The sequence below is a fragment of the Halococcus qingdaonensis genome, from assembly GCF_024508235.1.
In the GTDB taxonomy this organism is placed as follows: domain Archaea; phylum Halobacteriota; class Halobacteria; order Halobacteriales; family Halococcaceae; genus Halococcus; species Halococcus qingdaonensis.
In genome coordinates this window covers 2,457,231-2,567,184 of sequence record NZ_CP101943.1, presented here as the reverse complement: position 1 = coordinate 2,567,184, position 109,954 = coordinate 2,457,231, and the positions used below count along the sequence as shown (strand labels likewise).

Sequence of the window (109,954 nt, the reverse complement as noted above, 5' to 3'; positions counted from 1 at the left end):
TTCGTCGATTCCCATTTACTTCCACTCGAGCCCCTGTGAGGACGTCGGTGGCGAAAGCGGACTCGATGGAAGACCGCTACTTGGCTCGGGGGCGTTGTACTCCTTCGGTGCGACGTCGTTCGGCGCGTCCGGATAGAACAGTGATGCGACCGCATGGATGTGCTCGCGCCCGACGTCGAGTTCGAACTGACCGCCACCGAACATTCCGATGTCGTTCTCCCGGCAGTAATCGATCGTATCGAGCAGCGATTCGACGGAGCCGAACCGCGAGGGCTTGATGTTGAGCCACTCGGGTTCCCACGGGAGATCTTCGACGGTCTCGACGCTCCGAATCGGGTAGTCCCACGTCACGCGCTCCTCGTGGCCGTCGAATAGCGGTCGCGTGTCGTCGTTCAGTTCCGGGTCCTCGACGAGCGCATCCGGAAAGCCCTCGACGACCCGTTCGTAGAGGTCGGGATCGGCGGGCTGGTCCACTGTCGTTCCATGGTACTGACCTTTGAGGTCGAGCGCACGAACCGAATCGGTGTCGGCCAATCGGTCGACGACTTCGGCAGTCCAGTCCGAGGTCGGGTCGAGTTTGAATTCGAGGTCGGGGTTGCGATCGAGCCAGTCGCGGATGCGGTCGCCCGTCGGTGGGTCCTGAAGCCGCGTGCTCACGACGAATCGCACAGGACTATACTCGCGGTCGAGTCGGTCGGCGAGGTCCGTTCCCGCCTGCTTCAACGCGAGGTCGAGCGCGGCACTCTCGAACGCCCACCGCCGATAGTTCCGGAAGATCGATTGGTTCGGCTCGTTCCCGAGGAAGAGATCGACCTCGGAGAGCTGGTCCGAGAACTCGTCGAGGGTGTATTCGCCCGTGACGGGGAATTCCTCGGGCGAATCGTCAAGCGTGTAGTGGGCCTCGTTGTCGTAGGTGACATCCTCGCCCTGCCCGGTTTCGCCGTCGCCGTGCAACGAGACGACGGTCGTCGTCCGGGTGAAACCACTCGACGTGTCCCGCTCGTGCTGTTCGAGGTCGTACTCGTCGACTCGGAGTTCGAGGTCGGCGAAGTGATCGTAGAGCATCGTTGGTTCACACCACGCCCTCGCCCTATAAAAAGATGAGACTGACAACCGCGGAACCTGGTATCAGGCGTGTCATCTGATTCCCTTCGGTTAACCAGTACAACAAAGGCGTTGGCAGTCCACGTACGGACCACGAACGAACGGGCACAGAACCCGTCGTCACTACCCACCACTCATGTCCACAACTGTTCTCGTCGTCGGTGCAACCGGCAATCAGGGAGGCGCAGTCGTCGATCAACTACTTGCAGCGAACGACGATACGGAGGACGAATTCGCTGTTCGTGGATTGACTCGTGATGCGTCGAGTGAGAAGGCCCAAGCACTCGCGGACCGCGGTGTCACGGTCGTCGAGGGCGATCTCGGTGACAAGGAGAGTCTTCGGACTGCGGTCGAGGACGTCAATGCAGTGTTCGCCGTCACGAACTACTTCATCGCCGGCTTCGAGGGCGAAATCGAGCAAGGCACGAACATCGCCGAAGTCGCCGCCGAGAGCGACATCGACCACTTCGTCTACAGCTCGGTCGGCGGAGCCGACCGTACCGAGGCAGTCGAACACTTCGTCTCGAAGTATCGCGTCGAACAGCGAATCGCCGATCTCGACCTCCCTGCGACGATCCTTCGCCCGGTCTATTTCATGGGGAATCTCGAGGGGAACCGCGAAGACATCCAGAACGGAAGGCTCGCGCTCCCCCTGAACGAGGGAGTGAGCTTGCAGCTGCTCGACGTCTCCGACTACGGTGCGGTGGCAGCCCATGTCTTCGCAACGCCGGACGAATACGTCGGTGAGACCATCGAAATCGCTAGTGACGAGCAGACGCTCGAAAGCATGGCTGCGACGTTCACGGACGTGCTCGATACCGACGTCGAGGCAACTCACGTTCCGCTCGACGAGGCCCGAGAACGGCTCCCGGAAGACCTCGTCACGATGTACGAATGGTTCAACGAGAAGGGATACACGGCCGATATCGACGCACTCGAAACGGAGTTCGACCACCAGTTCCACTCGCTCGCCACGTATCTTCAAAATCACGAGTGGCACAAGTGAAGCTGCTATAATCACACGACTTGCGGAGCCAGATATGTCATTCGATGGGGCTCAAAACCCAAGTGAAGAGGAAATCACTGAATCCGAGGATGTACGGCAAGCGGATGTTCCGTTATCGGTCGGAATCGGGGTCGACGGATGGACTCTCGAACGACGGAAGCCGCGATTCGATTTCGTCGCGTTCGTTCTCTAACCACTCCGGTAGCGCGAGGTCTCTGCCGAGTTCGTCCTGGCTCTGATCGGCAGTGAAGCCGGGTTCCATCGTGGCGATCTCGAACAGGACGCCGCCCGGTTCGCGGAAGTAGATCGACTTGAAGTACACCCGGTCGACGATGTCGGTGACGCGAAGCCCCTGTTCGCTCAGTTGCTCGCGCCACTGCTCCTGTTCGTCCGTATCCTCGGCCTTGTAGGCGACGTGGTGGACCGTGCCGACGCCCATTCGTCCCCGTCCATGATCGGTTTCGACGAGATCGATGATAGAGCCCGGGCCGCCGCCAGCGTCGGAGCGATAGCGGTGACGACCGTTCTCTTCGACTTCGAATTCGTACCCAAGCCCGTCAGTTAGCACCGTGGCGGTTGGATCGATTTCGCTAACCGCGAGGGTGACGCTGTGAAAGCCGCGCAACTGGTGCTCTGTGGGAACCGGGCTATCATCCCACGGCTGTCCGTCCGGTGCATCGTCCGTGGCGACGAGTGCGAGCGTGATGCCGTCCGGATCGTCGAATTCGATGACGGTCTCGCCGAACCGTTCGGTCGGGCCATCGACCGAGATACCGTGCGATTCCAGTCGCTCGCGCCAGTAATCGAGCGAGCCGTCGGGAACGAAATATGCCGTCGTTCGGGTCTGTCCGTCGCCGAACTGTCCCGAACGACCGCGCTCGCCCCACGGGAAGAGCGTGATGTTCGTCCCGGGCGTGCCTTCGCTGTCGCCGAAATAGAGGTGATAGGTGTACTTGTCGTCATGGTTGACGGTCTTCTTGACGAAGCGCAGACCGAGTGTTTCGACGTAGAACTCGGCGGTGCGTTGCGGATCGCTCGCAATGGCGGTCACGTGATGAAGCCCCGGTGTTGTCGGCGACATTATGTCATGTCTAACGCGGCGGAGCCACTTATATCTCTGCTAACACCCGAAACAGCGGGTGACTCCGTGGTTACCGCCCATCGTGAACTCATTCCTCCAGCCAGTATTCGATTGCATCGCCCATTGGACGGAGCGATTCGTCCGTTGAACGCAGACACTATTATCGATCTAAAATGATGTTTTTATTGTATTTGGAAACGTTCGATATGGGTTGATCGCAGTGATGGAAAGCGTAAAAGCCCAATGCTAACATGCTTCGGTACCCTGAGTACAGCACTAACCGAGAGTGATTCATGATGGAAGAAGACATTCACCAATATTCCGGCGAGGAGATCGAGGTTAGCTACGACGTCGAGCGGTGCATTCACGTCAGAGAGTGCGTCCGTGGGCTGCCCGAGGTGTTCGACCCCGACAAGCGGCCATGGATCGACCCTGACAACGCCGACGCCGACGAGCTAGCGGATGTCATCACGGCATGTCCCACCGGTGCACTCCATTTCGAGCGAACGGACGATGGTCCCACGGAAACCATCCCGGACGAGAACTCGGTCACAGTGGCACCCGATGGACCGCTCTATCTCCACGGTGACATCGAGGTCACGACACCCAACGACGAAACGCTGCTCGCGGACACACGGGTCGCGCTGTGTCGCTGTGGACTGTCGGATAACAAACCACTCTGTGACAACAGTCACGTGGAGGCCGACTTCGAGGCCGATAGTTCGATACCGAAAGACCACGAGGGAGCTGAAGACGTAGACGATGGAGGCACGCTGCAGGTGGTCCCGAAACCGGATGGACCAGTCCTCCTCGACGGCGCGTTCGAACTCCACGGGACGGACGACGACTCGACGGTCCGGGACAGCGATGCCGCTCTGTGCCGCTGTGGCGCTTCGGGGACCAAACCGTTCTGCGATGGAACGCACGCAGAGATCGGCTTTTCGAGCGAGGAAGGATCCAATCGGTGACTGAACTGACAAATCAGTGCTTGGAACGTCTTGGTCAGTCAGGTTGCACAGTCGGCCACGACTGCGCGAAACGTTATGATAGATTGGAGAACGCCCGGGTAGGAGGTTCGTAGCGAGATGGTTGGCTTTTCGGTGGACGTCCTCGTTCTCATTGCGATCATCGTGTTCTTCGCCGGAACCGTGACCGGCATCACTGGATTCGGCTATGCACTCATCGGAACCGTCGGGTCGGCGGCCGTTCTCGGTCCACAGCAGGCCGTCGTCCTCATGATCATCCCGGTGTTTGTTTCGAACGTCCCTCTCGTACGTGAGCTCGACCGTGACCGATTACGGACCTGCGGGCGTCGGTTTGCGTCGTTCATCGTGGCGGCTGCCGTTGGAACCATCGTCGGAATGGCGATACTCCAGTGGATTCCGACGACGATACTGACGTTCGCACTCGGTGTGTTTACGTTGGGGTACGTCGCGTTCACGCAGGATACGGTTCCAGTCCCCGGCAAGGGATACGTCACGTCGAACTACTTCGAACGACACCCGAACGCCCAACTCGGGATCGGCTTCGGAAGCGGGCTGATCTTCGGAGCGAGTAACGTCGGCGTCTCGATGGTCGCCTATCTCGATAGCCTCGATCTCCAGCGGTCGATCTTCGTGGGAGTTCTCGCGTTGATCTTCCTCGGTATTTCGTCGATCCGCGTCGGCGCGGCATGGGCATTCGATCTCTACGGCACAGGAGCGCTCGTGTGGCTTTCGGTTGGAGCGGCACTCGTCGGGCTGGTCGGTGTGGAGAGCGGCCGACGGGTTCGCCACCTGCTGCCGGATCGGTACATCGACGAATTCGTGTTGGTCTTGCTGGCCATTATCGGGATTCGGCTCATCTCTACCAGTGTCGGGGTCTGAGGAGCGACTGTCGAGCGAGCACTACCGTTGCGAATGGAGGCTGCGAGCGTTGGCTGAAGAGAAAGCGTCTCTAAGGAGTTCTCCGGGCGGCTCAAACACCGACGCGAACCGTATCACCGTCGATGTGGACCTCGTATTCCGGTTCCGAATCGTCGGCGGGCGGTTCGAGCACCTTGCCGGAGGTGACGTCGAACCGTGCGCCATGCCACGGACAGGTGACGGTCGTTCCATCGAGGTCCCCCTCTCCGAGCGGTCCACCCTCATGCGTACACTCGTTGCCGATGGCGTAAAAATCGCCCTCGACTCTGAAGAGTGCGATCGTGTGGCCGTTCGTTTCGACGACGGTTCCCTCGCCGTCGTCAAGTTCGTCGGTCGTCGCCACCGAGACGAAGTCTGTCATACCACTCTCTTTCACAGTGGATGGCCATAATCGTTCGCCCGTTTCCTTTCTGGATCTGATCAGCGACCGTTGCCCGAAGTTAGCCAGCGAGAGGACCGTTCGCTCGCGAACTACGTTCGGGGCTGGATCTCCCGGAGCGGCTCGTCGGTCAGCCTGCACGGAGTCTGTCCCGGTGTTCGGATCGCACCGTCTCGTAGGCCGCGAGCCCGACGAATAGCGCGGTGAGAACCGCGAGGGCAACGATAGCTGGGACCTGCACGGCCACGATGAGCAACACGAGAGCAACGACCGCCACGACGAGTCGGAGAGCACTGACGGTGCCATGGTCGCGGTATCGGAAGGCATTGTGGCCGAGCAGATAGAGCGCACCGCCACCGAAGAGCGCGACGGCGGCGACTGTCCCGAGCGGCTCGCCGGCATGGGCGATCGTCTGCTCGATTCCGAGTGCGATGAAGATGATGCTCCCGACCATCGACAGGTGGATGTAGCTGTACGAATCGCGCGCCAGTATCGCTTGTTGGTGGCCGCTCTCTCCCGCGAGGCGCTGTTCTGCGGCGAGCACGACGTAATCGAAGTAGAGCCACCACAGCGTGATAACGAGAACGATGCCGAACAGCGCCGCGAGAACGACCAAAGCGCTGAGGTTCAACCCTTCGGCTCCGACGCCGATGGCGACGAGCGACTCGCCCAGCGCGATGATGAGCACGAGCCGGTGACGTTCGACGAAGTGTCCGACGGTGACGTGAAACCCCTCGACACCGCGGACGAACACGATACCGTAATCGACAGCGAGTGCCACGACCCAGAGGACGGCTGCAAGCGGCCCGTCGAGGAACCCAGCGAGAACGAGCAGCGCCGGTCCACCCAAGAATCCCGGTGCAGCTCGTAGGACCGCGTCGTGGGTTTCAGGCGGGGTGGCGACCGCGTAGAGTGCGACGTGCAACAGTCGAACGACGAAGTAAGCGCCCCCGAACAGTACCGCGTCGTCGCCGAACGCGTCAGGGACCGCGAGCGCAACGACGAGCATGGCCACCATCGCGGTGAGAATCACCAGCCGTGCGGGGAGGCGCTCCTCGGCGGGCACTGCACCAGTGAGCCACGAGTAGGTGACCCACGCCCACCACAGTGCCGCGAACAGCGCCGCGCCACGCGCCATACCGGTCCACGTGAGGTTCTCGACGAGGAAGCCGGTAACCTGAGTGAACGCGAACACGAACACCAGATCGAAAAACAGCTCCAAGGGAGTGACGTCCTGTTCTTCGCTGCCAGCATCTCGCGCCGTAGACGCCGAGCCGTTCGTACTCATCGATGATCTCATGGAGCAATGGCGGCCTCAAATATTATTCTCTCACGAAGGGTGTCGTCTCCTGGAAAACCGATCATCCGTTCCGAGTCCCGGTTCGCCGAAGTCATCTCGATCCCTGTGTCGAGGATATCCAATCCCAGCAGAAAGGTTAATCCTACACGACACGAACGCTGACGAGTAGTGCGCGAGCAAACAGGTGAAAACAATGACTGAACCCGACACAACAGCCTACCACCCGTTCATCGGAAGCGAGGACGAGGACGAACACATCGTGCTTGAAGATTGTGAAGTAGACGTGCGCGCTCACGGCCCGGACAAAGCCAGCGAGCCACACACGCACGAGGAAACGCACATCATCTTCGTGCGGACCGGCGAGATGCAGTGGGTAGTCGAGGGCGAAGAGTTCCACGCAGAAGCCGGTGACACAATCGTCACACCTCCCGAGACCGAACACACATTCGAGGTGGTTGGTGGCGAACCCGCCAACACGACGTGTCTGATTGCTCCGTCCAGATCATCCGAGGATCAGGGACCATCCGGGACGCACGAGATCACCAAGCCCGAGGAAGTCTAGCGCAAAGTGACTCCACGGCCAGCTATCAACGAACTTTGAAATTGACAACGGACTGTTCCTCGGTAGCTGGCTGGGTTAGTGGCTGGTTCGGTATCTGGATCATCGTTCTTCAAGTGTCTCAATACGTTTACGCAGTTCCGCAAGTTCGCTCTCGGATTCAATGCCAGCAGCGTTGACAGCCTCTTCGACGCGTTCATCGGATGCTTCACCGTAGAGATAGAGTTGTCGGCGTTCAGGGTCGTTACGTATCCGAGAGAGCGATGACTTCGCAATACCAGCGTGAGTAGCGACGGACGTAAGCGTCTGATTGGGATCAGTTTCGAGCAGTTCGAGAGCAGCCTGCATTCGGAGGTAGTCCTCGGGTTCGACGACGGGGTAGCCATCGTGGGTCGTAAATCCATAGGGTGGCCGTCCGGTCCACTTGCCTGCTCGTTGTGCCCGATCAACACCCGACTGGACGCGCTTGCGCAGGAAGTAGCGTTCGAGGTCTGCGGCCCATGCCATGAGCTCAGCGTATTTCGTCGCCATCTCGTCTTCGTTAATAGCAACGATTGCTATCGTCGTTACCGGTTTATCGTCGAGTGGCGACAGATATTTGCGACGGCCCCCGCGTTGTAGGCCCATGAAAGCCGTCGTGCTGGCCGCCGGCGAGGGCACGCGCCTCCGGCCACTGACCGAGGACAAGCCAAAGGGGATGGTCGAGGTCGACGACAAACCCATCCTCACGCACTGTTTCGAGCAGCTGGCCGAACTCGGCGCGAGCGAACTGCTCGTCGTCGTCGGCTACCAGAAGGAAGTCATCATCGAGCACTACGGCGACGAGTTCGACGGCATCCCGATCACCTACACCCACCAGCGCGAGCAGGCCGGACTGGCCCACGCCCTCCTCACCGTCGAGGAGCACATCGACGACGACTTCATGCTCATCCTCGGCGACAACGTCTTCGAGGCGAACCTCGCGGACGTCGTCGACCGCCAGCGCGAGGACCGTGCCGACGCCGCCTTCCTCGTCGAGGAGGTCCCGATGGAGGAGGCCAACAGGTACGGCGTCTGCGACACCAACGACTATGGTGAGGTCACCGACGTCATCGAGAAACCCGACGAACCGCCGACGAACCTCGTTCTCACGGGTTTCTACACGTTCACGCCCGCGATCTTCCACGCCTGCCATCTCGTCCAGCCCTCCGCGCGCGGCGAGTACGAGCTCTCGGAAGCCGTCGATCTGCTCCTGCGATCGGGCCGCACCATCGACGCCGTGCGGATGAACGGCTGGCGCATCGACGTCGGCTATCCCGAGGACCGCGACGAAGCCGAACGCCGTATCCAGGACGCACGTGGCGAGCTCGATACCGATGGGGAAAACGAAGCGGGTGCCGACGCAGCCGTCGATACCGAGTAGCTACGGTCGCAGCCGTTCTCTAACCGTGTCTTCGAGCGAGCGTTCGACGCTCCAGCCGAGTACGTCGTGTGTTCGCGTCGTGTCGACCGGGAACCGATCGACCAGCGTCTCGCTCTCGCGCGGGTTCTCGATCAGTTCGACGTCGGGATCGGCCCCGCGCTCCTCGCGGGCGACGCGGGCGACGAGCTCGGCGATTGCCATCACGCTGGGATCCTCGTCGCTCGCGAGCTCGTACTTTTCCACTCCCGTCTCGCCGGCGGCGAGCTGATCGATCATCCGCTCGGCGCTTCTGACGTAGGCGCGGGCGACGTCCTCGACGTGGATGTAGTTTCGCGACTGCGTGCCCGGCTCGTGAACCGTGATCGTCTCGCCGGCGAGCGCGCGATCCAGGAAGAAATTGGTGACTGTGCCCTTCGAGACGCGCTTGCCGTCGATCTCGTGGTCGCCGTAGAGATTCGATTTCAGGAAGAGGTGTGCCGGGAACGCTCCGTCGACGAGCCCCTCGATGGCGCGCTCGTTCAGCAGTTTGCTCCGCCCGTACCAGTTGAGCGGGTCGCGCGGATGGTCGACGGTGATCGGGAACTCGACGGGATCGCCAATCGTCGCCATGCTGAACGGGAAGACCAGTCCTGTACTGTGTTTCCGGCAGTACCACGCCACGTTCTCGGTGCCCTGCACGTTGACCTCGTAGGCGAGATCCTTCCGGTTCTCGCAGTCGGGAACCCCCGAAAGGGCGGCGAGATGCATCACGATGTCCGCCCCGTCGAGCGCGTGCTCCAGCCGATCACGGTTGCGGACATCGACGTGTTCGACGGTCACGTCGCCGATCGACCGTACGTCGCCCAGATAGAAGTTATCGAGTGCCGCTACGCACCAGTCGGGATGGTCGTTGCGGAGGTGTTTGACGACGCAGCTCCCGATGTAGCCCGCCGCACCCGTCACGGCGATCGTCGGCGGTTCGTCGGCGCTCATCCGCGGAACCTCCGGGCGAGATCGCGGACGCCCTCGCGGAGGTCGATCGCGGGCTCGAAGCCCGTCTCGGCCACGCGATCGAAGTTCACGTGATAGGAGGGGCCGGGATGTTCGTCTTCGAGGTATGTCACGTCCACAGTAGCAAGTTCCTCGCTAATGAGTGTAGCGACGTCGCTGATCCGGTAGTTCGCTTCGTTCGCACCGACGTTGTAGACGGGCTCCGACCAGTCGTCGGGCGCGAGCGCCGCCTCGCGGTAGGCACGGGCAGCGTCGCGCGCGTGGATGAACGGCCGCCAGTTCGAGCCGTCGCCGTACACCGTCAGGGGACGGTCCGTGAGCGCGCGGAAGACGAACTGGTTGACGACGAGGTTGAACCGGATGCCCGGTGCGTCGCCGTGGACGGTGCTCAGACGAAGCGCCGTCCCGTCGAGACCGTAGTCGTCGGCGTACTCGGCGAGGAGTTGCTCCGCTTCGTATTTCGTCTCGGCATAGGGGTTGATCGGATCCGGCTCGATCCCCTCGTCGATATCGGTGCTCGTTGCGCGCCCGTAGATGTTACACGAGGAGGCGAGGACGACGCGCTCGACGCCCATCTTCCGGGCGGCGGTGAGCACGTTGCGCGTCCCCTCCAGATTCGTCGCGTAGGTCTCCTCGCGGCGGTCGTGCGTGCTGTCGGCACCGGTGATCGCCGCCAGGTGAACGACAGTATCCACCCCGCGCATCGCGCTCTCGACGTCGCCGTACTCACGGACGTCGCCCTGCCGGAACGCGATCGCTTCGACCGAACCGCGCAGGTTTCGTGGCGAACCCGAGGCGAGCGAATCGAGCACGACCAGCCGATCTACGCGATCGTCGTTCGCCAACAGGGGCACCAGCGCGCTGCCGATGTAGCCACAGCCGCCCGTGACGAGCAGGTCGCTCACGATTCGAGCATGTCCGGCAGAAAGCGGTCCTCGTGGCTCTCGATCACCGAGCGACGATCGTTCATCGCGCCGACGACTTCGTCGATGCCCGCCCGGAAATCGACGGACTGCCCGTCGATGAGCTCGTCGTACTTCTCGTGACGGATCTCCATCTTGTGTGTCTCGTCCTCGTCGCGCGGGTTCTCGACGTGTTCGACGTCGACGTCGAGATCGTGCTCGTCACCGACCGCCGCGATCGTCTCGGCGATCTCGACGATGCTGATCGCGCGCGTGGTCTGGTTGTAGACGGTGTGGGCGGCGGGGCGCTCGGCGGGATCGACGAGCGCGAGCCGTGCGAGCCCCTCGACGGCGTCGTCGAGACTCACGAACGGCTTTCGCTGCTCGCCCTTGCCGTACACCGTCAGCGGGTAGCCCGCGACCGCCTGCGCCGCGAAGCGGTGGGCGACGACGCCGAAGTAGTAGTCGAAGTCGAGGCGCGTCGCGAGGCGCTCGTCCGCGCGCGTCTCGTCGGTGCCCGCGCCGTAGACGATCGCCGTTCGTACGTCGCTGATCGGGATGTCGAACTGGCTGTGGGCCAGCCGGAGGTTGGCCGCGTCGTGGCTCTTGGTGAGATGATACCAGCTGCCGGCCATCGCAGGGAACGGCACCTCGTCACGCGCGCCCTCGTTCTCCATCGTCGCACCGCCCTCCGGGATCGGGAACTCGGGCGCGCCGTAGACACCCGTCGTGGTCGTCTCGACGAAGTGGGTGTCGGTGAGTCCGGCCTCCTGGAGCCCCCAGACGAGGTTGCGCGTCGCCTGGAGGTTGTTGTGCTGGGTTTCGTTGGCGCGCTCGCCGTTGATCTGCGAGTAGGGCGCGGAGGGCTGGGCGGCGGTGTGGACGATCGCGCGCGGCTCGTGCACCGCGAGCAAGCGGTCGACGAACGCCCGATCCGTGAGGTCGCCCTCGACGAACGAGAGGTTCGTGTAGCCCTCCTCCTCGGCGGCCGCCAGTCGGTCGTCCATCGAGGCGACCGCCGTGGCGCTCGTCGCGCCGACCGAGGCGACCCACTCGCGGCGGGCGAAGTTGTCGACACAGAGCACGCGTTCGTCGGTGCGGTCGGCGATTCGCAGCGCGGTCGGCCAGCCGACGTAGCCGTCGGCCCCGGTGACGATGATCGACATTAGTTACTCGTTGTCCGAGTAACTCCTGAGCGGCCAAAACGTTTGCCGTTTCTGTCGGCGAAAGATGCAGCGAAGGTTTTTGATCATTCGAGAGAAACGTCGGCGCATGGCCGACCCGGTAGACGGTGAACGGCCGCTGCTCGGGAGAACGACTCTCGATACGGTCGCTTTTCTGATCTGTCTCGCGGTCTTCGTCGGCGGTGCAGTCATGCTCGCTCTGACCATCGAATACGGCGTGCTGTTGATGGCGTTCGGGCTCGGTGGACTGGCCGTGTTCAGGGAATCGGTGACAGCGACGGAGTCCTCATCGGCATCCTCGACAGCGCACGCAGAGCGCGATCCGCTGTTGATCGTGCGCGAGCGCTACGCGCGCGGCGAACTCACGGACGAGGAGTTCGAGCGCCGTCTCGACCGGTTGCTCGAAACCGAGGACGACGCACGCGAACCGTCCACGCGCGAACAGCTTACTGAGAAGTCTTGATGGCGAGCCGAACCGCCGCTACTCGACGGTGACGCTTTTCGCGAGGTTGCGGGGTTTGTCGATCGAGCGGCCGAGCTGGTCGGCGGTGTGGTAGGCGAGCAGCTGGAGCTGGACGTTCGCGAGGACGGCGGCGGTCCGCGGCTGCGTCTCGGGAATGGTGAGGACGTGATCGGCGTAGCGCTCGATGTCCGACTGGCCGTCGGTGACGGCGATGACGGGCGCGTCGCGCGCCTCGACCTCTTTGACGTTGTTCACCGTCTTGCGCGCGAGCTCGCCGTCGCCCGTGGTGATGGCGATCACCGGCGAGTTGTCCGTCACCAGGGCCAACGGCCCGTGTTTGAGCTCACCGGCGGCGAACCCTTCGGCGTGGCGGTAGGTGATCTCCTTGAGCTTGAGCGCGCCTTCGAGCGCCACCGGATAGTTCAGCCCGCGGCCGATGAAGAAGTAGGCGTCGGCATCGAGATACGCCTCGGCGACCGATTCGGCCGTCGAGTCGTCGATGACTTCTTGAACTGTGCTCGGAAGGTCGCGCAGCGCGCCGATCGCCTCGCGGTCGTGGTCGTCGGTGGCCGCGAACGCGAAGAGGTTGAGCGCGGCCAGCTGGCTCGCGAACGTCTTCGAGGCCGCGACGCCGATCTCGGGGCCGGCACGGATGTAGAGGGTGTGATCGCACTCGCGGGCGACCGTCGAGCCGACCACGTTGGTGAGCGCAAGCGTGCGCGCGCCGCGCTGGCGTGCCTCCCGGAGCGCACTCAGCGTGTCGGCGGTCTCGCCGCTCTGGGTGACGCCGACGACGAGCGCGTCACCGATCGGCGGCGGCGAGGTGACGTACTCGCTGGCCAGAAACGCCTGTGCGGGGACGCCAGCCTCGCGGAACAGCTCCGCACCGTACAGCGCCGCGTGATAGGAGGTGCCGCAGGCGACGAACTGCACGCTCGTGGGCCTGACGCCGGCGAGCTCCTCCAATTCGACCTGCCCGCCGAGTTCGTCGACGCGCCCGCGCAGACACTGCCGGAGCGCGCGCGGCTGCTCGTGGATCTCCTTCAGCATGAAGTGGTCGTAGCCGCTCTTGCCCGTCTCCTCGGCGTCCCAGTTCACGGTGTGGATCGTCTTCTCGACCGGCTCGCCGTCGGCCGTCGAGACGTCCCAGCCGTCGGCGTCGATGCGCGCGAACTCGCCGTCCTCCAGGTAGACGACGCGATCGGTGAACTCCCGAAAGGCGGGCACGTCGCTCGCGAGATAGGTCGCGCCGTCGTCGATACCGAGCACGAGCGGCGAGTCCTGGCGCGTACAGAACACCGAATCACCGCCGGCGAAGACGGCGGCGATGGCGTAGCTCCCCTCGATGCGTTCGATCGCCGCGCGGAAGGCCTCCTCGTGGCTCGCGCCGTCGGCGAGCGCAGATTCGATGAGATGGGGGACGACCTCGGTGTCGGTGTCGCTCGTGAACTCGTGGCCCGCAGCGGTGAGTTCGTCCTTGACAGTTTGATAGTTCTCGATGATCCCGTTGTGGATGACCGCGACCTCGCCCTCGCAGTCGGCGTGCGGGTGGGAGTTACGGTCGCTCGGCGGGCCGTGCGTGCTCCAGCGGGTGTGACCGATGCCGACGGGGCCGGACGGGGCGTCGTCGTCGACCGCGCGTTCGAGGTTCGCGAGTTCGCCCTCGTGCTTTTCGATCTCGACGGCGCTGTTGGCGAGCGCGACGCCCGCCGAGTCGTAGCCCCGATATTCGAGCTTCGAGAGCCCGTGCATCAACACGTCGAGGGTCTCGTCCGGCCGACCGACGCAGCCGACGATCCCACACATCAGTCGAGCACCTCCGCACCCGCGGGGATCTCGCCACGTGCCCGCACGCCGACGTGCAGCCGTGCGCCCGGCCCGACCAGTGTGCCCGGTTCGAGCGTGACCCCACCGTCGGCGTCGACCCGGTCGGCGACGACCGCCCCGAGCGAGCGGTCCTCGTGAACGTGCGTGCCGATCCGGACGTCGGTCTGCCCGCCGGGCACGAGAGTACCCGGTCCGAGCGTCACGTCCTGACCGGCAACACAGTCCAGAACCGTGCTCCCCGGTCCGACGCGCGTATCGCCGTCGAGCACGCTGCGTGTGACGGTCGCGTTCGCCTCGACGGTGACGTTGCGGCCGAGTGCGACGTCCGGCCCGACGACCGCGCCGGGACCGACCTCGCAGTCCGGCCCCACCACGACGGGTGCCTGAAGCGTCGCCGACTCGTGGACGAGCGACGTGTCGTCGACCCAGACGCCCTGCTCGCGGGCCGGCTCGTCGACGCGACCGCGCGCGAGGATCTCCTGGGTCACGGTCAGGAGGTCCCACGGGTAGGTAGCGTGCGGTGAAAGGCCATCGACGCGCACCCCGCGGACGTCCTCGCCCTCGTCGATGAGTCGCGCGAGCGTGTCGGGCAGCTGAAGCTCGCCGTCGCGGCGCTCGGTCGCCTCGATCGCATCGAAGATCCCCGTTCGAAAGGCGTAGACGCCGGCGTTGATCAGGCGGAAGTCGTCGGATTCGGGCTTCTCGACGATCTCGTCGATGCGACCCTCGTGGAGGGCGACCGCGCCGTAGCGGCGCACGTCGCGATGTTCGAGCACGCCGAGGGCGGCGGGCGCATCGGGATAGGCCTCGAACTCGGCGACGACGTCGGCCACCAGTCCGGAGTCGAACACGCGGTCACCGTTGACGAGCAGGAAGGGTTCGTCGACCGCCGAGCGCGCGGCGAGCAGGGCGTGGCCGCTGCCGAGCTGTTTGTCCTGGATCACGTAGTCGAGCGGCGTGTCGCGGTAGGTCGGCCCGAAGTGTTCCTGGACGCGATCGCGCTTGTAGCCGATGACGACGGTGATCTCCTCGATCCCGGCGTCGATCAGCGCGTCGAAGACGTAGCCGAGGATCGGCCGGTTCGCCGCTGGTAGCATCGGTTTGGGGCGGTTGTACGTCAGCGGGCGGAGGCGGTTACCCTCCCCGGCCGCGAGGACGACGGCGGTACGGACGCTCATTGCACCCTATCCACGGGGCGACGATTTCAACGTTCTGGCTGGCCACGTGGTCGTCGACCGCTCCGAGAAGGCCGCGGGCGACTCCGACGACGATATGAACCACGGATGGAAATCGGGTGTGTGTCGATCAGCAGCGTCGTCGCCCTCGTCAGGCGCGTGCTCAGCCCGGGCGGCGACCTCACCGAACGCGCGGTCACCAGCGGCGTCTGGGTCATGCTCACGAACGTCGTCGACAGAGTGCTCCAGCTCGCGATGGTGCTGCTCGTCGCGCGGCTCATCGGCCCCGGATCGTACGGCGTGATGGCGCTCGCACTCGTCGTGATGAGCGCACTGACCAAGCTCTCCAGGCTCGGTATCGACGCCGCGCTCATCCAGCGCGAGGCCGACGACGTCGACGCCTATCTCGACACGGCCTGGATGATGCAGAACGCGCGCGGACTCGTCGTCGCCGCCATCCTGTTCGCCAGCGCACCGATCGTCGCCTCGCCGCTCGTCTTCGACGAGCCGCAGCTCGCGCCCGTTCTCAGAGTGCTCGCGCTCTCGCCGCTGCTCTCGGGGCTCCAGAACCCGGGACTGCTCTATCTCAAGAAGGACCTCCGCTTCGACAAACAGTTCGCCTACACGCTGTCGGGGACGGTCTTCTACGTGGCGGTCGCCGTCGTCGTGGCCTTTCTCACCCGCTCGGTGTGGGCGCTCGTGCTCGGGCTGGTCGCGAGCGACTTCGTGCGGCTGGTGGCCTCCTACTTCGTCGCCGACTATCGGCCGCGACCGCGGTTCGATCTCGATCACGCGCGCGAACTGTTCGGCTACGGGAAGTGGATCTTCGCCTCCGGAGTGGTGTTGTTTCTGATCATGGAGGGCGACGACGCCTTCGTCGGCTGGTATCTCGGGACCGCCGTCGTCGGGCTCTACCAGCTGGCCTACCGCGTCTCGAACGCGCCCGCGACGGAGGTGACCCAGACCATTTCGAGCGTGATCTTCCCGACGTACTCGAAGATGCAGAGCGACGACCGCCAGCTGCGCGACGGCTTCTTTAAAACTGTTCAGCTCACGACGTTCATCTCCTTCCCGATCGCGGTCGGCGTCGCCGCCGTCGCACCGACGTTCGTCGACACCTTCCTCACCGAGCAGTGGGACGCGATGATCCCCATGATCCAGCTGCTCGCCGCGTGGGGCCTGCTGCGCTCGCTGGGGGCGACGACCGGCCCGCTGTTCCAGGCCATCGGCAAACCCGACGTGCCGACGAAGATCCAGTTCGGCAAGCTAGTGATCATCGCGGCGTTCATCTATCCCGCGACAGCGCGCTACGGTGCGGTCGGCACGGGACTGGTGATCGTCGGCAACTCGCTGCTGTTCTCCGAGCCGGTCGCGACGTATCTCGCGACGCGGGCGGTCGACGGGAGCTACGCACGCCTGCTTCGCCTCGTCGCCTACCCTGCCGTGCCCAGCATCCTCATGGGGATCGCCGTCGTCGCCGTCCACCGTATGGGCGTCGCCACCGGCGTCGTCGAGTTCACTCTCCTCGTTCTGGTCGGCGTCGTCGTCTACGGCGTGCTCGCGCTCGCGGTCGAACGGTTCTCGGAGTACGACAGCGTGGCGCTCTGTCGCCGGCTGGCCCGTACCGTCGTCTCGTGAAGGTTCGCGGCAACGATTCCGGTGACGAACCACAACAGGTGAGTGCCAAGAGCGCGTTTCCATCGCATGTCCATCCTCGACGACGCGCGGGCCGTCCTCGACAACGGCCCTATCTGTGATTCCTGTCTCGGCCGCGTCTTCGCCGACCGGAGTTTCGGCCTCACGAACCGGGCGCGCGGACGCGCGCTCAGAACCACGGTCGCGCTCGACGCGGACGAACCGTTCGAGGGACCCGAGGACTGCTGGGTCTGCGAGGGTGAGTGCGATCGGTTCGACGAGTGGGCCGAGCGCGCGGTCGCCGCACTCGGGGACGTCGAGTTCGAGACGTACCAGGTCGGCACGCGCGTCCCGCCGCTGATCGAGGAGAACGACCGCCTGCTGCGCGAGGAGAGCGATCTCCCCACCGACGCCGGCGAGTCGTTCAAATCCGCACTCAACCGCGAGGTCGGCAAGCGTCTCGGCGAGCGCACGGACACAGAGGTGGATTTCGAGCGCCCGGACGTGCTCGCACTCGTCAACCTCGACCGCGGCGACGTCGACGTCCAGGTGAATCCAGCGTTCGTCTACGGGCGCTACCGGAAGCTCGAACGCGGAATCCCCCAGACCGAGTGGCCCTGCCGGGAGTGCGGCGGCAGCGGCAAGCAGTTCGTCGCGGACGGCGGCGAGGAGCCCTGCGACTACTGCGGCGGCAGCGGCTATCTCTACGACAGGAGCGTCGAGGAGCTGACCGCGCCGGTCGTCGAGGAGGCGATGGATGGCTCGGAATCGATCTTCCACGGCGCGGGTCGTGAGGACGTCGACGCGACGATGCAGGGCACCGGCCGCCCGTTCGTCATCGAGGTCAAACACCCGCAGCGGCGCGCGGTCGACGCCGAGGAACTGGAGACGGAGATCAACGAGTTCGCCGACGAGAGCGTCGAGGTCGAGGGGCTCCGGCGTGCGACCCACGAAATGGTCGAGCGCGTGAAGGAGCTCGACGCGCACAAGACCTACTCGATGGCCATCGAGTTCGCCGAACCGATCGAGGAGACGGCGTTCGCCGACGCGCTCGCCGAACTCGACGGCGCGACGATCGAACAGGAGACGCCCCAGCGGGTCGATCACCGGCGGGCGAGTCGGACTCGCGTGCGCGACGTCTACGAAATCGAGGGCGAGCTCGACGACGACCGCCACGCCACCGTAGAGCTGCGCGGCGCTGGCGGTCTCTACGTGAAAGAACTCGTGAGCAGCGACGAAGGCCGGACGGAGCCGAGTCTCGCGGGGCTACTCGGCGTCGACAGCGAGGTAACGGCGCTCGACGTGATCGCCGTCGAGGGCGAGGACGAGGCGTTCGCCGATCCCGACTATCTCGTCGAGCCGAGCGGTTAAGTTCTTTCATGCCATACCATAGCATAGAGGCAGCAACCCATGTGTCACCATCGAACGACCGATTCCACGCGGCTGTATGAGGACGACGAGCACGAGGAGCTCCCGGAGTGGGCAATCGAGGGAGACGGCGAGACGGACGACGAGGAGGAGGACGAACCGGAGCCGTTCACGCCAGGGACGGCCGACTAACACCGCCGTTTTTGCCAACCGCTTTCTGCCTGCCGCGCGAGCCGTCGGTATGTTCGGCGTCGACGAGGCGGGGCGCGGGCCCGTCCTGGGCTCGCTGTTCGTCGCGTGCGTCAGCGCCGACGCCACGCTGCCCGACGGGATCGACGACTCGAAACGGCTCGCGCCCGCCCGCCGCGAGGCGCTGGCCGCCGAGCTCCGCGCCGACGAGCAGGTCACGATCGCCGTGAGCGAGGTCACCCCCACCGAGATCGACGACGGAAGCCTGAACGCGCTCACGGCTGCGGCGATGGCCGACACGATCGATCGCGCGACTGCCACCGGCGAATCCGGCGTCGTCGACGCCTGCGACACCGATGCGGCACGGTTCGGTCGCCGCGTGAGGGCCGAGACCGCGACCGACGTGGCGATCACGGCCGAGCACGGTGCCGACGAATCCCACGAGCACGTCGGTGCGGCGAGCATCGTCGCCAAAGTCGCCCGTGACGAACACATCGCCGATCTCGCTGCCGAACACGGCGCGATCGGCAGCGGCTATCCGGGCGATAGCAGTACCCGTTCGTTCCTCCGCGAATACGTCCGCGAGCACGGTGATCTCCCGCCGTTCGCGCGCGAATCCTGGAAGACCAGTCGCGACGTTCTGGAAGCCGCCGATCAGTCCGCGCTCGCCGATTTTTGAACCCCGTCGCGTGTCGTCCATACTGCTACACGATTGCTGTGGGGTCGATCGCGAGTTACGGCCAGTCGGGATCGACGTCGACGAGCGCGGCGCTGACGTTCCAGAGCTGTTCGCGCAGTCGATCGTCGTCGACGCGCGGGTCGGGATCGGTCGGATCGTGGCGATCGAAGTAGGTGTGATCGCCGTCGGGATCGACGGCGAGCTCGACGAGCGGGTCGGCGGCCTCGTCGACCGACGTGCCGAGGAGCGGGAGGCGTGCGGCGAGCGCCATGAACGCCCGGGTCGGCAGCGAAGCGTGGCGGTAGAGCCCGCTGCCGGGCACGAACCCGGGATGGACGGCGTTCACAGGGAAATCGACCCGTGTGGCAAGTTCGGTCGTGAAGAGCAAGTTCGACAGTTTCGAGCGCGCGTAGGCCGCGAACGCGTCGTAGTCGGTCTCGAGTCGGAGGTCGGCGAAGTCGATTTCGCCGGTCGAATGGACGGTCGAGGAGGTGGCGACGATGCGAGCGTCGGGAGTTTCGACGAGCATGTCGAGCAGGTCGTGTGTGAGCAGGTACGGCGCGAGATGGTTGACCGCGAGCGTCAGTTCGTGGCCGTCGGCGGTGAGCTGACGGCTGTCGCGCGAGCAGGCGGCGTTGGTCACGAGCACGTCGAGGCGATCGTAGCGGCGACGGAACTCCTCGGCGAGCGCGCGGACGGTCGCCATCGTTGCGAGATCGGCCCGGAAGAACTGCGCGCTGCCGCCAGCCCGCTCGACGGTGGCGACGGCCTCCTCCCCGCGCTCGCGCGAGCGGCCCGTCACGACGACGTGTGCCCCGCGAGCGCCGAGTCGGCGGGCGATTTCGCGCCCGATGCCACCAGTCGCACCGGTGACGAGCGCGACCTGTCCGGTCAGATTCCTGGAATCGGTCATGCCGAGCGGTCGAGCGGGAGCGTCATAACCGCGCGGGAACCGACAGACCGTAGTTCGGCCGTCGCGTAGGGAATCCAATGAGTTCGCTGGCCGAGGACTGGCGGGCCGATCTCGACGCGGTCGACGGCCGCCTGATCGACGACTACCAGAGCGGGTTCCCGGTCGAGGAGCGGCCGTTCCGCGCGATCGGCGCGGCGCTCGGCATCGGTGAGGACGAGGCGCTCGCCCGCGTTGAGACGCTGCGCGAGCAGGGGATCTTCCGACGGTTCGGCGCGGTGCTCAACCCGCCCGTCATCGGCTCGTCGACGCTCGCGGCGGTGCAGGCTCCCGAGGACCGGTTCGACGAGATCGCCGAGATCGTCAACGAACACCGGCAGGTCAACCACAACTACCGGCGCGATCATCCCTGGAACATGTGGTTCGTCGTCACCGCCGGTTCGCGCGAGACGCGCGACGCGATCCTCGCCGACATCGAGGAGCGAACCGGCTGTTCGGTGCTGAACCTCCCGATGCTGACGGATTTCTACATCAATCTCGAATTTCCGGTCGTGAACGGCGATCGCTTTGCCCGCGAGTCGAGCGGCGGGGGCGAGGACGTGCGCGCGACCGCCATCAGCGAGTCGGCGACCGGCGATCTCTCGGCGCTCGATGCACGGCTCCTACTGGCCATTCAGGGCGGGTTCCCGCTGACGGCGACGCCCTATCGTGACATCGCCGCGGAGCTCGACGAGCCGGTCGAAGACGTGATCGACGCCATCCGCCAGCTACGTGAGACGGGCTGCATCAAGCGCATCGGCTGCATCGTCAACCACGTCGTCACGGGTTTCGACGCCAATTGTATGGTCGTCTGGGACGTGCCCGACGACGATCTCGACGCCCGTGGGACCGAAGTCGGGTCGCTGCCATACGTCACGCTCTGTTATCACCGCCCGCGCAGACCCGACCAGGAGTGGCCGTACAACCTGTTCACGATGATACACGGTCGCGACGCCGAGATGGTCGACGAGAAGATCGACGAACTCGCCGACGAACATCTTCCCCACACCCACGAGCGGCTCTTCTCGACTGAGACGTTGAAGCAGACCGGCGCGCAGTACGAGGAGCTGCTCGAAAATTAGATCGGCCGTTCGCCCCGGTGGTGGCGGTCGGTTCTCGTCGGATCCGTCCTGCGATCGGTTCGGGAATCGGTTGTTCCAACGTTCCTGCAAGCAACAACCATAACCCCGCAACCATTGATGACGGGATGAGACATGACGGACATCAACCGGAACCGGCGACGGTTCCTGGAACTCACTGGCGCGGCGGCCCTCGCGGCCGGCGTCGGGACGGCGGTCTCGGGGACAGCCGGCGCACAGGCGTCGGCATGGTCCGCGGCCGACTCGTCAACGGGCAAGACACTGAATGACGTCGTACAGACCAGCGAAGGACCGTACGCCGTCGGGAGCGGGGGACTGGTGCTCGCCCGCCGTGACGACGGCTGGGAGACCGTTATCTCGAAGGGACCGACGGTCGAGTCGAACACTCTGAAAGGAGCCGGCGTGACCGACGACGGCAACCACGTCTGGTTCGCCGGCGGCAGCGGCGTGATCGGCCAGTACGACGTGGCCGACGAAGAGCTCACCGACTACTCCGCGCCGATGGGAAAGACGAGCACCTGGGAGGACCTCGCAGTCACCGGGAAATCCGGATCCGAAACCGTCCACCTCGTCAACGGCTCCGGCGAGGTGCTCAACGGGACGAAAAACGATTCCGGCGGGATGGATTGGGGAGAAGCCCAGAAACCGGGCTCAGGTTCCAGCATGAAAGGGATCGATTTCGCCAGTAGTTCAGTCGGGCACATCTCGAACACGAGCACGAAGGTCTACGAGACGACCGACGACGGCGGTAGCTATCAAGAAATCGGCATCGACGGCGGCAGCATCGGACTCTACGGCGTGGCGAGCGTGAGCGAATCGGACGTCAACGTGGCCGGCGGCAGCGGGACGATATACCGGTACGACGGGTCGACGTGGTCGCCGCTGAAAGTCGGACAGAACACCATCTACGGCATCGATCGTGACGGGGAGATGGGGCTGGCCGCCGGCTCGGGCGGTCGGGTGTACGAACGGAACGGACCCGGTACGTGGAGCGAGGTCGAGACGCCGACGACGAACACGCTGCGGGGAGCGGCGCTCGACACCGCCGGAGGCTACCCGGACGTGGCCGTCGGCTCCAGCGGAACGATCGTCGAGCGCGGCGAGTACACCGCCGATCCGCCGGCCGAACGGAAGCCACGACCCGATTCGGCCAACTGGACCGAGGCGAGTTCGCCGACCGGGAAAGGGCTCAACGACACGGTTCTCTCGAGCCAGGGGCCGTACGCCGTCGGCGGTGGCGGGCGGGTTCTGGAGCGGGGATCGACGGGTTGGACGACGGTCATCGAGAAAGGGCCGACGACGCAGGGCAACACCCTCACCGGGGCCGGCGTCACCGACGACGGCAACCACGTCTGGTTCGCCGGCGGCAGCGGCGTCATCGGCCAGTACGATGTCGGGAGCGGGACGAAGACCGATTACTCGAAACCCGAGGGAAAATCTAGCACCTGGGAGGACATCGCGGTCGTCGGCGCGGCCGGCTCCGAGACGGTGTTCCTGATCAACGGCTCCGGCGAGTTCTTCTCCGGGACGAAGAACGGCTCCGGCGGGATGGACTGGGGATCGGCGGTCAAGCCCGGCGGTGGCTCCAGCGCGAAGGGACTCGACTTCATCGACGAGAGCACGGGCTACATCTGCGATACGAACTCGAAGGTGTACGAGACGACCAACGGTGGCGACAGTTGGGAGGAGATCGGCATCGGCGGCGGCAGCGTCGGGCTGTACGACGTCGCCGCGGTGAGTTCAGACGAGATCAACGTCGCGGGCGGCGACGGCTCGATCTTCCGGTACAACGGTTCGGTCTGGACGAAGCTCTACGCCGGACAGAACACGCTCAACGCCATCACCCGCGAAGGGAAGAAGGGGTTGGCCGCCGGCAGCAGCGGGACGGTCCTCGAACGCACCGGCTCGGGCTGGCAATCCGACGAGACGCCGACGAGCAACGGTCTCGAAGGGATCGTTCTCGACACGACGGGTTCGTATCCCGACGTTGCCGTTGGAGCGAGCGGGACAATCGTCGAGCGCGGTGAGTACACCGCCAGTCCGGAGCCGGTCGGTGAGTTCGAGAACCCGCCGCAGGACCTCGACGAAGACGGCAAATACGAGGACGTCGACGGCGACGGCGAGCTGACGAAAGCCGACGCGCAGGCGCTGTACGACAACCTCGACGATCCGGCGGTCAAGAACAATCCCGATGCGTTCGACTTCAACGGCGAAGGAAAGGTCACACAGGCCGACGCACAGGCGCTGTACGCCAAATGGGCGGATTCGAAATGACGCTCGCGAGATGCGACGTATGGACCACAGTGCGACAACACCCCAAACACGACGAAAATGAGTAAGGACACACACGGTTCCTCGAAGCGAACGCTTGCAACCATCGCCCTCGTCACGGTCGTGCTTCTCTCCGCGGGCGCGGCCGTGTCGTTCACGGCCAGCGCGGCCGGAAGTACGACAGTCAGCTTCTCGCCGCAATCCTCGACGGTCGCGGCTGGTGAAATGGCGACATACGACATCGTCGTCGACAACACGGACAATGGTGTCGGCACGACGAACGCATCGATCGAACTGTCGAACCCTTCGGTCGGCGAGATAACGAACATCGAACTAGCGGGTAGTCCCGCCGACAGCAACGTCAACATCACTGACGACGGCTCGGCGGCGAGTTTCGATGTCATATACTTCGGCAACGCGCTTTCCGGCGATGCGGATGGTGTTACGGTAGCGACAGTAACGGTTAATGGAACCGCGACCGGGGAAAGTGCACTCACGCTCGACGTCAACGAAATCAGCGATTCGGCGGGCGGACTCTACGACGTCACTGAAACCACGCCCGGTACGCTGACAGTTGCCGGTGCAGGCACGGGCACGCCGACCAGCACCGAGCAGCCGACGGAAACGGAGACGGCCACCGAGACGGACACGGCCACCGCAACCGAAACGAGTGCTCCGGAGCCGACGGCGACGACCGGAACCGACACGCCGACGGCGACGACCACGGCCGCGCCGACGGACACGGAAGCGGGGACGACCAGCCCGACCGATAGCACTACGGGACCGACCGTGACGGACACCGAAACGAGCGCACCGAGCGAAACGGAGGCGACCGCAGCCCCGACCGAAACGACGGACAATTCGTCGAGAACGGGGATCGAAACCGACACCACCTCGACGGAAACGGAAACGAGCGGGGTCGGAACGGGCAGTGACGGCAACGGTGCGCAAGCAGGCGGTGATGCCGGCGGTAGCGCGGACAGCGGTAACGGAGCGGACGGCGGTGCGGACGCGGGGGCTGTCGCCGCGTCGCTCGCCGACAGCGGACTCTCGGACGAGCAGGTCTCCGGAGTGAGCAGCACGCTCGCCGCGAGCGGCCTCACCGACGCAAAGACGTCGGCCATCACCGACGCGCTCGCCGGCAATGGGTTGAGCGACGAGCAGCGCACCGCGATCGCCGACGCTATCGCGGGCGGCGATCTCTCCGACGACCAGCTCGTGGCGCTGAGCGAGGCGCTCGACGACGGCAGCCTCACGAACGCCGAACGAGACGCGCTTGGCTTCCTCGGCAGCGACGAAACGACCTACTACCAGGTCGATCTCGTGCGCGGCGAGCCGATCGAGCAGCTGCAAGGGCCGAACGGCACCTACACGAACGAGGAGCTGCTCCGGTTCGCACACGGTAGCAGCGAGGAGCCGATCACGCGGCGCTCCGACGGCGAGTTCACCACCGACGCGGCGCTCGCCGATCGCATCGAGAGTCGGAACGTCACCGTCGAGAACGGCACGGCGACGACGACGTTCACGGTCGCCGACGGCGAGTCGGTGACGCTCTCGCTGGTGAGCTACACGAAACCCGGACCGGTCTGGTCGCCCGCGACCGAACAGCTCCAGAACTACGTCGATAGCGACACGCGGACGTTCGAGTCGGGCACGCACACGCTGCGCGTCGATCTCCCGACGAACGCGACCGGCGAATAGGGATCGACGCAGGAGAGCGGATCGGCGAACAGTCGTGGTTCGCCGGTGATTTTCGACGCGATTCTCGGTCGATGTCTCTCGGCGCGTTCGTCGACGAGAAGGGATTGTGGTCCGTCGCTACCGGACGCGATAGGTGGCTAAAACGCCGCGAGAGCGGTCAGCGGTTGGCGGTGGTGAACAGCAGCGGTGCGACCACGAGGAGTCCGAGGCCGAGATAGAGATAGTAGCCGGGGCCGTCGATGCTCGGGACGATCGCGAACAGGAGGCCAAAGGTCATCACTTGGATGGAGAGCACCTTCCTGGACCGCTGGGCGAGCGCGGCGAGCAGCGCGAGCACGAAGACGAGCAACAGCACCTGCCCGAGATTGTACTGGAGCAGGAACCGGTCGAGCGCCTGCAGCGGGAACGGAAACATTCTCGTGGTGGGATGAGTCGGTCCCAGATTTCAAGGTTACGACCCGTCGCCGTGCGCACCGAAATCGAGCGGGCGAATCCAGCGATACCAGACGAACAGCGCCACCCCCAGATAGCCGAGCGCCCAGACGGCCGTTCCGGCCGTCTCGAAGCCGAGGGACGAAAGGGCGTAGTTCGCACCGCCGGGGAGCACGACGCCGATGGCGAGCACGATGGCGAACAGCACCCGCTCGTCGATGCTCACGGGCAGCTCACCCGACCGTTTCGGCGTCGTGAACGATTCATACCCCCGGTACGGGCTCGAAACGTCTCAATCACACGATTCCGTCACGCGACCGGGCCGGACGATTTCGGTCGCTTCACGCCCGGAACGGTGAGAAACGACCGGCAACGGTGATCGTGATTCAATAGCCGGTCGGTCGTCCGACCGAACACGGCGGCGGTGTCACAGCGGTCCCCGCTCCCGCCGACAGCCCACCATGACAGCCACCGATGCCACGACCGACCGCGCCGACCCCGATGTCGGGGACGTTCTCTACGAGACCGACAGTCACGAGCGCTACGCCGTCGTCGTCGCCACCGACCCGGCTGGCGTGACGCTGCGCCGAAACGACAGCGAGCAGTTCATCCCGCACGCGATGTTCGCGCCGTGGAACGACGCGTCGATCACCGTGGAGCCGGCGATCGCCGGGAGCCGTCGAGCCGAGCCACCGGTCCACCACACCCCACGCCACGAGCTGGCTGCCGGCCCCGCCGGAACGACGCGCTTCCAGCAGTCCTGACGGTCGGCAGTGCGCCCGACGACAGTCATGTCATCCGCCTGCACACCACACAAAGCTTATGCTGTCCAAGCACAAAGAAAACGATGGAGCAAGGCGCGCTCCGGGACAGCGGGGCTCCGTTGCGTGGCATCACCTGTAACGTCCCCCTGCTGTCTTTTCAGAGAGTTACCGGCGAGCGACAGCGGTGTCGCCACTACGAGGAAAACGATCGAAGAACAGTGGGCCAACGCGGATTTGAACCGCGGACCTCCCGGTTATCAGCCGAGCGCTCAACCTAACTGAGCTATTGGCCCGACACCAGTGATTGCTCCCATCGGTTTGTAAGCGTTTCTCTTCGCGTCCTCAGTCGCGGCTCGTATCGCCATCGCGGTCGTGGACCTCGTAACTGCCGGCATCGACGTCGTAGGTGTCCTCCCCGTCGGGAAAGCCACCGCCGTAGGCGACACCGCTGGCGATCCCCCCCATCTTCCGGTCGAGATACGGGATGACGAGCCAGCGCTTGAGCGCCTTCCGGACGGGCCAGCGCGTCACCGGCACGACAAGTACCAGCCCGACGAGATCCGTCACGAACCCCGGCGTGAGCAGGAACGCGCCCGCACCGATGAGCAGCCCGCCGTCGAGCAGTTCGTCGCCCGGCAACGAGCCGTTCCGGATACGCTCCTGGATCTTCCGGGCGGTGTGGCGGCCCTCGGAACGCACGAGCAACATGCCGATCAGCGCCGTGAGAACGACCAGCGCCACGGCCCCGACGAAACCGAGCGACGTCTGTGTCGCCACGGCGACGAGCACCACCATGTCGAACAGCGGGATCAGAAGGAGCAATCCGAGTATCCGGAGCAGCATAGCCTCCCTACCGGTCGCGCACGCAAAACCCTTTCCTGACGGACGTGCGAACCAGCGGACGCACTGGCGACGGGCGATGAACTGCCGATGAGTTTATTGCTGTGGCCCGAAACGGTGGGATGATGGCTGATCTCAGCGACCTCGGCCTCTCCGAATACGAGGCGCGCGTCTATCGAGCGCTGCTCGATACCGGTCCGACGACCGCAAAGGAGCTCTCGCGCGCCAGCGGCGTGCCGATGGGTCGCATCTACGACGTGCTCGCGACCATCGAGACCCACAGCCTCATCAGATCGCAGAGCGCCTCGCGGCCCAAGAAATACGTCGCGGTCGAACCCGAGACGGCGCTGTCGCGGCTGCTCGAGGATCGTCGGCGCGAGCTCGAAGCCAGAGCCGACCAGTACGAGGAGGTCGTCGACGAGCTCGTCTGCGAACTCGACGCCAGCGAACCCGCCAACGAACGGTTCTGGACGGCGGCGGTCGGTGCCGAGGAGACGATCGATCTGCTCGAAGAGCGCCTCGCGGCCGCCGAGGAGAGCGTGGTGGTCGTCGCGGCGGTGCTGTCGGCCCAGTTCGACACGGCATCGGTCGGCAACCGCGTCACCGAGCGACTGGGCGCGGCCGTCGATCGTGGCGTGGACGTCTCGCTGCTGATGCATCCCGACCTCGTCACGGAGCTCCCCGATGCCGTCAACGAGCGCTACGTGAACACGCTCTTGCCCCACGATCGCGTCAGCACGCGGACCAGCGACGCCGTCGAGCGGACCTTCACCGTGATCGACGGCGTCGAGACCTGTATCGAGGTGCCACACCCGCTCGACAGCACGCAGCTGTTCGCGATGATCGACATCAAGGATCCCGCCTTCGCCGGCGAGATTACCCGCGAGTTCGAGCCGCGCTGGGAGGGGGCCAAGCGCCTCGATCTCGGCTAGTCGTCGGCCGAAGCCGTTTCGTCGATCTCGGATCGAAGCTGACCGACCGTTGCAACCCGTTCGGCGTGGGCGTTGTGCTGGTGGATCGATCCGTCAGTTGCACCTTTTTGCGTCGCTCGCGTCGCGCTCACGGTTTCACCGTTCGCGCAGATCGCGGCGCTTCGCGCCGCGCGCTCGTTCGCAAAAATCTGCACCAAAACTCAGTCGTCGAGTTCGGATCGGAGCTGGCCGACCGTCGCGACCCGCTCGGCGTGGGCGTTGTGCTGGTGGATCGATTCGTCGTTCGACTGTTTCATCGTCACCACCGCGTCGTCGGCGAGATCGGGGAACTCGCCCACGACGCCCTCAGCCATGTCGCGCACGCAGTCCTCGACGAACTTCGCGTTCGCGTGGGCGGCCTCCGTCATGTGATCCTCGTCGGGACGTTTGGCGAGGTTGTAGATGCGGGCGCTCATCGAATCGCGTGCCACGTCGATGAGATCGCGCATGTCGACCTCGGGTGCACCGTCGCTTTTCACCCGCAGCGTCGCGTGTCCGCGCTGGGAGTGGCCGGCCTGTGGCACCTCCTCCAGGAATTGTTCGGTGGTTTCGTCGTCGACGCCCAGTTCGGCGAGGGTTTCGCGGGCGCGCGAGGCCGACATGCCCTGCGAGCACGGACAGACGGTCATCCCCGTGACCCTGGTACCGATCTCCTCGGTCGTCCCCTCCTCGGTCGCGCAGGCGCTGGCGATGATCGTCGCCGTGCCCTGAGTCTCCTTGTCGCTCGCGGGTGTCTGCTCGCGCGTGACGTATTCGGCTTCCATCTCGACGGTGGCCTCGGTCGTGTACTCGTGTTTGTCGAGTAGGCGCTCGGCGGCGTCGCCACAGACGTCCTCCACGCGGTAGGCAGGCTCGGCGACGGCCGCTTCGAGGGTCTCGTCGACGACCTCCATGTTCCGGCTCATGTCCGCACCCTTGCGCCACGACGGCAGGTCGACGAACACCTCGAAGGTCGCCATCAGCACGATCGGGCGTTTGTTCTCCCGACCGAGTTTGACGAGTTTCTCGACGCCGGTGACGCCGACGTGATTGAGTCCCACGGTTACATCTGGCTGGGCAGCCTGTACGTCCGGCAGCTGCTGGCTCATTCGGCTGTTCGTTGGTGCTCCTCCCCGTTACACCTTGCGAAACGTCCCCAGTCTTGCCCCCACCACTCACCCCGTTTTCCCACCCACACCATCGCCATCCCGTGGTCAGTCGAGTTTGTCGAGCGCGCTGAAGAACTCCAGCGGCGGACCGGCGATGCGCGTCGGCTCGTCGGCGACACCGATCGTGACCGTCGCAGGCGCGGCGAGGGCGACACGATTGCGGCCGTCGGCGACCACGGCCGTGTCGCCGTCACCGACCGTGATCGCGATCTCGCTGTCCCGACCGACGACCAGCGGCGGCATCGGGTCGGTCGCGGCCATATCTGTGACGACGAGCGCCGGCACGTCGGGATGGACCAGCGGGCCGCCCTCGCTCAGGTTGTAGGCCGTGCTCCCGGTCTGCGTGGCGACGAGCACGCCGTCGGCGTGGCTGTCGAGATACTCGCTGCCGTCGATCTCGACGGTGAATTCGGCACCGCGACCGGGACCGCGATCACCCATTACGACGATCTCGTTGAGTGCGCGCGGGAGCGAGATATCCTCGCCAGAGACACGAAGTCTGGGGACGGTCCGGGTCCGTGGCTCGCCCTCGCGCTCGATGTGGTCGAGTTCGCGCGTGAGTTCGGCGAGCGCGTCGTCGGGCGAGGTCGCGTTGAGGAAGCCGACCTCGCCGAGATTGACGCCCATGATCGGCGTCGTGCCGACCTCGCGGGCGGTAAAGAGGAAGGTGCCGTCGCCGCCGATCGAGACGACGAGCGTGCAGTCGCTCATCCGCGCGACGGGGTAGCCATCGACTGCGAGCGTGTCGGCGGTCGCCTCGTCGACCCACACTTGGGCACCCGACTCGCGGAGGTGTTCGCGGACCTCGGCGGCGAGCGCGGCCGCCCGATCGTTGCCGCGACGGGCGACGATACCGGCCCTCATCGCCCCCCGTTTCACCTCCGCGAGCAAAAAGCGCGTGGTCCGCCCGCGCTGCGGGTGGCGGTTGCGGTCGCCGGGCGGTGGCGGGAGCGGTGCGGTGCCTGGCGTCTCGGCGAGCGACGCGAGCCGAGGCTCAGGCGAGTTTGCTCTCCTGGCGGATGAAGGGCGAGGGGCGCGAGCGAGGCCGCAGGCCGAGCGAGTAGCGAACGGAGTGAGCGCGTGCCGAGGGCTTCGGCGGTACGAGCGGTGTGTTGCAGTGCGGTGCGGAGTGATCGTGTCCGCGCGAACGCAGTGAGCGCGGTTCGCCGTGAGCGACCGTAGGGAGCGAGCGGGAGTTTTTAGCGTAGCTTTTTGCGAGGAGTGGTTCGCGCTCCGCGCGAACCCGACGAAGTAAAAAGGTACTCGGGCACGGTGGGATTCGAACCCACGGCCGTCGGATTAGAAGTCCGACGCTCTATCCGGGCTGAGCTACGTGCCCTCATGGGGGGTGAGAGCGAGCGGTTCAAAAGCGATTGGGTCCGGTGCGGAGCGTTTAACAGCGATTCTCCACAAGAGGGCGCAATGAGCGTCATCGGTATCGTCGGCCTGCCGGGCAGCGGCAAGAGCGAGGCCGCCGCCGTCGCCCGCGAGATGGGGATCCCGGTCGTGACGATGGGCGACGTCATCAGGGAGGCCTGCCGCGATCGGGGGCTCGATCCCGCCGAGCACCACGGCCGCGTGGCGCAGGCGCTCCGCGAGGAGAGCGGTCAGGGGGCCATCGCCGAGCGGTCGCTGCCGATCATCGAGCGCGAGCTCGCCGACTCGTCCACGGTGCTCGTCGACGGCATCCGTTCTGGGGTGGAGGTCGAACGGTTCGAGGAGCGCTTTGGCGAGGCGTTCTCGTTGATCGCCATCGAGGCTCCCTTCGATGTGCGCGCCGAGCGCGTCGATGCACGGGGACGCGACGTCACGAGCGCCGACGGCGGTGAGAGCCTCGAAGCACGCGACGAGCGCGAAATCGGCTTCGGGATGGACGATGCCATCGAGCGCGCCGACAGGCGGATTGAGAACACCGACTCGCTCGCGGCGTTTCAGGATCGTATCCGGACGCTGCTCGCGGAGGAAGGTGAATGATGTATCGCATCGACGTGGAACTCGCCGCACCGGTCAACGACACCGAAGTCACCGAGCGGATCGTCACGGCCGTCGAGAACCTCGTGCCCGGCGCGGAGATCGAGCGCGCGCCCGGCGAGGTACGTGCCGAAACCCACAGTTTGGACCACTTTTCGGAACTGCTCCACGACCAGGAGATCCTCGACAGCGCCCGCAACGAGTTCTTCGCCGACCGTCAGGGCGACGTCGTGCGCGTCGCGCTGAAGAAACAGGCCGCCTTCGAGGGCGTCGTCAACTTCGCGGTCGGCGAACCGGACGAACTCGGCGATATCGAGCTACGGATCCGAGTCCACGAGCCGAGCGTCGAGGAGTACATCAACCATATCGCGCCGCCGACCGAGGACGGAACACCGGTCAACGATCGTTCGTAGCGTTCTCCTCGAACCCGCTGACGAAGATCGCCAGCCACTCGCTCGTGTCGCGCTGGCGGCTGATCTCAATTCTGTCGATCCACTTCACCCACTGGAAGCCGCGCCGGCCGGGTGCGACCAGCCTGAGCGGGAAGCCGTGGCCGTGCGAGAGCCGCTCGCCGTCGGTGTGGGTCGCCAGCAGCGCGTCGCGTGCCTCCTCGATCGGGAGGCTCCAGCGATAGCCCGTCACCGAACGGAAGGAGACCCATTCCGCCGCAGGGTCGGGTTCGACCGTATCGAGGAGATCGCCGACTCGGAGGCCACGCCAGTCGTGGGTCGAGTACCAGCCGCTCGTGCAGTCGAGGGTCGTGCGCCCCGCGCTGTCGGGGTCGAGATCGTCGATCGAGAGTGTCTGCTCGCGTTCGACCGCACCGCCGACCCGGAGCTCCCACTCGTCGGGATCGATCGGGTCGGGATCATCGGCGACCCAGCTTGTTACCGGAAAAGCGTTGCCCGCGTCCGTTCCCTCCTCGGTCGAGCCGGTGAAGCGCTGATCGGTGGCGAGTCCGAGCAGGCGGTTCGCCCCGCGCTGGAAGCGCCACGCGAGCGCGCCGAAACCGACGACCGCGAGCGAGGAGAGCGCCGTCCGCCGGCCCTCGAAGTCGTCCGTGCTCGGGAGATGGATCCGCCCCCGGAGGTGGACGAGCAGGACGGGAACGACGAGAGCGCCGAGCGCCATATGAACGAACAGGAGCAGCCACGGACCGATCGTAGGGGTTCCGCCCGAGGTCCAGACGAACCCGGTGGCGAGCGCTGCGAGCGCGAGACCGGTCAGGAGAACCGAGACGATCGTGCCCCGGTTCCACGCCACCCGGTTGGTCAGTCGCGGGCGCACTCGGCGGAGCTTCCAGAAGAGGAGGAGAACGAGCGCCAGCCCACCCATCCCGTGGAGGACGAACACGACCGCGTCGCCGGGCCGACCAGAAATAAGGGTTAGCAGGCCGGTGGCGACCGCGAAACCCACGGTTACGAGGATCGATAGGTCGACCAGCCGTGGCGGGAGTTCGAGGCGCGATACCACGGCTCGACTACGGCTGCCAGCCGGTTGAGTGCTGCGCTCAGCCGTACGAGCGCCGCGCGACGACCGCGCCGCTCGCGTTCGCGATGACCACGGTGTCGCCGTCGTTGTTCCAGACGGCGCTCGTCGCTCCCCAGTAACGGTCGGTGTCCGTGTCGGTTCCCCGGCCCGTGTGCAGCGTGAGACTCGCACCGGCGGCGAGGGTGGCGTCGCTCGGGAACGAGTAGGTATGATCCACTTCGTCGCTGACCGTCCAGTCGTCGAGGGCGATCGGGGTCGACCCGCTGTTTTCGAGGGTGACGGTTTCCTCGTCGAGGTTCGCGTTATCGTTGCCCGGTGCATCGGCGGCGATCGCGGCGATCGCGAGCGGGCCGTCGTCGGACCCGGTCGGTGTCGCCGACGGCTCGCTCGCACACGCCCAGAGAGCCGTTCCGTTCCGTCGGGCGCGCGTTTCCGCTCGGGAGAACCGCTCGCGGCCCGCGAACTGGCTGTCGTAGACCCGCGCATGACCCGTCGCGACGAGCCGGTAGTTGAGATCGCGGCCGTCGTGGCGGACGAGCGCCAGCAGACGGTCGTAGCGCCCGCGCCCGTCGATCCCCACGAGCTGCACCGTCTCGCCGGCGACCGCTCGTGTCGTGAACGCGCTCGCCTCGTCGCCCGCGTCGTCGAGACACGTCGCGCCGGCGTCGCTGTCGGGCACGCCCTCGTACTCGCTCGGGTTCGTGGGGACGTGGACTTCCGGCGTGTCGACGCCGCGTAGCCGGACCGTGTCCGTGGTTCCGTTGGGATATCTGACGTCGAGTGTATCGCCGTCGACGACGTGCGTGACGGTCGCCCGAAGCCCGGAGTGCGTCGTCTTCGCGGGGGTCGTGCCGACGTCCGCGTTCGCGGTGGGGCCGTCGAGCGCCGTCGTCGCCGCGGAGGCGTTCGTCGGTCCGTCGGCACCCGGACCGGTGGCTACGCAGCCGGCGAGCACGAGACAGCCGACGAGCAGCCACACGCGGCGATCCATGCGTCACCGAGCAGGGCCGGGTCCGTAAATCCGCCGTCCTGCTCAGACGACGACCTGGACGACGGCGAACAGAACCACGACACCGAGTACGTCCGAGACGTTCGTCACGACGGGGATCACCACGTCGTCGGGATCGAGACCGAACCGGTAGGCGGCGTAGGTCGCCACGACGGTAATGAGAACGGCGAGCACGGCCAGGATCGCGCCGCTGGCCGTCGCGACCAGGAGGACCGTCGCGAGCGGGAGCTTGGTTTCGGCGACCAGCGCCGACAACGCCCACGCGCCGGCACCCACGGTCGGAAAGACAGTGAACGAGAGGGCGATAGTCGCGACAGCATTGCCCGCAAGCACCTCGTCGTCGGGTGCGAAGGAGAGCCGTCCTAGATGGAGGGCCGTCGAGAGTCGCGCGGCGAGCACACTCCCGAGGTTACCGGCGGTGCCGATGGTGACGGGCACGAGCACGAGCAGCGAGGGGAACTGGAGCAGGGTCGCCTCGAACGAGTCGAGCACGAGACCGCTCCCGAGTTCGACGAGCGTGAGCACGAGGAGGATCGGCAGCATCGCGCGCGTGATTGCCCGTACCGACCACTCGGTCGCCACTCAGCCGCCACCTCCGAGTAGCGCGAGGACGACCCGGACGGCCAGAAGGAGAAAGAGGAGTCCGAAGACGTCGCCGGTGGTCGTCACGACCGGCCCCACGATGGTGTCCGGGTTGTAGCCGCGCCGGTAGCCCGCAAAGACCACCACCACGACCGCCGTCGCCAGGACGGCACCGGAGAGCGCGCCCGCGATAGTGGCGATCGAAACGAGCGTGAGCAGCGAGGCGTGGGGCAGTCCGAGCAGCGTCAGCACGAAATACGTGGCGACGGCGGCGAAGACGCTCACGAGCAGAGCGTTCACGAGAGCAGCCGTGACTGCCGCCCGAAGGCGCTCGTCACCACCGCGCACCCGCGGTTCGATGAGCCCCTGGTGAAGCGCGGTCGCCAACCGCGCGCCGAAGGAGCCGAAGACGTTGCCCCGCGTGGCCAGAAACGCCGGCACGAGCATGAGCAGTCCGCTGACGACCCGGAGTTCGTCCTGCATCCCGCCGAGAACGACCCCCGAGAGAAGCCCGGCGACGAGACTCACCGACAGCGCCGGCAGCGCCTCGCGGTAGGCCTCGCGCGCGACCTCGACGACGCTCATTGGCGTGTCGAGCGCCGCCATCGGTAAAAACACGTCCGCTTCGCGCTACTCAGAACGGGCCGCCACCGCCGCCCATCCCACCCATGCCGCCCATCCCGCCGCCACCATCGCCCTGTTCCATGCGCTTCATCATCCGCTGCATGTCCGCGTCGCCCATCCCCTGGAACTGTTTGAGGGTGCGCTCCATCATCCGGTGTTGTTCGAGCAGTTCTTGGACACGTTCCTCGGGCTGGCCGGAGCCGCGGGCGACGCGGCGGACCTGATTCGCGCCCACGGAACGAGGGTTTTCGAGCTCCTTCTCGGTCATCGAGTCCATGACGACCTCGAAGCTCCGCATTCGATCCTGCGTGACGTCCATCGCGTCGTCGGGCAGCTGATCCTTGATCCCGCCGCCGAGCCCGGGGATCATGTCGAGCACCTGATCGAGCGGCCCCATCTTGTTCATCGCGTTCATCTGGTGGCGCATGTCCTTGAGCGTGAACTGGCCGGACATGATGTCTTCGGGGTCCCAATCCTCGTCCTCGTCGCCGGTCTCCATCGCGCGCTCGACGCGCTCGGCGAGCTGCTTGAGATCACCCATCCCGAGCAGCCGGGAGATGAAGCCGTTCGGCTCGAAGCGCTCGACGTCCTGAACCGTCTCGCCGGTCCCGAGAAACGCGATCGACGAGTCGGTCTCGTTGACGGCCGTGAGCGCCCCGCCGCCCTTCGCCGTCCCGTCGAGTTTCGTGATCACGACGCCGTCGACGCCGATAGCCTCCTCGAAACGCTGGGCCTGATCCTTCGCGCCCTGCCCGATCGCCGCGTCCATCACGAGCAGTCTGCGGTCCGGATCGACGGTCGCGTCGATCGCCTCGATCTCGTCGATGAGCCCCTCCTCCAGCGCGTGGCGACCCGCCGTATCGACGATGTGGACGTCGGCCTCCTCGGTGGCGGCGAGCCCCTCGCGGGCGATCTCGACGGGGTCGTCGTTGTCCGGATCGCCGTAGAAGCTGACCTCGGCACGGCTGGCCATCTCCTCGGCCTGATCGTACGCACCCGGACGGAAGGTATCGGTCTGGATGATCGCAGGGCGGAGGCCCTTCTTCGAGAACCACCAGGCCATCTTCGCCGCCGTGGTCGTCTTCCCCGATCCCTGGAGCCCGGCGAGGAGGATCGTCTGTGATTCCAGCGGGAGCTCGGTGCTATCGCCGACGAGATCGACCATCTCCTCGTAGACGATTCGGAGGACGAAATCCCGGGCGGTCGTCCCACCCGGCGGCTCCTCTTCGAGCGCGCGCCGCTCGATCTCGTCCGAGAGCTCCATCACGAGGTCGATCTCGACGTCGGCCTGGATCAGCGAGCGCTGGATCTCACGGACGACCTCCTCGACGTCCTCCTCGTCGAGGCGCGTCTTTCCCTGCAGTCGGTCGAGAGTGCCCCGCAGGGAACTCCCGAGATCGTCGAGTACCATTTGGCGGGGTTAGGCCGTGTAGCGGTTAAAGGCCTTCTGGACAGCCAGTATTTCAGGGAGAGTCAAGAGTGCAGCTCGAACGAAATTTCGCTACTCCTCGTCGCCGAGCAGCCGATCGACGAGCACGTCGGGATCGAACCGTTCGAGATCGTCGTAGCCCTGGCCGGTGCCCAAAAAGAGGATGGGTTTGCCGGTGACGTGGGCGATCGAGATGGCTGCGCCACCCTGCGAGTCGGCGTCGGCCTTCGCGAGGATCGCGCCGTCGATCGTCGCGGCGTCGTCGAACTCGCTGGCGCGGTTCGTGGCGTCCTGGCCTGCGACCGCCTCGTCGACGAACAGCGTCATGTCCGGATCGACGACGCGGTCGATCTTCTCCAGCTGGGCCATCAGGTCGTTCGAGGTGTGGAGCCGACCCGCCGTGTCCCCGAGCACCACGTCGATGTCGTGGGCTTCGGCGTATTCGACAGCGTCGTAGAGCACGGCCGCCGGGTCCGATCCCTGCTCGTGGGCGATATACTCCTTGTCGAGGTTCTCGGCGTGTTCGCCGAGTTGCTGGTTCGCGCCCGCACGATAGGTGTCGCCGTTCGCGAGCACGGTCGAGAGACCGCGCTCCTCGAAGTAGCGCGCGAGCTTGGCGATCGTCGTCGTCTTGCCGACGCCGTTGACGCCGGTGAAGACGATCGTCACGGGTTTGTCCGCCTCGGCGATCCGCTGCTCGAAGTCGAACTGGCCGACCGAGATGACCTCGCGGAGCGCCTCGGCGAGCGCCTCCTCGACGACCAGGCCCGTGCCCTTGACCTGCGCACGCGTTGCGCCGGTGAGCTCCTCGCGCAGTCGGTCGAGGATCGCCTCGGTGACGCTCATCTCGACGTCGCTTTCGAGCAACGCCATCTCCAGCTCGAACAGCGGCTCCTCCAGCTCGGCGGCCTCGATGAGCGACTGGCCGGTGGCGAACAGCTTCGCGCGCGTCCCGAGTCCGAGCGAGTCGTCGTCCTCGTCTTCGGTCTCGTCGGCCGATGACGGTGACGGTCGACGCAGCCTGGTTGGTTCGCGCTCGTCCGCAGCCGCGGACTCCGCTTCCGTTTCGCCGGTTTCGTTCGCTTCGGCCGCTCCTGCCGACTCACTCCCGTCATCGTCGATCGCCCGTTCGGCCGCCCTGGCTTCGACTGCGGCCTCGGATTCGACCGGTTCGCTATCAGCTAATTCGCTATCGACCGACTCGTCGACCGGCGTATCGGGTTCCGTCTGTGTGTCGGTTTCGTCCGGTACGTCGGATTCGACCGGAGTCTCGGATTCGACCGGCGCTTCGGGCTCCGCTGGTGGAGAATCAGATGTTTCGGGTTCGGCTACTGGGTCGTCGGCCTCGTCGGGTTCAGGCGTCGCTGTGGTCGATTCATCGGTCGCAACGTCAGAATCGACTGCGGGTTCGGTTTCGTCGGTCGTGTCGGCGGCGCTCTCGGGAGCGGTTTCGTCGGTTTCTGCCGCCGCGTCCGATTCCTCGATGATCTCTTCGTCCTCGACGTCGGCAGCCGCCTCGTTGATCTCCTCCTCGGCGTCGCGGCGAAAACTGCTGAGTCGGTCTTTGAGTCCGTCGAACATCGCCTACTCGTCGTCCGATTCCTCTCCCAGCCCACCCATCTGGCCCTGGAGCTGCTGCATCTGCTGCTGTTGGAGCTGCTGGGCCTGCTGTTCGAGCTGGTCGCGCTCGCTCTCGATCTCCGTGATCTCCTCGTCGACCTCCTCGATGCGGTCGTCGAGCGCGTCGCGCTTGCGTTCGAGCGTCTCGATGGCTTCCTCCTCGCTGCGTTCGGCCGCGTAGCCACCACCGAGGCTCACGACCGTCTCGTCGACGTCTTGGATCTCCGCGCGAACGTAAGCGTCGCCACCGAGGGGCACCTGCACCGTCGCGCCGCTCTCGAGGTTTTCGAGCGCCTCGGTCGCCTCGTCGATCTCCCGCTGTTCCTCGCGGAACCCCTCGATCTCGTCCTCCATCGCCTCCTTCTGGCGTTCGAGAGCATCGAGCTCCTGCGAGAGCTGTTCGAGCTGGCCGCCACCGCCGCCACCACCCAGACTCATCGGCCCGCCTCCGTGCGGCACACTCGACTATGCGTCTCGCTGTCAGTGACGAACGTATCCATATCCCCGCTGGGTGAGCGCGCCGGAAGTATGTTGTCCTCTGTCGGCGCTCTCAGTCGATGTAGCCGAGCGCGTCCTCGATGCGGCCGAGCTCCGGTCCGGTACACTCCTCGCCGGCGACGTAGCCCGCCGCGTTCGCGAGCAGCCCCGAGCCGACGAGCGGCGCGCCGTAGTTCACGGTCCCGATGTCCGCCGGCACGCCGAGCAGCTCCTCCAGAAAGTCGAGCTCCTCGTCGGTCGCCTGTGGATGACAGAGCACGCCGCGGTCGGTGGCGACCGCCGCCGTCCCCACGGTGCGGACGCCCGCGAGCATCCCCTGCTCGACCGGCACGTCGAGATGGTCGCCGACCGCCTCGACGGCCTCGTCCGGGAGGTCGGGATGGACGTAGGCACCCTCGTCGTTGGCCAGCACGACGTTGCCGGCGGCGTTGATCCGGCCGGGCAGCGTCGCGACCGGGAGATCGACGACGTCGGCGATGCGCTCGCGCTCGGTCGACGTGATGCGGTCGCTCGTGAGCAGCCCGTTCGCGTTGCCGGTGACGAGCGCACCCACCGTGCCGGAGCCGGCGACGGTCGTCTTTATCGCAGGCACGTCGAGTTCGTCGGTGAGATCGTCGAGGAACGACTCATCGATGTCGGGTCTGACGAGCAAGCAGTGGTCGGTCGCACGGGCGAAGACGCCGACGTACGAGGAACCGGAAAAGGCCGCGCGGAGCACGTTATTCGGCGTGCTCGGCTTCGACGACGCGCTCGCCCTCCTCCTCGAAGCGGGCCGCGCGCACGCGAAGCTTGCTCGGCGGGTTCGAGCGCCCGCGCGCCCAGACCGCCTCGTTGATCGAGGGGTCGAGGCGAACGGTGTCGGGATCGGCCTTGAAGTGCTGGGCGAGATGCTCGCGGATGAGCGTCATCGCTCGGTCAGCACCCTCGTGGTTCGCGCCCGCCTTCACCTTGCGGAGCGGGACCGTCACGACGCGCTCCTCGAAGTCCTCGGCGCTCATTCGTCCGTGTCACTCCGCCGCCAGTTGCGCCGTTTGGGGTTGCGCATCGTGTCGCGGTCGGTCTTCATGATGACCCACGCCGGCACGCGGGAGTTCTGACGCTCGAGTTTCCCGAGGCGTTTCTTCTTCGCCTTCGAGTTCTTGCTCATGGTGGATTCGTTTCCGCCGCGGTGCTTAAATCCTTGTCCTTCTCGCACAGGCCGTCAGACGAACCCCAGAGGAACCATCAGCGCCACACCGACGGCGATACCGCCGAGGAGTTCGCGCCGGCCGCCGTGTGGGAGTTCCGCACCGATCTCCCTGGCCTCGGGGATGAACTCCGTGAGCACCAGATAGACCATCGCGCCGGCGGCGAAGCCGAAGCCGACGGCCATGAACTCGCGGGCGGTACGGACGAAGACGAAGGCGATCACCGCCCCGATCGGCTGGGGCAGGCTCGAAAAGATCGCCCACCACACCATGCGGACGCGCGGGACGCCCATCGACTGGAGCGGGATCGCCACGGCAACACCCTCGGGAACGTTGTGGATCGAGATTGCGAGCGTCATGAACACCGCCAGCAGTGGGACCGAAAAACCGAAAATCGGGAGGCCACCACCGAGATCGAGTTCGGCGAAGGAGACGCCGACAGCGACGCCCTCCGGAAAACTGTGCACCGTGAGCACGCCGAGGATGAGCAGCAGTTTCCGGTAATCGGCTTCCTCGTACTTCCGGGGATGGACCTCGACGCCCGAGATGACGCGATGGCTCACGATCACCAGCACCACGCCGGCGAGGAGTCCGATCGCGAGCTCTCCTGGAGTGCCCTCGGCGAGCCCCTCAGTGACCAGCCCGAACAGCGACGCCGAGACCATGATCCCCGAGGCGAGCCCCCAGAGGATCACACTGGTACGATCGCTCACGTCGTCGATGACGAAGAAGGGGAGCGCGCCGAGCCCCGTCGCGAGCGCCGTCACGAGACCCGCGAGGAAGACCAAGACGAGGCTCGCCAGTAACGCTGCCATACACGGACTACCGTCGCGCGCTATTTACATATTTCCAACAAATTTTAGGCTCGCCTCATTTTTCGTTCGGATATCCCCAATTTCAGAGGGCGAACCGCTCGACGGTCGAGTAGTCGGGACCGTCGTCGCCGAGCACGCTCTCCGTGAGTGCGACGTGTTCGACACGCCGAGAGCCGAGCGTGGGATCGTTCTCACGGAGCACGCGCTGAACGTGCTCTTTCCCGCCAGCGTGGTCCATCCGCGCGATCGTCGCGTGCGGCGTGAACTCGTGGTCTTCCCGGTCGAAGCCCATCTCGGTGGTGCGTTCCTCGATCGACTCGTGGAGTCGTGTCAGTTCGTCGCTCCCCTCGCGAACACCGAGCCAGAGCACGCGGATGTACTCCTCGCTCGGGAACGCGCCGAGTCCGCCGAACTCGGCGGTGAAGGGATCGACGCCCGCCTCGTCGATCGCCGTTTCGAGCGCGTTGGTGAGGGCCGGGACGCGCTCCTCGTCCACGTCACCGAGGAACTTCAGCGTGACGTGGACGTTGCTCGGATCGACGGATCGAACACCGCTCGCGTCGACGAATCGGTCCTGAATGCGCTCGATTTCGGTATCGAACCCCGCGAGATCGACGCTGACGAACAGGCGCATGGTGGAACGAGGAGGCCACAGGTCTTAATCACGGTCGTCACATAGGGCGGCTATGACCGACGACGACCCGCGCGATCGTGACGCGGGCCACGGGCAAGACGACCATCCCTTCTCCGAGGGCGAGGGGTTCGACGATCCCGAAGGGTTCGATCTCGACCCACCCGAGCTTTCGGTCGACCCGAGCGAGGTCGACCCGATCGACTCGCGCGTCCTGACAGAACTGCTCGACGAGCGCCAGCTCGGCACCGAGAACGTCGACGTCGGGGAGCTCATCGACGTGGGACTGAGCTACATCGAGATCAACCGGTACGAACAGGCCACCGAGACCTTCGAGCGCGCCGCCCAGTTCGCCGACGACGAACGCGTCGAACAGGAGGCCCGGGTGAACAAGGGCGCGGCCCACGCCGAACTGGAGGAGTACGACGCCGCCATCGGGGCCTACCGCGAGGCGCTCGACATCGACGCCGATGCCGACCACACCGCCAGCGCCGAGACCAATCTGGCGTACGCGCTCTGGGAGAGCGGGCGGAGCGAGCAGGCGCTCGAACACGCCGAACGAGCCGTCGAGCGCGACCAGCGCTTCGGACAGGGCTGGTACAACCGTGGCTTCTTCCTGCTCGAACGCGGGCTCGCCGAGGACGCGATCGACAGCTTCGACAACGCGCTCCGGCTCGGCTTCCGCAACGCCGAGGTGCTGGAGGAGAAGGCTCGCGCGCTCGAAGAGGTCGGCGAGGACGAGCGCGCAGAGGAGGTCGCCGAGGAGGCCAGAGAAATGCGCGAGGAGGCCGAGGAGGAACTCGTCCGTGATCGTCAACGAGCGCGAAACGGCTGAAGGACGGCTCGTCGCCGTCTGCGACGACGACGTGCTCGGCGAGAGCTTCGAGAACGACGGCGTGACCTTCGAAGTCACCGAGGAGTTCTACGACGGTGAACCCGCCGACGAGGAGCGCGTCGTGGCGAGTCTCGCACGTGCTCGCGTCGCGAACATCGTCGGCTCTCGTTCTGTGGATCTCGCGGTCGAACACGGCTTCGTCGAGGAGACGAACGTCCTCGACGTGGGCGGGACGAGCCACGCCCAGCTCGTCCGGCTCGGCTGAGCTACTCGTCGATCAGGTGACCGAAGTGTTCGATCGGCACACCCTCCATCGTCGTCATGTCGAGCCCGTGGCGCTCGGCGGCCAGCGAGAGCTCGAACACCGTATCGCGGTCGGGCGCTTCGAAGACCAAGAGGAAGTCGAACCGGCCGAGCAGCGCGTAAGTGTCGATTATCTCGGCGTCGAGTTCCTCGACTTCGAGGTTGATGTCGCCCCACAGCGAAGCGAGCTCCTGGAGATCCTGAAACTCCGCTCCGTCGGCGTCGACCAGCGATAGCCACGTCTGCATGAGAGCGTTCGGCGGGCACGCAGTAAAGGGATTTCGGCCGTCGATCCGAGCCCGGCCCGCTTGCCGGTGCCGGCCGTGATCGTATCCGTGTCGCGCCACAGGGGTTCGCATGAGCTACTCGTCGACCATCGGCTGGTCGCTGTTCACCTCCGGCGTGGTCACGCTGCTGTTGAAGCTCGCGCCGTACGACTCGCTCTACTGGGGGATCGGGCTGCTCGTCGTGGGGTTGCTCGTGATGTCGCGGCGACTCTGACGAACCCCGGGCTCTCAGACGAGCCGTTCGTCCTCCCAGCCACAGCTACACTTGGTTCGTGCGACGAGCACACGACGACCGTCGGTACAGTTCGTATCGGTCGCCGTCGAGAGGTCGTGACGTTCCCCGTCGTCGGCCTCCGGACACCGCCGCACGAGCGGATCGAGCGACGGCGTCTGCTCGAAGCGAAGCTCCCCAGCCCCGTATGGCTCCCTGGCATCACGCACCATACAAACGGGAGATGGGGCCGCGCCCACTACACTCTTTCCGTTCGTCAGTGACACGATCGCCACGGCTGCCCGAGTCACCGAACCGGTCGATCACGACAACGAGTGCGTGAGTGCGCGCCCACCGGCACGGGGACTCGGCGACGATTAGGAGATCGTCGAGCGGGCGACTGACCGAAGGAGTGTTGGCCGTTCGGTTCCTACGGATCGCCAATGAGCACTCGATCCGAGGAGCCGCTCGATATCGGGCGCATCAGGGACGAGTTCCCGATCCTCGAACGCGACGTCGGCGACGGTCAGCGCGTCGTCTATCTCGACAACGCCGCCACGAGCCAGACGCCCGACCGCGTCGTCGACGCGATGAGCGACTACTACCGGGAGACGAACGCGAACGTCCACCGGGGCATCCACCATCTGAGCCAGGAGGCCTCGCTGGCCTACGAGAACGCCCACGACCGCCTCGCCGAGTTCGTCGGGGCCTCGGGTGGCCGCGAGGAGATGGTCTTCACGAAGAACACGACCGAGGGGCTGAACCTCGTGGCCTACGGCTGGGGACTGCGCGAGCTCGAACCCGGCGACGAGGTCGTGCTCACGGAGATGGAACACCACTCCTCGCTGGTCACGTGGCAGCAGATCGCCAAACGGACGGGAGCCGACCTGACGTTCATCGGCGTCGACGAGGCGGGCCGCCTGAACATGGATCACGCGCGCGAACTGATCGGCCCGAACACGGAGATGGTCTCCGTGGCACACGTCTCGAACACGCTTGGAACCATCAACCCCATCGCCGAGCTCGCCGATCTCGCCCACGCCGAGGACAGCTTCATCTTCGCCGACGGCGCACAGGCCGTTCCCCACCACTCCGTCGATGTCGAGGAGCTGGACGTGGATTTCTACGCCTTCTCGGGCCACAAGATGTGTGGACCAACGGGTATCGGCGGGCTCTACGGCAAGAAGGAGCTGCTGGCGGCGATGGAGCCGTTCATGTACGGCGGCGGGATGGTTCGCAAGGTGGAGTTCGACCGCACGACGTGGGCGGACGTGCCCGAGAAATTCGAGGCCGGTACGCCGCCGATCGCCGAGGGAATCGCGCTCGCAGAGGCCGCCGACTACCTCGACGACGTCGGTCTCGACCGCATCGAACGCCACGAGCGCGAGCTCGTCGAATACGCGATGGGGAGGTTAGAGGAGTTCGACGATATCGAGATCTACGGGCCGCCGGCCGACGAGCGCGCGGGACTCGTCTCGTTCAACCTCGACGGCGTCCACGCCCACGATCTCGCGAGCATCATGAACGACCACGCCGTGGCGATCCGGCCGGGCGATCACTGTACGCAGCCGCTTCACGACGTCCTGGGGACGGCGGCTTCGGCACGCGCGTCGTTCTACCTCTACAACACGAAAGACGAGGTCGACGAGCTGATCGCCGCTATCGACGAGGCGCGCGAGCTGTTCGCCTGATCGGCGGATTCGTCGCGTTTGGCAAGGGCTATGTGAGTCCCGCACCGAACGACTGTATCGTGATATCGACCACTGTGTTCGCGGCTCGATACGACGAACAGTCGCGGGAGGCGATCCGCTGATGGGACGGCTCGAAACGCTCGGACGCGCGCTGTTCGGTGGCGTGCTCGCCTACACGGCGATCGACAACCTGCGCGACATCGAGGGAATGAGCGCCTACGCCGATTCGAAGGGTGTGCCGGCGGCCGACCGCCTCGTGCCGCTATCGAGCGTCATGCTCCTGTTCGGCGGCATCGCCACCGTTCTCGGGCGCGCGCCGCGTCTCGCTGGCGGCGCAATCGCGGCGTTTCTCGTCGGCGTCACGCCGACGATGCACGACTTCTGGAACATGGACGAGGAGGAGCGCGATGGCCAGCTGATCCACTTCCTGAAGAACACCGCGATGCTCGGCGGCGCGCTCTTCTTCCTCGGACGCGGCCCCGAAGAGAACTGAGTCGTTTTTAGTCGGAATATTTCGGTTCGCGGCGCTCGGCGCGTTCGAGCGCCCGCTCGATCACCGCGCGCACATCGCCGTGGAACTCGTCGCCGTGACCCGCGTACATCCGTTCGACGCTCTCGGGCAGTCGGTCGAGGATCCGCTCGATGCTCTCGATGAGCACGTCTCTGGACTGGCCAGGGCTGTCCGTGCGGCCGAAGCTGCCGTCGTCGAACGCGCCGTCGTCGTGGACCACGACGTCGCCGGAGAAGATCGTGTCCTCGGAGACCAGCGAGACGTGATCGTCGGCGTGACCCGGCGTGTGGATCACGTCGAACTGCCCGTCACCGATAGCGACAGTGTCGCCGTCGTCGATTTGCGTCGTTCGTCGTGGGTGATCCCCGTAGGCGAGCAGGTCGGCATCGAAACGATCGAGCACGGCGTCGAGTTCGCCGACGTGATCGCCGTGCTGGTGCGTGAGGACGACCGCGTCGAGTTCGTCGGTGTGCTCGGCGACGACGTCCTCGACGCCGGCCATCGTTCCGGCGTCGATCAGCACTGTGCGCTCGCCCGTGACGAGATAGACGTTCGCCGTGAACGTCTCTGCGCCCTCCGTGACGGTGTGGACGGCCATGCCGATCGTGGGGGAGCGAGCGTTTTGAGGCTGCCGAAAAACGACTGAAAGCTGACAAACGATTTTTCCGTTGCCTTCCCGTAGTCCACGTATGGGCTTTGGGAGCTACGATGAATCCGAACAGGGGAATCAGGAGTACGACACCGATTTCGAGGACGACGAAGACGGGCTCAAAACCGAGGAAGAAGCGCACGCGGGCGAGGTGAACTTCGAGTTCGACACATCGAACGACGAGCTACTCGACAAACTCGAAGACATCAAAGAGGAGTGAAAGCCGGGACGCGCGCGCTCGGGATCGCCGAATCCTACCGGGGCGAGCGCGGCCGGAGCACGCTTGCCGGCGCGGTCGTCCGGGCCAGCCGCGTCGTCGACGGGTTCGTTCTCGGCTCCTGTACCGTCGGCGGCACCGACGCCACCGAGGCTATCGTCGCCCTCCACGACCGCCTCGACCGTGCGGACGTGAACTATCTCTTCGTCTCGGGCATCGCGCCCGCGTGGTACAACGTTCTCGACCTCAAGCATCTTCACGACGCGACGGAGATGCCCGTGCTCTCGATTTCCTTCGAGGAGAGTCCGGGTCTGGAACCAGCGCTTCGATCAGAATTTTCCGGCGATGGGCTCGCGACACGGCTCGACACGTATCGTGCACAGCCGCCGCGCCATCGATGCTCGGTCAACGACGAGACGCTGTTCGTCAGAAGCGTTGGGATCGATGGGGGCGATGCCGAAGCGGTCGTTCGAGGATTCACACCCGAGGGCGGACGGCCCGAGCCGCTGCGGGTCGCCCGACTGGCCGCCCGTGCCGCCGATTCCTGATCGACTGACGAATCGAAGACGGGTAGCGACGGCCGATTCGGGCTAATATCATCGCTATCTCGAAACCGCGCGAAAACCGCGAATGCTGACGACGATGAGAAACCGCAACCGCCCCGCACCGCCCACACGCCTCCCCAACCGATTCGCTCACTCCCTTCGGTCGCTCACTCATCCACCGTCAGAACTCCGTTCTGACGAGCCTGCACTCGCCGTGCTCGTGCAGACCTCGCACAGTATTCGCGTTCGGTGCTCGTCGTGAGCACCGAACGCGAGCGCGCGCCGACCGCAGTCGAAGCGAAGGAGAAACGGGGAGCACACCAAAGCCGGACGGTTAAGACCTGTCGCGTCCCACCCTGTATGTGAGCGAAACGGGCCACATGGACGGGCTGGAGGTCGATTCCTGCGAGCGCTGTCCCGCACTCTGCGAGTCGCGGAGTCGCATCGTCAACGGCGACGGACCGGACGACGCCGAGCTGCTGTTCGTCGGCGAGGGGCCGGGCGAGAACGAGGACGAGACCGGCGAGCCGTTCATCGGTCGGAGCGGGACGGTCCTCGACGACGCGCTGCGCGACGCCGGGCTCGGCCGCGAGGACATCCGCATCACCAACTGCGTGCGCTGTCATCCGCCGGACAACCGCGATCCCCACACCGACGAGCTCTCGAACTGTCGGGAGTTTCTGGAGCAAGAGATCGCGACCGTCGATCCCGAGCTCGTCGTCACGCTCGGGAAGGTCCCGACCGAACACCTGCTCGGGCGCGACGCGCGCGTGACGGAGGAGGCGGGCTCCATCGAGGAAGCACGGATCGACGGAACGCCACAGCGAGTGCTCGTCTGCGTCCACCCGGCGGCGACGCTCTACGACGGCTCACAGAAGGAGACCTTTACCGAGACGATCGCCACGGCAGCCGGCGTCGTCGGTGCGGGCGAGGGCGACGGCCAGTCGCGTCTCGGCGGGTTCTGATCGCGACTATCGCATTCCACCGATGCACGAGTAGAAATTCTAAAGCGGACGAATTCGGGGCCGCTGCGCGAAGTGGATCGGTGTGATTGTCGCGATACCAAACCGCTTTGCCAGCGCGGTGCGTGCGGCTCGTATGAGCACGGGACACGCCCAGCAGGCGACGGCGTCGGTGGCCGTCGTCGATTACGGGCTCGGTAACCTCCGGAGCGTGACGCGCGGTCTCGAACGCGCTGGGGCCAGCGTGGACGTTTCCGACGATTCGGCGGAATTCACCGCCGCCGACGGCATCGTTCTTCCGGGAGTCGGCGCGTTCCGTGAGGGCGTCGAGAACGCCGGGCCATATCGGGAGGCTCTCCTGGAGGCGGCGGACGACGGCACGCCGGTGTTCGGCATCTGTCTCGGCATGCAGATGCTGCTGACCACGAGCGAGGAGGCCGACCGCGCCGGTGAGGGCGAGGTCGAAGGACTCGATCTGATCCCCGGTCGCAACCGGCGGTTCACCGGCGATCTGAAAGTGCCCCACATGGGCTGGAACGAACTGGCCGTCGAGCGTGACCACCCGCTCGTCGAAGGTGTCAATGGCGAGTACGCCTACTTCGTCCACTCCTACTACGCAGCACCCGACGACGAGGATGCGACCGTCGCCAGCACCGAGTACGGGTCGCGGTTCCCGAGCATCGTCGCCGACGAGTCGGGCACCGTCTTCGGCACACAGTTCCACCCCGAGAAAAGCGGCGAGACCGGCCTGCGAATCCTGCGGAACTTCGTGGCGCTTTGTGCCGAGTAGCCGGCTAGTGGCTACTGGTACGTAGAAAGTCCTTTGCGAACGGCGCGAGCAGGGCGGGCAATGGCAGAAAGCAGATCCGTCGTCATCGCCGCTCTCGTCGCCAACGGAGCCATCGCCGTGCTGAAATTCGCCGGCTTTCTCCTCACCGGCAGCGCCGCGATGCTGTCCGAGACCTACCACTCGATCTCCGATACGGGCAACCAGATCTTCCTGCTCATCGGGATCCGGTACGGGGAGAAGGAGGCCAACCGCGAGCATCCGTTCGGCTACGGGAAAGCACAGTTCTTCTATAGCTTCCTCGTCTCGGTACTCCTCTTCGGCATCGCGGGCTGGGAGAGCGCGAAACACGGCTACGACGCGATCGTCCATCCACACCCACCGGGCACGGGTGCGGTCAGCCTGCTGGGCGTGACCTTCCCCGGCGTCTGGGTCAACTACGCGGTGCTCGTCGGTGCGATCGCCTTCGAGAGCTACGCGCTGAAGAAAGCCTACACGGCGATGCGCCGTCAGATCGACGACCACGGCTGGAGCGGCTTTCGCGAGGCGTTCCGGAAGACGAGCGACGTGACCACGCTGACGGCACTGACCGAGGACACCATCGCGATAAGCGGCGCGGGGCTGGCGCTGTTCGGGGTGTTCCTCAGTCGGATCACGGGCAATCCGCTCTACGACGCGGTCGCCGCCCTGCTCATCGGCCTCCTCCTGATGGGCTTCGCGGTCGCGCTCGCGTGGGAGAACAAGCGCCTCCTGCTCGGCGAGAGCCTGCCGGCTGCCGAGGAGCGCGAACTGCGCGAACTCGTCGCTGGCTGGAGCGGCGTCGAGACCGTCGTCGATTTCCGGACCGTCTACTTCGGCCCCGAGGAGGTCATCGTGACCGGCGACGTCGAGTTCGATCCGCGTCTCGAAACCACGTCGATCGACGAGCGGATCACCGAGATCGAGGACGCGCTCGTGGCGACCAACCCGCAGGTACAGAAGGTCTATATCGAGCCCGAAGTGTAGCGCGCACGAGACCACTTCCGCCGCGGTACGCAAATCCTTATGATCGATGGCGCGCCAGTCTTCACCACTGTGGCTGCCGACGCGTCCCCCCTCCGGTTCTTTCCCTACGAGTCGCCGTACGAGAACCAGCGCGAGGCGATCGAACGCATCCACGACGCGCTCGGAGCGGAAACGGACGTCCTCTTCGAGGGCGCCTGCGGCACGGGCAAGACGCTCTCGGCGCTCGTGCCCGCCCTGGAGTTCGCCCGCGAGGAGGACAAGACCGTCGTGATCACGACGAACGTCCACCAGCAGATGCGCCAGTTCGTCGCCGACGCCCGCGCGATCAACGACCGCGAACCGCTCCGCGCGACGGTGTTCAAGGGGAAATCCTCGATGTGTCACATCGACGTCGACTACGAGGAGTGTCAGGTGCTGCGCGACAGCACGAAGGACCTCGTCGACGCCGAGGAGGATCTCGACGAGCTTGAGGCACGCGAGGAGAGTCTCCTGGAGGCGAGCCAGGACGGTGACGGCGACGCGACCGAAGCGCGCAGCGCGGTGATGGACGAACTCGAAAGCGTCGAGAGCGAGGTCGAGGAACTGCGCGAGGAGTCGATCTGCGAGCACTACTACAACAACCTCACCGTCGACACCGAGGCGTTCTACGCGTGGCTCGCCAGCGACGTACGCACGCCGGAGGAGATCTACGAGTACGCAGAGCAGGAGAACCTCTGTGGCTACGAGCTCCTCAAGGACGGGATGGAGGAGATGGATCTCGTGGTCTGTAACTACCACCACCTGCTCGATCCCGTGATCCGTGAGCAGTTCTTCCGCTGGCTCGGCCGCGATCCGGAGGACGTCATCGCCGTCTTCGACGAGGCCCACAACGTCGAGAGCGCCGCGCGCGAACACGCCACCCGAACACTCACCGAGACGACTCTCGATAGCGCCCTCGCCGAGTGCGACGACAGCGACGACCCGCGGGCCGCACAGGCGAGAAACGTCGTGAGCGCCTTCCGGAAGGCGCTCGTTTCGACCTACGACGAGGAATTGGGCTTCGGCGAGCGCGAGCAGATCGGCGAGGACTGGGAGGACCTGGAGATCGCCAACAGCGAGGGGCGCGACGACCTCACGCTCGCCTTTCTCGATGCCTACACTGGGCAGGGTATCGAGGGTGACGTCGAGGCAGCGCTCGCGCTTGGAGCAGCCCTCGATCGGGAGTACGACCAGAAATACCGTAACGGCGAGACACAGGTCCGGAAAGAGTGTCAGACCCTTCAAACAGCTCGGTTCGTCGAATCGTGGCTCGAAGACGGCGCATCCGGTGGTCGCCATCCCGTGATCTCGGTGCGCGAGGGGCCCGACGGGGTCTACGGTCGTGCGGAGTCGTTCGCGTCGATCCCGCGCGACGTGACCGAACCGCTCTTTGCGAACCTGCACGCGAGCGTGCTGATGAGCGCGACGCTGCGGCCGTTCGACGTCGTCACCGACGTGCTCGGGCTGGAAGAGCCGGAAACGATGGCCTACGGGCTCACGTTTCCCGAGGAGCGCCGCCGGACCTTCGCCGTCGACACGCCGGCGCTGTTCGCCAGCGAGCGCGACGACACGGATGTGCAGCGAACGATCACCGACACGCTCGACGACGCGATCCGGTTCACGCCGGGCAACACGCTCCTCTTCTTCCCGAGTTACAGCGAGGCCGAGCGCTATCACGATCGGGTCGCCGCCGCGACGAACGCGACGACGTATCTCGACGAACCGGGCGAGGCCGTCGAGCCGCTGCGCGAGCGGTTCGCCGCCGGCGAGCATGGCGCACTCTTCACCTCACTGTGGGGCACGCTCGCCGAGGGCGTGAGTTTCGACGGCAACGACGCCCACACTGTCGTCGTGGTCGGCGTCCCCTACCCGCATCTCGACGATCGCCTCGAAGCCGTCGAGGACGCCTACGACGCCGCCTACGGCGCTGGCTGGCAGTACGCCGTCGAGATCCCCACCATCCGCAAGACGCGGCAGGCGCTCGGGCGTGTGCTGCGCTCGCCCGAGGAGATCGGCGTGCGCGCGCTGCTCGACGCGCGTTACACCGAGCGCGGCCGACGAGAGATGGGCAAGTACGGCGTCCGCGAGACGTTCCCCGAGGAGGAACGCGCCGAACTGCTCGACGTCGCGCCGGAGAAGCTCAAGTTCGCCATGCTCAACTTCTACTCCGATCACGCGGCCTACGACGGCGACCCGCCGACGCCCTGAGTGGGTCGACGAGCATTGGCCTCTGTTTCGGGTACGATCGACCGTTCTGAGCCAGAGATCAAACAGCGACAGATTTATCATGGTGTGTAAAATACGCTTTACTGTAAAGCGAGCTTTACGGAACGTTTGCTTTACACACGAACCATGACACAAACCGAAACAACCGGACGGAAGCGCTTCACGAAGAGACGCCGTTACCGACGTGTGATGGTCGGTGTACTCCTCGCCGGCGTCGCCATCGGCCTTGTCCTCAGATCGATCGGCTATCCATTCGTTGGCGAAGCAGTGTACTGGCTTGGGATCATCAGCGTCCTCGCGATCTGGCGCAGCACCTCCCTGACACTGTTCGACGAGCGCGATCAAGAACTCGAACGACGCACAGCGATGACCACACTGAATGTTTTCGCGGCGGTATTGGTCATTGGCGCGTCAGCCACTAGAGTGCTGGCGTGGGCCGGAATCTACACGGCTCCTCCGGAACTCGCAGGTGCACTGTACGGCTACATCGCACTGTTCCTGGTGGCGCTGTTCATCGCCGCGTGGTATCGGTATCGCGGATGAAAAACACGGTTCGACGGCATCGAAACAGGGCGGACATGAGCCAGGCCGACCTCGCGGCGGCCGTCGACGTCACTCGCCAGACGATCAACGCGGTCGAGCGCGAGCGCTACGATCCCTCGATCGAGCTGGCGTTCAAACTGGCTGCCCATTTCGATTGCCGGGTCGAGGACCTGTTCGATCCCGAACTGAACGGGGTCGGGACGGACCGCGACGACTGAAGCTCCGTCCCGGTGGGTCGATCGTTCGACAGGGCCGCCCCGATCGATGCCGTGACGAACTGAAGGTTTTTGCCGCCGCCGCGCGAGTGGATGGATATGGATTATCAGGAACTCGACGGGGGGCGCGAGTTCGTCGCCGGGCTGGACCACGGCGCGGACTGGCGCGCGGAAATCGAAGCGCTCGCGACCGACGCGGGTGTCGACGCGGGTTTTTTCGTCGCACTCGGCGCGGTGCAGGACGTCGAACTGTTCTTCTACGACCAGGATAGGCAGGAGTACGATTCGGTGGTGTTCGACGAACCGCTCGAAGTCGCCTCGTGCGTCGGTAACGTCTCGTGGCTCGACGGCGAGCGGTTCGCCCACACCCACGCGGTCTGCTCGCGCGCGGACGGCTCGACCGTGGCCGGTCATCTGAACTCGGGCACGGTGTTCGCCGGCGAGGTGTATCTCCGCGAGTTCGACGCCCACCTCGAACGCGAACACGACGAGACGACCGATCTCGATCTCTGGCCGCTCTGATGAGAGCGGACGACGAACGATACTTCGAGGGGATCGAGGGCCAACTCGACGAGGCCATCGCACTCGCCGAGAAAGCACGCGAGAAGGGTGGTGATCCGACCCCCGAGATCGAGATCCCCGTGGCCAAGGACATGGCCGATCGCGTGGAGAACATCCTGGGGATCGAGGGTGTCGCCGAGCGCGTGCGCGAATTGGAGGGCGAGATGAGCCGCGAGGAGGCCGCCCTCGAACTCGCGGCGGATTTCGCCGAGGGCCGCGTCGGCGACTACGAGACACAGGCCGGGACGATCGAGGGCGCAGTCAGAACCGCGGTCGCACTGCTCACCGAGGGTGTCGTCGCCGCGCCGATCGAGGGGATCGACCGGGTCGAGCTCGCGGACAACCCCGACGGGACGCAGTTCGTCCGCGTCTTTTATGCGGGACCGATCCGCTCGGCCGGCGGCACCGCACAGGCGCTGTCGGTGCTCGTCGCCGACTACACGCGCTCGTTGCTCGGACTCGGTGGGTATCAGCCCCGCGACGAGGAGGTCGAACGCTACGCCGAGGAGGTCGATCTCTACGATTCGGAGACCGGGCTCCAGTACTCCCCGAAGGACGCCGAGACGAAGTTCATCGCCCGCCACTCGCCGGTGATGCTCGACGGCGAGGCCACCGGCCAGGAGGAGGTCTCCGGCTTTCGCGATCTCGAACGAGTGGGGACGAACAGCGCGAGAGGGGGGATGTGTCTCGTGCTCGGCGAGGGGATCGCCCAGAAGGCACCGAAGATCGAGCGCTACACCAGCGAGCTGGACGAGGTCGACTGGCCGTGGCTCGACGACCTGATCGCGGGGACGATCAACGGTGCCGACGAGACCGACGACGAACCGGACGACGAGGACGCATCGGACGAATCGGCCGCGGAAGCGAGCGAGGAGCCCGACGACGAACCGGTGGGACCGCTCCGGCCCGACCCCTCCGAGAAGTTCCTCCGGGACCTCATTGCCGGCCGACCCGTCTTCGGCCATCCGAGCGAGGCCGGCGGGTTTCGCCTGCGCTACGGTCGCGCGCGGAATCACGGCTTTGCGACTGCTGGCGTCCATCCGGCGACGATGCATCTGGTCGACGACTTCCTCGCGACCGGTACGCAGCTCAAGACCGAGCGACCGGGGAAGGCCGCCGGCGTCGTTCCCGTTGATTCGATCGAGGGGCCCACGGTCAGGCTGGCGAACGGCGACGTCCGGCGCATCGACGACCCCGCCGAAGCGCTCGAACTACGGAACGGGGTGGAGGCGATCCTGGATCTCGGCGAATATCTCGTCAACTACGGCGAGTTCGTCGAGAACAACCATCCCCTGGCACCGGCCTCGTACACCGACGACTGGTGGATCCAGGAGTTCGAAGCTACTGCTGCGGACGTGCGCGCGCTCGCCGACTCGACGCGCGTCGATCTCGAACATCCCACGCCCACGGAGGCCATCGAGTGGGCCGTCGAGTACGACGCACCGCTGCATCCCAATTACACCTACTGCTGGCACGATATCACCGTCGAGGCGTTCACGACGCTCCGCGAGGCGGTCGCGGCCGGCGAGTTCGTCGACGGCAGACTGGCGCTCGAACCGCGCCCTGCGGTCCGCGAGGCACTCGAAGCACTCCTCGTCCCCCACTCGCAGGCGGGCGACGCGCTCAGGATCCCCGACCCCATACCGTTCGTTCGCTCGCTCGGGTTCGACGAGTCGCTCGACAGTACGGCCGGGGAGCTCTCGGAGGAGGCACGCGAGTGGCCGAACGCGATGGAGGCGGTTCGTGACGTCGCGCCCTTCGCTCTCCGCGAGCGCGCGCCGACGCGCATCGGCGGGCGGATGGGCAGGCCGGAGAAATCGGAGACGCGCGAGCTCTCGCCGGCGGTCCATACCCTCTTTCCGATCGGCGAGGCCGGCGGCAACCAGCGCGACGTGAGCAAGGCCACCGACTACGTCCACGACGACGGCGGCGAGCGTGGCGTCGTTCCCGTCGAGATCGGCCGCCGGGAGTGCGTCGACTGCGGCGAGCGCAGCTACGAGACGCGCTGTCCGGACTGTGGCGCGCCGACCGAACCGCGCTACGAGTGCCCCGACTGCGAGATCGCGGTCGAACCCGACGAGTCCGGCCAGGTGGAGTGTCCCCGGTGTGGGGGCGAGGCGTGGCCGACCGAGTGGCGGACGGTGAACCTCCGTGAGGAGTACCAGGACGCGCTGGACGCGGTCGGCGAGCGCGAGAGCGCCTTCGACATCATGAAAGGCGTGAAGGGGTTGACCTCGGAGCTGAAAACCCCCGAACCGATGGAGAAGGGTGTTCTCCGGGCGAAACACGGCGTCTCGACGTTCAAGGATGGGACTGTGCGCTACGACATGACCGACCTCCCGGTGACGAGTGTGCGACCGGCGGAACTCGACGTCTCGGTCGAGCAGTTCCGCGAGCTCGGCTACCACGAGGACATGAACGGCGACCCGCTGCGCCACGACGACCAGCTCGTCGAGCTCAAGGTCCAGGACGTCGTGCTCTCGAACGGCGCGGCCGAACACATGCTCAAGACGGCCGACTTCGTCGACGACCTGCTCGAAAGCTACTACGGGTTGGAGTCGTTCTACGAACTCGACGATCGCGACGACCTCGTCGGCGAACTCGTCTTCGGGATGGCTCCGCACACGTCGGCGGCGGTCGTCGGCCGCGTGATCGGCTTCACGAGCGCCGCCGTCGGCTACGCACATCCGTACTTTCACGCATCGAAGAGACGCAACTGTTTCCATCCCGAGACCAAGCTCTGGGTCGAGGACGAGGGAGACTGGCGACACGAACGGATCTCGTCGTTAGTCGAGGAGTCACTCGAAGATCCCCGTGAGGACGATTTCGGCACGCTCGTCGAAGAACTCGACGGCGAGGTTCGCGTTCCCTCGATCGACGACGATGGGGAACGAGTGCGAAAGCCGATCGAAGCGGTTTCGAAGCATACTGCACCCGACCACCTCATCGAGATCGAGACGCGGAGCGGACACGAACTGACCGTGACGCCGGATCACTCGATGGTGAGATGGGACGGTGGCATCGAGGATATCGAGGCGAACGAGCTCGAGATCGGTGATACGATTCCGTCGCCGAAACGGATCGACTACGAGGGCGAGGCAGCAAGTATCGATCTGCTCGACGCGTTCCTCGATGCCGATGCGGTGCCGAACGACGAACTAGTGATACGAGGTATCGGCTCCGAAGACCTCAAGTTCCTGTTCGATGACGCGACCGAAGCAGAAGGCCACGTCAAACCCGTTGCGGAAGCGCTCGATTGCAGCGGTTCGACCGTCTATAACTGGATCAGCCGCGACAGTGTTCCGGCATCCGTCCTGGTCACACTCATCGGCGGTACGGCGTTGCTCGATCGTCTGCCGGCGGACGTCTCGCTCTCGGTGAAACGCGACAAGACCGCTGTCGCGCGAACGCTCGAAATCGACGAAGGGTTCGCGACACTGCTCGGTTACTACGCAGCCGAGGGTTTCACACGCCGAGAAGCGGGGGATTTCTATCAGACGACGATCTGTACGCCGGATGACGCCGCACGCCGTGACGTCATCGACGCTTTCGAGGAGGTGCTCGGAGTGGAGGCCTACGAGGAAAGCGAGTGGAAGGTGACGGCGTCGAGTCGACTCGTGGCCACGCTTTTCGCGGACGTCTTCGCCGCTGGAACGCGGGCGGAGACGAAGCGGATCCCCGACTGCATGACGAACGCACCGATCCCACAGCTCAAGGCGTTTCTCGCAGCGTACTTCAGCGGCGACGGTAGCGTATCGAGCGACCGCATCGAGATCCGTGCGACGACCGTCAGCGACGAGTTGAAGCGCGACCTTGTCGCCGCACTGAAGCGCTTCGGAGTCGCAGCCAAAACCTACGAGGAACGTCGCGTTCCGTCGACGGGTGCCGTTGCCGAATTCCACGACGGGCCAGTGCCGGAGTATCGCTCGTGGACCTGTAAGATAACCTCAGAAAACGTCGTCCGGTTCGCGGAGGAGATCGGGTTCCATCTCGACCGGAAATCACGGACGCTCGCTACCGTGCTCGATACGGTCGACGTCCGCACACAGCGGTTGCTCGGCGACGGTGGCAGCGCGGACGTCTGGCTCGACGAGGTGGTCCAGGTCGATATCGTCGAATCGACAGTCGACCACGTCTACTCGCTCACCGTCGCGGAGACGAACAGGCTGGTCGCAAACGATCTCTTCGTCGGCCAGTGCGATGGGGATGAAGACTGTGTGATGCTTCTGCTGGACGGCTTGCTCAACTTCTCGAAAGCCTACCTGCCCGACAAGCGCGGCGGGCGGATGGACGCGCCGCTGGTGATGTCATCGCGAATCGACCCGGCCGAGATCGACGACGAGGCCCACAACATGGACGTCGTGGATTCCTACCCGAAGGAGTTCTACGAGGCCACCCTGGAGATGGCCGATCCAGGAAGCGTCGACATCGAGATCGCCGAGGAGAGCGTCGGCACCGAGGGCGAGTATTCGGGCTTTCGCCACACCCACGACACCTCGAACCTCGCGCTCGGGCCGTCGCTGTCGGCGTACAAAACTTTGGGCTCGATGACCGAGAAGATGGACGCCCAGCTCGAACTCGCCCGGAAGCTCCGCGCGGTCGACGAGACCGACGTCGCCGAGCGCATCATCGAATATCACTTCCTGCCCGATCTCATCGGCAACCTCAGAGCCTTCTCCCGGCAGGAGACACGCTGTCTCGACTGCGGGACCAAGTATCGTCGGATGCCGCTCACGGGCAACTGTCGGGAGTGTGGCGGCGATGTAAATCTCACAGTACACGAGGGGTCGGTGAAGAAGTACATCGGCACCGCCACCCGCGTCGCCGAGGAGTACGGCACTCGCGACTACACGAAACAGCGCCTCGAAGTGCTCGAACGCACACTGGAGAGCGTGTTCGAGAACGACAAAAACAAGCAGAGCGGTATCGCCGACTTCATGTGAAAACGGTGGTGCCAGGGCGGTATCGCCGACTTCATGTGAAAACGGTGGTGCCAGGAGTGCGTACGGACGGGCGTCGTGAGTTCCGCAGCGTTAACCGGCCGGCGGCGGTAGGAACGGCGAAAGATGAGCGACGAACGCACATCCTCGACGATCGAATCGGACCCCAGCGAGGAAACGACGGAAATCCTCCGTGAGACGGTCGAGACGTTCGACTGTACGTCGGGGACGCTCCATCGGCGGGACGGCGACGAACTGACGCTCGTCGCGTCGGTCGACATTCCGGAGTCCGTGCTCTCGCGGATCGAGCGGATCCCGATCGGCAAGGGGATGGCCGGGCTGGCCGCCGAGCGCGCCGAACCGGTCGACGTCTGCAACCTCCAGACCGACGACTCGGGCGTCGCCGAGGAGGGCGCACGGGCGACCGGGATGGAGGGATCGCTGGCCGCGCCGATCTTCGGGGCCGACGACAGGGTCGAAGGGACGATCGGGGTCGCCAAGCCCGAACGGTACGAGTTCCGGCCCGACGAACGCGAGCAGTTGATGGCCGTCGGGCGACGACTCCTCGATCATGACGACGCATAACCCGCCGCTCGGCGCAGAGCTCCGTTCCCGTCGGCAGGCACGCGGCCTCAATCCGACGGAGCTGGCGGCCCACCTCGACACCACGGCGACCGCGATCAGAGCGTGGGAGGAGGGCAACCAGGAGCCAAGCGACGAGCGGGCGGCCGTGCTCGTGGAGCTGTTCGGCGAGAGCGAGCGCTCCGGGTAGTCGATCGAGGGTGATCGGCCGGTGGAATTTATGTCGATCGACGACGAACGACCGCTATGAGTCAGGAGAGCCCAACGGTCGGGGTCGGAACGACCGTCTACACCGAAGACGGCGCGAAGCTCGGGACCGTTCGTGGGTTCGACACGGACGGTTTCTTCATCACGACCCGCGAGGGCGTCGAATCGCTCTCTGTCGAACACGAGCGGGCGGGTCACGTGCTCGGCGAGGCCGAGCTGATGTGGCGCTGTGGCGAGTGCGGCGAGATGGGAGATCTCAAGGGCGGCCTCCCCGACAGCTGTCCCTCGTGCGACGCAGCGAAGGAAGAACTGTACTACTGGACCGAAGACTGACGTGGAGATCCTGGTTTTCGGCGCGGGGAGTCTCGGCAGCCTCGTCGGCGGGCTCTGCGCGCGCGAGCATCGCGTGACGCTGGTCGGGCGCGACCCCCACATCGCGGCGATCCGCGAATCGGGGCTCGCCGTCGAGGGAGCCGTCGAGTTCACGACCCAGCCCGAGGCCCGGACGATGGTCCCCGAGCGGGCCGATCTCGCGCTCGTCACGGTGAAATCGTTCGATACGCCCGCTGCCGGGCACGCGCTCGCTGACTGTAACCCAGAGATAACCTGCTCGCTCCAGAACGGCCTCGGCAACGAGGAGGCGCTCGCCGCGCAGCTCGACACCGTGCTCGCCGGCACCTGCACTTACGGCGCGCGACGCCCCGCCGCCGGACGGGTCGAGTGTACCGGCATCGGCGAGATCGCGCTCGGTACGCCCGACGGCGGTCCCTCGGCGGCTGCGGAGCGCGCGGTCGAGGCGCTCCGATCGGCGGATATCGACGCCGTACACGACGATGGGATGCCGAAGCGCCTCTGGCGAAAGCTCGCCGTCAACGCCGGCATCAACCCGACGACCGCGCTCGCCGGGGTCGAAAACGGTGCGCTCGCCGATGGCCCGCTTCAGGACATCGCCAGCGAGGCCGCCTGCGAAGTCGCTCGCGTCGCCCGGGAGCAGGGCGTCAATCTCGCGGAGAGCGAGGCGGTCGCGGCGCTCGAATCGGTGGTCGAAGCGACCGCGAGAAACACTTCGTCGATGGCACAGGACGTCGAAGCAGGGACGAAAACCGAGATCGACGCGATCAACGGTGCCGTCGTCGATCGTGCCGACGATCGAGTGCCGGTGAACCGGACGCTCGCCGCACTCGTTCGTGCGCGCGAGCGTGGCGACTGAGCGGGCGGTGGAGATCGGTGAGAGTCAGTCGATATAGCCCAAATCTTCGAGGCGCTGTTTGGCGTCGTCGCCCATCTCCGAGAGCACTTCCTCGCCCTCAACGCTTCCCCAGTCGTCGCGATCGTGCTCGAATGCGGAGAGGGCGCTTTCGAGCTCGGCGATGACCGGGTCCTCGTCGCCGGTACGATCCGCGAGTTCATCGGGATCGCTGTCGAGCCGGTAGGCCTCGTCGGCGATGCGCTCGTTGTGGATGTATTTCCCGTCGGGCCGGCGCGCCGCGCGCATCCGCGAGTAAAACCGTGAATTCTCGTCGATCTCGATACCGGCGGCGCTCGCCTTGTTCTCGAGTTGGTTGAGCTCCACGACCGGCCGGTGGTACTCGACGAAAGCGTTCTCGCCGCCGGCGAACTCGCGGTAGCTCTCCGAGAGCAGCGATCGGTCGCAGTCGAGCGGGAGCCCCTTGCCGCGCGCGTCGGCGTGATCGAGCACCGTGTGGTAGAGGTCGGCGAGTTCGACCTGTTCGTCGCGCCGGCCCGGGTCGAGGTTGGGGTGTTTGACCATGAGCGGGACGTTGACGATCGGGTCGTAGACCGCGAACTCGTGACCGTACAGTCCATGCTCGCCGTGGAGCTCGCCGTGGTCGGCACAGACGATCACCAGGGTATCGTCCCACTCGTCGTTGGCGCGCATCCACTCGAACAGCCGGTGGAGCTGGGCGTCGACGTGGTGGATCTCGGCGTCGTAGAGCCCGCGGATCGAGTTCCACTCGGCCTCGCTGATGTCGCGTGCCCCGCTGTTGTACTCCTTCGAGTTCTGACAGACCTGCGTCGAGTCCACACCGGGTGCGAACAGCTCCTTGTGCTCCTCGGGCGGGTGGTAGGGGAGGTGCGCGTCCATCAGGTTGATGAACGAGAAGTAGGGCTCGTCGGTGTCGTCGATGAACTCGATGGTGCGGTCGATGACGGCGGGCGTCTTCGAGTCCGCTCCCTCGCCGCTCGCGAGGAACTCGTGGATCTCGTTGCCGAGGTTGACGAGCCAGTCGGCGGCCTGCCGGAGGCGTTCGTTGTCGTTCATCGTCTTCCAGACGCGCGCGAGCGGTCCCGAGAGCAGGTCGCCGGGCATCACCTCGAAGAAGTTGTCCTGGCTATCGAACCCGTCGGTGAGATGGGTGTAGGGCGTGATCCAGGCGTTCGAGGAGTAACACGAGCTCCGGTGGTCGGTGAGCGACTGGGCGAGCGTCGGGTGGCCTTCGAGATAGGGGTTCTCCTGGGTCGCGTTGTGCTCGCCGGGATAGCGCCCGGTGAACATCGAGGCGTGGGAAGGAAGCGTCCACGGGGCCGGGGCGACCGCCTGGTCGTAGACGGCGGCCTCCTCGGCGAACGTTTCGAGTCCGGGCGTCGTCTCGCGTTCGTCGTCGTAGACCGAGAGGTGGTCCTTGCGGACCGTGTCCATGACGACGAACAGGACGTTCCGCGCGGGCGTATCGCTCATACGTTCCCGTGACGACCGCGACCCTAAATACGCGCGGTTCGCCGTTGCTCGGCAGTCCACCGGTCGTCTCCGCCGCAGGCGAGGCGCTTAACCGATCGTGCCGAATACCCCGCCACATGCTGGCCCAGACGGTCGCGGCGACCGAAGTCAATCTCCTCGTCGTCTTCATGATCGCCGCGGGCGTCGGGGTCTTCGTCGCCAAGATCGGTCGTTTCCCCTATACGATCGCGCTCCTCCTCGCCGGCTTCGGGATCTCGATCATCCAGGCACTCACCGGCATCCAGCTGTTCGACATCCAGCTCTCGCACGATCTGATCCTGCTGGTGCTCCTGCCGCCGCTGCTGTTCGAGGGCGCGGCGACGACCGACCTCGAATCGTTCCGCAACAACCTCGTGACGATCCTCGTCCTCGCAGTCCCCGGCCTGATACTCGCCGTGCTCGTGCTCGGGCTCGTGGGCCAGTTCGCTTTCGGTTTTCCGCTGCTGGTTTCGCTGCTGTTCGCCGCGATGATCCTCCCGACGGACCCAGTGAGCGTGCTCGCGCTATTCGACGAGCTCGGCGCGCCCGAACGGCTCTCGACGCTCGTCGAGGGTGAGAGCCTGCTCAACGACGGCGTCGGCGTCGTCGTCTTCACGGCGCTGCTGGCGCTCGTCCAGGAGGCCAGGCGGACCGGCACGCCCATCTCGGAGCTGCTCACGCTGCGCGAGATCGGCTCGACGGGGTTGGACATCCTCGTGACGAGCTTCGGCGGGATGGTCGTCGGTCTGCTCGCGGGCTACGCGGTCTATCGCGTAATGGTCAACCTCGACGAGCACATGACCGAGATCGTCCTCACGCTGATCCTCACCTACGGGAGTTTCCTGCTGGCCGAACACTACCTCCACGTCTCGGGCGTAATCGCCACCGTCGTCGCGGGGCTGTTCATCGGCAACCGCGGCGTCGAGTACGCGATGAGCCCGCAGACGAAACTCTCGATCTTCAACACGCTCGAAACGGCCGCGTTCATCGTCAACACCTTCATCTTCGTCGCCATCGGCGCGACGACGCCGATCCGCCGGCTGGGCGAGTTCGCCGTCCCGATCGCGATCGCGATCGTGCTCGTCATCCTCGCGCGTGCGGTGGTGGTCTACCCGCTCACCGGGCTCGTCAACCGGTTTTCGAGCACCGAGGTGCCCTTCGACTACCAGCACGTCATGGTCTGGGGTGGGCTGCACGGCTCGATCCCGATCGCGCTCGTACTCGGACTCCCGCCGGGCTTCGAGCTCGGCACCCAGCTCCGGGCGATGGTCTTCGGTGTCGCCGCCTTCAGCCTCGTCGTCCAGGGGCTGACGATGCCACGGCTACTCAACGGGCTGGGCATCGTCACGCGCTCGGCCGACCAGCAGCTCTACGAACTGCTCAGCGGGCGCGAGCGCGCCACCGACGCCGCCCTCGACGCCGCCGACCGCCTCCACAGCCGCGGCGACATCCCGGCCGACGTCTACGAGGATTTTACCACCGAGTACGAGGAGGAACGCGACGACCTCCGCGAGGCCATCTCACAGCTCATGCGCGAGAACCCCGACCTCCGGCGCGAGGAGCTGCTCATCGGCGAGCGCCGCCTGCTCCAGCGCGAGAAGAGCGCCGTGCAGGACGCGATCCAGAACGGCGTCATTAGCGGCGACATCGGCGACCGACTGCTCGAAGAGGTCGATCTGAAACTCGACCGCGTCGACGACGGCCGGAGCACCGTCGACGAGACCGAGGAGGCCTACGAGGAGTTCTGGCGCACGCAGGCCGCGGAGTTCGGGCTCGATATCGAACCGAAGGGCGGGGGCGCGGACGACTGACGCGGCGCTCGGTGGCGAGAGTTGTCACTGGGAGGGAAAGAACCGATCGAAAAATCGTCGATCGTTTCGCTGGCTGTGTGTCGGAACCGCGGAGTGGCTTAGAAGGGGGCCTCTGGGCCTTCGTCGTCGTCGGTCGTCTCGCCGGGGAACGAGGGGCTCATGCCGCCGCCACCGAAGCCGCCGTCGCCCATGCCACCGCCGCCCATCCCGGTGTTGGCGTGGACCTGGTTGATCTCGGGGATCTCCTTGACCATCCGGCTCTTGATCGCCTGGATCGTCATCGGCGAGATACCACAGCCCGAGCAGGCACCGCCGAGCGAGACGGTCACTTCGCCCGACTCGCGGTCGAGTTCCTGGATCGCCGCGCTGCCGCCGTGCATCTGGATCTGCGGGAAGTTCCGACGGAGGAAGTTCGAGATCTCCTCGCGCAGGTCGTCATCGCTGCTCTGACTCTCGGTGCTCATGTTCGTGGGTACGCTCGCACGCTTCTTAGACCTTTGGACTCCCGGCATCGAGATCGAAGACGTCCCGAAGTTCGGCTTCGAGCGTCTCGACGTAGGCCGCGAGCACGCCCTCGAATTTCTCCTCGTCGACGACGATGGCCGTGAGCCGATCGTAGGGGTTTTCGGGAAGTTCGATGCGAAAACCATCGTCTTCCTCGTAGAACGGCTCGCTCTCGTTGAGCACCTGCTGGTCGATGGCGTGGATCAGTTCGGAGTCGTAGCGCTCGCTCATCGACTCGAAGGCGTTGCGGTAGGCGGTCTGGAGCTCGGGGAAGTAGTTCGCGTACTTGTCCTCGAACTGCTCGGGGCTGAACTCGGTCATGCACGGCACACGTGCGGCACGGACTAAAGCGGGCCGGTGGACGTCGGGTTCCGAAACTGGTTTGGAGCGTCCACGGCTCGACGAGACATGGACCCACGAGTCCGCGAGCACGCACAGCTGATCGCCGATGCCGTCGATCTCGCGGCCGGCGACGAGTTCCTCATCAAGTCCGAGCCGCCGGCCGACGACCTCGTGACCGCCCTCTACGAGGTCGCCGGCGAGCGCGGTGCCCACCCGCTCGCGATCCGGACCAATCGCAGCGGCCGGGCGATGCGGGCCTATCTCAACGCCGCCGACGAGAGTGGCGTGGAGTTCGAGACGCCCGCCCACCAGCGCGCGCTCGTCGAGGCCGCCGACTGCCACGCGATCATCCGCGGCCACGAGAACGTCACCGAGCTCGGCGACGTCGATCCGGACGTGAACTCGGCCTACGAGAAGGCCCACGGCCCGATCCTCGAAGAGCGCCTCGGCCACCGCTGGACGCTCACCCAGCATCCCACGACGGCGAACGCACAGCTCGCCGAGATGAGCATCGAAGCCTACGAGAACTTCGTCTACGACGCCATCCTGAAGGACTGGGATGAACAGGCCGAGTTCCAGGCCCAGTTGGTCGAAATCCTCGACGACGCTGAGGAGGTCCGGATCGTCTCGGGCGAAACGACCGACGTCACGATGTCGATCGCGGGCAACAACGCGATCAACGACACCGACAGCCACAACCTGCCCGGCGGAGAGGTGTTCACCGCCCCCATCCCTGACTCCGTCTCGGGCGAGGTCCACTTCGACAAACCCGTCTACCGCCGTGGTCGCGAGATCACCGACGTGCGACTCACCTTCGAGGAGGGTGAGGTCATCTCCCACGAGGCCGAGAAAAACGAGGATCTCCTGACGACGATCCTCGACACCGACGCGGGCGCACGCCGCCTCGGCGAGCTGGGCATCGGGATGAACCGCGACATCGATCACTTCAGCTACAACATGCTGTTCGACGAGAAGATGGGCGACACAGTGCATATGGCCGTCGGCCGTGCCTACGACGACAACGTCGGCGAGGGCAACGAACAGAACCAGAGCGCACAGCACGTCGACATGATCGTCGACATGAGCGATGACTCGCGGATCGAAGTCGATGGCGAGGTCGTCCAGCGCGACGGCACCTTCCGGTTCGAGGACGGCTTCGAGGCGTAATCAGAACGTTTCCGTGTGCGGGCGGAGATCGAATTCGAGCGTCCAGGCGCTCTCGTCCTGTTCGACGAGCTGCCAGTAGTTCGTGGCGATGGCGTCGGGATCGAGATAGTCATCGGGGTTTTCGATGTCCCGATCGGGCGGGCGAATGCCGCCGTCGATGATGACGTGGGCGACGTGAATCCCCTGCGGGCCGAGATCGCGAGCCATCGACTCGGCCATCCCGCGGACGGCGAACTTCCCGGCCGAGAAGGCGAGCGCACTCTCGTTGCCCCGGACCGATGAGGTCGCACCGGTGAAGATCACCGTCCCGCCGTCGTTGTCGAGCATGTCGGAAACGGCCTCTTGCGAGCAGTGGAAACTCCCCTGCGGGCCGACCGCGAGGGCTTGCTCGAACTCCTCGTCCGAGAGATCCAGCAGTCCCTTCCACGCACCGCCGCTCGCGTGGTTGACGAGTACGTCGACAGCACCGAACGCCTCGCGGACCTCTGCGAACCCCGCCGCGACCTGCTCCGCATCGGTGATGTCCGTTTGGACCGCAAGCGCCTCGCCGTTCTCGTTCAGTTCGTCGGCGAGCTCCTCGATGAACGCCGCCGAGCGCGCGAACAGACCGACCGCACAGCCTTCCGCGACGAACTTCCGGGCGATCGACGCACCCAATCCGGGACCGACGCCCGCGATGACGGCCGTTCGTGTCATATCCATCACTCACCACGCAGTCACAAAACTGTTCGGTGGATCGTCGGCAGCGACCGGGGTGGCGGCGATGGCGGGGTGGCTGCGGTGCTGTGCGGTGGCGGTGAGCGAAAGCAGCGGTAGCAAGCAGGCCAACGGCCAAGCGGGTGGGAGTTAGGCCATCGGAAGAGCGGAGCGCTTCTGAGCCGTCGTTCACTGTCGACGCACGAGGATAGGGTTTCCACGGGGTTCGAGCGCCGCGAGGCGGCAGAGCCGCCTCGATCCGTGCGAGCGGGCCTACGGCCCGCGAGCAGACGCCGCGAGGCGCGAGCGAGTCCCCCGTGTGAAAAGTGGGGCGTTATATGACGCGGTTCTGCAGGTAGTCGAGGTGTTTGGCGTTGTAGACGATCTTGACCTCGTCGGCAGCCGGGCTGCCGATGCAGGTCAGACGCACGTTACGGTCCTCGACCTCCTCGTTGGAGAGGATCTGCTGCATATCCATGTCGATCTCGCCCTCTTTGACGATAGCGGCGCAGTTCGCACACGCGCCCGCTCGACACGAGAACGGCCAGTCGTACCCCTGCGCCTCGGCGGCTTCGAGGATGTACTCCGACTCGTTGACGTCGATCGTGCCGTAATCCTCTTCGCCGAGACCGGCGTCCGCGGCCTTCTCGAAGAGGTCCTCGTCCTCGATCTCCCATCCCTGATCGTCGAACACTTCGTAGTTGACGTATTCTACGGTGGGCATCATCCGCCGTTGACCCCCCGGCTTGTTAGGTGTTGTTGTTCGGATCACAGAATCGATCAAAAGACCGTGAGAAACCGGAAAACGAGGTAGGCAGCGATCGTCGAGATCGCGGGAACCAGGTTCTGGAGGGCGATGACTTTCGCCGTCGTCGCCGGTTCGAACAGCTCCGCCGCCTCGTCGGTCGCCCCCGGATCACGCAGGTCTTCGTCGGCCACCACGGCCTCGCTGACCGACGTCCCGCCCGTCGCCAGCGGGTCGGTGCGCTCGCCGACGGTCCGGGTCGCCCGACCCCAGCCGAGCCCGACGATCGACATCGTGGCGATGATGACGACGCTGACAGGGATGTCGAACCACGAGAGAATCGTGACGAGCGTCGAACTCACGACCGCGACTACGAGCGCCGCGAGCAGCGGCATCTCGGTGAGCCCCTCTCCCATCGTCGCGATCGTTCGCCGCCCGATCGTGAACGCGCCGAGCCCGACCGCGACGCCGACGAGCAACAGTCCGGGCTCTATCGCGAGCGTGCCCGCGCCGACCAGCGGCGCGATCGCGTTGGCGGCGTTCGACGTGCCCGCGCTAAACGCCGTGTAGCAGGCCACGACGATCACCAACAGCGTCCCGACGGCCTCGCGACGGGTGGTGTTCGCCCCGAGGCGTGGCCGTGGCAGCAGCCCCCGACGATCGAGTGCGAACAGCGAACCCTCGGTCTGGTTGATCGCGAGCGCGCTGGCGAGCCGTGAGTAGAAATATCGGCCGACGACGGCGCTGACCCAGAAGGCGACGATCGGCGAGACGAGCCACCAGGTCAGAATTTCGGTCATCGTCGCCCAGTCGAGCGCCTCGCTCGCCAGCCCGAGACCCGCGATCGAGCCGACGCCGGTCATCGACGTCGAGGCGGGCACGCCGACGACGTTGGCGAGAAACAGCGCGAACCCGATGAAGAAGAGCACGACGACGCTCGTCTCGGGGGTGAAGTGGCTCGACGGGACGATCCGCCCGCCCATCGTTCGGACGACGCCGCGCCCGACCGTCCAGCCGCCGAGAAAGAAAGAGAGCGTCATCAGCGCCGCCGCACCGGTCTTCGAGACCGCGCTCGCGCCGGCGGCTGGCCCGAAGGCGACGCCGATGTTCGAGCCGCCGACGTTGAAGCCGACGAACACCGCGACGCCGAGGCCGACGACGAAGAGAACCGAGAGTGTCATGCTCCCACATACGACGCCGAACGGATAGTTCTTTCTCGCCCACGAGAAACCAGTTCGTAAGTTATCGACGACGATTTCCGACGGATTTAGGCCGGTGCTCGCGGAGAGCCCCCATGTTCGAGGGTTTCGAGGTGATCCCGGCCGTCGACGTGCAGGACGGGCAGGTCGTCCAGCTCGTCGGCGGCGAGCGCGGGAGCGAAACGGCGTACGGCGATCCGGTCGAAGCGGCCGAGCGCTGGGTCGCGGCGGGCGCGCGCACGCTCCATCTCGTCGATCTCGACGGCGCGTTCGAGGGCGAACGCGAGAACGCGCGGGCGATCGAGCGCATCGTCGAAGCGGTCGACGTCCCCGTGCAGCTCGGTGGCGGGATCCGCACCGCCGCCGACGCCCGTTCGCTGCTCGACAGCGGCGTCGAGCGCGTCATTCTGGGGACCGCAGCCGTCGAGAATCCCGATCTCGTCGACGAGATCAACGAGACCCACCCCGGGCGGGTGCTCGTCAGCCTCGACGCCAGCGGCGGGGAGGTCGTCGTCGCCGGCTGGACCGAGGGTACGGGAATGGATCCCGCCGAGGCAGCCGTCGAGTACGCGGAGCGGGGGGCGGGCGGGATCCTGTTCACCGACGTCGATGTCGAGGGTCGGCTGGAGGGTGTCGAAGCCGAGCGCGTCCGTCGGATCGCGGAAGCGGTCTCGATTCCGGTCGTCGCCAGCGGCGGTGTCGGCACGATCGACGACATCCGGACGCTCCGCGGGGCGGGTGCGGACGCGGTCGTCGTCGGCAGCGCGCTCTACGAGGGGCGGTTCACGCTTGCCGACGCGCGTGCGGCGCTCGACGAGTGAGGGAACCGCCGGCACGAGGTCAGTACGGCGACGGCTAGCGAATCAGCGATCGAGAGTGAGAGGACGGCTTCGTTTCACCGAGTGGCGTTCCAGCGCGTGAGGAACGCCGACGCCAAGCCGGTGAGACCGACCGGGATGGCGAGAGCGACCAGCGGGACGATGAGACCGGCGATGTCGAAGGGGTTCGTGGTCGTGCCCCCGGTCGCGGTGGCTTCGGCACCACCGCCGCCACCGCCGGCGACGAGACCGATAAGGACGGCAGCGATGAGCACCATCACGATGTAGCCGACCGCGGTGGCGATGAAGCTCGTGAGATAGGTCGCTCGCGCCTCGTCCAACCGTTCGGCGATGCGGAGCCCGGAGAGGACGGCCATGACGGGACCGGTCAGCAACACGACGATCAGCACCGAGATCAGAAACAGGGCGGCGACGATCGCCCCGCCGAACCCGCCACCGCTGCCGCCGGCGAGCAGTTCGAGGACGATGACGCCCAGCAGACCGAAGCCGGCACCGACGATGCCGAACAGCCCGATGACGAAGGTGAGCTGTGATCGCGGGCCGGACTGGGCGAGCGTGTCGCGCGCCGAGTCGAGGCTCCGGCCGATCGTCTCACCGGCACCACCCTCGTGGCGCGTTTCGCCGGTCGATCGGTCGGTGGTCGGAGTGGTGTCGGCCGTGGAGCGGCCGTCGGTCGCGGAGTAATCATCGGCCGTGGAACGGTCACCGGCAGTGGACCGGTCGTCGTCCGGGTTACGGTCGCTCGTTCCATCGTCGATATCCATAGCTCAGATGGCAGTCGGCTGGAAAATAAGGGTTTGGAACGACCGACGGCTAGCACAACGGCCTTACGTCTGCCCGGAAAGCACCGATATGCCCCGGACCGCGACCGTAACGCGCGAGACGGCCGAGACGGCCATCGAGCTCTCGCTCACCATCGACGGCGACGGCGACGCGACCGCCGAGACGGGCATCGGCTTTCTCGATCACATGCTCGACTCGTTCGCGAAACACGGCCTGTTCGATCTCGACGTGACCTGCGACGGCGACCTCCACATCGACGACCACCACACGATCGAGGACGTCGCCATCGCGCTCGGGACAGCTTTCGACGAGGCGCTCGGCGACCGTGCCGGGATCCAACGGTTCGCCGATCGGAAAGTCCCACTCGACGAGGCCGTCGCGGGCGCTGTCGTCGATATCTCGGGCCGGCCGTTGTTCGAGTTCGACGGCGAGTTCTCGCAGGCCACGGTCGGAGAGTTCACGAGCGCGATGGCCCCGCATTTCTTCCGCTCGCTCGCGACGAACGCCGGACTGACGCTTCACACTGAAGCGACGGGCGAGAACGCCCACCACGAGATCGAGGCGCTGTTCAAGGCCGTCGCGCGGGCGCTCGACGACGCCACCCGGCCCGACGAGCGCCGTGAGGGAACGCCGAGCACGAAAGGCACGCTGTGATGTTCGACGAGATCATGGCGAAGTTCGCTGGCAGTCCGGGCCAGCAGGCGGTCGTCAGGCTACTGCTCGAACGCGGCTTCTCGGTCAGTTCGGAGGGTCGGGTGGTCTCGGGCGGCATCGAGATCCCGAACACACAGATCGCGACCGAGGTCGGCGTCGACAGGAGAGTCGTCGATTCGACGACCGACACGCTGCTTGACGACGACGAACTGCGCCCGATTTTTCAGAATATTTCGGCGGTCCCCAGTTTGAAGGACCTCGCGCCGGTGCTCGATCTCTCGGTTCTCACGGTTGCAGTCGGCGACGCCGAAGGGGTGGGCATCGTCGCTCGCGTCACGACCGTGATCGCCGATCACGACGTCTCGATCCGCCAGACGATCAGCGAGGACCCCGAGTTCACCGACGAACCGCGGCTGTCGATCATCACCGACGAACCGCTGCCCGGTGACGTGTTGACCGAGATCCGCGAGCTCCCGTTCGTCCGCAAGCTCGAACTCGAATGAGCGAGACCTATCGCACGGTCAGGGGGCGCGGCGAGGCGGCCTTCGAGGAGCGCGGCTCGCGGTTCATCGGTTACATCGCGCCCGCCGAAACGGTCGCCGACGCCGAAGAATTCGTCGCCGCTATCGAGAACGAACATCCAGACGCGTCGCACAACGTGCCGGCCTATCGGGTGCGCGCCGATCCGCTCAGGGAGTACGCGAGCGACGACGGCGAGCCCGGCGGGTCGGCCGGCAAACCCGCGCTCACGGTCCTGGAACGCGAGGAACTGGAGAACGTCGCGGCGGTCGTCACGCGCTACTACGGCGGGACGAACCTCGGCGTCGGCGGACTCGCCCGTGCATACGGCCGGGCGGTGAAGCTCGCGCTCGACGACGCCGGAACCGTCGAACAGCGCCCGCACGAACGACTTCGTCTCACTGTCGACTACGACGACTCGGGGACTGTTCGTGGGATCCTCGAAAGCAGTGACGTGGAGTTCCAGGCCGAGTACGAAGAGCGGGCGAGTTTCGCGGTACGCGTACCGAGCGACGACGCCGAGGAGCTGCGCGAGCGACTGCTGAGCGCGACCAGCGGCCGGGCGGAGCTGGAGTCGGTCGACGGCGAGTGAGAGCGGGGAGAGAAGGTTAGTCGGCACCAGCCGTCGACCCGGCCATCGTCCGCGAGCGTGCGTAGCCGACGATGGCGTAGACCGCGGGTGTGTCGAACAGCGCGATGAGGAGTTTGAGCAGGTACTGACCGATCCCGAGGCCGAGCAGGATCGACGGCGGGAGCGCGCTGCCGACGCCGAGCAGTTCGGGCGCGAGATAGAAGGCGACGCCGACGAAGATCACGGTGTCGATCGCCTGACTCGTCGCCGTCGAGCCGACGTTGCGCAGCCAGAGCGCGCGCCCGTCGGTGTACTCCTTGAGCCGGTGGAAGACGAACACGTCCCAGTTCTGGCTCACGAGATAGGCGAGCAGGCTTCCCAGGACGACGTTGGTGCTCGCGCCGAGCACCGCGGCGAACGTTCCAGGATCGACCGCGCTGCTGGCCGCGGCGGGGGCGGCGATCGTCGCCCAGACCAGGACCAGGAGCACGATGTTCATCGCGAAGCCGAGGTTGACGAGGACGTGCGCCGACCGCCGGCCGTACAGCTCCGAGTAGCAGTCGGAGGCGAGGAAGGTCAGCGCGTAGGCGAGCGACGCACCCGGGAGGATCAGCTCCGAACCGACGATCGGCAGCGAGAACGGGATCGAGAACGCGAGCACCTTCGTCGCGGTGAGCTGGGCGGTCACGAGCGCCGTGGTAAAGAGGGCGATCAGCGCGACCTGGACGCCGGAGGCCCCGCGATCGCTCATCGTGGCCTCCGTGTGGTGGCTGCTGGATACTGAGTCATACCGGAGGCGAACGCCACGGGTAGATAGGCCGTTCGGTCAGTCGGCGCTCTCGCGCTGGCTCCGCGTCGTCCGCCGCCCGCCGAGGGTGTATATCCAGAGCAGGCCGAGTCCGAGCCCGTAGCAGAGCATGATCGGGATACCGATGATGAACATCATGAACACGCCGCGCGGCGAGACGTAGGCGGTGAACGCGAACACGCCGACCGTCACCTCGCGCCAGCGGTTGCGCATCGCGCCGTAGAGCACCAACCCCCCGCGATGGAACAGCACCATCGTCACGGGGATCATCGCGAGCAGGCCGATACCGGCGGTCGTGAAGAAGACGAGCCAGCCTGCGGCGCTGATCCGATAGGCGACCACCATGTTCGAGCCGACGACATCAGCGGCAAGCCACGAGATGACCGTGGGGGCCACGGTAGTGTAGCCGACGGCGACGCCGCCGACGAGACTCGCCAACATTGCACCGGCCCACGCGAACAGCACCCGTCTGTCGCCGCCGGCCAGGCCACGTTCACGGAGCGCCGGCCACGCCCAGTAGAGGAAGAAGGGGAGCACGGCGAGCGCCGCCAGGAGGGTGCTGAGCTTGATCTCGAAGACGAGCGCCTCCACAGGATGCAGTTCGACGACGCCGACGCTCTCGGGGCGGACGGCCGCCGGCAGTCGCGTGAGGAAGTCCGACCGGATCCCGCCGATACCGCCCTGCGAGAGCCAGATGAACGTACCGGCGAGCACGGCCATGAACAGCCCGAAGAGGAGGAAGGCCCGCGAGCGCAGGCTGTTGAGGACGAACGCGATGTCGTAGTAGTAGCCGCCGATGTCCTCCTCGGTCGTCTCCTCGGCGGTGAACGAATCGACCATCCCGGCGGTCGTCCGGGTGAGCGCGTTGCCCTCGGGTTCCTCGGTCTCTTGGTCCTCGACGGCCGGCTCGAACTCGTCGGGGAACTCCTCGTCCGACTGGTCGGCGTCCTCGTCGTCCGGCGTCTGTGCGTCGTCGAAGCGATCGAGGATCGCCTGTGCCTTGTTCGGATCGCCGTCGCTCATCGCCATGCTCGCCTGTGCGGTCGCCTCCTCTTCGCTCATTTCGGCGAACGCCTCGGCCGGTGCGGCCCGGACGCCCGCCTCGTCGAGCGCGCCGACGTCGATCGTCGCGGGGCTGTCGGGGCGACCTGGTTCGGCGGCAGCGCTCTCGATGGCGCGGTAGAGGTAGTAGACGAGCGCGAGGACGACCAGCGCGAGGAAGATCGCGGTCGCGACGACCGCGATGGCCGCGTCCCGCGGCAGGCCGAGCAGCGGACCGATGTACTTGAACACCGGCTCCTCGGGCGCGAAGAACGGGATCTGTGGGACGATCACCTGGTTGAAGTAGCCGCCGAAACCGGCGACGATGGCACCGGCGACGCCGCCGGCGATCAGCGTGGGGATACCGAAGATTCGCAGCCAGCGATCGCGGACGACCCCGCGAACGCTGACGGCGCTCCCGCCGCGCTGGAGCGTCACGACGAAGCGCGTGAGGCCGAGGCTGAGCACGTAGAGGAGGATGATCGGCAGCGCCCAGAGCACCTGCGTGAACGGGTCCGGCGGCGAGAACAGCGCGCCGAAGCCGAAGGCGGCGACGATGGCGTACTTCCACTTCTCGCGGAAGGTCTCGTAGGGGACGATCTCCGACAGCGAGAGCCCGGTCATCACGAGCGGGAGCTGGGCGGCGATACCGAACGAGATGGAGAGCAGGAGGATGAACTGTGCCCAGAGCACGATCGAGTAGGTCGGTTGGAAGCCGACCGCGACGGAGTTCGACGCGAGGAACTCGAACATCAGCGGGAAGAAGACGAAATAGCCGTACGATGCGCCGAGAACGAACAACAGCGCGGCGATGACCACGACGAGCGCGGCCTTCCAGCGGCCGCCGATCCGCGGCCAGTAGCCGCGGGTCTTGAGCGCGTCGCGCGAGTAGTAGAGCAGGACCGGCAGCGAGACGAACGCGGCGACGAACAGCGCGATCTTCACCTGGAGGAGCGGCACGTCGAACGGCGTCGTGGCGACGACCGAGGTCTGTTTGGCGACCGCGGGCGGCAGTCGAGCGAAGAGATCGGTTTTGAGGCGATCCCAGACGTAGAGCCAGAGCGCGTAGAACGAGCCGAGGAAGGCGACGAGGAAGACGATCGCGACCTTCTGGAGATGCGTCTGGGCGGCCGACAGCAGCGCACCCAGCGTCTCCCGTCCGCGCGCGACCGAGCGGCGAACGTCGTCGTCGACGGCTCCGGACATCCTACGAGACGATTGCCGACTCCCGGTTATCAATCTTGTCGGTCGCGCCCGCGAGAAGAAGGCTTACAACGCTGACCGCGAAACCGTCGATCGAATGGCCGAGTCGACGGGGACGGGTGTCACCGACGGCGAGAGCGCGCCGATCGACGACACCGAGATGCCGCTTGCCGACCACATCGAGGAGATGATCAAGCGCCTGGCGATCGTGCTGGTCGTCATGGCGCTGGTCAGCGGCATCGTCTTCCCCGTCGCCGACGACCTCATCAACTTCATCTGGTACGAGCTGCTGCCGGGACCGATGGGACCAGGAGCGGCCAAACCACGCGTCTACGACCCGCTCGCGCTAATTCTCGCCCGACTCAAGGTCTCATCGCTCGCTGGTTTCGTGATCGCGCTCCCACTCTTCGTCTTTCAGACCTATCGGTTCATGCGCCCCGGGCTCTACCCGAACGAACGCCGCTACTATCTCGCGGCCGTGCCGACGAGCCTCATCCTCGCGATCGCCGGCGTCGGTTTCGCGTTCTACCTCGTCCTCCCCGTGATCTTCACCTACTTCCTCCAGTACTCCGAGGGCGTGACAACGATCGCGTTCGGGCTGACCGAGACGTTCGGGCTGATGACGCTGCTGATGGGCTTTTTCGCGCTCGTCTTCCAGATCCCGCTGTTCGTGATGCTCGCGATCATGATGGGTGTCACCTCGCGGGCCTGGCTCGCGAGCAAACGGCTCTACTTCTGGGGGGCCTTTCTCGGGCTCTCCTTCCTGTTCAGCCCCGACCCGACCGGGATGGCCCCCATCCTCGTCGCGGCGACGATGATCACCCTGTTCGAGGGCACACTACTACTACTCCGCTGGACGGGGAGCGAGTAGCGAAGCGCCACGAGCGACGACGGGCCTCAGAGACGATCGCGGATCGCGTCGGCATCGTAGGAAAGCGACAGCTCGCGCGAGCGCCCGCGGCCCTCGACGGTGGTGTAATCGGCGTCGACCAGCCCAACGCTATCGAGTTTGTTGACCAGTTCCGAATAGCGGGTGTAGCCGAGCCCCGTCGCTTCCTGAAAGGCCTCGTAGACCGCGCCGGCGCGCTCGCCGTCGTGGTCGGCGATCGTCGTTAGGAGCGTTCGCTCGGGCTCGGACAGCCCGCGAACGCGCCGCGAGAGGTGGACGTGTCTGGCCGTCTCGTAGGCCGTCTCGACGTCCTCGCTCTCCACGGCGTCGCTCGCACGGCGTTCGGCGTTTAACCCTGCCCGCCGGAGGAGATCGATCCCGACCCGCAGATCACCCGTCTCGGCGGTGAGGGCGGCCACCCGATCCAGGACGGGGGGTGCGAGAACGCCATTGCGGAAACCGCGCTCGACGCGCTCGCCGAGGATGTCGACGATCGCGTCCTCGTCGTAGGCCGGGAAGAACACCTCCTCCGGGCGGAAGACGCTCTGGACGCGGCCGTCGAGTTCGGCGATCACGTCGAGATCGAGATCCGAGGAAACGAGCAGCACGCCGATCTTCGCGCCCGCGTGCGTCTCGTGGGCCCTGAGTAACGAGTAGAGCGTCTCGGAGGCCTCGCCCTCGTAGAAGAGGTAGTTCACGTCGTCGAGACACACGGTCAAGATCTCGTCCTCGTCGGTGAGGTGGTCGGTGATCTGCTTGAACAGGCTCTTGAACGAGACGCCGCTGGCCGGCGGTTCGTACTCGAAGAGCTGCTCGAAGATCCGCGAGAAGACCGCGTAGCGCGTCGAGTCCACCTGACAGTTGACGCGGACGGTTCGAACCCCGCGCCGGCCGTCGAGCTCGCCGAACAGCTTCTGAATCGCGGTCGTCTTCCCCGTCCCGGGCGGTCCGCGCACCATCGCGTTGAGCGGGCGCGAGCCCCGGACGGCGGGCCGGAGCGCGTACTGCAGCCCCTCCAGCTGCGTGTCGCGATGCCGGAAGGTCTCGGGCAGGTAGTCGATCTCGAAGACGTGCTCGTCACGGAAGATCGACTCGTCCCACGAGAGTATGCCGTCCTCGGCCATCACTTTCACCACGCTCCGCGACGATTTCAAGGCTTCGGCGGCGAGTCCTACCCGGTGTTGGTCAGTCCGCCGTCGATGAGGATCGATTCGCCGGTGACGTAGCTCGCGAGATCGCTCGCCAGGAACACGACGACGTCACCGACCTCCTCGGGTGAGCCGGGCCGACCGAGCGGGATACTAGGGGACGCTTGATCGCCCTGCTCCGTCCGTTCGCTCCCCTCGGAGTCGTCGGGTGCCATGTCCTCGGCGGTCATCGCGGTCTCGATCTGACCCGGATGGATCGAATTGACGCGAATGTCGTGCTGACCGAGATCGGCCGCCGCGGCGTACGAGAACAGCCGAACACCGCCTTTCGCGGTCGAGTACGGTGTGAGGTTCGGGTAGCCCTCGAAACCGGCCGCGCTCGCCATGTTGACGATCGAGCCGCCTTCCTCCTGATTGATCATCGCCGCCGCTGCGGCTTGGGTCCCGAAATAGACCCCATCCAGATTGATCTCCATGAGCTGCCGGTACTCGTCGTAACCGACCTCCGTGAGCGGTTTCTGCGGACCGATGATCCCCGCATTGTTGACCATCACGTCGATCCCGCCGAACTCCTCGGTCGCCCCGACCGCATTTTCCAGCGATTCGCTGTCGGTCACGTCGCACTCGACGTATTTCGCGCGAACGTCGGTCTCGGCTTCGAGCAGTTCGTGCGTCGGCTGCCCGCCGAGACGGTCCTCCTCCCGGATGTCGGCGACCACGACGTCCGCGCCCTCCTCGGCGAACTGCCGGGCGATGCCGCGCCCGTTCCCGCTCGCTGCCCCGGTGATCACGGCTGTCTGACCGTCCAACAGATCGGACATGATCAGTCCTCGGACAGCTACCCGTGTATATTTTTTGTGAGATATTTTATATAGCCACGAATCGACCCGCTACGATCCCAAAGACAGCAACGAGATCCGACGGAGTCCGAACCGATTCGACGGGATCAAGAACTGGAGCGTTATCACACCACGATTCGTCCGTCTGCATGCTGGCCATGGCCGCCGAACGGGTTGTTTTCGATGTCATCCAGTGCGTAATACATCAAATAGCGTTAATATGGTCTGCCGTGAGGTGGAAGTGAATGACAGACGATGACAGCCAAAGGAGCGTGGAGGACGGACAGTCCGTCGACGAGCAGGGAGAAGCGGGCACCGGACGGAGTGAAACGCGACGCCGAACGTTTCTGAAGGGGTCGGCCGTCGCACTCGGTGCGGGCGCGTTCCCAGCTGCGGCCGATCGGGCCACAGGTCACGACGACGAATCGGATGACGGCGATCGAGTCGATCGCGTCGGGACAGCCACCAGCGGCGAGGGGATGGTCGCCTCGTCGGACCCGCGGGCGAGCACCATCGGGGCCGACGTGCTCGATGCGGGCGGCAACGCGGTCGACGCGGCGGTCGCCGTCCAGTTCGCGCTCAACGTCGTCCAACCCCACACGTCGGGCATCGGCGGTGGCGGGTTCATGCTCGTCTACGACGCGGGCGAGGACGAGCTCTATTCGGTGGACAACCGCGAGCGCGCGCCGTTCGGCGCGACGCCCGATATGTTCCTCGAGGACGGCGAGCCGATACCGTTCGACGAGCGCATCACGCTCGGACAGGCGGTCGGCGTGCCTGGGACGCTCAAGGCCTGCGACATCGCACTGAAACGGTTCGGCACGCGGGAGATCACCGATCTCATCGATCCCGCGATCGATCTCGCTGGCGGGACGCGGGTCGACTACTACCTCGGACGGACGATCGAGGAGGAGTACGAGAAGTTCAACGACGCAGCACGTTCGGTGTTCGCACCCGGCGGAACACCGCTCGCCATCGGTGATCGTGTCGAACAGCCGGATCTCGCCGCGACCTTCGAGACCATCGCCGAGAACGGTGTCGGCGCACTCTACAAAGGTGGTGTCGGTGAGGCGGTCGCCGACGTCGTCCAAAAGAACGGCGGCAGCATGACGCCCGCCGATCTGGGCGCGTACAACGTGACCATCGACACGCCGGAGTACGTCGAATACGGCGACGTCACGGTGCGAACGCAGCCGCTGCCGAGCTCCGGCGGGCTGACGATCGCGCATATCCTCTCGCTGCTCGAACCGTTCGATCTCGCGGGGTACGATCGACAGTCGATCGAGCTCTACCGACTGCTGGCGGAGGCGTACAAACTGGCCTACGCCGACCGTGGCGAGTACATGGGCGACAAACAGTTCGTCGATGCGCCGTGGCAGGGGCTGCTCGACGAGGAGTATCTCGGCGAGCGCCGGGCGACGATCGAGGGCGGCGGGGTGACGACCAAGACCCAGCAGCCGGGGGAGCCGTGGAGCTACCAGCCCGGCGAACCGTACGCCATCGACCCACTCACTGTCGACGACGTCTCCCAAGTCAAGGACGCACCGCGCCCGTACATTCCCAGCCCGCGCGGCAGCACGACGCACTTCACGGTCGCCGACAGCGAGGGGAACATGGTCTCGTGGACGAGCACGATCGAGCAGCTGTTCGGCAGCGGCATCATGGTGCCCGGCCACGGATTCATGCTCAACAACGAGATCACCGACTTCGATGCCGAACCCGGCGGTCCGAACGAGGTCCAACCCCTCAAGCGGCCGCTCAGCTCGACGAGCCCGACGATCGTCTTCCGCGACGGGAAACCCTTGTTCACGGTGGGATCGCCCGGTGGCACGACGATCATCACGACGGTCGCGGAGATGATCATCAATCTCGTCGACTTCGACATGGACCTCGCCGAGGCGGTCGCCGAACCGCGCCTCTACGCCAACTCGGAGCCCGCGATCTATCCCGAGGCAAGCGTGCCAGAGGACGTCCAGCAGGGGCTACGCGATCTCGGCTACGAGCTCTCGCCGTTCACGACGCTCGGCAACGTCATGACGATCCGACAAGACCCGGAGACCGGTGAATACACCGGCGCGGCGGACTTCCGGAACGGCGGAGCGACGCGAGGGCTCTGAAAACTCACCCCGACCACCCCTCAACTCAGTCGGTCGTCGGCGCGTCGGCCCGCTCCATCGCCGCGAAGCCGCGTTCGAGATCGGCGAGCAGGTCTTCGGGATGTTCGATGCCGACAGAGACCCGGATCAGGGTGTCGGTGATGCCGTTTTCGAGGCGCGTCTCGCGCGGGATCGGCTCGTGGGTCATCCCGGCGGGATGCTCGATGAGACTCTCGACGCCGCCGAGGCTCACGGCGAGCGAGAACACGTCGAGCGCTTCGAGGAAGGCCTGCGCATCCTCGAAGTCGCCGTCGAGTTCGAACGAGAGCACACCGCCGAAGCCGGACTGCTGTGTGCGCGCGAGTTCGTGCTGGGGATGGCTCTCGAGCCCCGGGTAGTGCACGGTGCGAACCGCCTCGTGCTCGTCGAGGTGGGTGGCGAGGATCGATGCGTTGTCCGCGTGGCGCTCCATCCGGACGGGGAGCGTCTTCAGCCCGCGCGCGACGAGGAACGAATCGAAGGGGGCGAGCATGTCGCCGAGTCCGACCCGCTGGTGGAATTCGAGCGTCGCGGCGAGGTCGGCATCGCTCGTGATCGCCGCGCCGCCGACCGAGTCGGAGTGACCATTTATATACTTGGTCGTGCTGTGGACCACGACGTCGGCTCCCAGTTCGAGCGGCTGTTGGAAGTACGGACTCAGGAAGGTGTTGTCGACGACGAAGGTCGCGTCGTCGCCGACCGCCGCCGCGATGGCCTCGATGTCGCAGAGCTTCAGCAGGGGGTTCGTCGGCGTCTCCATCATCACGAGGGTCGTTTCGGGCTCGATGGCTGCCGCCACGGTCTCGGAATCGGTCGCGTCGACGAAATCGACGGCCACGTCGAGACGGTTCTCGAAGACGGTCTCCAGGAGGCGGCGCGTGCCGGCGTAGAGATCGTCGAACGCGACGACGTGGTCGCCGGGTTCGACGACCGAGAGCGCCGTGGTCGCGATCGCCGCCGTGCCCGAAGAGAAGGCGAACGCGCGGTCGCCACCTTCGAGCGCTGCGAGGCGCTCTTCGAGGGCGTGTCGCGTCGGGTTCGAGAGTCGCGAGTAGAGGAACTCGCCGGCCGCCGGGTCGGCGTCGTCGAGCCCGACGCTCGGATCGAGCGCGTCGAGTTCGAACGTCGAGGAGAGGTGAATCGGTCGCACTACGTCGCCGGTCTCCGAGGCGCGCCCGCCGGTGGCGATAGCAGTCGTGTCGAACCGCCGGTCGTCGTCCATACCCGTGCTACCGGCTCCCTCACCAAAACCCTTCGTTAGTTGTCAGTAATTATTGCCAGCGCGATATGAGCAGTGGTAATTTGGGAGGGGAGAGGTCAGTGCGGGCGGCGGGCGGTTCTACGCGGGGATCATCCCCTCGGACTCGCCGCGCATGACGACCTCCCCGTCCCCGTTGTGGCAGACGAACGTCGACTCCATCAGCGTCCGGTCGTCGGTCTCGGTGAGCGATCGGATCTCCGACTCGCAGGTGATGGCGTCGCCGGCGAAGACCGGGCGCACGAACTCGAACTCGAGCGTGTGGGCGATATAGTCGATGTCGCCGCCGAGTTTCGTCGGGAGCGTCGCGGTGAGCAGTCCCTGGGCCATCAGTCGGCCCTCGGCATCGCGCTCGACGTGCTGTTGGCCCGTATCGCCCGACAGTTCGGCGAATCGCTGGATGTCGTCCTCGCTGAACGTGCGCTCGTACGAACGGGTTAGACCCTCGTGGACGTCCATTGCGATCGACGGGAGACGGCCCAACGGCATAACTGCTGGTACAACCGGAGTTTCGTTTGCCGCGGTTGCGGCGGCACGCGACTCCCGTCCGTGTCGTGATTCGCGGTGAGTCGATCAGCGGTTCCACTCCGTGCGGACAGCCGTTCGGGAGCGCGATGGCGGATCGGACGCGCGATACCGACCCGACTACTCGAACTTCCCCAGCAGTTTCTCGTAGAACCCGTCGGTGTCGTCGTCGGATTCCGTGGCGAGCTTCTCGACGATGAGTTCGGGCGTCGAGCGCGCGAGCACGTCCTTCTTCGGCGAGCGCTCGACGACCAGTTCTCCATTTTCGAGTCCGACGGCTTCGATCCCGTCGATCGAGACCGAGAAATCCGCCGCCTCGCTGATTTCGCCAGCGAGATGTGAGACGAACACGCCCGTCGTACTGCCGGCGAGCTCCTCCAGGATGCCGGCGATGATCGTCGCCGACGCGCCGGGCTCGGTGATGCTTTCGAGTTCGTCGACGAGGACGAGTCGGTGTTTTCCGCCGGCGACGAGGCCGGCAAATTCCCGGAGCGTGGCCTCGAACGCGCCCGCATCGAGCGTGCCCTGGCTCTTCTCCTGGTAGTGCAGCGCCTCGTAGCGCTCGATGCGAACCGAGTCGGCGGGGACGGGCAACCCCATATGCGAGAGCACCGTCACGAGCGCGAGCAGGTCGAGCGTCGATGTCTTGCCGCCCGAGTTCACGCCCGAGAGGAGGGTCGGGCCCGACACCTCGTAGTCGATCGGCTCGACCTTCGCGAAGGCGCAGTCGAGCAGCGGCGAGCAACCCCCCTCGATGGCGATGCCCGAGCCCTCGAAGGCGGGGAGCACGCAGTCGAAATCACGGGCGAAGCGCGACACGGCGAGTTCGACGTCGCGCGCGAGCGCCGCCTGGACGAGCTCGTCACAGCCCTCGCGCATGCCGGCGAGATCGGCCGCGAGATCGCGTTTCAATCGACTCGCCCGCCGATCGCGCGCCACCGTCAGGTCCTCGCGCAGGCGGTTGACGATCCCCTCGTCGTGCTCGACCGGAAACATCGGCTCCTCGGGGAACGCGCGCGTCGCGAGTTCGGCCTCGCTACTGTCGAGCGCCAGCGCATCGACGAGCTGGTCGCGTGCGGCCTCGATGGCGGCGGCGTGTTCGTCTTCGAGTTCGCGCGAGAGAAGCGAATCGACGCCCGCGCCCTGCTCGACCAGCGAGAGCAGATCGGCCCCCTCGATCGTGACGTCGCGCTCCTCGATGGCCTCCCGAAGACGATCGTTGGCGACGCTTTCGGCCGTGGAGACCGCCGCATCGAGGTCCGCGACGGCGCGTTCCAGCCGGTCGAGTTCGTCGTCGCCGATCACCGTGCCGTCGTCGTCGAGCTTCACGAGCCGATCGTTGAGCGCCGCGAGATCGAGGGGTGCGTCGAGCTCTGCGACGCGATGGACGGCGCTCGCCGCGCGGATGCGCTCGCGGTTGTGCGCGAAGAAGGCGAGCGTGCGCTCGGGCACCACCTCCTCAGGACTGTCGAGCGCGTCCGGCATGACGCGCACGTCGCCGTCGATGTCGACGCCGGCGAACGCCTCGTCGAGAACGATGACGGTCGCGTAGCCGCGCGCGAGATCCGCCAGCCCGCGCGTGTCCTCGACGATCTCGACCGACAGCTCCGGGAACGCCTCCTGGGCCTCGGCGTGGCGTTCGGCGTCCGCGGTCGCGAGACAGCGCTCACGAATTCGGTCCGTCGGCGGGGATTCAAGTGGCCCGACGCCGACGAGCGCGTCCAGAGTGTCGGGATCGGGCTCGCGTTCCATCGCCGTCTCGACCCACTCGCGGACCTCCTCAATGCGCGAAGCGCTGCCCGTCGGGAAGAGCGTCTCTAACCTGTGGGCGGCGTCGTCGGTGACCGCGCGTTCCTGGAGGAGATCGAGCACGGTGCGATGGATCTCCCGTGCGCGATCGGTGGCGAGGAAGGTCCCCGAATCGTCGTGTTCGGCACGGATGGCCGCGCGGGCGATAGCCGCCGCCCGTCCCGGCGTGATCCCCGGTGCGCGCGCGAGCGCCGCCACGTCACCCTCCCGCAGCGCGCGCTCCGGCTCCTCGATCGACTGGAGGCGTGCCGCGGTCTTCTCCCCGACCCCGGAGATGGATTCGAGCTCCATCGAGTCGATACTCCCCCGCCGGGGAGAAAAACCATCCGGGCAGCGCACGAGCGCCGTGCTTTTGGCGCGCGACCGCCCATCGTGACCATGAGCGTCCGAGAGAAAGCGGTCGCCGCCCGCGAAGATCTCGCGGACAGTGACGGCGTGCTCGTCGCCTTTTCCGGCGGCGTAGATTCGAGCGTCGTCGCAGCGCTGGCCCACGACGCGCTCGGCGACGACGCGGTGGCCTGCACCGCGAAAAGCGAGACGCTGCCCGACGCCGAACTCGGCGGGGCCAGCGAGGTCGCCGAGGAGATCGGGATCCGCCACGAGATCGTCGAGTTCTCCGAGCTCGATAGCGACGAGTTCGTCAAGAACGACGGCGAGCGCTGCTATCACTGCCGGACGATGCGGCTGTCGGCGATGTTCGACGCCGCCCGCGAGCTGGGAATCGAGACCGTCTGTGACGGGACGAACGCTTCCGATCCGGGCGGGGGCCACCGGCCCGGCCTTCGCGCCGTCGAGGAGCTGAACGCCTACTCGCCGCTGCTCGAACACGGGATCACCAAGGAGGAGGTCAGGGAGATCGCCCGCGAGTACGAGCTCTCGGTCTCGGAGAAACCATCGATGGCGTGTCTCTCCTCGCGGATCCCCACGGGATTGGAGGTCACCGAGGAGCGGCTGACGCGCGTCGAGAAGGCCGAAACCCTGTTGCGAACCTGGGGGTTCGAGCAGTTCCGCGTGCGCGATCACGACGGCCTAGCCCGTATCGAGGTCGCGCCCGACGAGCTGGAGCGCGCGCTCGATCCCGACTTCGCCCGCGCGGCCCGCGATCACCTCTCGGACATCGGCTTCGAGCACGTGACGCTCGATCTGGAGGGCTATCGAACCGGCAGCGTCAGCCCCGGCGAAGGAACCACCGAGGATGATCTCGATCTCGGTGCGGAGTACCCGACCCCAGAGGACTGAAGCGCACACGCGCTGCCGTCGGAGAAAGATTCATTGATCGCCAGTTGAAATATTGTACATGGGCGTTCGGCTCGATCGGGAGAGCTTCGACAAAGCGCGACGCGCAGAAGCGGGAGCAGTCGCCGGCGCGACGGGCACGGTCGTTGCCATCGGCTCGGGTGCGAGCGGTCCCGTGGAGATCGCGCTGGTGACGGGCCTCGTGGCGCTCGTCATCGGCTACGGGATCATGCTGACGACGATGGTCGAACGGAGCTGACGGGGTGGGCGTTTCAGCCGGTGGTTGTACCGACCAGAATCGTTTTCCTCGCGACCGGTGAACGACGGGTATGGTCGGAGCCCCGCGTCGTGCTCTCGCGATCGTGCTCGTCGTCGTTCTCGTTTCCAGCGGTTGTCTCACGCTCGGACCGTCGATATCGGCGGATACGGACGACTCGGCGGTCTTCGAGAGTCTCTCGGTCGAGGAGCCGTGGGCGAGCGAGCATTTCCGCGTGAACGCCACGCTGCGCTCAACACCGGCGGCGAGCAACGTCACGACGATCGCGATCATCGGCGAGAGCGGTGAGGCGTACGACACGGTAAGCGTCGCGTCGGGCCAGAGCGTCGTTCCGATCTGGGTGCCGACGAACCGGAACGCGACGATCGTCGCCTCCAACAGCGTGAACTCGACGACGCTCGACACGCTCAACGTCTCGACCGGCGGGAACCGGCTGCCCTGAGATAGCGGCGAGCCGTGCGGCAGACGTGGGGACTTTTACTGTCGCCGAATCTGGACGGCATATGGACGATCAGGACTCCCGGCGGTGGGAGTACGAGATTCTCAGGCCACCACGCGACGAGACGAAAAAGGAGGCCGCCAACCCGGAGGCCGCGATCAACGAACTGGCGGCCGAGGGCTGGCGACTCGTCGAGACGATCGACTACACCAGTGGGGGAACCAAGTATATCGTCTTCGAACGGCCCCACTCGGCAGCGACGGGAGACGGGTCGTGACGGCCGACATCGACGATTCAGCGGTCGATAAAGATCTCGACGTGAGCACGGCGAACACGATGCGCGAGCGCGCCAACGAGAGCCGCCTCAAACTCTGGCTACTGCTCAAGGCGAACCGACTCCTCGTCACGGCCGGGCTCGCGATCGCGTTCTTCATCGTGTTCGTCATCGGCGTGACTGAACTACCACCGCCGTTGGTCCCCCAACTCAACAACAGCGACACGATCGATACGCTCTTTTCGACGATGATCAGCGCGGTCATCACCGGCGTGACACTCGTCGTCACCATCTCCCAGCTCGTGCTCTCACAGGAGAACGGTCCGCTGGGCGAGCAGCGCCAGCGCATGGAGGACTCGATGGATTTCCGTGATTACACCGAGGAACTCGTCGGCTCGCCGAGCCCGGCCGACCCCTCGGCGTTCCTCCGGAACATCATCGACGTCAGTCAGGATCGGGCCGAAGCGATCCGCGACGGGTTCGACGACATCGAGAGCGACCAGCTCCGGTGGGAGATCGACCAGTTCACCCAGAGCGTCATCGGCAACTCCGAGACCGTCCGCGATCAGCTGCAGGGAGGCACGTTCGGCAACTTCGACGTGGTGTTCGCCGCGCTGAACTACAACTACGGCTGGAAGATCTTTCAGGTCGAACGTCTGCTCAACGATCACGAGGCGGACCTCGGCGAGCGCGAGAACGAGCTGTTGAACGAGCTGAAGACCGCGCTCTCGATGTTCGGCCCGGCGCGCGAACACGTCAAGACGCTGTATTTCGAGTGGGCGCTGACGTCGCTCTCACAGCTCATCCTCTACGCGGCGGTCCCCGCGCTCGCCGTCGCTGGCATCATGATGGTGATCGGTGAGGCGGGGACGTTCCCGGGGAGCACGCTCGGCATCGAGAACATTGCGCTGTTGGTCGGTGCCAGCCTGACGATAACGCTGCTGCCGTTCCTGCTGCTCGTCTCCTACATCTCACGCATCGTGACGCTCGCCAAGCGGACGCTCGCCATCGAGCCGCTGATCCTCCGGGAGTCCCAGCGATAGGACGATCGATCGGCTCTACGCCGCATCGCGGTAGTTCGTATCGTTCCGTCGAACCAGCTCGAACCCGTCCGCCGCGGGCCTGATCTCGTTCACTGCACAGTTGTCCTGTGAGTGCTCGTCGAGAACCGTCGCGTAATCAGCGTCCAGAGCGTGGCTACAGACCGCGTAGAGCGGCCCGCCGTGGGTGACGACCAGCACCGTTTCGTCGTCAGCGATCGCGTCGAAGCCGGCGAGCACGCGCTCGCGCAGATCGAGCAGGCTCTCGCCGCGTTCGGGCGTCACTGCGAGCGCTGACTCGCCTGACTGGCCCACGGAGAATTCGGGATACTCCTCGAACATCGTCTCGTAGGTCAGCCCCTGATAGACGCCGAAATCGCGCTCGCGCCAGCGCTGCTCGAACGTCGGTTCGGGTTCGACACCCGCCTGCTGAATGCGCTCGGCCGTCTCGCGGGTCCGCCGGAGATCGGAGGCTATCACCCGATCGAACGCGTAGCGCGCGGCGAGATGCTCGCCGACACGGGTTGCCTGCTCACGCCCGCGCTCGGACAGCGGCGTCGGTGCCCAGCCCTGGAGGCGTCGCTCGGCGTTCCAGTCGGTTTCGCCGTGACGGACGAGTACGATGGTCATGGAGCGTGTGTGTCGGCCATCCGAAAGAGCGTTCGTATCCGGGTTGGAGCGGCGTGGTCGCGTGAGTCAGCGTTTTGTACGGCTCGGCACTCGAACGACTATGTTCGGCACCAGCGGTATCCGGGGACCGGTCGGCGAGGAAGTCACCGCAGCGCTCGCCCTCGACGTGGGGCGCGCGCTCGGGATCGACGCCGAGCGCGTCGTCGTCGGACGCGACCCGCGCGCGAGCGGCCGTTTCCTGACCGACGCACTAACTGCCGGCCTGCGCGAGTCCGGCACCGACGTCCTGGACGCAGGACTGGCAGCGACGCCGACGGTGGCCAGAGCGGTCGGCTGGCAGGAGGCCGACGCGGGCGTCTCGGTGACGGCGAGCCACAACCCGGCACCGGACAACGGGATCAAGCTCTGGCAGCCGAGCGGACAGGCCTTCGACGAGGAACGACGCGAGGAGATCGCCCGACGCGTACGCGAAGGCGAGTCGAACCTCGTCCCGTGGGACGAGCTCGGCGAGCGACGCGAGATCGACGCGGGCGAACACCACCTGAACGTGCTCGCCGAGATCGAAATCGACGATCCGCCATCAGTGATCGTCGATCTCGGCAACGGTGCCGGCGAGGTCACGGTCAGGGCGCTCCAGACGCTCGGCTGCGAGGTCGAGACGCTCAACGCCCAGCCCGACGGCTCCTTCCCGGGACGGCCCTCCGAACCCACCGCCGAGAACTGCGAGTCGCTCCGCGCGCTGGTCGAGGCGAGCGACGCCACGGTGGGGCTCGCCCACGACGGCGACGCCGACCGCCTGCGTGCCGTGACCGGTGAGGGCGAGTTCGTTCCGGGCGACGTCCAGCTCGCACTCTTCGCCCGCGAGGCAGTCGCCGAGAGCGACGTCGACGATCCCCAAGTCGCCGTCCCCGTCGACACGAGCCTCGCGGTCGACGACGCGCTCGCGCCGGCGGCGTCGGTGACTCACACGAAGGTCGGCGACGTCTTCGTCGCCGAGCGCGCGACCGATGCGGACGTGGTCTTCGGCGGCGAGCCGAGCGGTGCGTGGATATGGCCCACACAAACCCTCTGTCCGGACGGCCCGCTCGCAGCCTGTCGGTTGGTGGCCCTCGCCGCCGAGCGCCCGCTCGCCGAGCGCGTCGCCGAGATCGAAACGTATCCCATTCGCCGCGAGAGCATCGAGGTCGCGGACAAGAGCGGAGTGATGGAGCGTGTCGAGGAGCAGGTGACTGCGGAGTACGACGACGTGCGGACGCTCGACGGCGTTCGGATCGATTTCGACGACGGCTGGGTGCTGGTGCGAGCGAGCGGGACACAGCCGCTCGTACGAATCACCGCCGAGGCGCGCGACGAGGGGCGCTGCGAGGAGCTGTTCGAGCTGGCGAGCGCCGTCGTCGCGAATGCACGTCAGAAGGAGTGAGGTTAGCTTCGTCGCGTCGAGCGCGCCTGTCTGACGTCCGCGCCGTCGCGGATCTTGTCCTCACACTGGGGACAGACGCGTGGTTCGTCGATGCCGCTTGGGGTGAACACTCGCGCATACGCCGCCGTCACGAACGCACCACAGTTCTGGCATTCCGGCATGCAGTGTCATTTCGTGCCATCCAATATATAGGCGACGATACGCTCGCGGCCGGTCTCCGGGTTCCTGTCGGCCGTACGACCGCTGTTCGTGACAGTTTCACCATGGAACAAAATCACGGATCGAGCATCGGTGACAACGACTCGGACCAACGTTCATCCGTTCATGGGGCGTAGCGATCGGGACGAGCCGAACCATGGCCGCAATCACAACCGAGGAGCTGACCAAACACTACGGCGACGTTCGCGCCAACGAGGATCTCACCTTCGAGGTGCGCGAGGGCGAGGTGTTCGGCTATCTGGGCCCGAACGGCGCTGGCAAATCGACCACGATCCGCACGCTGATGGGGTTTCAGTCGCCGACGAGCGGGAGCGCAACGGTGTTGGGTCACGACGTCACCGATCGGAACGCGATGATCGAGGCCAAGCGCCACCTGGGATACGTCCCCGCCGAGATGGGATTCGACGAGGACGTCACCGGCGAGCGGTTTCTGCGCTATCAGGCGTCGCTCAAGGGCGACACGCGCAGCGAGGAGCTGCTCGAACTGTTCGACCCGCCGATGGAGCGGGAGATCGGCGAGTATTCGACGGGCAACAAGCGCAAACTCGCCATCGTGCTCGCGTTCATGCACGACCCCGATCTCGTCATCATGGACGAGCCCACCTCCGGGCTCGATCCGTTGATGCAGGAGCGCTTCTACGAGTTCATCCGCGACGAGCAGGCGAAGGGGAAGACGTTCTTCTTCTCCTCACACATCCTGAGCGAGGTCCAGAAGATCTGCGATCGGGTCGGCGTCATCCGGAACGGCCACCTCGTCGAACTCGAAGACGTCGAAACCCTGCTCGACCGCGGCGGCAAGCGCGTCTCGGTGCGCGTCGCCGATCCCGTCGACAGAGAAGAGTTCGCCATCGAGGGCGCACACGACGTGAGCGTCGCTGGCGACGAGCAATCGTCCCGGCCGACGACGGCCGATGGGGGCGAGAGAGGTGACGGGGCGCAAACGACGGGCGACCGATCGTCGTCCACCGATGGAGCCGCCAAAAACGGGGATGTCTCGTCGGGCGGCCGCGACGGCACGAGCGTGAACTTCACGTTCACGGGCGACTACAACGATCTCCTCTCGCATCTCGTGGCGTACGATATCCTCGATCTCGACATCGCGGACGCACCCCTGGAGGACGTGTTCATGCGTTTCTACGGCGAGGTCGATCCCGACACGGAGTCGACAGCCGGCGGGACGGCTGAAGCGGAATCGAGTCCGGAGGAGAGCGCGGATGTTTGAGGTCGCGCGCTACGAGAGCGAGCGCCGGGCGATGCTCGCGCTCACGATCGTGATCGCGGCGGCGTTCTACGGCACGATGTTCGTGGCGATCGCCCCCTCGTTCACCGACCTCGATCTGGCGAGTCTCTTCGCCGAGCTTCCCAAACAGCTCACGGAGGGGCTCGGCATCGAGAGCATGAACACCCTTTCGGGCATCCTCGCGGTCGAACTCTACCAGGTCGGCTGGCTGCTCGTGCTCGGCATCTACCTCGCGTACAACGCGGCCTCGATGATCGCCGGCGAGATCGAGTCCGGCCGGATCGACAGCCTGCTCGCCGCGCCGGTCTCGCGGACACGACTCGCCGGCGAGGAGTTCCTCTCGCTACTACTCCCGATCCTCGCGATCAACGCGGTCACGCCGATCGTGCTCGCCGTGGCTGCGAGCGTCCTCGACCAAACCCTCGATCCCGTGAACCTCGTCGTGCTCCACGCGCTCGCCGTCCCCTACCTGCTCTGCTGTGCGGCCGTCGGCTTCGTCTTCTCGGTGTTCTTCACGGACGAGAGCCACGCACGGATCGCCGCCGTCGGAACGCTCGTCGTCACGTATCTGCTCGAAACGGTGTTCATCGGCACCGACTACGAGATCCTAGGAATCGTCGCACCGATGAACTACATCGATCCGACCGCGATCCTCGTCGACGGCAGCTACGACCTCGCGGGCGGGGCGATCCTGCTCGTGGCGGCTGTGGTGTTGGTGCTCGTCGGTCTCGTTCGGTTCGGGAGGATGGATATCGGATGACGCTCGACGTCTTCCGATACGAGGGCGAACAACGGATCACCGCCGCACTCGGCCTCAGCGCAGCCTTCGCGCTCATGGGTGTCGCGTTCGTCGCCGCCGCGCCGCTCGTCACGGCCGACGTCGCCACGAGCGCCCAGTTCGAGCAGCTCACCACGCAACTGCCACAGCCGTTCGTCCAGGCGTTCGGTCTCGAAAGCCTATCGAGCGCCGAGGGGTTGCTCGCCGGCGAGTTCTACACCCTGTTCTGGAGTCTGTTCTTCGGTATTTACCTCGCCTACACCGCAGCGGGGTCGATCGCCGACGACGTCGAGACCGACCGGATGGACGTGTTGCTCTCCGCGCCGATCTCGCGGGGCACGGTGGTGTTCGAGAAGTTCCTCGCGCTGCTCGTCCCGATCGTCACCGCGAGCGTCGTCACGCCGGCGGTGATCGCCCTCGCCGCATGGTACGTCGACGTCACCGTTCCCCTCGCGGAGCTCGCCGCCCTCCACGCGCTCTCGATCCCGTATCTGCTCTGCTGTGGGGCGATCGGACTGGCGCTCTCGGTGTTTCTCGACGACGCCGACACCGCGAGAAACGCCGCCATCGGGCTGTTGTTCGCGCTGTATCTCTTCCAATCGTTCGTCCCCGTGACGGACGTCGGCTGGCTGGCGAACGTCGCCCCGATGGCCCACTTCGACCCGAACGACATCCTGCTGGATGGTGTGTACGACGTCGCCGGCGCGGCCCTCCTGCTCGCCGCCACAGTCGTACTGGTGGGAGTGAGCCGGCATCGCTTCATCCGGATGGATATCCAATGAGATGTCCCACCACACGGCCCTGACGATCGATGCGGGCTGTAGCCGTCGCTGATCGGCGGTAAAATAGTTCGAAAATCGAGCGGTCGACCTTACAGGTCGCGCGGCTGCACGGTCTTGCGGTCGTTCTCGTCGGCGCGGCGGGCGGCGTTTTCGAGCAGCGACGAGACCTCCTCGTCGAGGGCATCGTAGAAGTCCGACGAGACATTCATGTCACTCAGCTCATCCTTCACGGCGGCTTTGACGATCAGGTCTGCCATACAGGGCCGTTTTCAAAAGGGCGCTTTATAAATATTGCCATAATCACTCGATATCGGCGCTCTCGAAGCGGTTCGTCCAGTCACCCGGGATGATGGCGACGCCGGCGGTCGGAAAATACCACGAACAGCGGTGTGAAATCTACCAAAGACGGCCGAAGCGGACCGCCGATCGACGGTGATCGGCCGTCGGAAAGACGACGAGGAGTAGTACGTCCAGCACCCAGGGAGCGCATGCGCGAAACGCTGGCCGCCCTCGCGGCGGGCGAGATCTCGATAGCGACCGCCGAAGCGCGCCTCGCGGGCTACGCGACGGGCGAGGCGGGACGGTTCGACGCCGCCCGCGAGGCACGGAGCGGGGTCCCCGAGGCGGTGTTCGCCGAGGGGAAGACGACCGACGAGATCCACGAACTACTCGATCTCGCCCTCGAAACGACGGGACGCGGACTCGCCACCAGGATCGACGACGACACCGCCGCGACGGTGCGTGACCGACTCTCCGACGACTGGCCTGCGGCGGAGATCGACCACGACGAGCGCGCGAACGTCCTCCGAGTGCGGACGGTCGACTTCGAGCCGCCAGTCTTGGAGGCGACGGTCGGGATCGTCACCGCCGGCACGGTCGACGCGGGGCCGGCGGGCGAGGCGGCGGCCGTCGTTCGTGAGATGGGGGCCACCGTCGAGCGCTACGACGACGTCGGCGTCGCCGGCGTCCATCGACTGTTCGACGAACTCGGCGAACTCCGAGATATGGACGTGCTCGTGGTCGCCGCCGGGCGCGAGGGCGCGCTGCCGACCGTGATCGCCGGACTCGTCGGCGTTCCCGTGATCGCCCTGCCGACCGCCTCGGGCTACGGCTATGGGGGAGAGGGTGAGGCGGCGCTCGCCGGCGCGCTCCAGTCGTGTACCGCACTCACGACCGTGAACGTCGATGCGGGGTTCGTCGCGGGCGCACAGGCAGGGTTGATTGCACGGGCACTCGACGAGGCACGAAAATGAGCGAAGACGGGCACGGAGGACAGGGTTGTGCAGCGGCGATACCGCCGCGGAAAGGGTATTTACTGCTTGAGACCCTACAATCATCGTTGGCAAAACCACTGCCAGCATACCACATATGCCAGAATGTGACTACTGTGGCGAGCACGTCTCGGAGCAGTTCGAGCGGGTGTTCGCCGACGAGGACGGGCGGCTGTTCGCCTGTCCCGGCTGCGCGGCGAACGCCGGCATCGCCGAGGCGGCCAAAGAACGCGCGAAAAACGCCTGAACGCCCTCCGTGAGCCACCACGTCTACATCGTCGAGTGTAGCGACGGCTCCCTCTACACCGGCTACACGACCGACGTCGAGCGACGGGTGGCCGAGCACAACGCCGGCACCGGCGCGAAATACACCCGCGGGCGGACACCTGTCGAGCTGCGCCACACGGAGACGTTCGACGCCAAAGGAGCGGCGCTGTCGCGCGAACACGAGATCAAGGGGCTCTCGCACAGTCGGAAGGAACGGCTGTGCGAGTGACGGGAAGCTTTTGTTCACGGCGGCGACACCGGAGGCATGGACGCTATCTCGTTCGGTACCGACGGCTGGCGGGCGACGCTCGACGTCTTCACCGCACCCCGCGTGCGGATGGTCGGCCAGGCGGTCGCGACCCACCTCGACGGGCGCGACGCGCCGGTCGGCGTCTGCTACGACGCCCGCGAGAGCTCGCGCGGGTTCGCCGAGGAGCTCGCGCGCGTGCTCGCGACCAACGGGTTCGACGTGCTCCTCCCCGAGCGTGATCGCCCGACGCCGCTGCTGGCCTGGGCGATCGCCGACCGCGATCTCGCCGGCGGGCTGATGGTCACGGCCTCGCACAACCCGGCGGAGTACAACGGCGTGAAGTTCATCCCCGACGACGGCGCGCCCGCGCTGCCCGAGATCACGGAGTCGATCGAGGCGAACCTCGCCGAGCCGACGTCGCTCCCCGAAGCGGAGTGGGGGACGATCCGGGAGACGGATTTCGTCGCCTCGCACGCCGAACACGCCCACGATCTCGTGGCGGAGTACGCCGACGAGGCCGCCCTCGACGACCTGACCGTCGCCTACGACGCCATGCACGGCAGCGGCCGTGGTGTCACCGACGAACTGCTCTCGGCGGCGGGTGCGTCGGTCGAGCGGCTGCGCTGCGAGCGCGCGTCCGACTTCGGCGGCACGTCGCCCGAACCGAGCGCCGAGCATCTCGGCGAGCTGGCGACGCACGTCCAGGACGGCGACGCGAACCTCGGCATCGCCAACGACGGCGACGCCGACCGGCTCGCCGTGGTGACGCCCGAACGGGGCCATCTCGACGAGAACCTGTTCTTCGCCGCGCTCTACGACTTCCTCCTGGAATCGGCATCGGGGTCGGCGGTGCGAACCGTCTCGACGACGTTCCTCGTCGATCGCATCGCCGAGGCCCACGGCGAGTCGGTCGTCGAGACGGCGGTCGGGTTCAAGTGGGTCGCGCGGGCGATGGCTGAAGCCGACGCGCTCGTGGGCGGCGAGGAGTCGGGCGGGTTCTCGGTCGCCGGCCACGTCCGGGAGAAGGACGGTGTGCTCCTGGCACTGCTCGCGGCGGCCGCCGAGCGCGAGGAACCGCTCGACGACCGGGTCGATCGCCTACTCGACGAGCACGGCGAAATCCACCAGTCGAAGATCAGTGTCGACTGTCCGGACGACGAGAAGGCGCGTGTACTCGACGAGCTGGAGGGTGAACTGCCCGACCGGGTCGCGGGCGAGGCGGTCGCGGACGTCGTGACCACAGACGGGTTCAAGACCGTGCTCGAAAGCGGCGCGTGGCTGCTCGTCCGTCCGAGCGGGACGGAACCCGTGCTTCGGGTCTACGCCGAGGCCGAAAGCGAGGAGCGGGTCGCGGCGTTGCTCGACGCCGGCGAGGAACTGGTCGCGCCGCTCGTCTGAATCGGGCGGCAGCCACCGGACTGTCGGCGAGCGGGCGCGTCCATGGGGCCGATCGTGACGGGTCGTGTGAGATCGTGATGGAAATACGTATTACCGTCAGCCACCAGTAGGCCGGTTCTCACCGAATGAAAATCGGGTTCGCGGTTTATTCAACTCCCGTTCGTAGCTGCAACTGTATCATGACCGATCGGATCGGCGCTCCGGGGACGGGCATCTCACGGCGGGAGTTTCTGGCGGCGAGCGGCGGTGTCGGCACGGCGCTGCTCGCCGGCTGCACGGCGGGTGGCCGGCAGTCGGCGACGAACCCGACGCTCGGCGATCCGCCGGCGAACGTGAGCGGGAGCGGCGGCAAACTCCCGTACACCTCGCCACCCGAGGTCGTGCAGGTCGACGATCAGGGTGGGAAGGTGACGCTCAGCACCCAGCAGTGCCGACACGCGGTCCATCCCAAGGAGACGATGGGCGGGCCGATCGAACTCCCGCAGGTCTGGGCGTTCAAGGCCGACGACGGGCCGGCGAGCGTGCCGGGACCGATCCTCCGGACTACCGAGGGCAACGACATGGAAGTGACTCTCGACAACACCGACGGGATGCGCCCGCACACGGTCCATTTCCACGGCTCACAGAAGACCTGGAAGAACGACGGCGTACCGACCACGACCGGGATCCAGGTCGAGCCGGGGGAGAAACACACCTACTCCATCCCGGCGAACGTCCCCGGCACGCACTTCTATCACTGCCACTACCAGACCCATCGTCACATCGACATGGGGATGTACGGCATCCTCCGCGTCGACCCGAAGGGATACGAGCCGGCCGACAAGGAGTACTTCATGACGGTCAAGGAGTGGGACTCCCGGCTCAACCGGATGATGGCCGGCGGCGACGCCCAGTACAGCCCACGCGATCGCAATCCCGACGTGTTCACGATCAACGGCAAGAGCGCCCCGCGCTCGTTCCACCCCGAGGACGGCTCGCCGATCATCGTCGACAAGGGCGACACCGTTCGAGTCCACTTCGTCAACGGCGGCTACATGTCCCACCCGCTGCACACCCACAACCACCGCTTCGAGGTGATCGAGCACGACGGCGGCGTGATTCCCGAGGTCGCCCGCTACGATCAGGACGTCACCAACGTCGCGCCCGCCGAGCGCCGCGTGATCGAGTTCACCGCCGACGCCGACCCGGGTATCTACCTCCTGCATTGCCACAAGGTCAACCACGTGATGAACGGCGACAGCTATCCCGGCGGGATGCTCGGCGCGATCGTCTACCGCGAGGCGATGGATTCCGACATCTTCGGCCAGCTCATGGAGTACGCCGGCTACGACGGGAAGTGATCGCGATGCGGGGAACCACAGCGGACCCAAGCGCGGCACGATGCGGTCGACGGGGGTTCCTGAAAGTCGCCGGCAGCACGGCCGTCGGCATCGGGACGGTCGGCGCGACGGCGGGAACCGCCAGCGCACAGGAGAGCGGCGCTGCGGGCTGGTTCGACGGCGTCGACAACTTCGAGAAGGTGGTCGACAAGACGGGAACGAAGCAGATCGAAGTGGCCGTCGGCGCGAAGGGCAACGGCGGGAACTTCGCGTTCTCGCCGCCGGCCGTCCGCGTCGATCCAGGAACCACGGTCACCTGGAAGTGGACCGGCGAGGGCGGTGGCCACAACGTCGTCGCCGAAAACGGGGCCTTCGAGAGCGAGACCGCGAGCGAGGCCGGCCACACGTTCGAGCACACCGTCGAGGAGAAGGGGGCGGTCAACTACGCCTGCGTGCCCCACCGGAGCATGGGGATGCGCGGGGCGATCCTCGTCGGTGCCGATGCCGCCGTCGAGAGCGGCGCGGGGAACGGTAGTGAGGAATCATCGTCGCCGTACGGTGGCTGGCTCGACGATGTCGAGAACTTCGAGGAGGTCGTCGACCGCACCGGTCGCGATCGGGTCGAGATCGGGGTGGGCGCGCCGGGCAACGGCGGGATCTTCGCGTTCGACCCACCAGCGATCCACGTCGATCCCGGGACGACGGTCGTCTGGCGACGGCTGGAGGAGAGCGAGGCGCTCACAGTCGTCGCCGACGACGAGTCGTTCTGGACCGACTTCAGCGGGACGGACGGGGAGACGTTCGAGTGGACGTTCACCGGCAATCGGGTGGTGAAATACTCCTGCCCGGCCTACGAGCAGCTCGGGATGAAGGGGCTGCTCGTCGTCGGCAACCCCGATCTCCCGTCGGCCGGCGACGTGCTCTCGACGCCGTGGGGCGGCGCGCTGGCCGGGAGCGGGCTGATGGCCGTTCTCTCGCCGCTCGTCTTCGGCGGGTTCCTCGCGGTTCGGAGAAGCCGCGATCGGGAGCCGTGAGCCACCGAATCGACGGGGACCGATTCGCCGTCGGCCGGACCCCTCCCGTTCGCCGTCGGTGCGATGCCCGTCGGTGCGATGCCCGTCGATCGGTATCGAGCCAGTAGTCGTCGAACTACCATATCAGAGATAATGAAAATGCGTGCGAGCGGGAGTGATGAATGACGCTATTGTGGACCATGGTTGTGATAGTCATTCATTCCGAACGAGTTCGGGTGAAACTATTCCCGTCTCCCTCACCTCGTTCCGGTGATGCCAGCACGGAGTTCGATGTATCAGGAGATCGGTGGCAGCGAGGCCGTCGAAGCAGTCGTGGCGAACTTCTACGAGCGCGTCCTCGACGATCCGCTTCTCGAACCGTACTTCGAGGGTTACGACATGGAGGCGCTCTTCGCACACCAGGTCCAGTTCGTGAGCGCCGTCGCCGGCGGGCCGGTCGATTACAGCGGCGACGACATGCAGAGCGCCCACGAAGGGATGGGGATCACGGAGACGGCGTTCTCGCACGTCGCCGGCCATCTCGCCGACGCCATGCGTGCGAACGGCGTCGCGGAACCCCACGTCGAGAGCATCATCGACGAGGTCGCGGCGCTCGAAGACGACATCGTCGGCCAGTAGCCCGTCGACTCACCGTCTCACCGTGGGATAGCCAAACGGGGTGTGATCGTACCCATGTGGACGCAAAAATACGTGAAACCCAAACTATCAAACCGCCATCCGGAGAACGGCCCGTAGAATGGATAGCCGTCCAACCGTCGTCGTCCGTCATCTTCCGGCTGATGTCGGACGGTGAATGGGTCGTAGCCGAGGGACGATGAGTGCCAACGAATCCGGGAGCCTTCGATCGGGCACCGTTCCGTGGCAGGCGTCGAACCTCCACGTCGTTCTCGCGAGTTCGATGGTCGGGATCATGGGCGTCTCGTTGCTCACGCCCGTGCTCCCCCAGCTGAAGGGCGTGTTCGGTGTCGGCGATGCCGCTGTCGGCCTGATCGTGCCGGCGTTCACCATCCCCGGGGTCGTGCTCACCCCGTTCATCGGCCTGCTGGCCGACCGGATCGGCCGTCGCTGGACCCTCGTCCCGCTCCTGCTGCTGTTCGGCGTGGCGGGTGCGGGGATCGCCTTCGCCTCGACGTTCCGGCAGGTCCTGCTGTTGCGAGTGCTTCAGGGAGTCGGCGGCAGCGCGCTGATCATGCTCGCGATCACGCTGATCGGCGACTACTACGACGACCCGCGCCGCAGCGCCGTCATCGGCATCAACGGCGGGGCCATCGGGAGCAGTGGGGCGATCTTCCCGTTCGTCGGCGGCACGCTCGCGGCGGTGCGCTGGCAAGTACCCTTCCTGTTCTTCGGGGTGGCGATCCTGGTGGGCCTCTACGCGCTGTCGGTGCTCGACGAGCCGACGATCGGCGAGCAGCAGTCGGTACGGGAGTATTTCCGGCGAATACGGGGTGTGCTGGCGTACCCGCGCGCCGTCGCCGCCAACCTGACCGTACTCGTCCACTTTTTCATGTTCTACGGCATGCTGACGGCGATCCCGCTGGTGCTCGGCGACAGCTACGGGCTGTCGAGCAGCCGCATCGGGATCGTCCTCGCCACGCTCTCGATTGCCAGCGCCGCCTGCAACACCCAGTACGGGCGCATTTCGACGCGTGTCGGCCCGGTCGTCCTGATCGCCGTCGGCTTCCTCCTCTACGGCGGATCGTTGCTCGGGCTCGCGACACAGCCGTCGCTCGCGCTCGTCGTCGTCTGTCTGCTCGCGTTCGGCACCGGCGTCGGCCTCATCACGCCGTCGCTCGACAGCACGATCGTCGGGCTCGTCCCCGAGGAGCTGCGCGCGGGGCTGATGAGCGTCAGAACGAGCATGCTCCGACTCGGCCAGACGATCGGCCCGGTCGCATTCACCGCAGCTGCCTCCCTGTCGCTCGGATCGAGCACGATCGGCTTCCCGGCCGTGTTCGCCGGTATCGGCTGCTTGGCCATCTTCGGGGGCGGTATCGCCGTGGCGGTCCGCTGAGGTCGGCGCGGCGAGCGCACATCGGCGACGGGCCAGCAGTGTCCGGGGTCAGTGATCGACAGGCAACACGGCAGAGTTTCGAAGCGGTGATCACGGCCGATGGGATCGCCAGAGAGAGTAGTTGCCAACCTGTCGGACCCAGATTACGAGTGCCAGCGACGTTGACGGGCATTCACTGTTTCTTGGACGCTGACAGTCGGCAATAATCGCTTGGAACGGTGATCCAACGGGTCACGGGTTCGTGGAGATCGTGCGCACGATCCCGGTCCGTACGACGAAACGAACGAATGCAACTGATCGGACAGTCGTCAGAGGAATGTCGAGGCCGTTATACACCAGTTATCGCTATAACAATCGGCGACCCGTGGCGCTGCAATCACGAGCGTTGCCGACGAGATGAGCAATGGGAGTCAGAGGGGGAGCTTCGGCGACCGCTCGTCAGAAGTGAATTTCTCGGTTTGCACGCGGCTACCGTCAGGCGCATTTCGCCCCGGGACGAAACAGTCGTTCCGTCAACGAAGCCAGCAGTGATCGGCGGGAACCACGATGAGCACGGGCCGAGAGCGGTCTCCGCTGGATGATCCGTGAGGGCTGCACGGTAGATATTCACGTGGAACTTCGGTAGTTCCCAACTGAAATCTCAACATCTCCTCTGAACCGGTGTGCTATCGAGGTAAACATCGTAGTGGACCGGTTGGCTGGAGGTCAGAAGCGCCGCTGCGTACTCAACGCTTCCCAGCATCGACTCCTCACGAACCCAGCCAACAGCTGGAGCTCACGAAGGGCACCCCCGAGGCCGCGGGCTGGCCTCAGCCCGCGGCCGCGGTGTATGCGTCCGGCACGCCGACACCATTCATCTCGATCTTCCACCGCCGCTCCAACTCTTCTTCCAACGCGTGTCGAATCCAGTCACAGAACACCGAGAACGTGAACTCCTCGGGCAGGTCGCGCCCGCCTCGGCGAGGGCGGGCGACGACCGCCCATCGTAGCACCAACCACAGGTTCTCCAGCAGAAAGCTCACCACCACGAACGCAAACCGCACGATCGGATCTTGCGTCGACGTTACCGCTCGTGCACTCCGAAACAGACGGTAGCTCGATTCGATCGCTGACCGCTTTCGGTAGCAGTGTTCGACCTGTGTAGGCGTGCGATCGCCCAGATCGCACGCCGCGTACCCTCGGACCACTTCACCATGCTTGCCGCGATCGCCGTTCTGATACGAGACAGAGACTGCGAGCGGGAAGCGCAGTTCCCGCTCGCTGTCCTTGTACATCCGGTAGGTCGTCATGTACGATTTGTGCGTCTCAAGCTTCTCTTCGAGCCGGTCGCCTTTCTCGGCGACCGGCACGACAGTCGCGGCGATCTCTCGTGAGCGGCGGATGACGCGCTCGTTGTAGAAGCCCGAATCAGCCAGTAGCAGCTCGATCTCGAAGGGATAGGCCTCGACGCGGTCGAGGACGCGCTCGACCGCGTCGGCCTGCTTCTCGTCGCTGCGGACGTACGTCATCGCGAGCGTGATCGGTTTCCCGTTCGAGACGAGGTAAGCAGTGCAGTATCGGTGGCAGGTCGTGGTACCGTCTTTGGGGCTCATTCGACAGAGTTCGCCTACCTCGTCGCTGTAGGTGCCGTGATAGGGGTTATCGACGAAATCGATGGAGACGATCCTCGACCGGTCAGGGTCGAGGATCGTCATAGCCAACTGCATGAACAGGAGGTTAGCGGCGAATTCGAGCCAGCCTCGATCGAGCGTGTGGAGCCACTCGAAGACAGTATCGTCACAGGGAGCCTCGTGATTCTCGGCACAGACCTCTCGAATGGAGCTCTGATTGGTGCTGGCAAGGATAACGACGGACCAGATGTCGCCAGGATCGAGGGGCGAGCCCTCGATCCCTGGCAAGGGAAGCTCTCCGATCACATCCGCCGCTACACCTTTGACATCCCACGCCGAAAGGAAGCCGTCTGGTTGCGGTAATTCTAACACATTCACCCAACCAGACATCTTCTGCAATCAGACCGACGCTTTAGCTCCGCCTCTCAACTCGATTGGGAACTACCGAACTTTGTGTCATTTGCAGTCGTCTCGATCCTGATCGATCGAGAGAGGTCGGCGTCGCCATATTGATCGTGCATGCATCGTGGGCGCAAAAAGCGGGAACGCGCGTTCAAACACCGACAGATCGCCCAATCAGGATGATCTGACGAACGAAGCGTACTATCCGAGTCGGACGGACGGCATCGATCCCCGATGTCTCGTTCGGCTACTGCGATCGGTGACGGATCGGTTTCGCTTCGCGTGATCCCAACAACCAGTCGACCAGCGGTTCGGCAGACGGTGGAACACCGAATATCGGCCGTCGATCATCACAAGGGGCGTTCGATATCGCGACATACAGTATATCAAGTCGCGCAGCAGCCGTTGCTGGCGGATCGTCAGCAGTCAACGCGCTACTCGTACCGACCACGGAACCGATCCGGTTCGTCGGTCGGCTCGATGGCGAATCCGAGTGAATCGTAGAACGGGCGAACGCGGCGGTGGAACTCGGCCCGGAGATCGCCAGCGGTCGCTGCGGCGGCGCGCTCGACCAGTCGCGTCCCGATACCCTGGCCGCGTCGCCGCCGACGGACGGCGATGGCGTCGATCTCCCGGTCGTCGAGAACGCACGCGCCGAGAAGCCGATCGTCCGCGACGGCGATCCACACCGCGTCCGCCCGGATACGCTTGCGAACGGTGTCGGCGTCGGTTGCAAGCGACGCTCCATCCAGGACGTTCATCACTGCCGGGCGCTCCGCCGGGCGCGCGAGACGGGTTTCCACCGTCTTAGCCGCCCTTGATGAGCCTGAGTACGCGCACCGACTCGGCGTCGATCTCCGCATCGGCCGGGACCGGCTGGCCGTCCCGGAGCACCGTCGCCTCGTGGCGGCTCAGCCCCACCGCGTCGAGCAGGTCGCCGTAGGTCCCTTCGACGGCGAGTTCGTGAGTGTCGCCGCCGACGATATCGACCGTGACCATATCGACACGAGCCGGCGATCGGGTTTGATGCTGTCGGACGGCTCCGAGCGCTCGTCCCGGTCTCGGGTGTCTTAAGAGTCGGCCACCCTTCGCATCGCCATGAGCGAGACCAGCGGATCGGGGGGCCGGGGCGAGATCTGGATCGAGAAATACCGCCCGTCGGCGCTCGCCGAGGTCGCCGGCCAGGACGACATCACCGAGCGGCTGCGGAGCTACGTCGCCCAGGACGACCTGCCACACCTGCTCTTTTCGGGCCCCGCCGGCGTCGGGAAGACGACCTCGGCGATGGCCATCGCGCGCGAGATCTACGGCGACGACTGGCGCGAGAACTTCCTGGAGCTCAACGCGAGCGACGAGCGCGGGATCGACGTCGTGCGCGATCGCATCAAGAACTTCGCGCGCACGAGCTTCGGCGGCTACGATTACCGAGTCATCTTCCTCGACGAGGCCGACGCGCTGACGAGCGACGCCCAGTCCGCGCTCCGCCGGACGATGGAGCAGTTCGCGAACAACACCCGCTTTATCCTCTCGTGTAACTACTCGAACCAGATCATCGATCCGATCCAGTCGCGCTGTGCGGTCTTCCGATTCGGGCCGCTGCCCGAGACGGCCGTCGCAGAGTACGTCGAGCGGATCGCCGGCGAGGAGGGCATCGAGATCACCGACGACGGAGTGGATGCCCTCGTCTACGCCGCCGACGGCGACATGCGCAAGGCGATCAACGGGCTGCAGGCCGCCGCCACCACAGGAGAAACGGTCGACGAGGAGGCGGTCTACGCCATCACGGCCGCCGCACGGCCCGAGGAGATCGAGACGATGGTCCAGCACGCGATCGGGGGCGATTTCACCGCCGCGCGCGCGAAACTCGACGACCTGCTCACCGACTGGGGGCTCGGCGGCGGCGACGTCATCGACCAGCTCCACCGCTCGGCGTGGTCGTTCGAGTTGGACGATCAGGCGACTGTACGACTGCTCGAACGGGTGGGGGAGACGGACTACCGCATCACGCAGGGCGCGAACGAACGGCTCCAGCTGGAGGCACTGTTGGCGTCGCTCGCGCTCGAAGCGGAGTAAGGCCGGGACTGATTGACGACAACGACAGCAATCATATACCCGCCATCGGTAGCACGCACAATGGCTACCGGCGTGCTCGCTCTCGCGCAGTTCGGACAACTACCGCCGATAACGACCGGTATGGTCGTCGTCTTCGCCATCACGATCTGTGCTTTCGTGCTCTTTGCGAGCGAACTCGTTCCTGTAGACGTCACCGCACTGCTCGTCATGGTCGCGTTGATGGTGCTCAGCCCGTGGACACAGGTCTCCATCGAGGAGGGTGTCTCCGGCTTTTCCAACAGCGCGACGATCACGGTGTTGGCGATGTTCATCCTGAGCGCGGGCATCAGCCGGACGGGCGCGGTCCAACGCCTCGGCAAGTGGATGGCCAGCGTCGCCCGCGGTGACGAGCGCCGGCAGCTGCTGTCGGTCATCGGCGTCGCCGGGATCCCCTCGGGACTGCTGAACAACACACCGATCGTTGCGATGTTGATTCCGGCGGTCTCGGATCTGGCGCGCGAGGGCGGCACTTCGCCGTCGAAGCTGCTGTTGCCGCTTTCGTATGCCTCGATGGTCGGAGGGATGCTCACTCTCATCGGGACCTCGACCAACCTCGTGGCCAGCGATGTCTCGGCACGGCTGCTCGACCGTCCGTTCTCGATGTTCGAGTTCACCGGACTGGGCGCACTCGTCTTCGTCACGGGGGCGCTCTATCTCCTGCTCGTTGGCTATCGTCTCATCCCCGAGCGCATCGCGGCCGGCGAGGGTCTGCTCGCCGAGTTCGCGATGAGCGAGTATCTAACCGAAGTGGTCGTCGAGGCGGACTCGCCGCTCGTGGGGGAGGAGATCGCGACGATCACCGAGGACGGCGGGCCGACCGTAGTGCAGGTGATTCGTGACGGCGCTCACATCGAACCGTTCGCCACCGAGACGGTCGAGGGCGGCGACGCGCTCGTCGTTCGAGCCGACGTCAGGGAACTCCGTGCGTTCGCCGCGACCGAGGGTCTCGACGTTGCGAGAACCAACGTGGGCGAGGGTGAATTCACCGCCGACGAGCGCCAACAGTTCGTCGAGCTCGTCGTTCCGACAGGGTCGTCGTTCGTCGGGGAGAGCGTGACTGCACCGTTCGGTGCGGACGTGAATCTGCTGTCGATACGTCGCGGTACCGAGCTGCTCCACCACCAACTGGGGGACATCGCGCTCGATCGTGGCGACACGGTGTTGGTGCAAGCGACCGCCGAGAGCATCGAGCGGTTGGCGACGAACCCGAACGTCATCGTCGCACGCGAGCTCGAAGCATCGAACTACCGCACGGCGAAGATGCCGATCGCCGTCGGTATCGTGGTCGCGGTCGTCGGTCTCGCCGCGTTCGGAGTTCTCGATATCCTCGTCGCCGCGCTCGCTGGCGTCGTGGCGATGGTGTTTTCGGGCGTGCTCGAACCCGACGAACTCTACGACGCCGTCGAGTGGGACGTCATCTTCTTGCTCGCGGGACTCATTCCACTGGGGATCGCCTTCTCCCAGACCGGGGCAGCCGCGCTCATCGGTGCGCTCGTCGCCGAGAGCGCGAACTACCTCCCGCCGCTCGGTGTGCTCTGGGTGTTTTACGTGATAACGGCACTCACGACCGCCGTAGTGAGCAACGCCGGCAGCGTCGTGCTCATGGTTCCGGTCGGTGTGGCGACGGCGGCACAGATCGGCGCGAACCCGTTCGCGTTCGTCCTCGCGGTGACGTTCGCGGCGAGTGCGGATTTCATGACGCCAATCGGTTATCAGACCAATCTGCTCGTCTACGGTCCAGGTGGCTACCGTTTCACGGATTACTTCCGGGTCGGTGCACCGCTGCAGGCGCTGCTGTCGGTAGTGACAGTGCTCGGTATCTCGCTGTTCTGGGGCGTATGAGTTAGTTCAGCGTCCAGATAGCGTAGTTGAGCGCCGTCGCAAAGGAGACCCAGGCGAGATATGGCACCAGCAGCGCAGCCGCCCGGCGTTCGACGCGCGCCGCGGCACCGATCGTGGCAACGATAGCGAACCAGAGCGGAACGATGACGACGAGTCCCAAAACAGGGGATTCGAGCCCGAAGAACGCCGGCGACCACGCGACGTTGAGTACGAACTGGACGACGAACAGCCCGAGCGCGACCCGAACCCGGCGGTCGTCGAGACCCGCGCGCCAGACGAGCCACGCGGCCAGCCCCTGAAATGCATAGAGCACCGTCCAGACCGGGCCGAAGAGCCAGTTCGGCGGGGTGAATCCCGGCTTGTTGAGCGTCGTGTACCACGTCTCGATCTGCGGGGCCGTGATCAACCCGCCGGCCGCGCCGAGCAGGACGCAAGCCACGACGACCGACGAGAGCGTGACGAACGGCCGTCGATCGGGGAGTGACCGCCAGTTGACTGCCGACATACCCCTCGTAGAGCGGCCGCCGGCTTAGCACTACCGCCGGCTGAGACGGCCCGAGCCGGGGCACCGAAACCGCCCGACTGAACCGTGAATCGACCGTTCCGAACGGGACGCAACTGTTTTAGGCGAACGGCGGTTTGAGCGGATAGCATGAGTACGCTCGAAGCGGAGTACCGACTGCAGTATTTCGAGGAGGAGGGGTTCGTCCGGAAGGAGTGCCCCGACTGCGGCGATTTCTTCTGGACGCGCGACGCGGACCGTGAGAACTGCGGCGAGCCACCCTGTGCGGAGTACGAGTTCATCGGCAATCCGAGTCTCGACGAAGAGTACAGTCTGGAGGAGATGCGCGAGGCGTTTCTCTCCTTTTTCGAAGACCACGATCACGAACGCATCGACCCTTACCCCGTCGCGGCGAACCGCTGGCGCGACGACGTCCTGTTGACCCAGGCGTCAGTCTACGACTTCCAACCGCTGGTGACGAGCGGCGCGACGCCGCCGCCGGCGAACCCGCTGACGATCTCCCAGCCCTGCATCCGGATGCAGGACATCGACAACGTGGGCAAGACGGGCCGACACACGATGGCCTTCGAGATGATGGCTCACCACGCGTTCAACGCGCGCGAGGAGCTCGACGATCCCGACCAGTACGCCTACGAGGGCGAGGTCTACTGGAAGGATCGAACCGTGGAATACTGCGACGAGTTCTTCGAGGCGATGGGTGCGAACCCCGAAGAGATCACCTACATCGAGGACCCCTGGGTCGGCGGCGGCAACGCCGGCCCGGCGATCGAGGTCATCTACCGCGGCGTCGAGCTCGCGACGCTCGTCTTCATGTCGATGGAACAGGATCCCAGCGGCGAGTACGAGCTGAAGGACGGCAACACGTACTCGAAGATGGACACGTACATCGTCGATACGGGCTACGGGCTCGAACGCTGGACGTGGGTCTCGCAGGGAACGCCCACCGTCTACGAGGCGATCTACCCCGAGATGATCTCCTTTTTGAAGGGGAACGCCGGCATCGACCACACCGACGAGGAGGAGGAGCTCGTCACGCGCGCGGCGACGCTCGCTGGCCACATGGATATCGACGAGGCCGAGGACGCCGAACGCGCCCGCGGGACGATCGCCGAACAGCTCGGCGTCGACGTCACCGAGCTCCGCGAGCTGCTCGAGCCGCTGGAGGCGATCTACGCCATCGCCGATCACTGCCGCACCCTGGCCTACATGCTCGGCGACGAGATCGTCCCCTCGAACGTCGGCACTGGATATCTCGCCCGAATGGTGCTCCGGCGGACGAAGCGACTCTGTGATACGGTTGGGGTGGACGCGCCGCTCGACGAACTGGTCGACATGCAGGCCGAGCGCCTCGGCTACGAGAACCGCGACACGATCCGCGACATGGTGCGGACGGAGCTCGAGAAGTACCGCGAGACGCTCGAACGCGGCGGTCGACGCGTACGCCAGCTCGCCGCGGAGTACGCCGAGCGCGACGAGGCGATCCCGACCGAGGAGCTGATCGAGCTGTACGACTCCCACGGGATCCAGCCCGACATGGTCGCCGACATCGCCCGCGAGAAGGGAACTGATGTATCGGTGCCCGATGACTTCTACAGCCTCGTGGCCGCCCGTCACGGCGAGGAAGGGGTGGCCGAGGAGACGGGAGAGCAGGGCGACGAGCGCGTCGCCGACCTGCCCGAGACCGAGTTACTCTACTACGACGACCAGACGCGCATGGCGTTCGAGGCGATGGTGCTCGACACGTTCGAGCGCGAGGAGGGCTACGACGTCGTGCTCGATCGAACGCTGTTCTACCCCGAAGGCGGGGGCCAGCCGGCCGATACGGGCACACTGAGCACCGACGACACCACCGTCGACGTCGAGGACGTCCATCGAGAGGGCGACGTCGTCGTCCATCACACGGACGGGGATCCCGGAACGGGCGAGTTCGTCCGCGGGCAGATCGACGCCGGCCGGCGACGCCAGCTGATGCGCAACCACACCGCGACCCACATCGTGATCCACGCCGCGAGGCAGGTGCTCGGCGAGCACATCAGACAGGCCGGCGCACAGAAGGGCACCGACCGATCCCGGATCGACGTACGCCACTACGACCGCATCGACCGCGAGCAGGTCCGCGAGATCGAACGGATCGCCAACGGGATCGTCACCGACAACGTCTCGGTGGGGTCGGAGTGGCCCGACCGCCACGACGCCGAGGAGGAGTACGGGTTCGACCTCTACCAGGGCGGGATCCCGCCGGGCGAGCGCATCCGACTGATCCACGTCGCCGACGACGTCCAGGCCTGTGGCGGGACACACGTCGCCCGCACGGGCGATATCGGCGCGATCAAGGTTCTCAACACCGAGCGCGTGCAGGACGGTGTCGAGCGGCTCTCGTTCGCGGCCGGTCCGGCGGCCATCGAGGCGACCCAGGACACCGAGGACGCGCTCGCCGGGGCGGCCGCAACGCTCGACGTCACGCCCGAAGAGGTGCCAGAGACCGCCGCACGCTTTTTCACCGAGTGGAAGGAGCGCGGCAAGCGCATCGAGGAGCTGGAGTCAGAACTCGCCGAGGCGCGCGCGAGCGGTGGCGTCGAGGGCGAGGAGATTACCGTCGGCGAGACGAGTGCCGTCATCCAGCGCATCGACAGCGATATCGAGGAGCTGCGAGCGACGGCGAACGCGCTCGCCGAGGGTGGCCAGGTCGCAGTGATTGCCAGCGGAGCCGACGGCGCGCAGTTCGTCGTCGCCGTGCCCGACGGGGTGGCGATCGACGCCGGCGAGGTCGTCGGCGAACTCGCCGGGCGCGTCGGCGGCGGCGGCGGCGGGCCGGCGGATTTCGCACAAGGTGGCGGCCCGCAAACGGGGGCGCTCGACGAGGCGCTCGACGAAGCGCCCGACGTGCTGCGGCAGGTGCTGAACGCCTGATCGAGGCGGCTCGTGTACGGTAGCTGTGAACAACCCTTTTGGTTCTCACGGTGAAAGTTCGTCCGATGGTAGGTACCGAAGCAGCAACGACGCCGGCGATCCGCGTCGCCGTCGGCTCCGCCGAGCACGACCGCGCGAACGGCGTGCTCGAAGCGGCGCGCGAAGCGGCGACCGACGTTCACATCGTCGAGACCGGCCCGACCGGTGCGGCAGCGCTCGCCCCGGTGGTGCTGGCCACCGCCGACGATCGAACCGCCGTCCACGCGAACGTCTCACCCGATCGTGCGCGTGAACTGGTCGAAACGCTCGAAGCGGGTGACGTACCGACCGACGACGCACACGCGGTCGCCGAGAGCGACGAGGGAATATCGATGCCCAAAACGGGACCGCTCGCGGCCGGACAGCGGCACGTGCTCGCACGCTGTGGCTGGGCCGCGCCGGCAGCACTCGACGAGTCGCTCGCCGAACGGGCACGCGACGAGCCGGAGGATCTCTTCGAGGCTGTGGCCGGCGCGGGCCTGCTCGGGCGCGGGCGCGGCGACGGCCACACGGACGAATCGATCGCGGAGGGGTGGGAGACCGCCCGCAGGAGCGACGGCGAGACGGTGGTCGTCGTCAACGGCAACGAGAGCGATCCCGCCGTGGGCGGCGATCGACTGCTACTCGAAAGTCGCCCCGCGGAAGTGCTCGACGGCGCGCTCGCGGTCGCGGCGGCCGTCGAGGCGACCGACGTCGTCGTCTATCTGAACGAGGACGACGACCTCGCGGCGCAGCGTGTCCGTGAGGCCGTCGAGAACGTCGACGCGGGCGGGACGGAGATCGACGTCGTTGCGGGTCCGGATCGGTATATCGCCGGCGAGATGACGATGGCGCTCGAAGCGATGGAGGGGGCCGACCGCCTCGAAGCCCGCCTCCGCCCACCGGGGCCGAGCGAGGTCGGCCTCTACGGCCGGCCGACGGTCGTCCACACGCCACGGACGCTCGCGCAAGTTCGAGCGTTCGCGGCCGCCCCGGACGAGTTCGAGACGAGCGCGGCCGATCCCGGCAGTCGACTGCTCACCGTGACGGGCGACGGTGTGACCGGGCCGACGACCGTCGAGCTGGCCACCGACACCGCGCTGGCGGAAGCGGTCGCCGACGGTGAGGAGTACAAGATGGCCTGTGTCGGCGGTCGGTTCGGCGGGATCACGCGCTCGCTCGACGTGCCCGCGAGCGCGCCCGCACTCGCCGGCGCGCGCCTCGGCACCGAAGGAGGGATCGAACTGTTCGACGGCGCGACGTGTGCACTGGAGTTCGCCGGCGCACGTGCGAAATTCGCCCGCGAGGCAAACTGCGGGCGCTGCGTCCCCTGTCGCGAGGGGTCGAAACAGCTCGTCGAACTGCTGCGCGACGTGTATGATGGCAATTTCCAACCGAGCGAGCTGCGCGAGCTGAGTCGTGTCGTCGCGGAATCGAGTACCTGCGAGTTCGGACAGGCCGCCCCACGGCCGGTGACGACGGCGATGGACGCCTTCGAGCGCGAGATCGCCGCCCACGCCGAGGGGCGCTGTCCGAGCGGCGTCTGCACGGAGACCAACTGATATGAGCACCGACCACACAGGACGACCCGAATCGCTCCCGAGCGTGCCGTCGATCGACGATCCGCGGCCACAACCGCCACTGACTGAACACTTCAACACGGGTACTGCGACCGATCCCGACGTGGGCGCGCGCGAGACGAGCAGTCTCACCGTCGACGGCGAAGAAGTGAGCGTCGACGAGGAGGCGACGATCATCGACGCGCTCGAAGAGGTAGGGGCCGACGAAGACCTGTCGGCACTGTGCTACTACGACCGCGAGGACACCGACCGGATCGGCCCGCGCAGCGAGTGTCGGACCTGTATGGTCGAGACCGACGAACACGGCCTGGTACCGTCGTGTAGCTTCCCCGCCGAGGAGGGGCTGACGGTACGCACGGACAGTACGGAGGCCGAAGAGGCACGATCGGT

Annotated in this window: 119 protein-coding genes and 2 tRNA genes (2 of these 121 only partly in view); 66 read left to right on the top strand and 55 right to left on the bottom strand. The window is 65.9% G+C overall.

The features are described from left to right. Both NO363_RS13395 and NO363_RS13390 read right to left on the bottom strand, forming a co-directional pair. Position 1, bottom strand: partial view of an iron-containing alcohol dehydrogenase family protein gene (locus tag NO363_RS13395; protein ID WP_256685777.1) — a 1-nt sliver only. It extends 1,196 nt beyond the left edge of the window; only 1 of the gene's 1,197 nt is visible here; its start codon straddles the left edge of the window (only 1 of its three bases is visible, at position 1); the stop codon falls past the left edge of the window. Between the two features lie 14 nt (positions 2-15). Further along, positions 16-1,065, bottom strand: coding sequence for an enolase-like domain-containing protein (locus NO363_RS13390; protein ID WP_256685776.1), 1,050 nt, complete (start codon positions 1,063-1,065; stop codon positions 16-18). Between the two features lie 175 nt (positions 1,066-1,240). Between NO363_RS13390 and NO363_RS13385 the strand changes: the two genes are divergently transcribed. Beyond that, positions 1,241-2,110, top strand: coding sequence for an NmrA/HSCARG family protein (locus NO363_RS13385; RefSeq protein WP_256685774.1), 870 nt, complete (start codon positions 1,241-1,243; stop codon positions 2,108-2,110). Positions 2,111-2,222: 112 nt separating this feature from the next. On the opposite strand, the gene NO363_RS13380 is transcribed toward NO363_RS13385, so the two are convergent. Next, on the bottom strand, positions 2,223-3,191 hold the full coding sequence (locus NO363_RS13380) for a ring-cleaving dioxygenase (protein ID WP_256685772.1): 969 nt from the start codon (positions 3,189-3,191) through the stop codon (positions 2,223-2,225). Between the two features lie 293 nt (positions 3,192-3,484). Between NO363_RS13380 and NO363_RS13375 the strand changes: the two genes are divergently transcribed. Both NO363_RS13375 and NO363_RS13370 read left to right on the top strand, forming a co-directional pair. Beyond that, complete coding sequence (locus tag NO363_RS13375) at positions 3,485-4,159, top strand: CDGSH iron-sulfur domain-containing protein (protein ID WP_256685769.1); 675 nt, start codon at positions 3,485-3,487, stop codon at positions 4,157-4,159. Between the two features lie 117 nt (positions 4,160-4,276). Next, entirely contained in the window at positions 4,277-5,056 is a 780-nt protein-coding gene (locus tag NO363_RS13370; RefSeq protein ID WP_256685768.1) for a sulfite exporter TauE/SafE family protein, read from the top strand. Positions 5,057-5,147: 91 nt separating this feature from the next. Here NO363_RS13370 and NO363_RS13365 read toward each other — a convergent pair whose 3' ends face one another. Both NO363_RS13365 and NO363_RS13360 read right to left on the bottom strand, forming a co-directional pair. Then, positions 5,148-5,456 (bottom strand): Rieske (2Fe-2S) protein, encoded by a 309-nt coding sequence (locus NO363_RS13365; RefSeq protein WP_256685766.1) that lies wholly within the window; start codon positions 5,454-5,456, stop codon positions 5,148-5,150. 148 nt (positions 5,457-5,604) lie between these two features. Next, positions 5,605-6,762 carry a low temperature requirement protein A gene (locus NO363_RS13360; protein WP_256685764.1) on the bottom strand — a complete coding sequence of 386 codons (1,158 nt, stop codon included), beginning with the start codon at positions 6,760-6,762 and terminating at the stop codon, positions 5,605-5,607. A 205-nt stretch (positions 6,763-6,967) separates the two neighbouring features. On the opposite strand from NO363_RS13360, the gene NO363_RS13355 reads away from it, so the two are divergent. After that, positions 6,968-7,336 (top strand): cupin domain-containing protein, encoded by a 369-nt coding sequence (locus NO363_RS13355; RefSeq protein WP_256685762.1) that lies wholly within the window; start codon positions 6,968-6,970, stop codon positions 7,334-7,336. A 99-nt stretch (positions 7,337-7,435) separates the two neighbouring features. On the opposite strand, the gene NO363_RS13350 is transcribed toward NO363_RS13355, so the two are convergent. After that, positions 7,436-7,960 (bottom strand): serine integrase family protein, encoded by a 525-nt coding sequence (locus NO363_RS13350; RefSeq protein ID WP_256685761.1) that lies wholly within the window; start codon positions 7,958-7,960, stop codon positions 7,436-7,438. Here NO363_RS13350 and aglF point away from each other — a divergent pair. Further along, positions 7,959-8,735: a UTP--glucose-1-phosphate uridylyltransferase AglF gene (gene aglF, locus NO363_RS13345; protein WP_256685760.1), complete on the top strand. Its 777-nt coding sequence runs from the start codon at positions 7,959-7,961 to the stop codon at positions 8,733-8,735. The genes NO363_RS13350 and aglF overlap by 2 nt on opposite strands. Here the strand turns inward: aglF and NO363_RS13340 are convergent, their stop codons facing one another. From NO363_RS13340 to NO363_RS13330, 3 genes are read right to left on the bottom strand one after another with little or no spacing between them, the layout of a single operon-like run. Further along, complete coding sequence (locus tag NO363_RS13340; protein ID WP_256685758.1) at positions 8,736-9,707, bottom strand: NAD-dependent epimerase/dehydratase family protein; 972 nt, start codon at positions 9,705-9,707, stop codon at positions 8,736-8,738. It lies immediately after the preceding gene. Beyond that, positions 9,704-10,630, bottom strand: coding sequence for an NAD-dependent epimerase/dehydratase family protein (locus NO363_RS13335; protein ID WP_256685757.1), 927 nt, complete (start codon positions 10,628-10,630; stop codon positions 9,704-9,706). Before NO363_RS13335 ends, NO363_RS13340 begins: the two co-directional genes overlap by 4 nt. Next, positions 10,627-11,793, bottom strand: a complete 1,167-nt coding sequence (locus NO363_RS13330) for an NAD-dependent epimerase/dehydratase family protein (RefSeq protein WP_256685756.1) — start codon at positions 11,791-11,793, stop codon at positions 10,627-10,629. The genes NO363_RS13335 and NO363_RS13330 overlap by 4 nt, the downstream gene beginning before the upstream one ends. 106 nt (positions 11,794-11,899) lie before the next feature. On the opposite strand from NO363_RS13330, the gene NO363_RS13325 reads away from it, so the two are divergent. Then, positions 11,900-12,274, top strand: a complete 375-nt coding sequence (locus tag NO363_RS13325) for an SHOCT domain-containing protein (protein WP_256685754.1) — start codon at positions 11,900-11,902, stop codon at positions 12,272-12,274. A gap of 18 nt (positions 12,275-12,292) precedes the next feature. On the opposite strand, the gene glmS is transcribed toward NO363_RS13325, so the two are convergent. After that, complete coding sequence (glmS, locus tag NO363_RS13320; RefSeq protein WP_256685753.1) at positions 12,293-14,080, bottom strand: glutamine--fructose-6-phosphate transaminase (isomerizing); 1,788 nt, start codon at positions 14,078-14,080, stop codon at positions 12,293-12,295. Continuing rightward, on the bottom strand, positions 14,080-15,279 hold the full coding sequence (locus NO363_RS13315) for a sugar phosphate nucleotidyltransferase (RefSeq protein WP_256685752.1): 1,200 nt from the start codon (positions 15,277-15,279) through the stop codon (positions 14,080-14,082). Before NO363_RS13315 ends, glmS begins: the two co-directional genes overlap by 1 nt. Positions 15,280-15,399: 120 nt before the next feature. Here NO363_RS13315 and NO363_RS13310 point away from each other — a divergent pair, with 120 nt between their 5' ends. The 4 genes from NO363_RS13310 (at position 15,400) to rnhB (ending at position 19,147) form a co-directional block, all read left to right on the top strand. Further along, positions 15,400-16,914 (top strand): lipopolysaccharide biosynthesis protein, encoded by a 1,515-nt coding sequence (locus tag NO363_RS13310; RefSeq protein ID WP_256685751.1) that lies wholly within the window; start codon positions 15,400-15,402, stop codon positions 16,912-16,914. Between the two features lie 66 nt (positions 16,915-16,980). Then, the gene (locus NO363_RS13305; protein ID WP_256685749.1) at positions 16,981-18,282 is read left to right on the top strand and encodes a tRNA pseudouridine(54/55) synthase Pus10; all 1,302 of its coding nucleotides are present in this window, start codon (positions 16,981-16,983) and stop codon (positions 18,280-18,282) included. A gap of 39 nt (positions 18,283-18,321) precedes the next feature. Continuing rightward, positions 18,322-18,471: a hypothetical protein gene (locus tag NO363_RS13300; protein WP_256685747.1), complete on the top strand. Its 150-nt coding sequence runs from the start codon at positions 18,322-18,324 to the stop codon at positions 18,469-18,471. A 49-nt stretch (positions 18,472-18,520) separates the two neighbouring features. Next, entirely contained in the window at positions 18,521-19,147 is a 627-nt protein-coding gene (gene rnhB, locus NO363_RS13295) for a ribonuclease HII (protein WP_256685746.1), read from the top strand. A gap of 55 nt (positions 19,148-19,202) precedes the next feature. Here rnhB and NO363_RS13290 read toward each other — a convergent pair whose 3' ends face one another. Beyond that, on the bottom strand, positions 19,203-20,060 hold the full coding sequence (locus NO363_RS13290; RefSeq protein ID WP_256685744.1) for an SDR family NAD(P)-dependent oxidoreductase: 858 nt from the start codon (positions 20,058-20,060) through the stop codon (positions 19,203-19,205). 77 nt (positions 20,061-20,137) lie between these two features. Between NO363_RS13290 and ahbB the strand changes: the two genes are divergently transcribed. The 3 genes from ahbB (at position 20,138) to NO363_RS13275 (ending at position 25,168) form a co-directional block, all read left to right on the top strand. Further along, a complete protein-coding gene (ahbB, locus tag NO363_RS13285) occupies positions 20,138-21,178 on the top strand; it encodes a siroheme decarboxylase subunit beta (RefSeq protein ID WP_256685742.1) in 1,041 nt (346 codons plus the stop codon). Between the two features lie 132 nt (positions 21,179-21,310). Next, positions 21,311-23,470 (top strand): dockerin type I domain-containing protein, encoded by a 2,160-nt coding sequence (locus NO363_RS13280; RefSeq protein WP_256685740.1) that lies wholly within the window; start codon positions 21,311-21,313, stop codon positions 23,468-23,470. 57 nt (positions 23,471-23,527) lie between these two features. After that, entirely contained in the window at positions 23,528-25,168 is a 1,641-nt protein-coding gene (locus tag NO363_RS13275; protein WP_256685738.1) for a hypothetical protein, read from the top strand. 157 nt (positions 25,169-25,325) lie between these two features. On the opposite strand, the gene NO363_RS13270 is transcribed toward NO363_RS13275, so the two are convergent. Continuing rightward, positions 25,326-25,583: a DUF8006 family protein gene (locus NO363_RS13270; RefSeq protein ID WP_007740453.1), complete on the bottom strand. Its 258-nt coding sequence runs from the start codon at positions 25,581-25,583 to the stop codon at positions 25,326-25,328. Positions 25,584-25,619: 36 nt separating this feature from the next. Next, positions 25,620-25,826, bottom strand: coding sequence for a DUF7996 family protein (locus NO363_RS13265; RefSeq protein WP_256685737.1), 207 nt, complete (start codon positions 25,824-25,826; stop codon positions 25,620-25,622). A 235-nt stretch (positions 25,827-26,061) separates the two neighbouring features. On the opposite strand from NO363_RS13265, the gene NO363_RS13260 reads away from it, so the two are divergent. Beyond that, positions 26,062-26,364 (top strand): hypothetical protein, encoded by a 303-nt coding sequence (locus NO363_RS13260; protein WP_256685735.1) that lies wholly within the window; start codon positions 26,062-26,064, stop codon positions 26,362-26,364. Positions 26,365-26,583: 219 nt separating this feature from the next. Here the strand turns inward: NO363_RS13260 and NO363_RS13255 are convergent. Together NO363_RS13255 and NO363_RS13250 are read right to left on the bottom strand one after the other, a co-directional pair. Next, a tRNA-Ile gene (locus NO363_RS13255) sits at positions 26,584-26,657 on the bottom strand. 49 nt (positions 26,658-26,706) lie between these two features. After that, the gene (locus NO363_RS13250) at positions 26,707-27,207 is read right to left on the bottom strand and encodes an FxsA family protein (RefSeq protein ID WP_256685734.1); all 501 of its coding nucleotides are present in this window, start codon (positions 27,205-27,207) and stop codon (positions 26,707-26,709) included. A 122-nt stretch (positions 27,208-27,329) separates the two neighbouring features. Here NO363_RS13250 and NO363_RS13245 point away from each other — a divergent pair, with 122 nt between their 5' ends. Next, positions 27,330-28,136 carry a TrmB family transcriptional regulator gene (locus NO363_RS13245; protein ID WP_256685733.1) on the top strand — a complete coding sequence of 269 codons (807 nt, stop codon included), beginning with the start codon at positions 27,330-27,332 and terminating at the stop codon, positions 28,134-28,136. Between the two features lie 200 nt (positions 28,137-28,336). On the opposite strand, the gene mptA is transcribed toward NO363_RS13245, so the two are convergent. From mptA to NO363_RS13225, 3 genes are all read right to left on the bottom strand, one after another. Then, positions 28,337-29,263, bottom strand: coding sequence for a GTP cyclohydrolase MptA (gene mptA / locus NO363_RS13235; RefSeq protein ID WP_256685732.1), 927 nt, complete (start codon positions 29,261-29,263; stop codon positions 28,337-28,339). Between the two features lie 105 nt (positions 29,264-29,368). After that, complete coding sequence (locus NO363_RS13230; protein ID WP_256685731.1) at positions 29,369-30,187, bottom strand: NAD(+)/NADH kinase; 819 nt, start codon at positions 30,185-30,187, stop codon at positions 29,369-29,371. Positions 30,188-30,587: 400 nt separating this feature from the next. Then, positions 30,588-30,662, bottom strand: a tRNA-Arg gene (locus tag NO363_RS13225). Positions 30,663-30,745: 83 nt separating this feature from the next. On the opposite strand from NO363_RS13225, the gene NO363_RS13220 reads away from it, so the two are divergent. Further along, positions 30,746-31,297, top strand: a complete 552-nt coding sequence (locus tag NO363_RS13220; RefSeq protein ID WP_256685729.1) for an AAA family ATPase — start codon at positions 30,746-30,748, stop codon at positions 31,295-31,297. Beyond that, positions 31,297-31,707, top strand: a complete 411-nt coding sequence (locus tag NO363_RS13215; RefSeq protein WP_370525597.1) for an RNA-binding domain-containing protein — start codon at positions 31,297-31,299, stop codon at positions 31,705-31,707. The genes NO363_RS13220 and NO363_RS13215 overlap by 1 nt, the downstream gene beginning before the upstream one ends. Here the strand turns inward: NO363_RS13215 and NO363_RS13210 are convergent. The 12 genes from NO363_RS13210 to thpR all read right to left on the bottom strand — a co-directional run bounded on the left by NO363_RS13210 (position 31,691) and on the right by thpR (position 41,183). Next, on the bottom strand, positions 31,691-32,767 hold the full coding sequence (locus NO363_RS13210; protein ID WP_256685727.1) for a molybdopterin-dependent oxidoreductase: 1,077 nt from the start codon (positions 32,765-32,767) through the stop codon (positions 31,691-31,693). The genes NO363_RS13215 and NO363_RS13210 overlap by 17 nt on opposite strands. Before the next feature lie 37 nt (positions 32,768-32,804). After that, positions 32,805-33,776: a lamin tail domain-containing protein gene (locus tag NO363_RS13205; protein WP_256685726.1), complete on the bottom strand. Its 972-nt coding sequence runs from the start codon at positions 33,774-33,776 to the stop codon at positions 32,805-32,807. Positions 33,777-33,818: 42 nt separating this feature from the next. Next, positions 33,819-34,376, bottom strand: a complete 558-nt coding sequence (locus tag NO363_RS13200) for a magnesium transporter (protein ID WP_256685724.1) — start codon at positions 34,374-34,376, stop codon at positions 33,819-33,821. Beyond that, the gene (locus NO363_RS13195; RefSeq protein WP_256685723.1) at positions 34,377-34,961 is read right to left on the bottom strand and encodes a magnesium transporter; all 585 of its coding nucleotides are present in this window, start codon (positions 34,959-34,961) and stop codon (positions 34,377-34,379) included. Between the two features lie 49 nt (positions 34,962-35,010). Further along, positions 35,011-36,411, bottom strand: a complete 1,401-nt coding sequence (locus tag NO363_RS13190) for a signal recognition particle protein Srp54 (protein ID WP_256685721.1) — start codon at positions 36,409-36,411, stop codon at positions 35,011-35,013. 90 nt (positions 36,412-36,501) lie between these two features. Then, the gene (gene ftsY / locus NO363_RS13185) at positions 36,502-38,010 is read right to left on the bottom strand and encodes a signal recognition particle-docking protein FtsY (protein ID WP_256685720.1); all 1,509 of its coding nucleotides are present in this window, start codon (positions 38,008-38,010) and stop codon (positions 36,502-36,504) included. Between the two features lie 3 nt (positions 38,011-38,013). Beyond that, entirely contained in the window at positions 38,014-38,487 is a 474-nt protein-coding gene (pfdA, locus tag NO363_RS13180; RefSeq protein ID WP_256685718.1) for a prefoldin subunit alpha, read from the bottom strand. A gap of 112 nt (positions 38,488-38,599) precedes the next feature. Beyond that, positions 38,600-39,265 (bottom strand): translation initiation factor IF-6, encoded by a 666-nt coding sequence (locus NO363_RS13175; protein WP_256685716.1) that lies wholly within the window; start codon positions 39,263-39,265, stop codon positions 38,600-38,602. 1 nt (position 39,266) lies between these two features. Continuing rightward, positions 39,267-39,545 carry a 50S ribosomal protein L31e gene (locus tag NO363_RS13170; protein ID WP_004051840.1) on the bottom strand — a complete coding sequence of 93 codons (279 nt, stop codon included), beginning with the start codon at positions 39,543-39,545 and terminating at the stop codon, positions 39,267-39,269. Further along, positions 39,542-39,694 (bottom strand): 50S ribosomal protein L39e, encoded by a 153-nt coding sequence (locus NO363_RS13165; protein WP_004051839.1) that lies wholly within the window; start codon positions 39,692-39,694, stop codon positions 39,542-39,544. Before NO363_RS13165 ends, NO363_RS13170 begins: the two co-directional genes overlap by 4 nt. A 54-nt stretch (positions 39,695-39,748) precedes the next feature. Then, a complete protein-coding gene (locus NO363_RS13160; RefSeq protein WP_256685713.1) occupies positions 39,749-40,549 on the bottom strand; it encodes a ZIP family metal transporter in 801 nt (266 codons plus the stop codon). An 82-nt stretch (positions 40,550-40,631) separates the two neighbouring features. Beyond that, entirely contained in the window at positions 40,632-41,183 is a 552-nt protein-coding gene (gene thpR, locus NO363_RS13155; protein ID WP_256685711.1) for an RNA 2',3'-cyclic phosphodiesterase, read from the bottom strand. Between the two features lie 52 nt (positions 41,184-41,235). On the opposite strand from thpR, the gene NO363_RS13150 reads away from it, so the two are divergent. Then, entirely contained in the window at positions 41,236-42,015 is a 780-nt protein-coding gene (locus tag NO363_RS13150; protein ID WP_256685709.1) for a tetratricopeptide repeat protein, read from the top strand. Next, positions 41,987-42,280: a DUF424 domain-containing protein gene (locus NO363_RS13145; RefSeq protein WP_256685708.1), complete on the top strand. Its 294-nt coding sequence runs from the start codon at positions 41,987-41,989 to the stop codon at positions 42,278-42,280. Before NO363_RS13150 ends, NO363_RS13145 begins: the two co-directional genes overlap by 29 nt. Position 42,281: 1 nt before the next feature. Here the strand turns inward: NO363_RS13145 and NO363_RS13140 are convergent, their stop codons facing one another. Beyond that, positions 42,282-42,566, bottom strand: a complete 285-nt coding sequence (locus tag NO363_RS13140; RefSeq protein WP_256685707.1) for a GYD domain-containing protein — start codon at positions 42,564-42,566, stop codon at positions 42,282-42,284. 109 nt (positions 42,567-42,675) lie between these two features. On the opposite strand from NO363_RS13140, the gene NO363_RS13135 reads away from it, so the two are divergent. Then, positions 42,676-42,819 carry a hypothetical protein gene (locus tag NO363_RS13135; protein ID WP_004051834.1) on the top strand — a complete coding sequence of 48 codons (144 nt, stop codon included), beginning with the start codon at positions 42,676-42,678 and terminating at the stop codon, positions 42,817-42,819. A 14-nt stretch (positions 42,820-42,833) separates the two neighbouring features. Here the strand turns inward: NO363_RS13135 and NO363_RS13130 are convergent, their stop codons facing one another. After that, the gene (locus NO363_RS13130) at positions 42,834-43,049 is read right to left on the bottom strand and encodes a hypothetical protein (RefSeq protein WP_004051833.1); all 216 of its coding nucleotides are present in this window, start codon (positions 43,047-43,049) and stop codon (positions 42,834-42,836) included. Between the two features lie 210 nt (positions 43,050-43,259). Here NO363_RS13130 and NO363_RS13125 point away from each other — a divergent pair, with 210 nt between their 5' ends. Beyond that, on the top strand, positions 43,260-44,507 hold the full coding sequence (locus tag NO363_RS13125; RefSeq protein ID WP_256685705.1) for an aminotransferase class V-fold PLP-dependent enzyme: 1,248 nt from the start codon (positions 43,260-43,262) through the stop codon (positions 44,505-44,507). Between the two features lie 121 nt (positions 44,508-44,628). After that, entirely contained in the window at positions 44,629-45,000 is a 372-nt protein-coding gene (locus tag NO363_RS13120; RefSeq protein WP_256685704.1) for a DoxX family protein, read from the top strand. Between the two features lie 7 nt (positions 45,001-45,007). On the opposite strand, the gene NO363_RS13115 is transcribed toward NO363_RS13120, so the two are convergent. Then, positions 45,008-45,616, bottom strand: a complete 609-nt coding sequence (locus tag NO363_RS13115) for an MBL fold metallo-hydrolase (RefSeq protein ID WP_256685703.1) — start codon at positions 45,614-45,616, stop codon at positions 45,008-45,010. Positions 45,617-45,707: 91 nt separating this feature from the next. Between NO363_RS13115 and NO363_RS13110 the strand changes: the two genes are divergently transcribed. From NO363_RS13110 to NO363_RS13045, 14 genes are all read left to right on the top strand, one after another. Then, entirely contained in the window at positions 45,708-45,887 is a 180-nt protein-coding gene (locus NO363_RS13110; protein WP_256685702.1) for a DUF5786 family protein, read from the top strand. Beyond that, complete coding sequence (locus NO363_RS13105; protein ID WP_256685701.1) at positions 45,884-46,432, top strand: endonuclease dU; 549 nt, start codon at positions 45,884-45,886, stop codon at positions 46,430-46,432. The genes NO363_RS13110 and NO363_RS13105 overlap by 4 nt, the downstream gene beginning before the upstream one ends. A 377-nt stretch (positions 46,433-46,809) precedes the next feature. Then, positions 46,810-47,394, top strand: coding sequence for a uracil-DNA glycosylase (locus NO363_RS13100; protein WP_256687979.1), 585 nt, complete (start codon positions 46,810-46,812; stop codon positions 47,392-47,394). A 133-nt stretch (positions 47,395-47,527) separates the two neighbouring features. Further along, complete coding sequence (gene hisH / locus NO363_RS13095; RefSeq protein ID WP_256685700.1) at positions 47,528-48,181, top strand: imidazole glycerol phosphate synthase subunit HisH; 654 nt, start codon at positions 47,528-47,530, stop codon at positions 48,179-48,181. Positions 48,182-48,241: 60 nt separating this feature from the next. Beyond that, positions 48,242-49,183 (top strand): cation diffusion facilitator family transporter, encoded by a 942-nt coding sequence (locus NO363_RS13090; protein ID WP_256685699.1) that lies wholly within the window; start codon positions 48,242-48,244, stop codon positions 49,181-49,183. 39 nt (positions 49,184-49,222) lie between these two features. Next, positions 49,223-51,409: an ATP-dependent DNA helicase gene (locus tag NO363_RS13085; protein WP_370525565.1), complete on the top strand. Its 2,187-nt coding sequence runs from the start codon at positions 49,223-49,225 to the stop codon at positions 51,407-51,409. 144 nt (positions 51,410-51,553) lie between these two features. After that, positions 51,554-51,970, top strand: coding sequence for a DUF2178 domain-containing protein (locus NO363_RS13080; protein ID WP_256685695.1), 417 nt, complete (start codon positions 51,554-51,556; stop codon positions 51,968-51,970). Continuing rightward, entirely contained in the window at positions 51,967-52,188 is a 222-nt protein-coding gene (locus NO363_RS13075) for a helix-turn-helix transcriptional regulator (RefSeq protein ID WP_256685693.1), read from the top strand. The genes NO363_RS13080 and NO363_RS13075 overlap by 4 nt, the downstream gene beginning before the upstream one ends. A 96-nt stretch (positions 52,189-52,284) precedes the next feature. Then, positions 52,285-52,707 (top strand): PPC domain-containing DNA-binding protein, encoded by a 423-nt coding sequence (locus tag NO363_RS13070; protein ID WP_256685692.1) that lies wholly within the window; start codon positions 52,285-52,287, stop codon positions 52,705-52,707. After that, positions 52,707-57,689, top strand: coding sequence for a DNA polymerase II large subunit (polC, locus tag NO363_RS13065; protein WP_256685691.1), 4,983 nt, complete (start codon positions 52,707-52,709; stop codon positions 57,687-57,689). The genes NO363_RS13070 and polC overlap by 1 nt, the downstream gene beginning before the upstream one ends. A gap of 123 nt (positions 57,690-57,812) precedes the next feature. Then, positions 57,813-58,271 (top strand): GAF domain-containing protein, encoded by a 459-nt coding sequence (locus NO363_RS13060; protein ID WP_256685689.1) that lies wholly within the window; start codon positions 57,813-57,815, stop codon positions 58,269-58,271. Next, positions 58,258-58,458, top strand: a complete 201-nt coding sequence (locus NO363_RS13055; protein ID WP_256685688.1) for a helix-turn-helix domain-containing protein — start codon at positions 58,258-58,260, stop codon at positions 58,456-58,458. The genes NO363_RS13060 and NO363_RS13055 overlap by 14 nt, the downstream gene beginning before the upstream one ends. A 56-nt stretch (positions 58,459-58,514) precedes the next feature. Next, positions 58,515-58,808 (top strand): DUF7130 family rubredoxin-like protein, encoded by a 294-nt coding sequence (locus tag NO363_RS13050; RefSeq protein ID WP_256685687.1) that lies wholly within the window; start codon positions 58,515-58,517, stop codon positions 58,806-58,808. 1 nt (position 58,809) lies between these two features. Then, a complete protein-coding gene (locus tag NO363_RS13045; protein ID WP_256685686.1) occupies positions 58,810-59,685 on the top strand; it encodes a ketopantoate reductase family protein in 876 nt (291 codons plus the stop codon). Positions 59,686-59,709: 24 nt separating this feature from the next. Here NO363_RS13045 and NO363_RS13040 read toward each other — a convergent pair whose 3' ends face one another. Next, a complete protein-coding gene (locus NO363_RS13040) occupies positions 59,710-61,176 on the bottom strand; it encodes a sulfatase family protein (protein WP_256685684.1) in 1,467 nt (488 codons plus the stop codon). A gap of 116 nt (positions 61,177-61,292) precedes the next feature. Between NO363_RS13040 and NO363_RS13035 the strand changes: the two genes are divergently transcribed. Next, positions 61,293-63,005, top strand: a complete 1,713-nt coding sequence (locus tag NO363_RS13035) for a cation:proton antiporter (RefSeq protein WP_256685682.1) — start codon at positions 61,293-61,295, stop codon at positions 63,003-63,005. A gap of 98 nt (positions 63,006-63,103) precedes the next feature. On the opposite strand, the gene NO363_RS13030 is transcribed toward NO363_RS13035, so the two are convergent. Both NO363_RS13030 and NO363_RS13025 read right to left on the bottom strand, forming a co-directional pair. Further along, positions 63,104-63,469, bottom strand: a complete 366-nt coding sequence (locus NO363_RS13030; protein ID WP_007740361.1) for a NifU family protein — start codon at positions 63,467-63,469, stop codon at positions 63,104-63,106. A 25-nt stretch (positions 63,470-63,494) separates the two neighbouring features. Continuing rightward, positions 63,495-63,830, bottom strand: coding sequence for a DUF5783 family protein (locus NO363_RS13025; protein WP_256685681.1), 336 nt, complete (start codon positions 63,828-63,830; stop codon positions 63,495-63,497). 87 nt (positions 63,831-63,917) lie between these two features. Between NO363_RS13025 and NO363_RS13020 the strand changes: the two genes are divergently transcribed. After that, entirely contained in the window at positions 63,918-65,018 is a 1,101-nt protein-coding gene (locus NO363_RS13020; RefSeq protein WP_256685679.1) for an aminopeptidase, read from the top strand. Here the strand turns inward: NO363_RS13020 and NO363_RS13015 are convergent, their stop codons facing one another. From NO363_RS13015 to NO363_RS13005, 3 genes are all read right to left on the bottom strand, one after another. Continuing rightward, complete coding sequence (locus NO363_RS13015; RefSeq protein WP_256685677.1) at positions 65,019-65,714, bottom strand: SDR family NAD(P)-dependent oxidoreductase; 696 nt, start codon at positions 65,712-65,714, stop codon at positions 65,019-65,021. Between the two features lie 334 nt (positions 65,715-66,048). Continuing rightward, the gene (gene fer, locus NO363_RS13010; RefSeq protein ID WP_256685675.1) at positions 66,049-66,438 is read right to left on the bottom strand and encodes a ferredoxin Fer; all 390 of its coding nucleotides are present in this window, start codon (positions 66,436-66,438) and stop codon (positions 66,049-66,051) included. Positions 66,439-66,494: 56 nt separating this feature from the next. After that, positions 66,495-67,640: an inorganic phosphate transporter gene (locus NO363_RS13005; RefSeq protein ID WP_256685673.1), complete on the bottom strand. Its 1,146-nt coding sequence runs from the start codon at positions 67,638-67,640 to the stop codon at positions 66,495-66,497. A gap of 113 nt (positions 67,641-67,753) precedes the next feature. On the opposite strand from NO363_RS13005, the gene hisA reads away from it, so the two are divergent. After that, on the top strand, positions 67,754-68,479 hold the full coding sequence (gene hisA, locus NO363_RS13000) for a 1-(5-phosphoribosyl)-5-[(5-phosphoribosylamino)methylideneamino]imidazole-4-carboxamide isomerase (RefSeq protein WP_256685671.1): 726 nt from the start codon (positions 67,754-67,756) through the stop codon (positions 68,477-68,479). A gap of 74 nt (positions 68,480-68,553) precedes the next feature. Here the strand turns inward: hisA and NO363_RS12995 are convergent, their stop codons facing one another. After that, entirely contained in the window at positions 68,554-69,261 is a 708-nt protein-coding gene (locus NO363_RS12995) for a hypothetical protein (RefSeq protein ID WP_256685669.1), read from the bottom strand. A gap of 88 nt (positions 69,262-69,349) precedes the next feature. On the opposite strand from NO363_RS12995, the gene hisB reads away from it, so the two are divergent. From hisB to NO363_RS12980, 3 genes are read left to right on the top strand one after another with little or no spacing between them, the layout of a single operon-like run. Continuing rightward, complete coding sequence (hisB, locus tag NO363_RS12990; RefSeq protein ID WP_256685667.1) at positions 69,350-69,934, top strand: imidazoleglycerol-phosphate dehydratase HisB; 585 nt, start codon at positions 69,350-69,352, stop codon at positions 69,932-69,934. Then, positions 69,934-70,437, top strand: a complete 504-nt coding sequence (gene trpY, locus NO363_RS12985) for a TrpY family transcription regulator (RefSeq protein WP_256685665.1) — start codon at positions 69,934-69,936, stop codon at positions 70,435-70,437. Before hisB ends, trpY begins: the two co-directional genes overlap by 1 nt. Beyond that, positions 70,434-71,045, top strand: coding sequence for an IMPACT family protein (locus tag NO363_RS12980; protein WP_256685663.1), 612 nt, complete (start codon positions 70,434-70,436; stop codon positions 71,043-71,045). The genes trpY and NO363_RS12980 overlap by 4 nt, the downstream gene beginning before the upstream one ends. Positions 71,046-71,061: 16 nt before the next feature. On the opposite strand, the gene NO363_RS12975 is transcribed toward NO363_RS12980, so the two are convergent. Both NO363_RS12975 and NO363_RS12970 read right to left on the bottom strand, forming a co-directional pair. Then, positions 71,062-71,775, bottom strand: a complete 714-nt coding sequence (locus tag NO363_RS12975) for a queuosine precursor transporter (protein WP_256685661.1) — start codon at positions 71,773-71,775, stop codon at positions 71,062-71,064. A 75-nt stretch (positions 71,776-71,850) separates the two neighbouring features. Then, positions 71,851-74,079, bottom strand: coding sequence for a twin-arginine translocase subunit TatC (locus tag NO363_RS12970; RefSeq protein ID WP_256685659.1), 2,229 nt, complete (start codon positions 74,077-74,079; stop codon positions 71,851-71,853). 94 nt (positions 74,080-74,173) lie between these two features. Here NO363_RS12970 and tatC point away from each other — a divergent pair, with 94 nt between their 5' ends. Further along, on the top strand, positions 74,174-74,947 hold the full coding sequence (gene tatC / locus NO363_RS12965; RefSeq protein ID WP_256685657.1) for a twin-arginine translocase subunit TatC: 774 nt from the start codon (positions 74,174-74,176) through the stop codon (positions 74,945-74,947). A gap of 26 nt (positions 74,948-74,973) precedes the next feature. On the opposite strand, the gene NO363_RS12960 is transcribed toward tatC, so the two are convergent. Both NO363_RS12960 and NO363_RS12955 read right to left on the bottom strand, forming a co-directional pair. Further along, positions 74,974-76,089, bottom strand: a complete 1,116-nt coding sequence (locus tag NO363_RS12960) for an ORC1-type DNA replication protein (protein WP_256685655.1) — start codon at positions 76,087-76,089, stop codon at positions 74,974-74,976. Positions 76,090-76,136: 47 nt separating this feature from the next. After that, entirely contained in the window at positions 76,137-76,934 is a 798-nt protein-coding gene (locus NO363_RS12955) for an SDR family oxidoreductase (RefSeq protein ID WP_256685654.1), read from the bottom strand. A 263-nt stretch (positions 76,935-77,197) separates the two neighbouring features. On the opposite strand from NO363_RS12955, the gene ggt reads away from it, so the two are divergent. Next, entirely contained in the window at positions 77,198-79,069 is a 1,872-nt protein-coding gene (gene ggt, locus NO363_RS12950; RefSeq protein ID WP_256685652.1) for a gamma-glutamyltransferase, read from the top strand. A 25-nt stretch (positions 79,070-79,094) separates the two neighbouring features. Here ggt and NO363_RS12945 read toward each other — a convergent pair whose 3' ends face one another. The 3 genes from NO363_RS12945 to NO363_RS12935 form a co-directional block, all read right to left on the bottom strand. Continuing rightward, a complete protein-coding gene (locus tag NO363_RS12945; RefSeq protein ID WP_256685650.1) occupies positions 79,095-80,309 on the bottom strand; it encodes a trans-sulfuration enzyme family protein in 1,215 nt (404 codons plus the stop codon). Positions 80,310-80,426: 117 nt separating this feature from the next. Next, positions 80,427-80,804 carry an FAS1-like dehydratase domain-containing protein gene (locus NO363_RS12940; RefSeq protein WP_256685648.1) on the bottom strand — a complete coding sequence of 126 codons (378 nt, stop codon included), beginning with the start codon at positions 80,802-80,804 and terminating at the stop codon, positions 80,427-80,429. 186 nt (positions 80,805-80,990) lie between these two features. Next, on the bottom strand, positions 80,991-82,970 hold the full coding sequence (locus NO363_RS12935; protein WP_256685646.1) for a helix-hairpin-helix domain-containing protein: 1,980 nt from the start codon (positions 82,968-82,970) through the stop codon (positions 80,991-80,993). Between the two features lie 87 nt (positions 82,971-83,057). Between NO363_RS12935 and larE the strand changes: the two genes are divergently transcribed. The 5 genes from larE (at position 83,058) to NO363_RS12910 (ending at position 85,948) form a co-directional block, all read left to right on the top strand. Further along, positions 83,058-83,918 carry an ATP-dependent sacrificial sulfur transferase LarE gene (larE, locus tag NO363_RS12930; RefSeq protein ID WP_256685644.1) on the top strand — a complete coding sequence of 287 codons (861 nt, stop codon included), beginning with the start codon at positions 83,058-83,060 and terminating at the stop codon, positions 83,916-83,918. 58 nt (positions 83,919-83,976) lie between these two features. Beyond that, the gene (locus tag NO363_RS12925; protein ID WP_256685642.1) at positions 83,977-84,174 is read left to right on the top strand and encodes a hypothetical protein; all 198 of its coding nucleotides are present in this window, start codon (positions 83,977-83,979) and stop codon (positions 84,172-84,174) included. Positions 84,175-84,244: 70 nt separating this feature from the next. After that, positions 84,245-84,634, top strand: a complete 390-nt coding sequence (locus tag NO363_RS12920) for a hypothetical protein (RefSeq protein WP_256685640.1) — start codon at positions 84,245-84,247, stop codon at positions 84,632-84,634. Between the two features lie 61 nt (positions 84,635-84,695). After that, positions 84,696-84,908, top strand: a complete 213-nt coding sequence (locus tag NO363_RS12915; protein WP_256685638.1) for a DUF4177 domain-containing protein — start codon at positions 84,696-84,698, stop codon at positions 84,906-84,908. Then, positions 84,905-85,948: a DUF7972 family membrane protein gene (locus tag NO363_RS12910; RefSeq protein ID WP_256685636.1), complete on the top strand. Its 1,044-nt coding sequence runs from the start codon at positions 84,905-84,907 to the stop codon at positions 85,946-85,948. Before NO363_RS12915 ends, NO363_RS12910 begins: the two co-directional genes overlap by 4 nt. Positions 85,949-85,963: 15 nt before the next feature. Here NO363_RS12910 and NO363_RS12905 read toward each other — a convergent pair whose 3' ends face one another. Further along, positions 85,964-86,575 (bottom strand): histidine phosphatase family protein, encoded by a 612-nt coding sequence (locus NO363_RS12905; protein WP_256685634.1) that lies wholly within the window; start codon positions 86,573-86,575, stop codon positions 85,964-85,966. A 100-nt stretch (positions 86,576-86,675) separates the two neighbouring features. Here NO363_RS12905 and glmM point away from each other — a divergent pair, with 100 nt between their 5' ends. Beyond that, the gene (gene glmM, locus NO363_RS12900; protein ID WP_256685633.1) at positions 86,676-87,995 is read left to right on the top strand and encodes a phosphoglucosamine mutase; all 1,320 of its coding nucleotides are present in this window, start codon (positions 86,676-86,678) and stop codon (positions 87,993-87,995) included. Between the two features lie 2 nt (positions 87,996-87,997). Here glmM and NO363_RS12895 read toward each other — a convergent pair whose 3' ends face one another. After that, the gene (locus tag NO363_RS12895; protein ID WP_004051749.1) at positions 87,998-88,156 is read right to left on the bottom strand and encodes a DUF7563 family protein; all 159 of its coding nucleotides are present in this window, start codon (positions 88,154-88,156) and stop codon (positions 87,998-88,000) included. 194 nt (positions 88,157-88,350) lie between these two features. Here NO363_RS12895 and NO363_RS12890 point away from each other — a divergent pair, with 194 nt between their 5' ends. Genes NO363_RS12890 through NO363_RS12880 form a run of 3 tightly spaced genes read left to right on the top strand, consistent with a single transcriptional unit; the run spans position 88,351 to position 91,014 of the window. After that, positions 88,351-89,436 (top strand): ABC transporter ATP-binding protein, encoded by a 1,086-nt coding sequence (locus NO363_RS12890; RefSeq protein WP_256685631.1) that lies wholly within the window; start codon positions 88,351-88,353, stop codon positions 89,434-89,436. Beyond that, positions 89,429-90,214, top strand: coding sequence for a DUF2705 family protein (locus NO363_RS12885; RefSeq protein ID WP_256685630.1), 786 nt, complete (start codon positions 89,429-89,431; stop codon positions 90,212-90,214). The genes NO363_RS12890 and NO363_RS12885 overlap by 8 nt, the downstream gene beginning before the upstream one ends. Beyond that, the gene (locus tag NO363_RS12880) at positions 90,211-91,014 is read left to right on the top strand and encodes an ABC transporter permease subunit (protein WP_256685629.1); all 804 of its coding nucleotides are present in this window, start codon (positions 90,211-90,213) and stop codon (positions 91,012-91,014) included. Before NO363_RS12885 ends, NO363_RS12880 begins: the two co-directional genes overlap by 4 nt. 89 nt (positions 91,015-91,103) lie before the next feature. Here NO363_RS12880 and NO363_RS12875 read toward each other — a convergent pair whose 3' ends face one another. After that, complete coding sequence (locus NO363_RS12875) at positions 91,104-91,271, bottom strand: DUF1931 domain-containing protein (RefSeq protein ID WP_256685627.1); 168 nt, start codon at positions 91,269-91,271, stop codon at positions 91,104-91,106. A 231-nt stretch (positions 91,272-91,502) separates the two neighbouring features. On the opposite strand from NO363_RS12875, the gene larB reads away from it, so the two are divergent. The 8 genes from larB to NO363_RS12835 all read left to right on the top strand — a co-directional run bounded on the left by larB (position 91,503) and on the right by NO363_RS12835 (position 98,567). After that, positions 91,503-92,267: a nickel pincer cofactor biosynthesis protein LarB gene (gene larB, locus NO363_RS12870; RefSeq protein WP_256685625.1), complete on the top strand. Its 765-nt coding sequence runs from the start codon at positions 91,503-91,505 to the stop codon at positions 92,265-92,267. A gap of 115 nt (positions 92,268-92,382) precedes the next feature. Continuing rightward, the gene (locus NO363_RS12865; RefSeq protein ID WP_004051743.1) at positions 92,383-92,532 is read left to right on the top strand and encodes a DUF7563 family protein; all 150 of its coding nucleotides are present in this window, start codon (positions 92,383-92,385) and stop codon (positions 92,530-92,532) included. Positions 92,533-92,541: 9 nt separating this feature from the next. Further along, complete coding sequence (locus NO363_RS12860; RefSeq protein ID WP_256685622.1) at positions 92,542-92,781, top strand: GIY-YIG nuclease family protein; 240 nt, start codon at positions 92,542-92,544, stop codon at positions 92,779-92,781. 36 nt (positions 92,782-92,817) lie between these two features. Next, complete coding sequence (locus NO363_RS12855) at positions 92,818-94,200, top strand: phosphohexomutase domain-containing protein (RefSeq protein ID WP_256685621.1); 1,383 nt, start codon at positions 92,818-92,820, stop codon at positions 94,198-94,200. Between the two features lie 179 nt (positions 94,201-94,379). Beyond that, positions 94,380-95,540, top strand: a complete 1,161-nt coding sequence (locus NO363_RS12850; protein ID WP_256685619.1) for a multicopper oxidase domain-containing protein — start codon at positions 94,380-94,382, stop codon at positions 95,538-95,540. Between the two features lie 5 nt (positions 95,541-95,545). After that, positions 95,546-96,553: a halocyanin domain-containing protein gene (locus NO363_RS12845; RefSeq protein ID WP_256685617.1), complete on the top strand. Its 1,008-nt coding sequence runs from the start codon at positions 95,546-95,548 to the stop codon at positions 96,551-96,553. Positions 96,554-96,823: 270 nt separating this feature from the next. Next, positions 96,824-97,171, top strand: a complete 348-nt coding sequence (locus tag NO363_RS12840; protein ID WP_007740307.1) for a group I truncated hemoglobin — start codon at positions 96,824-96,826, stop codon at positions 97,169-97,171. 196 nt (positions 97,172-97,367) lie between these two features. Then, positions 97,368-98,567 (top strand): MFS transporter, encoded by a 1,200-nt coding sequence (locus NO363_RS12835; RefSeq protein WP_256685616.1) that lies wholly within the window; start codon positions 97,368-97,370, stop codon positions 98,565-98,567. An 809-nt stretch (positions 98,568-99,376) separates the two neighbouring features. On the opposite strand, the gene NO363_RS12830 is transcribed toward NO363_RS12835, so the two are convergent. From NO363_RS12830 to samp2, 3 genes are all read right to left on the bottom strand, one after another. Next, positions 99,377-100,549, bottom strand: coding sequence for an ISH3 family transposase (locus NO363_RS12830; protein ID WP_256685615.1), 1,173 nt, complete (start codon positions 100,547-100,549; stop codon positions 99,377-99,379). Between the two features lie 464 nt (positions 100,550-101,013). After that, a complete protein-coding gene (locus NO363_RS12825) occupies positions 101,014-101,340 on the bottom strand; it encodes a GNAT family N-acetyltransferase (protein WP_256685614.1) in 327 nt (108 codons plus the stop codon). A gap of 46 nt (positions 101,341-101,386) precedes the next feature. Then, positions 101,387-101,578: a ubiquitin-like small modifier protein SAMP2 gene (gene samp2, locus NO363_RS12820; RefSeq protein ID WP_256685613.1), complete on the bottom strand. Its 192-nt coding sequence runs from the start codon at positions 101,576-101,578 to the stop codon at positions 101,387-101,389. 99 nt (positions 101,579-101,677) lie between these two features. Between samp2 and NO363_RS12815 the strand changes: the two genes are divergently transcribed. Both NO363_RS12815 and NO363_RS12810 read left to right on the top strand, forming a co-directional pair. Beyond that, a complete protein-coding gene (locus NO363_RS12815; protein WP_256685611.1) occupies positions 101,678-102,652 on the top strand; it encodes a replication factor C small subunit in 975 nt (324 codons plus the stop codon). Positions 102,653-102,712: 60 nt separating this feature from the next. Next, on the top strand, positions 102,713-104,533 hold the full coding sequence (locus NO363_RS12810; RefSeq protein ID WP_370525563.1) for an SLC13 family permease: 1,821 nt from the start codon (positions 102,713-102,715) through the stop codon (positions 104,531-104,533). Between the two features lies 1 nt (position 104,534). On the opposite strand, the gene NO363_RS12805 is transcribed toward NO363_RS12810, so the two are convergent. Next, entirely contained in the window at positions 104,535-105,038 is a 504-nt protein-coding gene (locus NO363_RS12805) for a TspO/MBR family protein (protein ID WP_256685609.1), read from the bottom strand. 147 nt (positions 105,039-105,185) lie between these two features. Here NO363_RS12805 and alaS point away from each other — a divergent pair, with 147 nt between their 5' ends. The 3 genes from alaS to NO363_RS12790 form a co-directional block, all read left to right on the top strand. Then, positions 105,186-107,966 (top strand): alanine--tRNA ligase, encoded by a 2,781-nt coding sequence (gene alaS, locus NO363_RS12800; protein WP_256685608.1) that lies wholly within the window; start codon positions 105,186-105,188, stop codon positions 107,964-107,966. A 65-nt stretch (positions 107,967-108,031) separates the two neighbouring features. Continuing rightward, positions 108,032-109,546 (top strand): NADH-ubiquinone oxidoreductase-F iron-sulfur binding region domain-containing protein, encoded by a 1,515-nt coding sequence (locus tag NO363_RS12795; protein ID WP_256685606.1) that lies wholly within the window; start codon positions 108,032-108,034, stop codon positions 109,544-109,546. A 1-nt stretch (position 109,547) separates the two neighbouring features. Further along, positions 109,548-109,954: the 5' end (the start) of a 2Fe-2S iron-sulfur cluster-binding protein gene (locus NO363_RS12790; protein WP_256685604.1), read on the top strand. 547 nt of this gene lie beyond the right edge of the window; 407 of the gene's 954 nt are visible here — the first part of the coding sequence; it begins with the start codon at positions 109,548-109,550; its stop codon lies beyond the right edge, outside the window.

Excerpts from the sequence above, each read along its gene's own strand:
- NO363_RS13390 (WP_256685776.1), bottom strand. The coding sequence starts at position 1,065 with ATGCTCTACGATCACTTCGCCGACCTCGAACTCCGAGTCGACGAGTAC.
- NO363_RS13385 (WP_256685774.1), top strand. The coding sequence starts at position 1,241 with ATGTCCACAACTGTTCTCGTCGTCGGTGCAACCGGCAATCAGGGAGGC.
- NO363_RS13380 (WP_256685772.1), bottom strand. The coding sequence starts at position 3,191 with ATGTCGCCGACAACACCGGGGCTTCATCACGTGACCGCCATTGCGAGC.
- NO363_RS13375 (WP_256685769.1), top strand. The coding sequence starts at position 3,485 with ATGATGGAAGAAGACATTCACCAATATTCCGGCGAGGAGATCGAGGTT.
- NO363_RS13370 (WP_256685768.1), top strand. The coding sequence starts at position 4,277 with ATGGTTGGCTTTTCGGTGGACGTCCTCGTTCTCATTGCGATCATCGTG.
- NO363_RS13365 (WP_256685766.1), bottom strand. The coding sequence starts at position 5,456 with ATGACAGACTTCGTCTCGGTGGCGACGACCGACGAACTTGACGACGGC.
- NO363_RS13360 (WP_256685764.1), bottom strand. The coding sequence starts at position 6,762 with ATGAGTACGAACGGCTCGGCGTCTACGGCGCGAGATGCTGGCAGCGAA.
- NO363_RS13355 (WP_256685762.1), top strand. The coding sequence starts at position 6,968 with ATGACTGAACCCGACACAACAGCCTACCACCCGTTCATCGGAAGCGAG.
- aglF (WP_256685760.1), top strand. The coding sequence starts at position 7,959 with ATGAAAGCCGTCGTGCTGGCCGCCGGCGAGGGCACGCGCCTCCGGCCA.
- NO363_RS13350 (WP_256685761.1), bottom strand. The coding sequence starts at position 7,960 with ATGGGCCTACAACGCGGGGGCCGTCGCAAATATCTGTCGCCACTCGAC.
- NO363_RS13340 (WP_256685758.1), bottom strand. The coding sequence starts at position 9,707 with ATGAGCGCCGACGAACCGCCGACGATCGCCGTGACGGGTGCGGCGGGC.
- NO363_RS13330 (WP_256685756.1), bottom strand. The coding sequence starts at position 11,793 with ATGTCGATCATCGTCACCGGGGCCGACGGCTACGTCGGCTGGCCGACC.
- NO363_RS13325 (WP_256685754.1), top strand. The coding sequence starts at position 11,900 with ATGGCCGACCCGGTAGACGGTGAACGGCCGCTGCTCGGGAGAACGACT.
- glmS (WP_256685753.1), bottom strand. The coding sequence starts at position 14,080 with ATGTGTGGGATCGTCGGCTGCGTCGGTCGGCCGGACGAGACCCTCGAC.
- NO363_RS13315 (WP_256685752.1), bottom strand. The coding sequence starts at position 15,279 with ATGAGCGTCCGTACCGCCGTCGTCCTCGCGGCCGGGGAGGGTAACCGC.
- NO363_RS13305 (WP_256685749.1), top strand. The coding sequence starts at position 16,981 with ATGTCCATCCTCGACGACGCGCGGGCCGTCCTCGACAACGGCCCTATC.
- NO363_RS13300 (WP_256685747.1), top strand. The coding sequence starts at position 18,322 with ATGTGTCACCATCGAACGACCGATTCCACGCGGCTGTATGAGGACGAC.
- rnhB (WP_256685746.1), top strand. The coding sequence starts at position 18,521 with ATGTTCGGCGTCGACGAGGCGGGGCGCGGGCCCGTCCTGGGCTCGCTG.
- NO363_RS13290 (WP_256685744.1), bottom strand. The coding sequence starts at position 20,060 with ATGACCGATTCCAGGAATCTGACCGGACAGGTCGCGCTCGTCACCGGT.
- ahbB (WP_256685742.1), top strand. The coding sequence starts at position 20,138 with ATGAGTTCGCTGGCCGAGGACTGGCGGGCCGATCTCGACGCGGTCGAC.
- NO363_RS13280 (WP_256685740.1), top strand. The coding sequence starts at position 21,311 with ATGACGGACATCAACCGGAACCGGCGACGGTTCCTGGAACTCACTGGC.
- NO363_RS13275 (WP_256685738.1), top strand. The coding sequence starts at position 23,528 with ATGAGTAAGGACACACACGGTTCCTCGAAGCGAACGCTTGCAACCATC.
- NO363_RS13270 (WP_007740453.1), bottom strand. The coding sequence starts at position 25,583 with ATGTTTCCGTTCCCGCTGCAGGCGCTCGACCGGTTCCTGCTCCAGTAC.
- NO363_RS13260 (WP_256685735.1), top strand. The coding sequence starts at position 26,062 with ATGACAGCCACCGATGCCACGACCGACCGCGCCGACCCCGATGTCGGG.
- NO363_RS13250 (WP_256685734.1), bottom strand. The coding sequence starts at position 27,207 with ATGCTGCTCCGGATACTCGGATTGCTCCTTCTGATCCCGCTGTTCGAC.
- NO363_RS13245 (WP_256685733.1), top strand. The coding sequence starts at position 27,330 with ATGGCTGATCTCAGCGACCTCGGCCTCTCCGAATACGAGGCGCGCGTC.
- mptA (WP_256685732.1), bottom strand. The coding sequence starts at position 29,263 with ATGAGCCAGCAGCTGCCGGACGTACAGGCTGCCCAGCCAGATGTAACC.
- NO363_RS13230 (WP_256685731.1), bottom strand. The coding sequence starts at position 30,187 with ATGAGGGCCGGTATCGTCGCCCGTCGCGGCAACGATCGGGCGGCCGCG.
- NO363_RS13220 (WP_256685729.1), top strand. The coding sequence starts at position 30,746 with ATGAGCGTCATCGGTATCGTCGGCCTGCCGGGCAGCGGCAAGAGCGAG.
- NO363_RS13215 (WP_370525597.1), top strand. The coding sequence starts at position 31,297 with ATGTATCGCATCGACGTGGAACTCGCCGCACCGGTCAACGACACCGAA.
- NO363_RS13205 (WP_256685726.1), bottom strand. The coding sequence starts at position 33,776 with ATGGATCGCCGCGTGTGGCTGCTCGTCGGCTGTCTCGTGCTCGCCGGC.
- NO363_RS13195 (WP_256685723.1), bottom strand. The coding sequence starts at position 34,961 with ATGAGCGTCGTCGAGGTCGCGCGCGAGGCCTACCGCGAGGCGCTGCCG.
- NO363_RS13190 (WP_256685721.1), bottom strand. The coding sequence starts at position 36,411 with ATGGTACTCGACGATCTCGGGAGTTCCCTGCGGGGCACTCTCGACCGA.
- ftsY (WP_256685720.1), bottom strand. The coding sequence starts at position 38,010 with ATGTTCGACGGACTCAAAGACCGACTCAGCAGTTTTCGCCGCGACGCC.
- pfdA (WP_256685718.1), bottom strand. The coding sequence starts at position 38,487 with ATGAGTCTGGGTGGTGGCGGCGGTGGCGGCCAGCTCGAACAGCTCTCG.
- NO363_RS13170 (WP_004051840.1), bottom strand. The coding sequence starts at position 39,545 with ATGAGCGCCGAGGACTTCGAGGAGCGCGTCGTGACGGTCCCGCTCCGC.
- NO363_RS13165 (WP_004051839.1), bottom strand. The coding sequence starts at position 39,694 with ATGAGCAAGAACTCGAAGGCGAAGAAGAAACGCCTCGGGAAACTCGAG.
- NO363_RS13160 (WP_256685713.1), bottom strand. The coding sequence starts at position 40,549 with ATGGCAGCGTTACTGGCGAGCCTCGTCTTGGTCTTCCTCGCGGGTCTC.
- thpR (WP_256685711.1), bottom strand. The coding sequence starts at position 41,183 with ATGCGCCTGTTCGTCAGCGTCGATCTCGCGGGGTTCGATACCGAAATC.
- NO363_RS13150 (WP_256685709.1), top strand. The coding sequence starts at position 41,236 with ATGACCGACGACGACCCGCGCGATCGTGACGCGGGCCACGGGCAAGAC.
- NO363_RS13140 (WP_256685707.1), bottom strand. The coding sequence starts at position 42,566 with ATGCAGACGTGGCTATCGCTGGTCGACGCCGACGGAGCGGAGTTTCAG.
- NO363_RS13135 (WP_004051834.1), top strand. The coding sequence starts at position 42,676 with ATGAGCTACTCGTCGACCATCGGCTGGTCGCTGTTCACCTCCGGCGTG.
- NO363_RS13130 (WP_004051833.1), bottom strand. The coding sequence starts at position 43,049 with ATGGTGCGTGATGCCAGGGAGCCATACGGGGCTGGGGAGCTTCGCTTC.
- NO363_RS13125 (WP_256685705.1), top strand. The coding sequence starts at position 43,260 with ATGAGCACTCGATCCGAGGAGCCGCTCGATATCGGGCGCATCAGGGAC.
- NO363_RS13120 (WP_256685704.1), top strand. The coding sequence starts at position 44,629 with ATGGGACGGCTCGAAACGCTCGGACGCGCGCTGTTCGGTGGCGTGCTC.
- NO363_RS13115 (WP_256685703.1), bottom strand. The coding sequence starts at position 45,616 with ATGGCCGTCCACACCGTCACGGAGGGCGCAGAGACGTTCACGGCGAAC.
- NO363_RS13110 (WP_256685702.1), top strand. The coding sequence starts at position 45,708 with ATGGGCTTTGGGAGCTACGATGAATCCGAACAGGGGAATCAGGAGTAC.
- NO363_RS13100 (WP_256687979.1), top strand. The coding sequence starts at position 46,810 with ATGGACGGGCTGGAGGTCGATTCCTGCGAGCGCTGTCCCGCACTCTGC.
- hisH (WP_256685700.1), top strand. The coding sequence starts at position 47,528 with ATGAGCACGGGACACGCCCAGCAGGCGACGGCGTCGGTGGCCGTCGTC.
- NO363_RS13090 (WP_256685699.1), top strand. The coding sequence starts at position 48,242 with ATGGCAGAAAGCAGATCCGTCGTCATCGCCGCTCTCGTCGCCAACGGA.
- NO363_RS13085 (WP_370525565.1), top strand. The coding sequence starts at position 49,223 with ATGATCGATGGCGCGCCAGTCTTCACCACTGTGGCTGCCGACGCGTCC.
- NO363_RS13080 (WP_256685695.1), top strand. The coding sequence starts at position 51,554 with ATGACACAAACCGAAACAACCGGACGGAAGCGCTTCACGAAGAGACGC.
- NO363_RS13075 (WP_256685693.1), top strand. The coding sequence starts at position 51,967 with ATGAAAAACACGGTTCGACGGCATCGAAACAGGGCGGACATGAGCCAG.
- NO363_RS13070 (WP_256685692.1), top strand. The coding sequence starts at position 52,285 with ATGGATTATCAGGAACTCGACGGGGGGCGCGAGTTCGTCGCCGGGCTG.
- polC (WP_256685691.1), top strand. The coding sequence starts at position 52,707 with ATGAGAGCGGACGACGAACGATACTTCGAGGGGATCGAGGGCCAACTC.
- NO363_RS13060 (WP_256685689.1), top strand. The coding sequence starts at position 57,813 with ATGAGCGACGAACGCACATCCTCGACGATCGAATCGGACCCCAGCGAG.
- NO363_RS13055 (WP_256685688.1), top strand. The coding sequence starts at position 58,258 with ATGACGACGCATAACCCGCCGCTCGGCGCAGAGCTCCGTTCCCGTCGG.
- NO363_RS13050 (WP_256685687.1), top strand. The coding sequence starts at position 58,515 with ATGAGTCAGGAGAGCCCAACGGTCGGGGTCGGAACGACCGTCTACACC.
- NO363_RS13040 (WP_256685684.1), bottom strand. The coding sequence starts at position 61,176 with ATGAGCGATACGCCCGCGCGGAACGTCCTGTTCGTCGTCATGGACACG.
- NO363_RS13035 (WP_256685682.1), top strand. The coding sequence starts at position 61,293 with ATGCTGGCCCAGACGGTCGCGGCGACCGAAGTCAATCTCCTCGTCGTC.
- NO363_RS13030 (WP_007740361.1), bottom strand. The coding sequence starts at position 63,469 with ATGAGCACCGAGAGTCAGAGCAGCGATGACGACCTGCGCGAGGAGATC.
- NO363_RS13025 (WP_256685681.1), bottom strand. The coding sequence starts at position 63,830 with ATGACCGAGTTCAGCCCCGAGCAGTTCGAGGACAAGTACGCGAACTAC.
- NO363_RS13020 (WP_256685679.1), top strand. The coding sequence starts at position 63,918 with ATGGACCCACGAGTCCGCGAGCACGCACAGCTGATCGCCGATGCCGTC.
- NO363_RS13015 (WP_256685677.1), bottom strand. The coding sequence starts at position 65,714 with ATGACACGAACGGCCGTCATCGCGGGCGTCGGTCCCGGATTGGGTGCG.
- fer (WP_256685675.1), bottom strand. The coding sequence starts at position 66,438 with ATGCCCACCGTAGAATACGTCAACTACGAAGTGTTCGACGATCAGGGA.
- NO363_RS13005 (WP_256685673.1), bottom strand. The coding sequence starts at position 67,640 with ATGACACTCTCGGTTCTCTTCGTCGTCGGCCTCGGCGTCGCGGTGTTC.
- hisA (WP_256685671.1), top strand. The coding sequence starts at position 67,754 with ATGTTCGAGGGTTTCGAGGTGATCCCGGCCGTCGACGTGCAGGACGGG.
- NO363_RS12995 (WP_256685669.1), bottom strand. The coding sequence starts at position 69,261 with ATGGATATCGACGATGGAACGAGCGACCGTAACCCGGACGACGACCGG.
- hisB (WP_256685667.1), top strand. The coding sequence starts at position 69,350 with ATGCCCCGGACCGCGACCGTAACGCGCGAGACGGCCGAGACGGCCATC.
- trpY (WP_256685665.1), top strand. The coding sequence starts at position 69,934 with ATGTTCGACGAGATCATGGCGAAGTTCGCTGGCAGTCCGGGCCAGCAG.
- NO363_RS12980 (WP_256685663.1), top strand. The coding sequence starts at position 70,434 with ATGAGCGAGACCTATCGCACGGTCAGGGGGCGCGGCGAGGCGGCCTTC.
- NO363_RS12975 (WP_256685661.1), bottom strand. The coding sequence starts at position 71,775 with ATGAGCGATCGCGGGGCCTCCGGCGTCCAGGTCGCGCTGATCGCCCTC.
- NO363_RS12970 (WP_256685659.1), bottom strand. The coding sequence starts at position 74,079 with ATGTCCGGAGCCGTCGACGACGACGTTCGCCGCTCGGTCGCGCGCGGA.
- tatC (WP_256685657.1), top strand. The coding sequence starts at position 74,174 with ATGGCCGAGTCGACGGGGACGGGTGTCACCGACGGCGAGAGCGCGCCG.
- NO363_RS12960 (WP_256685655.1), bottom strand. The coding sequence starts at position 76,089 with ATGGCCGAGGACGGCATACTCTCGTGGGACGAGTCGATCTTCCGTGAC.
- NO363_RS12955 (WP_256685654.1), bottom strand. The coding sequence starts at position 76,934 with ATGTCCGATCTGTTGGACGGTCAGACAGCCGTGATCACCGGGGCAGCG.
- ggt (WP_256685652.1), top strand. The coding sequence starts at position 77,198 with ATGACAGACGATGACAGCCAAAGGAGCGTGGAGGACGGACAGTCCGTC.
- NO363_RS12945 (WP_256685650.1), bottom strand. The coding sequence starts at position 80,309 with ATGGACGACGACCGGCGGTTCGACACGACTGCTATCGCCACCGGCGGG.
- NO363_RS12940 (WP_256685648.1), bottom strand. The coding sequence starts at position 80,804 with ATGGACGTCCACGAGGGTCTAACCCGTTCGTACGAGCGCACGTTCAGC.
- NO363_RS12935 (WP_256685646.1), bottom strand. The coding sequence starts at position 82,970 with ATGGAGCTCGAATCCATCTCCGGGGTCGGGGAGAAGACCGCGGCACGC.
- larE (WP_256685644.1), top strand. The coding sequence starts at position 83,058 with ATGAGCGTCCGAGAGAAAGCGGTCGCCGCCCGCGAAGATCTCGCGGAC.
- NO363_RS12925 (WP_256685642.1), top strand. The coding sequence starts at position 83,977 with ATGGGCGTTCGGCTCGATCGGGAGAGCTTCGACAAAGCGCGACGCGCA.
- NO363_RS12920 (WP_256685640.1), top strand. The coding sequence starts at position 84,245 with ATGGTCGGAGCCCCGCGTCGTGCTCTCGCGATCGTGCTCGTCGTCGTT.
- NO363_RS12915 (WP_256685638.1), top strand. The coding sequence starts at position 84,696 with ATGGACGATCAGGACTCCCGGCGGTGGGAGTACGAGATTCTCAGGCCA.
- NO363_RS12905 (WP_256685634.1), bottom strand. The coding sequence starts at position 86,575 with ATGACCATCGTACTCGTCCGTCACGGCGAAACCGACTGGAACGCCGAG.
- glmM (WP_256685633.1), top strand. The coding sequence starts at position 86,676 with ATGTTCGGCACCAGCGGTATCCGGGGACCGGTCGGCGAGGAAGTCACC.
- NO363_RS12895 (WP_004051749.1), bottom strand. The coding sequence starts at position 88,156 with ATGCCGGAATGCCAGAACTGTGGTGCGTTCGTGACGGCGGCGTATGCG.
- NO363_RS12890 (WP_256685631.1), top strand. The coding sequence starts at position 88,351 with ATGGCCGCAATCACAACCGAGGAGCTGACCAAACACTACGGCGACGTT.
- NO363_RS12885 (WP_256685630.1), top strand. The coding sequence starts at position 89,429 with ATGTTTGAGGTCGCGCGCTACGAGAGCGAGCGCCGGGCGATGCTCGCG.
- NO363_RS12880 (WP_256685629.1), top strand. The coding sequence starts at position 90,211 with ATGACGCTCGACGTCTTCCGATACGAGGGCGAACAACGGATCACCGCC.
- NO363_RS12875 (WP_256685627.1), bottom strand. The coding sequence starts at position 91,271 with ATGGCAGACCTGATCGTCAAAGCCGCCGTGAAGGATGAGCTGAGTGAC.
- larB (WP_256685625.1), top strand. The coding sequence starts at position 91,503 with ATGCGCGAAACGCTGGCCGCCCTCGCGGCGGGCGAGATCTCGATAGCG.
- NO363_RS12865 (WP_004051743.1), top strand. The coding sequence starts at position 92,383 with ATGCCAGAATGTGACTACTGTGGCGAGCACGTCTCGGAGCAGTTCGAG.
- NO363_RS12855 (WP_256685621.1), top strand. The coding sequence starts at position 92,818 with ATGGACGCTATCTCGTTCGGTACCGACGGCTGGCGGGCGACGCTCGAC.
- NO363_RS12850 (WP_256685619.1), top strand. The coding sequence starts at position 94,380 with ATGACCGATCGGATCGGCGCTCCGGGGACGGGCATCTCACGGCGGGAG.
- NO363_RS12845 (WP_256685617.1), top strand. The coding sequence starts at position 95,546 with ATGCGGGGAACCACAGCGGACCCAAGCGCGGCACGATGCGGTCGACGG.
- NO363_RS12840 (WP_007740307.1), top strand. The coding sequence starts at position 96,824 with ATGTATCAGGAGATCGGTGGCAGCGAGGCCGTCGAAGCAGTCGTGGCG.
- NO363_RS12835 (WP_256685616.1), top strand. The coding sequence starts at position 97,368 with ATGAGTGCCAACGAATCCGGGAGCCTTCGATCGGGCACCGTTCCGTGG.
- NO363_RS12825 (WP_256685614.1), bottom strand. The coding sequence starts at position 101,340 with ATGAACGTCCTGGATGGAGCGTCGCTTGCAACCGACGCCGACACCGTT.
- samp2 (WP_256685613.1), bottom strand. The coding sequence starts at position 101,578 with ATGGTCACGGTCGATATCGTCGGCGGCGACACTCACGAACTCGCCGTC.
- NO363_RS12815 (WP_256685611.1), top strand. The coding sequence starts at position 101,678 with ATGAGCGAGACCAGCGGATCGGGGGGCCGGGGCGAGATCTGGATCGAG.
- NO363_RS12810 (WP_370525563.1), top strand. The coding sequence starts at position 102,713 with ATGGCTACCGGCGTGCTCGCTCTCGCGCAGTTCGGACAACTACCGCCG.
- NO363_RS12805 (WP_256685609.1), bottom strand. The coding sequence starts at position 105,038 with ATGTCGGCAGTCAACTGGCGGTCACTCCCCGATCGACGGCCGTTCGTC.
- alaS (WP_256685608.1), top strand. The coding sequence starts at position 105,186 with ATGAGTACGCTCGAAGCGGAGTACCGACTGCAGTATTTCGAGGAGGAG.
- NO363_RS12795 (WP_256685606.1), top strand. The coding sequence starts at position 108,032 with ATGGTAGGTACCGAAGCAGCAACGACGCCGGCGATCCGCGTCGCCGTC.